This is a genomic window from Pseudomonas sp. AC229 (assembly GCF_979254655.1).
Map to the genome: position 1 here is coordinate 53,620 of NZ_CEEDHK010000012.1, position 112,579 is coordinate 166,198.

At 60.6% G+C, this 112,579-nt stretch carries 106 protein-coding genes and 2 tRNA genes (1 of these 108 cut by a window edge); 55 read left to right on the plus strand and 53 right to left on the minus strand.

All coding sequences use genetic code 11. The features are described from left to right. Window positions 1-146: 146 nt before the first annotated feature. The 4 genes from tcyN to AC0IW7_RS17210 all read right to left on the minus strand — a co-directional run bounded on the left by tcyN (window position 147) and on the right by AC0IW7_RS17210 (window position 3,550). Complete coding sequence (gene tcyN / locus AC0IW7_RS17195) at window positions 147-917, minus strand: L-cystine ABC transporter ATP-binding protein TcyN (protein ID WP_471819813.1); 771 nt, start codon at window positions 915-917, stop codon at window positions 147-149. A 7-nt stretch (window positions 918-924) separates the two neighbouring features. Further along, the gene (tcyL, locus tag AC0IW7_RS17200; protein ID WP_163016606.1) at window positions 925-1,590 is read right to left on the minus strand and encodes a cystine ABC transporter permease; all 666 of its coding nucleotides are present in this window, start codon (window positions 1,588-1,590) and stop codon (window positions 925-927) included. A 13-nt stretch (window positions 1,591-1,603) separates the two neighbouring features. Next, window positions 1,604-2,404, minus strand: coding sequence for a cystine ABC transporter substrate-binding protein (gene tcyJ, locus AC0IW7_RS17205; RefSeq protein ID WP_471819608.1), 801 nt, complete (start codon window positions 2,402-2,404; stop codon window positions 1,604-1,606). Window positions 2,405-2,542: 138 nt separating this feature from the next. Next, a complete protein-coding gene (locus AC0IW7_RS17210) occupies window positions 2,543-3,550 on the minus strand; it encodes a D-cysteine desulfhydrase (protein WP_471819609.1) in 1,008 nt (335 codons plus the stop codon). Between the two features lie 668 nt (window positions 3,551-4,218). Between AC0IW7_RS17210 and AC0IW7_RS17215 the strand changes: the two genes are divergently transcribed. Both AC0IW7_RS17215 and AC0IW7_RS17220 read left to right on the plus strand, forming a co-directional pair. Further along, complete coding sequence (locus AC0IW7_RS17215; protein WP_471819611.1) at window positions 4,219-4,626, plus strand: tetratricopeptide repeat protein; 408 nt, start codon at window positions 4,219-4,221, stop codon at window positions 4,624-4,626. A 201-nt stretch (window positions 4,627-4,827) separates the two neighbouring features. After that, on the plus strand, window positions 4,828-6,228 hold the full coding sequence (locus AC0IW7_RS17220) for a DNA recombination protein RmuC (RefSeq protein WP_471819815.1): 1,401 nt from the start codon (window positions 4,828-4,830) through the stop codon (window positions 6,226-6,228). Between the two features lie 50 nt (window positions 6,229-6,278). Here the strand turns inward: AC0IW7_RS17220 and AC0IW7_RS17225 are convergent, their stop codons facing one another. Together AC0IW7_RS17225 and AC0IW7_RS17230 are read right to left on the minus strand one after the other, a co-directional pair. Then, window positions 6,279-7,190, minus strand: a complete 912-nt coding sequence (locus AC0IW7_RS17225) for an alpha/beta fold hydrolase (protein WP_471819612.1) — start codon at window positions 7,188-7,190, stop codon at window positions 6,279-6,281. 272 nt (window positions 7,191-7,462) lie between these two features. Continuing rightward, window positions 7,463-10,948, minus strand: a complete 3,486-nt coding sequence (locus AC0IW7_RS17230) for a hybrid sensor histidine kinase/response regulator (RefSeq protein WP_471819614.1) — start codon at window positions 10,946-10,948, stop codon at window positions 7,463-7,465. A gap of 167 nt (window positions 10,949-11,115) precedes the next feature. Here AC0IW7_RS17230 and AC0IW7_RS17235 point away from each other — a divergent pair, with 167 nt between their 5' ends. The 4 genes from AC0IW7_RS17235 (at window position 11,116) to AC0IW7_RS17250 (ending at window position 14,842) form a co-directional block, all read left to right on the plus strand. Beyond that, window positions 11,116-11,685: a GNAT family N-acetyltransferase gene (locus AC0IW7_RS17235; protein ID WP_471819615.1), complete on the plus strand. Its 570-nt coding sequence runs from the start codon at window positions 11,116-11,118 to the stop codon at window positions 11,683-11,685. A 121-nt stretch (window positions 11,686-11,806) separates the two neighbouring features. Beyond that, window positions 11,807-12,520 carry an AzlC family ABC transporter permease gene (locus AC0IW7_RS17240; protein ID WP_471819616.1) on the plus strand — a complete coding sequence of 238 codons (714 nt, stop codon included), beginning with the start codon at window positions 11,807-11,809 and terminating at the stop codon, window positions 12,518-12,520. Then, on the plus strand, window positions 12,520-12,849 hold the full coding sequence (locus AC0IW7_RS17245; RefSeq protein WP_471819618.1) for an AzlD domain-containing protein: 330 nt from the start codon (window positions 12,520-12,522) through the stop codon (window positions 12,847-12,849). The genes AC0IW7_RS17240 and AC0IW7_RS17245 overlap by 1 nt, the downstream gene beginning before the upstream one ends. A 118-nt stretch (window positions 12,850-12,967) precedes the next feature. Then, window positions 12,968-14,842, plus strand: coding sequence for an MFS transporter (locus AC0IW7_RS17250; protein ID WP_471819620.1), 1,875 nt, complete (start codon window positions 12,968-12,970; stop codon window positions 14,840-14,842). 102 nt (window positions 14,843-14,944) lie between these two features. On the opposite strand, the gene sugE is transcribed toward AC0IW7_RS17250, so the two are convergent. From sugE to rdgC, 3 genes are all read right to left on the minus strand, one after another. Further along, window positions 14,945-15,259 carry a quaternary ammonium compound efflux SMR transporter SugE gene (gene sugE, locus AC0IW7_RS17255; protein WP_471819621.1) on the minus strand — a complete coding sequence of 105 codons (315 nt, stop codon included), beginning with the start codon at window positions 15,257-15,259 and terminating at the stop codon, window positions 14,945-14,947. A 116-nt stretch (window positions 15,260-15,375) separates the two neighbouring features. Beyond that, window positions 15,376-16,350 carry a bile acid:sodium symporter family protein gene (locus AC0IW7_RS17260; protein WP_471819623.1) on the minus strand — a complete coding sequence of 325 codons (975 nt, stop codon included), beginning with the start codon at window positions 16,348-16,350 and terminating at the stop codon, window positions 15,376-15,378. 21 nt (window positions 16,351-16,371) lie between these two features. Next, complete coding sequence (gene rdgC, locus AC0IW7_RS17265; protein WP_463550270.1) at window positions 16,372-17,292, minus strand: recombination-associated protein RdgC; 921 nt, start codon at window positions 17,290-17,292, stop codon at window positions 16,372-16,374. Window positions 17,293-17,452: 160 nt separating this feature from the next. Between rdgC and AC0IW7_RS17270 the strand changes: the two genes are divergently transcribed. From AC0IW7_RS17270 to AC0IW7_RS17300, 7 genes are all read left to right on the plus strand, one after another. Further along, a tRNA-Val gene (locus AC0IW7_RS17270) sits at window positions 17,453-17,528 on the plus strand. 13 nt (window positions 17,529-17,541) lie between these two features. Beyond that, window positions 17,542-17,618 (plus strand) — tRNA-Asp (locus AC0IW7_RS17275). Window positions 17,619-17,931: 313 nt separating this feature from the next. Then, the gene (locus AC0IW7_RS17280; RefSeq protein ID WP_471819625.1) at window positions 17,932-18,654 is read left to right on the plus strand and encodes an FKBP-type peptidyl-prolyl cis-trans isomerase; all 723 of its coding nucleotides are present in this window, start codon (window positions 17,932-17,934) and stop codon (window positions 18,652-18,654) included. A 356-nt stretch (window positions 18,655-19,010) separates the two neighbouring features. After that, entirely contained in the window at window positions 19,011-19,460 is a 450-nt protein-coding gene (locus AC0IW7_RS17285) for a YkvA family protein (protein WP_122493880.1), read from the plus strand. 118 nt (window positions 19,461-19,578) lie between these two features. Further along, window positions 19,579-19,905, plus strand: coding sequence for a helix-turn-helix domain-containing protein (locus AC0IW7_RS17290; RefSeq protein WP_471819627.1), 327 nt, complete (start codon window positions 19,579-19,581; stop codon window positions 19,903-19,905). After that, entirely contained in the window at window positions 19,902-20,267 is a 366-nt protein-coding gene (locus AC0IW7_RS17295; protein WP_122493879.1) for a hypothetical protein, read from the plus strand. Before AC0IW7_RS17290 ends, AC0IW7_RS17295 begins: the two co-directional genes overlap by 4 nt. Beyond that, window positions 20,268-20,738: an SEL1-like repeat protein gene (locus AC0IW7_RS17300; RefSeq protein WP_122493878.1), complete on the plus strand. Its 471-nt coding sequence runs from the start codon at window positions 20,268-20,270 to the stop codon at window positions 20,736-20,738. It begins immediately after the preceding gene. On the opposite strand, the gene AC0IW7_RS17305 is transcribed toward AC0IW7_RS17300, so the two are convergent. After that, entirely contained in the window at window positions 20,739-22,499 is a 1,761-nt protein-coding gene (locus AC0IW7_RS17305) for an EAL domain-containing protein (protein ID WP_471819629.1), read from the minus strand. Between the two features lie 94 nt (window positions 22,500-22,593). Further along, window positions 22,594-24,681 carry a carboxy terminal-processing peptidase gene (locus AC0IW7_RS17310; protein WP_163016620.1) on the minus strand — a complete coding sequence of 696 codons (2,088 nt, stop codon included), beginning with the start codon at window positions 24,679-24,681 and terminating at the stop codon, window positions 22,594-22,596. 135 nt (window positions 24,682-24,816) lie between these two features. Here AC0IW7_RS17310 and AC0IW7_RS17315 point away from each other — a divergent pair, with 135 nt between their 5' ends. The 3 genes from AC0IW7_RS17315 (at window position 24,817) to ahpF (ending at window position 28,242) form a co-directional block, all read left to right on the plus strand. Then, window positions 24,817-25,779, plus strand: a complete 963-nt coding sequence (locus tag AC0IW7_RS17315) for an NAD(P)H-quinone oxidoreductase (protein ID WP_471819631.1) — start codon at window positions 24,817-24,819, stop codon at window positions 25,777-25,779. 148 nt (window positions 25,780-25,927) lie between these two features. After that, window positions 25,928-26,491, plus strand: a complete 564-nt coding sequence (gene ahpC / locus AC0IW7_RS17320) for an alkyl hydroperoxide reductase subunit C (protein WP_122452823.1) — start codon at window positions 25,928-25,930, stop codon at window positions 26,489-26,491. A gap of 194 nt (window positions 26,492-26,685) precedes the next feature. Then, entirely contained in the window at window positions 26,686-28,242 is a 1,557-nt protein-coding gene (ahpF, locus tag AC0IW7_RS17325) for an alkyl hydroperoxide reductase subunit F (protein WP_471819633.1), read from the plus strand. A 160-nt stretch (window positions 28,243-28,402) separates the two neighbouring features. Here the strand turns inward: ahpF and AC0IW7_RS17330 are convergent, their stop codons facing one another. The 7 genes from AC0IW7_RS17330 to AC0IW7_RS17360 all read right to left on the minus strand — a co-directional run bounded on the left by AC0IW7_RS17330 (window position 28,403) and on the right by AC0IW7_RS17360 (window position 34,708). Beyond that, entirely contained in the window at window positions 28,403-29,263 is an 861-nt protein-coding gene (locus AC0IW7_RS17330) for a lipopolysaccharide kinase InaA family protein (protein WP_471819635.1), read from the minus strand. A gap of 153 nt (window positions 29,264-29,416) precedes the next feature. Next, the gene (locus tag AC0IW7_RS17335; protein ID WP_471819637.1) at window positions 29,417-30,070 is read right to left on the minus strand and encodes an HAD family hydrolase; all 654 of its coding nucleotides are present in this window, start codon (window positions 30,068-30,070) and stop codon (window positions 29,417-29,419) included. Continuing rightward, window positions 30,070-31,056 carry an ABC transporter ATP-binding protein gene (locus tag AC0IW7_RS17340; RefSeq protein WP_471819639.1) on the minus strand — a complete coding sequence of 329 codons (987 nt, stop codon included), beginning with the start codon at window positions 31,054-31,056 and terminating at the stop codon, window positions 30,070-30,072. Before AC0IW7_RS17340 ends, AC0IW7_RS17335 begins: the two co-directional genes overlap by 1 nt. Next, window positions 31,053-31,850, minus strand: a complete 798-nt coding sequence (locus tag AC0IW7_RS17345; RefSeq protein ID WP_471819641.1) for an ABC transporter permease — start codon at window positions 31,848-31,850, stop codon at window positions 31,053-31,055. Before AC0IW7_RS17345 ends, AC0IW7_RS17340 begins: the two co-directional genes overlap by 4 nt. Beyond that, window positions 31,837-32,679 (minus strand): ABC transporter permease, encoded by an 843-nt coding sequence (locus AC0IW7_RS17350; protein WP_471819643.1) that lies wholly within the window; start codon window positions 32,677-32,679, stop codon window positions 31,837-31,839. The genes AC0IW7_RS17345 and AC0IW7_RS17350 overlap by 14 nt, the downstream gene beginning before the upstream one ends. Further along, on the minus strand, window positions 32,676-33,482 hold the full coding sequence (locus AC0IW7_RS17355) for an alkaline phosphatase family protein (protein WP_471819645.1): 807 nt from the start codon (window positions 33,480-33,482) through the stop codon (window positions 32,676-32,678). The genes AC0IW7_RS17350 and AC0IW7_RS17355 overlap by 4 nt, the downstream gene beginning before the upstream one ends. Before the next feature lie 167 nt (window positions 33,483-33,649). Then, window positions 33,650-34,708 (minus strand): ABC transporter substrate-binding protein, encoded by a 1,059-nt coding sequence (locus AC0IW7_RS17360; RefSeq protein ID WP_471819646.1) that lies wholly within the window; start codon window positions 34,706-34,708, stop codon window positions 33,650-33,652. Between the two features lie 330 nt (window positions 34,709-35,038). Here AC0IW7_RS17360 and AC0IW7_RS17365 point away from each other — a divergent pair, with 330 nt between their 5' ends. After that, window positions 35,039-35,755 (plus strand): UTRA domain-containing protein, encoded by a 717-nt coding sequence (locus AC0IW7_RS17365; RefSeq protein WP_471819647.1) that lies wholly within the window; start codon window positions 35,039-35,041, stop codon window positions 35,753-35,755. Window positions 35,756-35,840: 85 nt separating this feature from the next. On the opposite strand, the gene AC0IW7_RS17370 is transcribed toward AC0IW7_RS17365, so the two are convergent. The 6 genes from AC0IW7_RS17370 to minC form a co-directional block, all read right to left on the minus strand. After that, the gene (locus AC0IW7_RS17370; RefSeq protein ID WP_471819649.1) at window positions 35,841-37,127 is read right to left on the minus strand and encodes a M18 family aminopeptidase; all 1,287 of its coding nucleotides are present in this window, start codon (window positions 37,125-37,127) and stop codon (window positions 35,841-35,843) included. A gap of 51 nt (window positions 37,128-37,178) precedes the next feature. Then, complete coding sequence (locus AC0IW7_RS17375; protein WP_471819650.1) at window positions 37,179-38,015, minus strand: hypothetical protein; 837 nt, start codon at window positions 38,013-38,015, stop codon at window positions 37,179-37,181. Window positions 38,016-38,159: 144 nt separating this feature from the next. Then, complete coding sequence (locus AC0IW7_RS17380) at window positions 38,160-38,795, minus strand: RluA family pseudouridine synthase (RefSeq protein ID WP_122452833.1); 636 nt, start codon at window positions 38,793-38,795, stop codon at window positions 38,160-38,162. A 73-nt stretch (window positions 38,796-38,868) separates the two neighbouring features. Next, the gene (minE, locus tag AC0IW7_RS17385; RefSeq protein ID WP_108095523.1) at window positions 38,869-39,123 is read right to left on the minus strand and encodes a cell division topological specificity factor MinE; all 255 of its coding nucleotides are present in this window, start codon (window positions 39,121-39,123) and stop codon (window positions 38,869-38,871) included. Further along, window positions 39,120-39,935 carry a septum site-determining protein MinD gene (gene minD / locus AC0IW7_RS17390; RefSeq protein ID WP_122452834.1) on the minus strand — a complete coding sequence of 272 codons (816 nt, stop codon included), beginning with the start codon at window positions 39,933-39,935 and terminating at the stop codon, window positions 39,120-39,122. Before minD ends, minE begins: the two co-directional genes overlap by 4 nt. 102 nt (window positions 39,936-40,037) lie before the next feature. After that, entirely contained in the window at window positions 40,038-40,775 is a 738-nt protein-coding gene (minC, locus tag AC0IW7_RS17395; protein WP_463383471.1) for a septum site-determining protein MinC, read from the minus strand. Between the two features lie 169 nt (window positions 40,776-40,944). On the opposite strand from minC, the gene AC0IW7_RS17400 reads away from it, so the two are divergent. Both AC0IW7_RS17400 and AC0IW7_RS17405 read left to right on the plus strand, forming a co-directional pair. Next, window positions 40,945-41,874, plus strand: a complete 930-nt coding sequence (locus tag AC0IW7_RS17400; RefSeq protein WP_471819653.1) for a lipid A biosynthesis lauroyl acyltransferase — start codon at window positions 40,945-40,947, stop codon at window positions 41,872-41,874. A gap of 69 nt (window positions 41,875-41,943) precedes the next feature. After that, window positions 41,944-43,140 carry a patatin-like phospholipase family protein gene (locus AC0IW7_RS17405; protein ID WP_471819655.1) on the plus strand — a complete coding sequence of 399 codons (1,197 nt, stop codon included), beginning with the start codon at window positions 41,944-41,946 and terminating at the stop codon, window positions 43,138-43,140. A gap of 45 nt (window positions 43,141-43,185) precedes the next feature. On the opposite strand, the gene AC0IW7_RS17410 is transcribed toward AC0IW7_RS17405, so the two are convergent. The 3 genes from AC0IW7_RS17410 to AC0IW7_RS17420 all read right to left on the minus strand — a co-directional run bounded on the left by AC0IW7_RS17410 (window position 43,186) and on the right by AC0IW7_RS17420 (window position 45,837). Next, window positions 43,186-43,977 (minus strand): MlaA family lipoprotein, encoded by a 792-nt coding sequence (locus AC0IW7_RS17410; RefSeq protein ID WP_471819656.1) that lies wholly within the window; start codon window positions 43,975-43,977, stop codon window positions 43,186-43,188. Then, the gene (locus tag AC0IW7_RS17415; RefSeq protein ID WP_471819658.1) at window positions 43,974-45,269 is read right to left on the minus strand and encodes an alpha/beta fold hydrolase family protein; all 1,296 of its coding nucleotides are present in this window, start codon (window positions 45,267-45,269) and stop codon (window positions 43,974-43,976) included. Before AC0IW7_RS17415 ends, AC0IW7_RS17410 begins: the two co-directional genes overlap by 4 nt. 79 nt (window positions 45,270-45,348) lie before the next feature. Then, the gene (locus AC0IW7_RS17420) at window positions 45,349-45,837 is read right to left on the minus strand and encodes an N-acetyltransferase family protein (RefSeq protein WP_463383466.1); all 489 of its coding nucleotides are present in this window, start codon (window positions 45,835-45,837) and stop codon (window positions 45,349-45,351) included. A gap of 166 nt (window positions 45,838-46,003) precedes the next feature. Here AC0IW7_RS17420 and AC0IW7_RS17425 point away from each other — a divergent pair, with 166 nt between their 5' ends. Then, window positions 46,004-46,372 (plus strand): hypothetical protein, encoded by a 369-nt coding sequence (locus AC0IW7_RS17425; RefSeq protein ID WP_122452841.1) that lies wholly within the window; start codon window positions 46,004-46,006, stop codon window positions 46,370-46,372. A gap of 127 nt (window positions 46,373-46,499) precedes the next feature. On the opposite strand, the gene AC0IW7_RS17430 is transcribed toward AC0IW7_RS17425, so the two are convergent. Beyond that, a complete protein-coding gene (locus AC0IW7_RS17430) occupies window positions 46,500-48,053 on the minus strand; it encodes a glycoside hydrolase family 17 protein (RefSeq protein WP_471819660.1) in 1,554 nt (517 codons plus the stop codon). Window positions 48,054-48,455: 402 nt separating this feature from the next. Here AC0IW7_RS17430 and AC0IW7_RS17435 point away from each other — a divergent pair, with 402 nt between their 5' ends. From AC0IW7_RS17435 to AC0IW7_RS17445, 3 genes are all read left to right on the plus strand, one after another. Then, complete coding sequence (locus AC0IW7_RS17435) at window positions 48,456-49,310, plus strand: glycine betaine ABC transporter substrate-binding protein (RefSeq protein ID WP_471819662.1); 855 nt, start codon at window positions 48,456-48,458, stop codon at window positions 49,308-49,310. Between the two features lie 258 nt (window positions 49,311-49,568). After that, window positions 49,569-49,889: a DUF485 domain-containing protein gene (locus AC0IW7_RS17440; protein ID WP_463539687.1), complete on the plus strand. Its 321-nt coding sequence runs from the start codon at window positions 49,569-49,571 to the stop codon at window positions 49,887-49,889. Then, window positions 49,876-51,534: a cation acetate symporter gene (locus tag AC0IW7_RS17445; protein ID WP_471819664.1), complete on the plus strand. Its 1,659-nt coding sequence runs from the start codon at window positions 49,876-49,878 to the stop codon at window positions 51,532-51,534. Before AC0IW7_RS17440 ends, AC0IW7_RS17445 begins: the two co-directional genes overlap by 14 nt. A 264-nt stretch (window positions 51,535-51,798) precedes the next feature. On the opposite strand, the gene AC0IW7_RS17450 is transcribed toward AC0IW7_RS17445, so the two are convergent. Beyond that, on the minus strand, window positions 51,799-51,957 hold the full coding sequence (locus AC0IW7_RS17450; protein ID WP_108095509.1) for a DUF3309 family protein: 159 nt from the start codon (window positions 51,955-51,957) through the stop codon (window positions 51,799-51,801). Between the two features lie 142 nt (window positions 51,958-52,099). Here AC0IW7_RS17450 and AC0IW7_RS17455 point away from each other — a divergent pair, with 142 nt between their 5' ends. From AC0IW7_RS17455 to AC0IW7_RS17470, 4 genes are all read left to right on the plus strand, one after another. Continuing rightward, window positions 52,100-52,480, plus strand: coding sequence for a DUF2784 domain-containing protein (locus AC0IW7_RS17455; protein WP_471819666.1), 381 nt, complete (start codon window positions 52,100-52,102; stop codon window positions 52,478-52,480). A 114-nt stretch (window positions 52,481-52,594) separates the two neighbouring features. Then, window positions 52,595-53,398: an SDR family oxidoreductase gene (locus AC0IW7_RS17460; RefSeq protein WP_471819667.1), complete on the plus strand. Its 804-nt coding sequence runs from the start codon at window positions 52,595-52,597 to the stop codon at window positions 53,396-53,398. A gap of 123 nt (window positions 53,399-53,521) precedes the next feature. Next, on the plus strand, window positions 53,522-54,694 hold the full coding sequence (locus tag AC0IW7_RS17465; protein WP_471819669.1) for an MFS transporter: 1,173 nt from the start codon (window positions 53,522-53,524) through the stop codon (window positions 54,692-54,694). Window positions 54,695-54,854: 160 nt separating this feature from the next. Then, window positions 54,855-56,327: an inorganic phosphate transporter gene (locus AC0IW7_RS17470; protein ID WP_463383462.1), complete on the plus strand. Its 1,473-nt coding sequence runs from the start codon at window positions 54,855-54,857 to the stop codon at window positions 56,325-56,327. Window positions 56,328-56,527: 200 nt separating this feature from the next. On the opposite strand, the gene AC0IW7_RS17475 is transcribed toward AC0IW7_RS17470, so the two are convergent. Next, window positions 56,528-57,616, minus strand: coding sequence for a DUF2855 family protein (locus AC0IW7_RS17475; protein ID WP_471819671.1), 1,089 nt, complete (start codon window positions 57,614-57,616; stop codon window positions 56,528-56,530). Window positions 57,617-57,672: 56 nt separating this feature from the next. Between AC0IW7_RS17475 and AC0IW7_RS17480 the strand changes: the two genes are divergently transcribed. Then, window positions 57,673-58,344 (plus strand): TetR/AcrR family transcriptional regulator, encoded by a 672-nt coding sequence (locus AC0IW7_RS17480; protein WP_471819673.1) that lies wholly within the window; start codon window positions 57,673-57,675, stop codon window positions 58,342-58,344. Window positions 58,345-58,366: 22 nt separating this feature from the next. Here AC0IW7_RS17480 and AC0IW7_RS17485 read toward each other — a convergent pair whose 3' ends face one another. The 7 genes from AC0IW7_RS17485 to AC0IW7_RS17515 all read right to left on the minus strand — a co-directional run bounded on the left by AC0IW7_RS17485 (window position 58,367) and on the right by AC0IW7_RS17515 (window position 64,591). After that, window positions 58,367-58,735, minus strand: a complete 369-nt coding sequence (locus AC0IW7_RS17485) for a PH domain-containing protein (RefSeq protein WP_463383460.1) — start codon at window positions 58,733-58,735, stop codon at window positions 58,367-58,369. Between the two features lie 64 nt (window positions 58,736-58,799). After that, a complete protein-coding gene (locus AC0IW7_RS17490; protein ID WP_471819674.1) occupies window positions 58,800-59,279 on the minus strand; it encodes a hypothetical protein in 480 nt (159 codons plus the stop codon). Window positions 59,280-59,368: 89 nt separating this feature from the next. Then, complete coding sequence (locus tag AC0IW7_RS17495) at window positions 59,369-60,724, minus strand: MATE family efflux transporter (protein ID WP_471819676.1); 1,356 nt, start codon at window positions 60,722-60,724, stop codon at window positions 59,369-59,371. A 335-nt stretch (window positions 60,725-61,059) separates the two neighbouring features. Then, window positions 61,060-62,163 carry an enoyl-CoA hydratase/isomerase family protein gene (locus tag AC0IW7_RS17500; RefSeq protein WP_122493843.1) on the minus strand — a complete coding sequence of 368 codons (1,104 nt, stop codon included), beginning with the start codon at window positions 62,161-62,163 and terminating at the stop codon, window positions 61,060-61,062. 83 nt (window positions 62,164-62,246) lie between these two features. Continuing rightward, window positions 62,247-63,065, minus strand: a complete 819-nt coding sequence (locus tag AC0IW7_RS17505; RefSeq protein WP_471819678.1) for an enoyl-CoA hydratase — start codon at window positions 63,063-63,065, stop codon at window positions 62,247-62,249. A 166-nt stretch (window positions 63,066-63,231) separates the two neighbouring features. Continuing rightward, window positions 63,232-64,080: an HDOD domain-containing protein gene (locus tag AC0IW7_RS17510; RefSeq protein ID WP_471819680.1), complete on the minus strand. Its 849-nt coding sequence runs from the start codon at window positions 64,078-64,080 to the stop codon at window positions 63,232-63,234. A 97-nt stretch (window positions 64,081-64,177) separates the two neighbouring features. After that, on the minus strand, window positions 64,178-64,591 hold the full coding sequence (locus AC0IW7_RS17515; protein WP_122493840.1) for a PaaI family thioesterase: 414 nt from the start codon (window positions 64,589-64,591) through the stop codon (window positions 64,178-64,180). A 153-nt stretch (window positions 64,592-64,744) separates the two neighbouring features. Between AC0IW7_RS17515 and ung the strand changes: the two genes are divergently transcribed. Beyond that, window positions 64,745-65,437 (plus strand): uracil-DNA glycosylase, encoded by a 693-nt coding sequence (gene ung / locus AC0IW7_RS17520; protein WP_471819682.1) that lies wholly within the window; start codon window positions 64,745-64,747, stop codon window positions 65,435-65,437. Window positions 65,438-65,549: 112 nt separating this feature from the next. Here the strand turns inward: ung and AC0IW7_RS17525 are convergent, their stop codons facing one another. From AC0IW7_RS17525 to AC0IW7_RS17550, 6 genes are all read right to left on the minus strand, one after another. Continuing rightward, window positions 65,550-66,407, minus strand: coding sequence for a DUF6279 family lipoprotein (locus AC0IW7_RS17525; protein ID WP_471819684.1), 858 nt, complete (start codon window positions 66,405-66,407; stop codon window positions 65,550-65,552). A 55-nt stretch (window positions 66,408-66,462) separates the two neighbouring features. Further along, a complete protein-coding gene (locus tag AC0IW7_RS17530) occupies window positions 66,463-67,503 on the minus strand; it encodes an AbrB family transcriptional regulator (protein WP_471819686.1) in 1,041 nt (346 codons plus the stop codon). Next, window positions 67,496-69,010 carry a tripartite tricarboxylate transporter permease gene (locus AC0IW7_RS17535; RefSeq protein WP_122493836.1) on the minus strand — a complete coding sequence of 505 codons (1,515 nt, stop codon included), beginning with the start codon at window positions 69,008-69,010 and terminating at the stop codon, window positions 67,496-67,498. Before AC0IW7_RS17535 ends, AC0IW7_RS17530 begins: the two co-directional genes overlap by 8 nt. 1 nt (window position 69,011) lies before the next feature. Next, window positions 69,012-69,470 carry a tripartite tricarboxylate transporter TctB family protein gene (locus tag AC0IW7_RS17540; RefSeq protein WP_471819688.1) on the minus strand — a complete coding sequence of 153 codons (459 nt, stop codon included), beginning with the start codon at window positions 69,468-69,470 and terminating at the stop codon, window positions 69,012-69,014. A 63-nt stretch (window positions 69,471-69,533) separates the two neighbouring features. After that, a complete protein-coding gene (locus tag AC0IW7_RS17545; protein ID WP_471819689.1) occupies window positions 69,534-70,514 on the minus strand; it encodes a Bug family tripartite tricarboxylate transporter substrate binding protein in 981 nt (326 codons plus the stop codon). A 59-nt stretch (window positions 70,515-70,573) separates the two neighbouring features. Further along, window positions 70,574-71,851: an OprD family porin gene (locus AC0IW7_RS17550; RefSeq protein ID WP_471819690.1), complete on the minus strand. Its 1,278-nt coding sequence runs from the start codon at window positions 71,849-71,851 to the stop codon at window positions 70,574-70,576. Window positions 71,852-72,026: 175 nt separating this feature from the next. On the opposite strand from AC0IW7_RS17550, the gene AC0IW7_RS17555 reads away from it, so the two are divergent. Further along, window positions 72,027-72,698: a response regulator gene (locus tag AC0IW7_RS17555; RefSeq protein WP_471819692.1), complete on the plus strand. Its 672-nt coding sequence runs from the start codon at window positions 72,027-72,029 to the stop codon at window positions 72,696-72,698. Further along, the gene (locus AC0IW7_RS17560) at window positions 72,691-74,079 is read left to right on the plus strand and encodes a sensor histidine kinase (RefSeq protein WP_471819694.1); all 1,389 of its coding nucleotides are present in this window, start codon (window positions 72,691-72,693) and stop codon (window positions 74,077-74,079) included. Before AC0IW7_RS17555 ends, AC0IW7_RS17560 begins: the two co-directional genes overlap by 8 nt. A gap of 50 nt (window positions 74,080-74,129) precedes the next feature. On the opposite strand, the gene AC0IW7_RS17565 is transcribed toward AC0IW7_RS17560, so the two are convergent. Both AC0IW7_RS17565 and ygfZ read right to left on the minus strand, forming a co-directional pair. Then, window positions 74,130-74,966 (minus strand): HDOD domain-containing protein, encoded by an 837-nt coding sequence (locus tag AC0IW7_RS17565; protein WP_122493830.1) that lies wholly within the window; start codon window positions 74,964-74,966, stop codon window positions 74,130-74,132. Window positions 74,967-75,023: 57 nt separating this feature from the next. Beyond that, on the minus strand, window positions 75,024-75,965 hold the full coding sequence (gene ygfZ, locus AC0IW7_RS17570; RefSeq protein ID WP_471819696.1) for a CAF17-like 4Fe-4S cluster assembly/insertion protein YgfZ: 942 nt from the start codon (window positions 75,963-75,965) through the stop codon (window positions 75,024-75,026). A 121-nt stretch (window positions 75,966-76,086) separates the two neighbouring features. Between ygfZ and AC0IW7_RS17575 the strand changes: the two genes are divergently transcribed. Beyond that, window positions 76,087-76,341: an FAD assembly factor SdhE gene (locus tag AC0IW7_RS17575; protein WP_122452870.1), complete on the plus strand. Its 255-nt coding sequence runs from the start codon at window positions 76,087-76,089 to the stop codon at window positions 76,339-76,341. Beyond that, window positions 76,325-76,762, plus strand: coding sequence for a protein YgfX (locus AC0IW7_RS17580; RefSeq protein WP_471819698.1), 438 nt, complete (start codon window positions 76,325-76,327; stop codon window positions 76,760-76,762). The genes AC0IW7_RS17575 and AC0IW7_RS17580 overlap by 17 nt, the downstream gene beginning before the upstream one ends. On the opposite strand, the gene nadB is transcribed toward AC0IW7_RS17580, so the two are convergent. Next, window positions 76,731-78,347 carry an L-aspartate oxidase gene (nadB, locus tag AC0IW7_RS17585; RefSeq protein ID WP_463383450.1) on the minus strand — a complete coding sequence of 539 codons (1,617 nt, stop codon included), beginning with the start codon at window positions 78,345-78,347 and terminating at the stop codon, window positions 76,731-76,733. The genes AC0IW7_RS17580 and nadB overlap by 32 nt on opposite strands. Before the next feature lie 375 nt (window positions 78,348-78,722). Between nadB and rpoE the strand changes: the two genes are divergently transcribed. The 11 genes from rpoE (at window position 78,723) to pdxJ (ending at window position 88,784) form a co-directional block, all read left to right on the plus strand. After that, entirely contained in the window at window positions 78,723-79,304 is a 582-nt protein-coding gene (rpoE, locus tag AC0IW7_RS17590; protein ID WP_108095477.1) for an RNA polymerase sigma factor RpoE/AlgU, read from the plus strand. Between the two features lie 31 nt (window positions 79,305-79,335). Next, window positions 79,336-79,938 carry a sigma-E factor negative regulatory protein gene (locus AC0IW7_RS17595; RefSeq protein ID WP_471819700.1) on the plus strand — a complete coding sequence of 201 codons (603 nt, stop codon included), beginning with the start codon at window positions 79,336-79,338 and terminating at the stop codon, window positions 79,936-79,938. Between the two features lie 8 nt (window positions 79,939-79,946). After that, the gene (locus AC0IW7_RS17600; RefSeq protein WP_471819701.1) at window positions 79,947-80,894 is read left to right on the plus strand and encodes a MucB/RseB C-terminal domain-containing protein; all 948 of its coding nucleotides are present in this window, start codon (window positions 79,947-79,949) and stop codon (window positions 80,892-80,894) included. 126 nt (window positions 80,895-81,020) lie between these two features. Beyond that, entirely contained in the window at window positions 81,021-82,457 is a 1,437-nt protein-coding gene (locus tag AC0IW7_RS17605) for a DegQ family serine endoprotease (RefSeq protein ID WP_471819703.1), read from the plus strand. Between the two features lie 154 nt (window positions 82,458-82,611). Beyond that, a complete protein-coding gene (gene lepA, locus AC0IW7_RS17610) occupies window positions 82,612-84,411 on the plus strand; it encodes a translation elongation factor 4 (protein WP_122452876.1) in 1,800 nt (599 codons plus the stop codon). A gap of 5 nt (window positions 84,412-84,416) precedes the next feature. After that, window positions 84,417-85,271, plus strand: a complete 855-nt coding sequence (gene lepB, locus AC0IW7_RS17615) for a signal peptidase I (protein ID WP_122493823.1) — start codon at window positions 84,417-84,419, stop codon at window positions 85,269-85,271. A gap of 96 nt (window positions 85,272-85,367) precedes the next feature. Next, complete coding sequence (locus AC0IW7_RS17620) at window positions 85,368-85,745, plus strand: DUF4845 domain-containing protein (protein ID WP_471819704.1); 378 nt, start codon at window positions 85,368-85,370, stop codon at window positions 85,743-85,745. Continuing rightward, window positions 85,742-86,431 (plus strand): ribonuclease III, encoded by a 690-nt coding sequence (gene rnc, locus AC0IW7_RS17625; protein WP_471819705.1) that lies wholly within the window; start codon window positions 85,742-85,744, stop codon window positions 86,429-86,431. The genes AC0IW7_RS17620 and rnc overlap by 4 nt, the downstream gene beginning before the upstream one ends. After that, on the plus strand, window positions 86,424-87,326 hold the full coding sequence (era, locus tag AC0IW7_RS17630) for a GTPase Era (RefSeq protein WP_471819706.1): 903 nt from the start codon (window positions 86,424-86,426) through the stop codon (window positions 87,324-87,326). Before rnc ends, era begins: the two co-directional genes overlap by 8 nt. 23 nt (window positions 87,327-87,349) lie before the next feature. After that, the gene (recO, locus tag AC0IW7_RS17635) at window positions 87,350-88,048 is read left to right on the plus strand and encodes a DNA repair protein RecO (protein WP_471819707.1); all 699 of its coding nucleotides are present in this window, start codon (window positions 87,350-87,352) and stop codon (window positions 88,046-88,048) included. Then, window positions 88,041-88,784, plus strand: coding sequence for a pyridoxine 5'-phosphate synthase (pdxJ, locus tag AC0IW7_RS17640; RefSeq protein ID WP_471819708.1), 744 nt, complete (start codon window positions 88,041-88,043; stop codon window positions 88,782-88,784). Before recO ends, pdxJ begins: the two co-directional genes overlap by 8 nt. A 9-nt stretch (window positions 88,785-88,793) precedes the next feature. Here the strand turns inward: pdxJ and cmoB are convergent, their stop codons facing one another. From cmoB to lon, 4 genes are all read right to left on the minus strand, one after another. Then, window positions 88,794-89,750, minus strand: a complete 957-nt coding sequence (gene cmoB, locus AC0IW7_RS17645) for a tRNA 5-methoxyuridine(34)/uridine 5-oxyacetic acid(34) synthase CmoB (protein ID WP_471819709.1) — start codon at window positions 89,748-89,750, stop codon at window positions 88,794-88,796. After that, a complete protein-coding gene (gene cmoA, locus AC0IW7_RS17650) occupies window positions 89,747-90,490 on the minus strand; it encodes a carboxy-S-adenosyl-L-methionine synthase CmoA (protein ID WP_471819711.1) in 744 nt (247 codons plus the stop codon). The genes cmoB and cmoA overlap by 4 nt, the downstream gene beginning before the upstream one ends. Before the next feature lie 107 nt (window positions 90,491-90,597). Then, on the minus strand, window positions 90,598-90,996 hold the full coding sequence (locus AC0IW7_RS17655; RefSeq protein WP_122493816.1) for a protease inhibitor I42 family protein: 399 nt from the start codon (window positions 90,994-90,996) through the stop codon (window positions 90,598-90,600). A 167-nt stretch (window positions 90,997-91,163) separates the two neighbouring features. Continuing rightward, window positions 91,164-93,527, minus strand: a complete 2,364-nt coding sequence (lon, locus tag AC0IW7_RS17660) for an endopeptidase La (RefSeq protein ID WP_122494726.1) — start codon at window positions 93,525-93,527, stop codon at window positions 91,164-91,166. Window positions 93,528-93,803: 276 nt separating this feature from the next. On the opposite strand from lon, the gene AC0IW7_RS17665 reads away from it, so the two are divergent. From AC0IW7_RS17665 to AC0IW7_RS17715, 11 genes are all read left to right on the plus strand, one after another. Further along, window positions 93,804-94,556 (plus strand): helix-turn-helix domain-containing protein, encoded by a 753-nt coding sequence (locus tag AC0IW7_RS17665; protein WP_471819712.1) that lies wholly within the window; start codon window positions 93,804-93,806, stop codon window positions 94,554-94,556. A 228-nt stretch (window positions 94,557-94,784) separates the two neighbouring features. Beyond that, window positions 94,785-95,504 (plus strand): methylamine utilization protein, encoded by a 720-nt coding sequence (locus AC0IW7_RS17670; RefSeq protein ID WP_471819714.1) that lies wholly within the window; start codon window positions 94,785-94,787, stop codon window positions 95,502-95,504. After that, entirely contained in the window at window positions 95,488-97,857 is a 2,370-nt protein-coding gene (locus tag AC0IW7_RS17675) for a putative bifunctional diguanylate cyclase/phosphodiesterase (protein WP_471819716.1), read from the plus strand. Before AC0IW7_RS17670 ends, AC0IW7_RS17675 begins: the two co-directional genes overlap by 17 nt. Window positions 97,858-97,877: 20 nt before the next feature. Continuing rightward, window positions 97,878-98,744, plus strand: coding sequence for a DUF3034 family protein (locus AC0IW7_RS17680; RefSeq protein ID WP_471819718.1), 867 nt, complete (start codon window positions 97,878-97,880; stop codon window positions 98,742-98,744). 2 nt (window positions 98,745-98,746) lie between these two features. Further along, window positions 98,747-99,166, plus strand: a complete 420-nt coding sequence (locus AC0IW7_RS17685; protein WP_471819720.1) for a group I truncated hemoglobin — start codon at window positions 98,747-98,749, stop codon at window positions 99,164-99,166. Between the two features lie 583 nt (window positions 99,167-99,749). Further along, window positions 99,750-101,237, plus strand: coding sequence for a sodium/proline symporter PutP (putP, locus tag AC0IW7_RS17690; protein ID WP_471819722.1), 1,488 nt, complete (start codon window positions 99,750-99,752; stop codon window positions 101,235-101,237). A 278-nt stretch (window positions 101,238-101,515) separates the two neighbouring features. Beyond that, entirely contained in the window at window positions 101,516-103,285 is a 1,770-nt protein-coding gene (locus AC0IW7_RS17695) for an N-acetylglutaminylglutamine amidotransferase (RefSeq protein WP_471819724.1), read from the plus strand. A 57-nt stretch (window positions 103,286-103,342) separates the two neighbouring features. Beyond that, complete coding sequence (ngg, locus tag AC0IW7_RS17700) at window positions 103,343-105,082, plus strand: N-acetylglutaminylglutamine synthetase (RefSeq protein ID WP_471819726.1); 1,740 nt, start codon at window positions 103,343-103,345, stop codon at window positions 105,080-105,082. Between the two features lie 123 nt (window positions 105,083-105,205). Then, window positions 105,206-106,396, plus strand: coding sequence for an osmoprotectant NAGGN system M42 family peptidase (locus AC0IW7_RS17705; RefSeq protein WP_463550223.1), 1,191 nt, complete (start codon window positions 105,206-105,208; stop codon window positions 106,394-106,396). An 87-nt stretch (window positions 106,397-106,483) separates the two neighbouring features. Next, on the plus strand, window positions 106,484-109,255 hold the full coding sequence (locus tag AC0IW7_RS17710; protein WP_471819728.1) for a 7TM diverse intracellular signaling domain-containing protein: 2,772 nt from the start codon (window positions 106,484-106,486) through the stop codon (window positions 109,253-109,255). Window positions 109,256-109,305: 50 nt separating this feature from the next. After that, on the plus strand, window positions 109,306-109,536 hold the full coding sequence (locus AC0IW7_RS17715) for a YheU family protein (RefSeq protein WP_471819730.1): 231 nt from the start codon (window positions 109,306-109,308) through the stop codon (window positions 109,534-109,536). 97 nt (window positions 109,537-109,633) lie between these two features. Here AC0IW7_RS17715 and AC0IW7_RS17720 read toward each other — a convergent pair whose 3' ends face one another. The 3 genes from AC0IW7_RS17720 to AC0IW7_RS17730 all read right to left on the minus strand — a co-directional run. Next, window positions 109,634-109,966, minus strand: a complete 333-nt coding sequence (locus AC0IW7_RS17720; RefSeq protein ID WP_122493805.1) for a YnfA family protein — start codon at window positions 109,964-109,966, stop codon at window positions 109,634-109,636. Between the two features lie 21 nt (window positions 109,967-109,987). Further along, window positions 109,988-110,419, minus strand: coding sequence for a hypothetical protein (locus AC0IW7_RS17725; RefSeq protein WP_122493804.1), 432 nt, complete (start codon window positions 110,417-110,419; stop codon window positions 109,988-109,990). Between the two features lie 188 nt (window positions 110,420-110,607). Continuing rightward, window positions 110,608-112,579, minus strand: partial view of a transglycosylase domain-containing protein gene (locus AC0IW7_RS17730; protein WP_471819732.1) — the 3' portion only. It continues 1,139 nt past the right edge of the window; only the last 1,972 of its 3,111 coding nucleotides appear in the window; its start codon lies off the right edge, out of view; the stop codon is at window positions 110,608-110,610.

Consider the following 112,579-nt stretch of genomic DNA (forward strand, 5'->3'; position numbering starts at 1 on the left):
TGCAAAGAGTAAAAGGAGTCGTGGAGCAAGAGCTAGCTTCCATTGCGATTCACGGTGACACAAGCAGCACAGTGGCGACACCATACAAGGTTTATTCGTCGAGTGCGAGCCCTTCGCATCGCCGAAAATCACCCTGTATTTACTGGCTAAATGACGTAGTCGGCGACGCCGTTGCTTTCAGAAAATTTGCTTAAAAATTGCTGCGTCCGCGCCTCACGCGGGTTGGCAAATAACGCCTTGGCTTCGCCCTGTTCGACGATCACGCCCTGGTCGATAAACACCACGCGATTGGCTACGTCGCGAGCGAAACTCATCTCGTGGGTGACGATGATCATCGTGCGATTTTCTTGGGCCAAACCGCGAATAGTTGCCAGCACCTCGCCGACCAATTCCGGGTCGAGCGCTGAGGTCGGCTCGTCGAACAGAATCACGTCGGGCTGCATGGCCAGGGCTCTGGCGATGGCCACGCGTTGCTGCTGGCCGCCTGACAAGCGCCGTGGATACGCATCCTCTTTGCCCGCCAGACCGACCTTCGCCAACAGCGCGCGGGCCCGTTCAACTGCGGTGGCGCGCGCTTCTTTTTTCACCACCAGTGGCCCTTCAATGATGTTTTCCAGCGCCGTGCGATGGGGGAACAAATTGAAGTTCTGAAATACAAAACCGACGCGCTGACGCAGGCTGCGAATCAGCTCTTTTTGTTTGGCCAACGGCTTGCTCGCATCGATCAACATATCGCCGACGCGAATGCTGCCGCTGTCCGGTTCTTCGAGCAGATTGAGGCAGCGCAGCAACGTGGTTTTACCTGAGCCGCTGGGGCCGATAATGGCCACCACTTCGCCCGTCGCCACATCCAGGTCGATGCCTTTGAGGACCGTCTGGCCGTTGAACACTTTTGTCAGTGCGCGCACTTCAATCATCGGTCTGTCATGGCTCATGGTTGTGGCGGTTGACCCGCGCTTCCAGATGGTTTTGCAGCGTCGCCAGGGCGGTGGCCAGCAGCCAATAAATCAACGCGGCGGCCAAGTACATCGTGAAGATTTCGAAGGTTCGCGCGGTAATCAATTGCGCCTGACGGAACAGCTCCGGCACTTGGATGGTTGCGGCCAGCGCTGTGTCTTTCACCAGCGAAATGAAACTGTTGCCCAACGGCGGGAGAGCTGTACGCGCGGCCTGAGGAAGGATGGCGCGACGCAAGGTTTGTGCGCGCGTCATGCCGATACTCGCGGCAGCTTCCCATTGGCCTTTGTCGATAGAGCTGATGGCCGCACGCAAAATTTCGCACACGTACGCGGCCATATTCAGCGAGAAACCCACGAGCGCTGCCGGCAGTGGATCCAATTGGATACCCAACTGCGGCAGGCCGTAATAGATCATAAACAGCTGCACCAGCAGCGGCGTGCCGCGGAAGAACGACACGTAGATGCGCGACGTCCAGCTCAGCAGCCGCAATGCCGACAAGCGCATCAGGGCCAGGCCAAAGCCCAGCAACAGGCCGAAAAACATGCCGCCCAGGCTCAGCACGATGGTGTACATCGCGCCCTTGAGCAGAAAGGGCGCCGAGTTCAGCGCCAGTTGTAGGCTTTGTTCCATTATTGGGCTTCGATCATTGGGTTACGTCGGCCTTGAACCATTTCACTGAAAGCTTCTGCAAGGTGCCGTCGGCACGCAGTTTGGCGATGGCTTTGTCGATGGCGGCGAGCAGTTGCGGGTTGCCTTTACGCAGGGCGATGCCGGCTTCCTGCGGGGCGAACGGCTTGCCGGCGACGGCCAGGGTGTCACCGGTTTTTTCGATCAGCTCAAACGCGGCCAGGCGGTCGCCGAGAATCGCGTCCAAACGGCCCACGCGCACGTCTTGGTTACGGCTGGCATCGTCGTCATAGGTGCGGATGTCAGCTTGCGGCACGTTCTCTTTCAGCCATTGCTCGTAGTTGGTGCCCAGCACCACGCCGACTTTTTTGCCGTTCAGATCGGTCGGCTTGGAGAAGTTGCCTTCCTGACCTTTGCGCGTCAGCACCTGAATGCCGGAGACGGTGTACGGGCTGGAAAAGTCGTACTTCTTCTTGCGCTCTTCCGAGATGGTCACCTGGTTGACCACGATGTCCAGACGCTTGGATTCGAGCGCCGCGAGAATGCCGTCCCACTTGGTGGGCTGGAACTCGGCTTTCACGCCCAGCTCCTTGGCCACTGCTTCGGCAAATTCCACTTCAAAGCCGGTCAGCTTGCCGCTCTCGTCCTGAAAGTTGAACGGCGGGTAGGTGCCTTCCAAACCAATCTGAATGGTGCCTTTTTTCTGAATGGTTTGAAGCAGGTCGTCGGCAGCTTGGCTGGTGCCGATAAAGCTAGCGCCGAGCATCAAGCTCAAGCCGCCGAAAATGAAGGTGCGGCGCAATGCGGAAATGGTCATAGCAGAGTCCCTGTTACCGGTGAGTGGCGTGAAGTGGGGATAACTATAGAGCGAAAAATACTATGCAATTAAATAATAAAAAAGTAGATATGCCGCACTTTGGAGAATAAGCGAGGCGGCCCTGATTTTCGGTTGTGCTTAGCCGTGTGTTGCTCCGGCAGGCTGATACGCGAACAGCGCGGGTGCGCCGCCCGTGTGCAGAAACAATAGAGGGGCGTCACCGTCAAAACGTTGCGTGGAAATGCCATCCAGCAGACCGGCAAACGCCTTGCCGGTGTAAACCGGGTCGAGCAACACGCCTTCCTGACTGGCTAGCAGCTTGATCGCGCCCAGCGTACCGGCATTAGCTTCGCCGTAGCGGGGCCCGAAATACTCATCCCACAGGTTTACTTTGAACGCCGCCGGCACACTCATGCCGAGCAACTCGGCAGTGCGTTCGGCCAGGCTTTGCACCTTGGGAAATTGCGTGGCAACGGAGCGCGACACCGTTACGCCAATTACTGGCAGCGTGGGCAAACGCTCCGCCAGCGCCAGCGCCAAGCCGCTGTGGGTGCCGGCGCTGCCGGAGGCCAGGACCACGGCAGCGAAGGTGATGCCGCTGGCCTCTATCTGGTCGGCCAATTCCAATCCGGCGCGTACGTAGCCCAAGGCACCCAGCGCATTGGAGCCGCCGATGGGCACCACATAAGGCCGCTTGCCCTGTTGGCGCAGGCGTTCAGCGCTCTGCTGAAGTAGCTCGTCAGCGTTGTCGAGTGAGGCCACCGGCTCGATGTGTGCGCCGAACAAATCCAGCAGCAGGCGATTGCCGTTGTTCAGGTAATTAGCGTCTGAAGTGCCGATCGGATTTTCCAGCAGCGCCACGCACCCCAGTCCCAGCCGCGCGGCGACGGCGGCCGTCTGGCGAACGTGATTGGATTGAATCGCCCCGGCCGTTACCAGCGTATCGGCGCCCTTGTGCAAAGCATCGGCCAGCAAGTATTCGAGCTTGCGCACTTTATTGCCGCCCAGGGCGAACTGCGTGGTGTCGTCGCGCTTGAAATACACCTCGCGACCCAACGTGGCCGAAAGGCGCGGCAGGTGTTCAAGCGGGGTAGGGGCGGTGAACAGCGGTAGGCGGGCAACGGCTTCGAGGCGGTGGCTAATCATGGTGTCCGGTCAGCAATCGGGAGCGGGAAGCAGAGGACTATAGGCAGCGATCCGATCAGCCACAACCCGGATTCTCGTCGTCGTCATAGTGGCCTTTTGTGCCGTGCGCACAGCTTTAGCGCAGCCTTTGTCTGGCGCAATGCCACCTTGAAAACCGGTTTGCTGGCGTTGCCGTGGAAGCGGCTAGCAAATTTTCGTGATGCCTGTATGTCAGCCCTTTCGCTGACGACCAAGCGCGGGCGCAGTAGTTCCGTGGGTTCCAGCGAATGCTGTAGGAAAACCACCTGGCGTTTTAGCTATTTTTGGCACTTCGGCGCCCTGAAAAAGGGCGCCAAGCAAGCGAGCGTCAAAACTTGTGCACAATTGCGAAGCGGCACTTTCCAGGACGCGGAAAATCCTATAAGGGCGTTCAAGTTTTTTCCTGTGCCCATTAAGTCAATGAAAAATATAGGTTTTTTCAGTTGGTGAAAAAATCATCAATTCGACTTCGAGCCCCGCATCATCGGCCTTGGCGAGGCTTGCTCCCAAGTTACCCACTGACTTATCCACAGGTTCTGTGGATTGTCCCAAGCGCTTGCTCTAGATCGCGGGTGCCAGTTTTTTGCAAGACTTTACTGACATAAAAATCGGAGTAGAGTGGCCGCCCTCTGTCGCCATTGCCCACTCTTATGCCGCGCAATTCCGCTTCTGCCGTTCCTCAGACCGCACCGCGTTTTCCGCTGCGAGTCGCTTTATGGCTATTGGACAGCCCTCGCTTTGGTCGCCGCGTCAGCACGAAACAGTTCGCCGGCCGCCTGCTCAAACAGCCGGCTCGCCAGGGCGTAGTGGTTGCGCAAACCCGGTTGGGTGAGTTGCTGTGCCGCGATTGCGGCAATGCCCGCGACCGCCGCATTGGCTTTGAGCTGTTGCGCCAAGCCGGGCGCGCCCATGACCCGCGCGCTCAGCTGGAGCTGGGCCGCTTGTATAGCCTGCCGCGTCATTTCGATTTGGCCGAAGCCCGGCACTGGTTGGAAATGGCCGCTGCGCAAGGCTGCGAGGAAGCGGTCAAGCGTTTGCAGGCCCTGCCGAGCGCTTAATAAAGCGCGTCGCCTCTTGCTCGCGCGCCCTGATCCGCCGTCTGGAACCCTGGTTATACTGCCCGCCATTCTCGCGCGGAGCCTTTCATGCCTATCGATGTGCCCACTCTGTTTATTGGTTTGGCCGCCGCCGCCGTGCCGTTGCTGGCGCTGCTCTGGCAACAGCAGCGGCGCCTGGTGCAAGCGCAGTCGCAACTGGCGCTGCTGGACGAGCGTTTGAGCACGGCGCAACTGGCCCAGGATGGTTTGGCCGCGCAGTTGGATGGCTACCGCAACGACATCGCCGACCTCATCGAAACCAAAGCCGAGCAGCAGGCCGAGCTGGCAGCACTGCGCCGCGAAACCGATCTGCTGCAAAGTGAACGCAGCCGTGCCCGTGAAGCGGCGCAAGAGTGGCGAAGCGAGCGCGAACTCAAGGAGGCGGAGCTGCGTCAGCTGTCGGCCGAGCGCGCCAGCCTCAGCGCCGAACTTCGCGAGCAACACGACAGCCATCAACAACGACTTAGCGACCTGCAAGGTTCGCGCGATGAGTTGCGCGCGCAATTCGCCGAGCTGGCCGGAAAGATTTTCGACGAGCGCGAGCAACGCTTCGCCGAAACCAGCCAACAACGCCTTGGCCAGTTACTCGACCCACTGAAAGAACGCATCCAGTCGTTCGAAAAGCGTGTGGAAGAAAGCTACCAGCAAGAAGCCCGCGAGCGTTTTTCCCTGAGCAAGGAGTTGGAGCGCTTACAGCTGCTGAACCAGCGGCTGGGCGATGAAGCCACCAACCTGACACGTGCGCTGCAAGGGCAGAAAACCCAGGGCAACTGGGGCGAGCTGGTGCTGGAACGGGTGCTGGAACATGCCGGCCTGGAGAAGGGCCGCGAGTACCAGACCCAGGTCAGCCTCAAGGGGCAAGACGGTGCGCGCTTCCAGCCCGATGTGCTGATTCAGTTGCCAGGCGAGCGGCAAGTGGTGGTGGATGCCAAGGTCAGCCTGACCGCGTACCAACACTATGTGGTGGCTGAAAACGACGCGGCACGTCAGCACGCTCTGAAGCAGCATGTGGTGTCGCTGCGCAGTCATTTGAAAGGCTTGTCGTTGAAGGATTATCAGCGTCTGGAAGGGCTGCACAGTCTGGATTTCGTGCTGCTTTTCGTACCGATTGAAGCCGCTTTCGCCGCCGCTTTGCAGGCCGATCCGGGGCTGTTTCAGGAAGCGTTCGAGCAGAACATCGTCATCGTCAGCCCCACGACATTGCTGGCGACGTTGCGGGTAATCGACAGCCTCTGGCGCCAAGAACGGCAAAGCCAGAACGCGCGCGAAATTGCTGAGCGTGCCGGCGCGCTGTACGACAAGTTCGTGGCCTTTATCGTGGATCTGGATGAAGTGGGCAGCCGCTTGAGCCAGCTCGATAAAGCCTACGCTGCCGCGCGCAACAAGCTCGCCGATGGGCGCGGCAATATCATCAGTCGGGTGGAAAACCTCAAATTGCTGGGCGCGCGCGCGAGCAAAAGTTTGCCCACTGATTTGCTCGAACGTGCCGCTGGGTTGCCCCAGTTCGACGACCCGGACGAACCCGCCGACGTCTCCAACTCCGCCGAAGCCCCCAACCCGTAGGAGCCAGCTTGCTGGCGAAGCGTTCCTAGGTTTCGCCAGCAAGCTGGCTCTTACGCGTGCTGCGCGACAAATTCTCGAATCCAGCCCGCCAACTGAGTGGGCTCGGCGAGCAGTTGCCAATGCCCGGCCGCCACTTCCCGACGCAGCAGATTCGGCGCCCAGTGCTGCAAGTTATCGAACAGGTGCGGTCGCACAAACCGGTCGCGAGTGAGCACCACCACCTGCACAGGCACCTGAGTAAACCGTTGGCGCGGCGTAAACAAACTGCGGATGAAATTCGCCCGGTACAGCTTCACGCCGTATTGGCCGTCTTCGCGCTGGGTCGGGTTAATGCGCACCGGGCGGATGCCTTCCATGTTGCGCAAAAAGCGCGGCCATAGCGTCGCCATGCCGTGACGCCAGGCCAGTTCGGGCAGCCAGGGAATATGGAAAAAACCGATGTACCACGAGCTGAGCAGCTGGCTCAGCATCTGCTTCAGCCCGCTCAGGCTGCGCGCCTTGCCGCGCTGGCCCATCCAATAGCCGATGTGGTCCAGGCATGGACCGGAAATGCTGGTGTAAGAGGCAATCCGGCGCTGAAGACGCGGTTCGGTCACGCCTTCCCAGCTTTGAATCGAGCCCCAGTCGTGGGCGACCAGATGCACCGGTTTATCGGGACTGTGGGCCAGAATCACGGCCTCTATGTCATCGGCCAAAAGTGGCAAACGGTAGTCGCGACGGTGCCGGGGTTTATCCGATGCGCCGGCGCCACGCACGTCATAGGCGATGAGGTTGAAGTCTGCTGCCAATTGGTTAATCAGCGGCAGCCAGATGTCGTGGTTATCGGGGTAGCCGTGTACTAACAGCAGCTTCGGCCCGCTCGGGTTGCCCCAGCGGTAAGTAGCCAGGCGCACGCCGCCGCTGTTGACCATCACCTGATCGGTTACGGCGGCGGGGCTGGCGATGTGAACGGCAACAGTCATGGCAACACTCCAATCCGGGCAGGGCGTCAGTATTGAAGGGCGAGGGCGGGGGTGACCAGAGGGCGCAGTTCCATGCTTAGGGTGCGCGCAGGCGCTTATCGGACTGACAGGCGCCGGGCTAGAGCGCTGGCCCGTATAAATAAGACAGACCGGAGAAAACCAGTTCCAACCCAAGGTTGGGGCGGGAGATGAGAGTTGGATGCCTGACCGCGAAGCCTGGATTCCCGCTTTCGCGGGGACGACGGTTATTCGGGCGGTTCAGGTTCCCCCACTCACCGCAACGGTAAATGCCGACTCAACAGTGCCCGCAAGGCCGCCGGCTTCACCGGTTTAGGCAGAAATTCCAAACCCGCCGCATGAACCTGAGCAATCAGCTCGGGGCGCCCATCAGCGCTGATCACCACCCCTGGCACCGGCTCGCCCAAGCGGGTGCGCAGCCAGGCCATGAGCTCGGTGCCGGTTTCGCCTTCGTCCAGGTGGTAGTCAACCAGTGCCAGTTGCGGGCGCACGTCTTCGGCCAGCAAATGCTCACACTCCAGGCGATTGCGCGCGGTCCACACCTGGCAACCCCAGCGCGACAACAGGCTGTGCATGCCGACCAGAATGCTGTCTTCGTTGTCCACGCATAACACGTGGGCGCCGCTCAGGTGATGGCCGTTGGCGTCGGCGCCGTTGCCAATCGTGGGGGCGGGTGCAGGTGTGCGGGCCAGCGGTACGGTCACGCTGAATACGCTGCCCTTGCCTGGCCAGGAGCGCACTTCAAGCTTGTGGCCCAGCACGCGGCACAAGCCATCGGCGATGGCCAGGCCCAGCCCCAGGCCTTTTTCGGCGCGGGTCTGGTGGCTGTCCAGGCGCTTGAATTCTTCGAAAATCACCGCGCGTTTGTCGTCTGGAATGCCCGGTCCGCGGTCCCACACTTCCAGGCGCAACCCTTCGCTGCACCGGCGCACGCCTAGCAATACGTGGCCGCTGGCGTAGCGGAAGGCGTTGGTGAGGAAGTTTTGCAGCACCCGGCGCAGCAGCTTGATGTCGCTGTCGATGCGCAATTGGCTGCCGCGCAAATGGAACGCTACGCCCTGTTCCTGGGCTTGTGCTTTGAACTCGGCGCCCAGGGCATCGAACAAGGTGTTCAATTCGAAGGCGTGGCGCTCGGGGGTGATGCGGCCATTTTCCAGGCGGGAAATATCCAGCAAGTCGCTGATCAGGTCTTCGGCCGAGCGCAGCGAACTGTCGAGGTGGCGGATCAATTGCTGGGCCTCGCCCGGCAGCGCTTCAGCCTGGTGGGCGAGCGCTGCGGAGAACAGCCGCGCCGCGTTCAAAGGCTGCATCAGGTCGTGGCTGACGGCGGCGAGAAATCGGGTTTTCGATTGGTTGGCGTGTTCCGCTACGCCTTTGGCTTCGCTCAGCGCCAAATTGAGCTGCGACAGTTCGTGTGTTCGTGCGGCAACCCGTTGTTCCAGCCCTTCGTTGGCCTCTTTCAGCCCTTGCTCGGCATCGCGGAACGCGGTGATGTCGGTGAAGCTCATGACGAAGCCGCCGCCCGGCATCGGGTTGCCGATCAGCTCAATCACACGGCCATTGGGGAACAGTCGTTCAGAGGTGTGCGCACGGCCTTGGCGCATCCAGTACAAGCGGCGCTCGACATGCGCATCCGCTTCGCCCGGCCCGCACAAACCGCGCTCGGCGTTGTGGCGAATGATGTCGGCAATCGGCCGGCCGACGCTGATCAAACCATCCGGGTAGTCGAACAATTCCAGGTAGCGATGGTTCCATGCCACCAGCCGCAGCGCGGGGTCGACCACGCTGATGCCTTGGGTGATATTTTCGATCGCGCCTTGCAACAGGGTGCGGTTGAACTGCAGCACCTCCGAGGCTTCGTCGACGATGCGCACGACGTCCTCGACCTGCATGTCGCGGCCTTCAATGGCAGCCTTTACCACCGCGCGGGTCGACGAGGCGCCGAGTACGCCTGCCAGCAAGCGTTCGGTGTGGGCAATCCAGTCGCCATTGGCCGGCTGGTCGGGGTTGAAGGTTTTGCCTTGGCGGTAGGCGAAGCGAATAAAGCTTTGTTGCGCGCGCTCTTCGCCGACGAAACGGCTGGCGAGGTTAAGCAAGTCGTCCACCTGCACCGCAAGTTGGTTGCGGCTGCTGGGCTTGTTGCCGAATTCCTGGCTGATAAACCGCCCGGCTTGCCAGTGCTCGGCCACGCGGGTGCGGGAAAAGTACGACACCCACACGAACAGCGTGCAGTTGCTCGCCAGCGACAGCACGACGCCACGGGTGAGCGGGTCGACCTGCATGCCAATGGACTGATACAGCAGAAACTCCAGCCCCGGAAATTTCGCCAACGACCAGCCCAGGCTGTGCGCCACCACCGGCAATACCAGCGTGTAGAACCACACCAAGCAGCCGGCCGTGAGCCCGGCAAACACGCCACGGCGGTTGGCCTGTTTCCACAGCAGGGCGCCGAACATCGCCGGCGCCAATTGCGTGATGGCGGCGAAGGAAATCTGGCCGATGGTTGCCAGGCTGGCGTTCGAGCCGAGCAGGCGATAGCAGACGTAGGCCAGCAGCAGAATCACCACAATGCTGACGCGGCGAACCGAGAGCATCCAATGGCGGAATACCTCGAAGGGCCGCTCGGCGTTTTGCCGGCGCAGCAGCCAGGGCAACAGCATGTCGTTGGAGACCATGGTCGACAGCGCCACCGCTTCAACAATCACCATGCCGGTGGCCGCCGACGCACCGCCGATAAACGCCAGCATCGCCAGGGCCGGATGGGCGTGGGCCAACGGCAGGCTGATCACGAACGAGTCGGGAATTACCCCGGCCGGCAACAGCATTTTCCCCGCCAGGGCGATGGGGATGACAAACAGCGCGGCCAGCGCCAAATAGGCCGGAAACACCCAGCGGGCCAGGCGCGTATTTTTCGGCTCGATGTTTTCCACCACCGTGACGTGGAACTGCCGTGGCAGGCAGACGATGGCCATCATCGCCACGCCGGTTTGCACGATCAGCGACGGCCAGTTGATGGTTTCGGCCCAGAACGATTCGAGCTGCGGCGCGGCGGCGGCTTGGTCGAGCAGGTCGCCGAAGCCGTTGAACACGCCCCACGTCACGTAAGCGCCCACCGCCAGGAAGGCGAGCAATTTCACCAGCGACTCGAAGGCAATCGCCAGCACCATGCCTCGGTGGTGCTCCGTGGCGTCGAGGTTGCGGGTGCCGAACAAAATCGAGAACAAGGCCAGCACCAGTGACACCACCAAGGCGGTGTCTTGCGAGCGGGTGCCCGTGGTGTCTTGCACGTGGCCGGTGCCAATCAGCATGTTGACGCCGAGCACGATGCCTTTGAGTTGCAGGGCGATATACGGCAGCACGCCCACCAGGCAGATCAGCGCGACCACCACCGCCAGCAGCTGCGATTTACCGTAGCGCGCGGCGATGAAGTCGGCGATGGAGGTGATGTTTTCCTGCTTGCTGATCATCACCATTTTCTGCAGCACCCAGGGTGCGAACAGCATCAGCAGAATGGGCCCGAGGTAGATCGGCAGGAACGACCACAGCTGCCCGGCCGCCTGGCCGACGCCGCCGAAGAATGTCCAGCTGGTGCAATACACCGCCAGCGACAGGCTATACACCCATGCTTGTACATTGGCCGGCATAGGCGTGCGGCGGCGGTCGCCGTAAAAGGCGATGGCGAACATAATGGCCATGTAGCACAGGGCGACCGTGGCGATCAGCCCGCTGGACAGCGACATGCGTACTCCGAAAACAGCTGGTTTATTTGGCGCGTTGAGGTGGCGAGGTGGAACGCCAGGACGCTGCTGAGTGTCGCATCAAAGTGTCATCCAGTCAGGCGCGACTAAGGTCGCACGCAGCGTTTCGCCGCACCCAAGCGCCGGCAGTCGTCCATAGGAATTCAGTCATGTTCAAACCCCAACTCATCACCCTGCAACGTGGCGCGTTGCGCCTGGAGCCGTTGCTCGAGGCGGATATTCCAGCGCTGGTCACGCTCGCCGATGCCAACCGCGCGCAACTTGTTTATATGAGCGGCCCGTTGCGCCTGGATTGGTACCGCAGCGCGCTTGCCCAGCAGCGCGACGAGCAGGCGTTGCCGCTGGTGGTGCGCTTGGGTGATCGGCTGGTCGGCACTACGCGGTTTTTCGACTTTCACCCGGAACTGCCGTCATGCGAAATCGGTGGTACGTGGCTGGATGCCAGCCAGCACGGCACAGGGCTGAACCGCATGATTAAGTACCTGATGCTACGTCACGCCTTTGAAAGCTGGGACATGGTGCGCGTGCAGCTGCGAACTGCCGCTAGCAACGCGCGCTCGCAATCGGCGATCGAAGCGCTGGGCGCGGTGCGTGAAGGGGTGCTGCGCAACCATCGGCGTTTAGCCGATGGGCGCCTGGACGACAGCGTGCTATATAGCCTGACCGACCGCGAGTGGCCGGCAATCAAGCAGCAGTTGGAGGCGCGTTTCAGCGGGTAGCGATGGCAGCGGGTAGTTCAGCAGGGCGTTTGCAGGCGCAGCATTTAAACGGCGTCGAGCGGCTTGAGGCGCAGCGCATCAACGTGGGCGCGAGCACCTCGCCGGTTCGGCAGGCGACTCGATGACCCGCTCGCAGTTATTCGCTTATGGGTTGCGCGACAGCGTGCCGATGATTGTCGGCATCGCGCCCTTCGGCATCATCTACGGCACGTTGGCGAGCGTCGCCGGGCTCAGTCTGTGGCAGGCGTTGGGCATGTCGTTGCTGGTGTATGCCGGCTCGGCGCAATTTATCGCCATCAGCCTGCTCACCGCCGGCACGGGCGCGGCGGTCATTCTGTTCACCACCTTGATCGTCAACTTGCGCCATGTGCTTTACAGCGCTTCGTTGCAGCCTTACATCGCCCATCTACCGCAAGCGTGGCGCGTGCCCCTGGCCTTTGGCCTGACCGACGAAACCTTTGCCGTGGTGCAGCGCCGCTACCTGGCGCACGGCGCCGGTGGCCATGGCCATTGGTACCACGCCGGCGTGGCGCTGGCCTTGTACCTGTGTTGGATCACTTCGTCATTGCTCGGCGTGTTGTTTGGCCAAGCGATGCCGAGCCTGGCTGGCTGGGGGTTGGATTTCGCTATGTTGGCCACCTTTATTGGCATCGTCGTGCCGCTGCTGCGCAACACGCCGCAGGTCGCCGCTGCCGTAGTCGCGGGCGCCGTGGCGGTGGCGTGTCACGCCCTGCCTTACAAACTCGGGTTGCTGGCGGCGGCCATGGCCGGGATTGTCGTGGGTGTATTGCTGGAGCGTCGCGTCAGCAGACCCGTGGTCGGGGAGGGCGCGTAGTGCAAACGTGGTGGCTGATTCTCGGCATGGCGCTGATCACCTTTGCCGTGCGCTACAGCTTGTTCGCCTGGCCGAACCTGCGCTTCCCGCCGCTGGTGCTGCAGGGCTTGCATTACGTGCCGACTGCGGTGCTTACGGCGATTGTCGTGCCCGGCATGTTGATGCCCGATGGCGAGCACCTGGCGCTTCGTCTGGACAACGCTTACTTGCTCGCCGGTATTGGCGCAATTGTGATCGCTGCCGTTACCCGGCACTTGCTCGCTACCATTGGCGGTGGGTTTGTCCTGTTCTTCCTGCTGCGCTGGGCGTTCGGCCAGTTGCCACTGTAACGGCGATTTTTTTCGCACTTTCCAGCACAAAATCCGTTTCGTCCTGTGGCTTTGTGCCACGCATTTGCAGTCCAATGCTGGACGGCCGGCGTGGCCTCACCACAGGTACACAGGGATCATGACCACACACTCGCAGTTCGCTTTGTTGGGTAAAAAACGCTTTCTGCCTTTCTTCGTGACGCAATTGCTCGGCGCCTTCAACGACAACATTTTCAAGCAGTCGCTGATTCTGGCCATCCTGTTCAAACTCAGTGTTTCTGGCGACCGCACCGTGTTGGTGAACCTGTGCGCGCTGCTGTTTATCCTGCCGTTTTTCCTGTTCTCGGCGCTGGGCGGCCAGTTCGGCGAGAAGTTCGACAAGCACCGGCTGATCCGCGCCATCAAGCTCGCGGAAATTCTGATCATGTCGGTGGGCGCAGCGGGCTTTCTGCTCAATAACCTGACGCTGATGTTTGTCGCACTGTTCGGCATGGGCACGCATTCCGCGCTGTTCGGGCCGGTGAAGTACTCGATTTTGCCGGCAGCGCTACGTGAAGACGAACTTGTGGGCGGCAACGCCTTGGTCGAGATGGGCACGTTTCTGGCCATTCTGGCGGGCACCATCGGCGCCGGTGTGATGATGTCCGAGCAAACGTATGCGCCGCTGGTGGCCACCGCCATCGTTGCCATCGCCGTTGCCGGTTATGTGGCCAGCCGAGGCATTCCGCCCGCCTCGGCGGCACTGCCGAGCCTGGTGCTGGACTGGAATATCTTTCGCCAGTCGTGGGCCATTTTGCGCATGGGCCTGGGCCAGCGTCCGGCGGTATCGCGCTCGATTGTCGGCAACTCGTGGTTCTGGTTTCTCGGCGCAATTTATCTGACGCAAATTCCTGCGTACGCCAAAGAGTGGCTGTTTGGTGACGAGACCGTGGTGACCCTGATTCTCACCGTGTTCTCGGTGGGCATTGCCCTGGGCTCGATGCTGTGTGAGCGCTTGTCGGGGCGCAAAGTGGAGATCGGTCTGGTGCCGTTTGGCTCGATCGGTCTGACCGTGTTCGGCATTTTGCTGTGGTGGCATTCCGGCAACTTCCCACAAACCGCCGAGCCGCACAGTTGGCTGCAAGTGTTGAGCTACGGCCAGGCGTGGTGGGTGTTGGGCGACATTCTTGGCATCGGTATTTTTGGTGGTTTTTACATCGTGCCGCTGTACGCGCTGATTCAGTCGCGCACTGCTGAGAACGAGCGCGCGCGAGTGATCGCCGCCAACAACATCCTCAACGCGCTGTTTATGGTGGTTTCGGCCATCGCCTCGATTCTGTTCCTGGCCGTCGCCAAGCTGTCCATCCCGCAGCTGTTCCTGGTGGTGTCGCTGATGAACATCGCGGTGAACAGCTACATCTTCAAAATCGTCCCTGAATTCACCATGCGCTTCATGATCTGGCTGCTCAGCCATTCCATGTACCGCGTCGAGCACCGCGAGCTGGATCGAATTCCAGACGAGGGCGCCGCTGTGTTGGTGTGCAACCACGTTTCGTTTGTGGATGCGCTGCTGATTGGCGGCGCGGTGCGCCGGCCGATTCGCTTCGTCATGTACTACAAGATCTACAACTTGCCGGTGCTCAACTTTATCTTCCGCACCGCCGGCGCCGTGCCGATTGCCGGGCGCAGCGAGGACCTGCTGATCTACGACCAGGCATTCAAAAGAATTGGCGACTACCTGAAGAGCGGCGAGTTGGTGCTGATTTTCCCGGAGGGCAAGCTGACCACTGATGGCGAGATCAACGAGTTCAAGGCCGGCGTGACACGCATTCTGGAAGAGAACCCGGTGCCGGTGATTCCGCTGGCGCTGCAAGGCTTGTGGGGTAGCTTCTTCAGCAGAGACCCGAACAAGGGCTTGTTCCGTCGCCTATGGTCGCGCATCACCTTGGTGGCGGGCACGCCGCTGGCACCAGAAATGGCCACGCCGGCCGTGTTGCAAGCGCAGGTGGCAGAGTTGCGCGGCAGCGTCAGGTAAGCCTTTTGTAGGAGCCAGCTTGCTGGCGAATCCCGCAAACGATGATCGCGAATGTCGTTTGCAGGGTTCGCTAGCAAGCTAGCTCCTACAGGGGGGCGGCTGCTAATGGCTGAGCTTGAGGCCGACCAAGCCGCAAATGATCAATGCCACGCTACCCAAACGAATCAGGGTCACGGCTTCGCCAAACAGGATGATGCCGGCGATCACCGTGCCTACAGCGCCCACCCCCGTCCAGATCGCATAGGCCGTGCCCAGCGGCAGCTCTTTCATGGCCAGGCCAAGCAGGCCCAGGCTGACCAGCATGGCGCCAACGGTGAGTGCGGTGGGAAGAGGGCGGCTGAAGCCGTCGGTGAATTTCAGGCCGATGGCCCACGCCACTTCGAACAAGCCGGCGATGATCAGAATGATCCAGGACATGAGACTAGCTCCACAGAGTGTGGGGTCGTCCCCGAGTGAAAGGCAGGCCCAAGGTCGTCCTCAGGCTGTGCAGTATTTTGCACATAGCTTGTCAGATGGCAAGCCTGGCAGGCGTTTCAGGATATGGATCGGCCAGGCTCTTCCGCGCCCTTAGGTGCCGGTTGGTCATCTTGCATACGACGAAACCACGTTGCGAGCAGCGCCCCGGAAATGTTGTGCCATACGCTGAACAGGGCGCTAGGTACGGCGGCTAGCGGGGAGAAGTGCGCGCTGGCAAGCGCGGCGCCGAGTCCGGAGTTTTGCATTCCCACCTCCAGCGCCAGCGATTTACGTTGCGCCAGCGGCAGCTTGAATACTTTGCCGGTGAAGTAGCCCAGCAAAAAGCCAAAGCTATTGTGCAGAATTACTACCGCCATGATCAGCAAGCCGGACTCGGCGATTTTCGCCTGGCTGGCTGCCACCACGGCGCTGACGATCAACACGATGCTGACCACCGACACCAGCGGCAGCACATCCACCGCCAACCGCGTGCGTTCGCCGAGCAGCCGTTGCGCGACGACGCCCAGCACGATCGGCAACAGCACCACTTGCAGGATCGACCAGAACAGCTCGGCAAACGACACCGGCAACCAGGCCGATGCCAGCAGCCAGATCAAGGCAGGCGTTAACAACGGGGCGAGCAGGGTGGTGACGGCGGCAATGGCCACCGATAACGCCAAGTCCCCTTTAGCCAGCCAGGTCATCACGTTTGAGGCGGTGCCGCTTGGGCAACAGCCGACCAGAATCACACCCACTGCAATCTCTGGCGGCAGGTGAAATAGCTGGCACAACAGCCACGCCACGCCCGGCATGATCACAAAATGCGCAACCACGCCCAATGCCACGCGCCACGGATGGCGGGCGACTTCGGCGAAATCGTCGAGCTTGAGTGTCAGGCCCATGCCGAACATCACGACGCCCAGCAACGGCACGATGGCAACCTTTAAGCCAATAAATAAAGTGGGGACGAAGAACGCCACCACGGCGAACAGCAGCACCCAATACGCGAACGTATTGCCAACGAAACGACTGAGAGCTGCGAGTGCGCGCATGGTGAGTTCCTGAACCGGGGGTTAAACGCCTTGCGGAATTTCTTCGCCGCCCAGTGCTTCGAACAGCTGCGGCAGGAATTCGTTAAAGGTCAGCATCATCAGGGTGAAGCTGGCGTCCAACTGACCCAGGGCTTCGTCGCCGCCGTCCTGTTCGGCTTGGTCGGTGAGCAAATCTTCAAAGCGCAGGCGCTTGATGATCAGTTTGTCGTCGAGCACGAACGACAGCTTGTCTTCCCAGGCCAGGGACAGCTGAGTGACGAATTTGCCAGACGACAGGTGCAGCTGAATTTCTTCGCTGGTCAGGTCCTGACGCTTGCAACGAACAATGCCGCCGTCTTCCTGAGTGTCGCGCAGCTCGCATTCGTCGAGCACATGGAAGCCCGGCGTAGCCGTTTGGGTTTTGACCCACTCGGTCATGGTGGCGGTCGGTGCAACCTTCACCGAAAGTGGACGCACCGGCAGCGAGCCAATGGCTTCACGCAGGGTGGACAGCAGGTCTTCGGCGCGTTTCGGGCTGGAGGCATTCACCAGGATCAGGCCTTGTTTCGGCGCGATGGCGGCAAACGTGGAGGAGCGGCGAATAAAGGCACGGGGCAGGAAGGCCTGGATGATTTCATCCTTGATCTGGTCGCGCTCCTTTTTATAAACCTTGCGCATCTGCTCGGCTTCGATCTCATCGACCTTCTCTTTAACCGCATCGCGCACGACGCTGCCAGGAAGAATGCGGTCTTCTTTACGCGCGGCGATCAGCATGAAGTCCTGGCTGACATGAACCAGGGGGGCGTCTTCACCTTTGCCGAACGGGGCGATAAAACCGTAGGTGGTCAGTTCCTGGCTGGCGCAGGGGCGAGCGGGTTTGGCGGCCAGTGCGGTTTCCAGTGCTTGCGCATCGAAGGGCAGATCTTGGGTGAGGCGATAGACGAGCAGGTTGCGGAACCACATGAGGGAAGAACTCCATTTTTCGCAAAGCGCGCATTATTCCCCCCTGAACGCCATTGGCCAACCCTGCGCTAAGCCTTTGGAACGTCAGTAAAAATTATTTTAAAAAGGGCTTGCCAGGGTGAGGATCGCTCCGTAGAATGCGCCCCACTTCGAGAGTGAAGGGTGATTAGCTCAGCTGGGAGAGCATCTGCCTTACAAGCAGAGGGTCGGCGGTTCGATCCCGTCATCACCCACCAATCGAGGTTACGCGCAGCGGTAGTTCAGTCGGTTAGAATACCGGCCTGTCACGCCGGGGGTCGCGGGTTCGAGTCCCGTCCGCTGCGCCATATTATGAGGCTCTATAGACTGAAGTAGAGACTCAACGAGAAAGCGGCCTTTGGCCGCTTTTTTCGTTTCTGCCCTCCGCGTTTTACTCCCTTCTTTTTATTGCCCGGCGCTGCTCAATTGAGTCGCCTGCGCGCATTATTTTTTTCAAAAAATCCGCCGGATTTTTCCTCGCCCTATCCCGGATAAATTCCGTTTGGATGCCTGAACTTATGGCACTTTTCCCGTTCGTATCCCCGTAGCCAGTGATCCCGGCGGCCTGCTAAGCTCCCCGCTTCACTCGATTGCCCTCTTTTGCACTAACAAGGAATGAGTATGAGACAACATCGTTTAGCGGCGGCGGTGGCCTTGGTTGGCCTGGTGCTCGCGGGCTGCGATTCGCAGACCAGCGTTGAGCTGAAAACCCCCGCGCAAAAAGCGTCCTACGGTATCGGCTTGAACATGGGCAAAAGCCTGGCTCAAGAAGGTATGGACGATCTCGATTCCAAGGCAGTTGCTCAAGGCATCGAAGACGCTATCGGCAAGAAAGAGCAGAAGCTCAAAGATGAAGAGTTGATGGAAGCCTTCGCTTCGCTGCAGAAGCGTGCTGAAGAGCGCAGCGCCAAGCTCGCCGAAGAGTCGGCTGCAGCCGGCAAGAAATTCCTCGAAGAAAACAAGAAGCGTGACGGTGTGACTACCACGGCTTCGGGTCTGCAATACGAAATCGTCAAGAAGGCCGATGGCCCTCAACCTAAAGCTTCCGACGTGGTGACTGTTCACTACGAAGGCAAGCTGACCGATGGCAAAGTGTTCGACAGCTCTGTTGAGCGCGGCAGTCCGATTGATCTGCCAGTTAGCGGCGTGATCCCGGGTTGGGTTGAAGCCCTCCAGCTGATGCACGTTGGCGAGAAGATCAAGCTCTACATCCCGAGCGAACTCGCTTACGGCGCGCAGAGCCCCAGTCCGGCAATTCCTGCCAACTCGGTACTGGTTTTCGATCTGGAACTGCTGGGCATTAAAGACCCGTCCGCAGCGTCGGCTCCAGAACCCGCTCAGTAATACCTTTGTGTCATCCCAGCGCCCCGTCTTGACGGGGCGTTGTTGTTTCTACGGGTTTAAAATCCGAACCACGGGTTGACTGGCGGGTCTTAAATGAGCATGGGTGTTACGGTTATGCACATTTCGCGAACAACTCCCATTGCCGCCAAGTGACACTTTCGTACCAGATTTATATATTCAGTAACTCGCTGATTTAGTTGGTTTTTTTGCGCTGATTAAAAAATGCCCGATCTGAAGCAAAGCCCCGTGCCATGGGCTTTGGCTCGCGCCCTTAGCCGCTTGTTCACAAGGTTATCCACAGCTTCGGTGGATAACCCAGCCAGCCCAGCGCGCACGCGGGCTGAGGAGAAATGCCGATGAAAACGCCATGGAATTTCGCCCGTTACCTGCCGCTGGCGCAACGATTTATCGCCCGCGGTCGATTGCCCGCTTTGCTGCTGGCGGTCACGCGCAAAAGCGCATCCCAGGGCGGTCGGCTCGGCGCGTTAAAAGCAGAGTTACGGGTGTTACTGGCGTTATGCATGGCGTGGTGGCGCGGTGAGTATCGCGGCATCAGCTCCCAGGCGCTTCTCTCGGTAGTGGCCGCGTTGCTGTATTTCCTCTCGCCGATAGACGCGATACCCGATGTCTTGCTTGGCGTTGGCTTCATTGACGACATCGCCGTGCTCGGTTGGCTGCTGCGCACCTGGAGCGGCGAGCTGGATGAATTCCGTGCCTGGCTCGCCGCGCGAACTCCGGCGCAGCAGGAAGAATTGCTGAGGTTGCCATCACCAGTGCCATCATCCGAAAGCAATTCCGCGCCTTAACCACGGGGAAAACTTGCCCCGCGCATCACGCCCCGCTGGCGATTTGGGCTGTTAAGATGCCTGCTTACAAGGAAAGTGCTGAGCCAGTCGGCACTGCTTTTCCATGGGGTGGGCGGTGATGGATGTTCAGGTAATCATGCGTGATGGCGAGGCCGAATATGCGGTGCTGCCATGGGCGGAGTATCAAGCGTTATTGCAAGCGGCAGGCCGTGCTCCGGCCGCAGCGGTAGCGGTCAGCGAGCCGATTGCGTCGGCGTCCAGTCTCAGTGAAATAACCGCGCTTCGTGAGGCCAAGGGTCTGAGCCTCGAGGCGTTAGCGCGTACGGTGGGCATCAGCCCGCACTACCTCGAGATGATCGAAAGCGGCGAGCGTCAGCCGGATTCGGCGATTCGCCGCGCGCTGGCCTGGAACCTTGGTGTGAGCAGCTGGGAGGCGGATACATGAGCGTCAGTATCAGTCGCCAACATTGGCAAGCCCTGCTGGGCGAGCTCGCTGAAGCTCGCCGGCAACGGCATCTACTCACGTATCGCGCCCTGATCGAACGGTTGGAATTGCCAACCCCGGCGATGCAAACCCTCACTGCAGCATTGGAGCACTTGGCGGCGCTGGACGCCCGTGCGGAAAACCCGCTGCGCAGCGCCTTGGTTATTAGCCAAGGTGCCAGCCGTTTACCGCGTACGGGTTTTTTCGAATGCGCCGTTCGCTTGGGGCGCTTCAGTGGTCCGAGCGACGGCATCGCGGCGGCCTCCTGGCATGCGGCCGAAGTGGTGCGTGTGTTCGAGTACGACTACCCGGAAGAGGTCTGAGTGGTTTATTGGCGAGTTAAAGCGCGCCTGGGCTATTTCGTTGCCCGGCGCTTGTTGCGCTGGCCTGCGTTGGTGAAGCAGCCGCGAGTGTGGGCATGGATGGAAGGCCAGTTCGCCCGGATGGCGGCATTGGACGACGTGCCCGCGCAAAGTTTCTACGGTCATTTACTGGTGTTTCGCGGCCGCGGTTTCGGCGCCCGGGAAGAAGGTATTCGCCTGCTGGGCAAAGCTGCGACGGGTGGCGATGCCAAGGCGGCGTATCAGCTTGGCGTGCTCAGTCTGGCGGGCGACACGCGCAACGCTCCGGATGGCATCGAGGCTGCGCGCTGGTGGACGCTGGCGGCTGATGCGGGTCATCCGCTAGCGGCTCGGCGTTTAGCGCAATTGTATGCCCAGGGCGAGCACGGTCTGGTTGCAGACCCCGTACTCGCAAAGCGTTACGCGCTGCGAGCCAGTGAGCTGGGTATTTAATTACGCCGACAGCTTTTGCGTATCGATAATGTGCAAGCTGTAGCCGGGCACATTTTTCGCCTGGCGTTTCGCTTCCGAGGCCAAGCCGGCCAGTTGCGCTGCGTCCAGATTGGCGCAACTGGACGGATGCAAATGCACCACGCCAAGCGACAGCGATAGCAACGGAAACTCTTCGCGATGGCCTTTGCGGTTGTGGGCGATAAAACAACCAGCTTCCAGATGTTCCGCGCTGTAAAAACGTCGGCACTGACCTTGGAAATCTTCCAGTAAACGGTTAAGGCGCGCGCGCCAATCTTCCGACCCCAACACCAGCAGGAAATCGTCGCCGCCGATATGGCCGACGAAGTCTCGCGTCGGGTCCACCCGTTCATTCAGACACTGCGCCAGGCACAGCAGAATTTCGTCGCCTTTCGCGTAGCCGTACAGGTCGTTGAACGGCTTGAAGCTGTCGATATCCACATAGCAAATCACCGCCTCGCGGCTCTGCTGCAGTAGGCGCGTCAAGCATTGCTGAATCGGTACGTTGCCAGGCAGAAGGGTAAGCGGATTGGCATGACGCGCCTGTTGAATTTTCAGTTCGGTGATCAGCTTGAGCACGTCGATCACGCGCCCGAGCCCCAGGTAGCGGCCGTTTAGCGTGATGATGAAATCTTCTTCCATGCGTTGCCGTGCGCGGCTGGTGAGCAGGCGGCTGACCTTTTGCAGACTTTGGCCAATGTCGACGGCCAGAAAATCGCTGCTCATCAGGCGGCTGATCGGCTTGCGCGCGAACAGGTCGGTAGCGAAGGGTTTGAGCAGGGCATCGGACAGCGAGTGACGATGAACAATGCCCACCGGCTGCTGTTCTTCGTTCAGCACCGCCAGCGAGTTGAGGTTAGCTTGAGCGCGAAACGCTTCCAGCACCGCAGCGATCGGCAGGCTCTCTTTCACAGCGGGCTGTTCGTTTAGCAGGGCGCTGAGGTCGCTGCCTTCGTCGTTCAGTGCCGGCGCGCTGGCATCAAGTTTGGGCAACAAACTACGTGCATCACGAGGCGGTACTTCCTGAGGTCGGCTGAGTAAGTAACCTTGCAGCAGGTCGACGCCCATTTCGGCCAACACTGTCAGCTCTTCAGCCAGCTCGATGCCTTCGGCAATGACTTGCGCGCGCGAGGCTTTGGCCATTTGCAAAATGGAGCCGACGAACTCGCGCTTCACGGCGTCCTGGTGGATGCCATCGATAAAGTGCCGGTCAATCTTGACGTAATCAGGGCGCAGTTCGGACCACAAACGCAGACTCGAATAGCCCGCGCCGAGGTCGTCTAAGGCAATCGAAAAGCCCATGGCACGGTAGTGGTGGAGGGCGGTGTACAGGAGGGAGAAGTCTTCGGTCGGCGATTGCTCGGTTAGTTCGATCACCACCTGGCTCGGCGGAATGCCGTAATTCTGCAGCAGTTGCAGGGTGCGCCCGGGCTGGTGCGTCGGCTCCAGCAATGAATCTGGCGAGACGTTGAGAAACAGCTTTCCCTCGAGCCGGTGCTCGCTGAACGCACGGCACGCGCTCTTGCGGCAGGCCAGTTCCAGCTCGCTAAGGCGGCCGGCGTGGCGGGCTACGCCAAATAAATTGACGGGGGAGTGCAGCGGGCTGTTTGACGGGCCGCGTGTGAGGGCTTCGTAGCCAAGAATGCGTCGTTCGGACAGCGACACGATGGGCTGAAACAGGCTATGCAGGTCGCCGTGAGCAAGAATGTGGTCCAGCGCGCTCAACTGCTCGGTGACGGTCATGGGTCGCTCTCGATGTCCTGAAAAAACAAAGGGGCTGATATCGCTATCAGCCCCTTATTTCACGACAGTTTGATGACTGCTTGATGACGCTCCGTCAGTGCTTGGCCATTGCCGAGTTCAAGCCCAGGTAGTCGAGCAGAATCTGGCCGGTTTCGGACAGATAGGCATCGTCTTCGGGTTTCACTTTGTCGTCTTCGGTCGGCAGCGCGTCTTCATCTTCTTTCTTCAGTTCCTTCAACGGCTCCTGGCCCTTGGCGGCACGGCGGGTGTTCTCCATGGCCAACTGCTGGGTTTCGATGTCGGTGTGCTGCGCGCGGCGTTTAACCTCGTTGAGGCTCACGGTGGTTTCGTGGCTCAGCTTTTGCGCCAATTCCAGACGTTCGCGGGTGAACACGAAGTCGGCGTCTTTGGCGACGCGTGCATCGTGACGGGCTTTGAGCTCAACCAGGAACGGTTTGAACGGATCGCTTTCCGGCTTGATGGCCGGGCGGATGCTGTCCCATGGCATGGCTTCTGGCAGCGCGCTTTCGCCAATTTCCTTGGTGTCGACCACGGCAGGGTAGGCGATGTCCGGCAGTACGCCCTGGTGTTGGGTGCTCTGGCCGGAAACGCGATAGAACTTCGCCAAGGTCAGCTTCAATTCGCCATGATTAAGCGGCTGAATGGTTTGCACGGTGCCTTTGCCGAAGGTCTGGCCGCCGAGGATCAAGGCGCGGTGATAGTCCTGCATGGCACCGGCGAAAATCTCCGAAGCCGACGCCGAGAGACGGTTCACCAACAACGCCATCGGGCCGCTGTAATAGGTGCCTGGGTTTTCATCGGCCAGCACGTCAACGCGACCATCGCTGTTGCGCACCAGAACGGTCGGGCCCTGGTTGATAAACAGACCAGTCAGCTCGGTGGCTTCCTGAAGCGAGCCGCCGCCGTTGTTACGCAAGTCGATAACCACGCCGTCGACTTTCTCTTTCTGCAATTCGGCCAGCAATTTCTTCACGTCACGCGTGGTGCTTTTGTAGTCTGGATCGCCAGCACGGAACGCTTTGAAGTCGAGGTAGAACGCCGGAATTTCAATCACGCCAAGCTTGTAGTCGCGCCCATCGTGCTTGAGTTTGAGCACCGATTTTTTCGCCGCTTGCTCTTCGAGCTTCACGGCTTCGCGGGTGATCGAAACGACTTTGCTGGTCTGGTCATTCGGGCCGTTAGTGGCGGGTACCACTTCCAGGCGAACCACTGAACCTTTCGGGCCACGGATGAGTTTGACCACTTCATCGAGACGCCACCCGATGACGTCGACCATCTCGCCGTTGCCTTGGGCAACGCCAACGATCTTGTCAGCCGGGGCGACCTGTTTGCTCTTGTCGGCAGGACCTGCCGGCACCAGACGCACCACTTTCACGGTGTCGTTATCGCTTTGCAGCACGGCACCGATGCCTTCGAGCGACAGGCTCATGTTGATGTCGAAGTTTTCCGCGCTGTCGGGAGACAGGTAGTTGGTGTGCGGATCGTATGACTGGGCGAAGGTATTAATGTAGGCCTGGAAGATGTCTTCGCTACGGGTTTGCTCCAGACGCGACAGTTGATTCTTGTAGCGCTTGGTCAGCAATTCCTGGATCGCCGCCGGTTCTTTGCCGGCAATTTTCAAGCGCAGCACTTCGTCTTTTACGCGCTTGCGCCACAGCTCATCGAGCTCGGCGGTGTCTTTGGCCCATGGGGCTTTTTCGCGGTCGACCATCAGGCTTTCATCAACGCCAAAGTCGATTTTGTCGATGCCCTTATTAAGCAGGCCCAAGGCGAAATCGAGACGCTGTTTCAGGCGGTCGAGGTGACGCTTGTAAATGATGAACCCAGGGTCGAGATCGCCACTCTTAAGAAAATCGTCGAACTGTGTGCGCCACTTATCAAACTCGGCAATGTCGCCGGCCGTGAAGTAGCTGCGCGACGGGTCGAGTAGCTTCAGGTAGCTCTCATAGATGATCACCGAGCGATCATCGTTGAGCGGCGGTTTGCTGTAGTGATGACGCTTGAGCAGCTCCACTACATTGAGACTGGCGATTACCTGCTCGCGGTCTGGTTGCAACGCGTCCCAACTGTTTTTCGCGGTCGCAGTGGCGCACGCCGTGAGAGGGAGGGCGCTGAAACCGATCAAAAGGGCTAAGGCGGAACTGGGTAAAAAGCGCTGCATGCTGAGTCGACGCGAGGGTAGTTGATAACGCATATTAGGCCGTCTTTGAGAGCGCCGGTTCCGTTGCCCGGCTGCATAATGCAAATAGCTCGATGGTTCGCACCGGGCTCAGTCCGAACTCACTATGGAGGCACCGTGAAGGCATTGCAAGGCGTTGAAGGACGCGCTGAATGGGCAGATCGACCAAGTCTCACCTGCGACGTCGGACAGATCCGAATTCGCGTTGCGGCGGCCGGTCTCAATCGTGCTGACCTGCTCCAGCGAGCCGGCCATTATCCGCCGCCTCCGGGCGCCAGCGACACGCTCGGTCTGGAATGCTCCGGGGTCATTACCGAAGTTGGCGCGGGCAGTTCCTGGCAAGTTGGCGACCGCGTTTGCGCGCTGTTGGCAGGCGGTGCGATGGCCGAGGAAGTGGTGGTCGATGGCCGTCATGCGTTGCCGGTTCCGCAAGGTCTGAGTTTGGTTGAAGCCGCTGTGATTCCTGAGGTGTACGCCACTGCCTGGCTGAACATTTTTCAGCTGGCGCAGTTGAAACCCGGCGAGAAAGTGTTGCTGCACGCCGGCGCCAGTGGCGTCGGTTCGGCAGCCATTCAGCTGTGCAAAGCGTTCGGTAACCCGTGCTGGGTGACTGTCGGTTCGGCAGAGCGCCTGGCCTATTGCGAAAGCCTCGGCGCGCAAGGCGGTGTGCTGCGAGACAAAGACCTCGAAAGCCTGCGCGATTTCGCACCGTTCGATGTGATCCTTGATCCCGTAGGCGCGAACTACGCCGCGCTCAACCAGCAGGTCATTGCGCTGGATGGTCGTTGGATTTCAATCGGCGTAATGGGCGGGCGCGAAGCCACCTTCGACCTGGGCCTGATGTTGGCCAAACGGGTGCAGTTCTGCGGCTCCACGCTGCGCAGCCGAAGCGATCAATTCAAGGCTGATCTGCTGGGCGATTTGAATCAGCACGTCTGGCCGCTGTTCACCGAGGGTCGACTAAAACCGCAATTGGAGCGTACCTTTGCCAGCAAGGATGTGGAGGCCGCTTTTGCTGCACTTGCCAGCAATACTGTGTCCGGAAAGGTTGCGTTGCTGTTGGATGAATCTCTAAGTTAATCAGCAGTTTCCATTGCGCTTTTATATTGCTGTTCCGTGGCATCGATTGGGTAAATCAATCGTTGCCATGGTTTCAATCAATATGCTCTTTCAGGCAGATCGGCCTACTATCCTTCCTGTAAATTTTCCAACCAGAAGGATTTAGCGAATGTCTCTGATCAATACCGAAGTCAAACCGTTCACCGCCAATGCTTTCCACAACGGTAAATTCATCGAAGTGACCGAGCAGTCCCTGAAGGGCAAGTGGTCGGTCCTGATCTTCATGCCGGCAGCGTTCACCTTTAACTGCCCGACCGAAATTGAAGACGCCGCTAACAACTACGCCGAGTTCCAAAAAGCCGGCGCTGAAGTGTACATCGTCACCACCGACACCCACTTCTCCCACAAGGTTTGGCACGAAACCTCGCCCGCTGTTGGCAAGGCTCAATTCCCGCTGATCGGCGACCCGACTCACCAGCTGACCAACGCTTTCGGCGTGCACATTGCTGAAGAAGGTCTGGCACTGCGCGGCACTTTCGTGATCAACCCAGAAGGCCTGATCAAGACCGTAGAAATCCACTCCAACGAGATCGCTCGTGACGTGTCGGAAACCCTGCGTAAGTTGAAAGCTGCTCAGTACACCGCTGCTCACCCAGGTGAAGTGTGCCCAGCCAAGTGGAAAGAAGGCGAAGCCACTCTGGCTCCTTCGCTCGACCTGGTCGGCAAAATCTAAAAACGACTCCAAGCCCGCTGCGTAGTCACGCGGCGGCGCTGAAAACAGATCCGCCATTGCGTAGTTAGCTGGGTTTGCAATTCGTTTAAGCAAGCAGCGCTGCGGGGCTTCATCGGCTCCGCACGCCCAATGCCTGGGCGCGATCCGCTCGGGCATTTTTTTCCCTGAATTTTGTAAACGGAAGGTACCGCATCATGTTGGACGCCACTCTGAAGACCCAGTTGAAGGCTTACCTCGAGAAGGTTACTCAGCCATTCGAGATCGTCGCGTCCCTCGATGACAGCGACAAATCCCCTGAACTCAGCGGCCTGCTGAACGATATCGTCAGCCTGACCGACAAAATTACCCTGCGTGAAGACGGCAACGATGCCCGTAAGCCGTCTTTCGCCCTGAATCGTCCCGGCGCCAATATCAGCCTGCGTTTTGCTGGTATTCCCATGGGCCACGAATTCACCTCGTTGGTGCTGGCCCTGCTGCAAGTGGGCGGCCACCCTTCGAAAGTCGCTGCGGAAGTGATCGAGCAGATCAAGAACATCCCGGGCGAATTCAACTTTGAAACCTACTTCTCGCTGTCGTGCCAGAACTGCCCGGACGTGGTCCAGGCGCTGAACCTGATGGCCGTGCTCAACCCCAACATCCGCCACGTGGCCATCGACGGCGCGCTCTTCCAAGAAGAAGTTGAGCAGCGTCAGATCATGTCGGTGCCGAGCATCTACCTGAACGGCGAACTGTTCGGCCAAGGCCGCATGGACGTTGAACAAGTACTGGCGAAGATCGACACCGGCGCCTCCGCCCGTGATGCCGAGAAGCTCAATAGCAAAGAAGCCTTCGACGTATTGGTGGTTGGCGGTGGCCCAGCCGGTGCCGCAGCCGCTATTTACGCCGCTCGTAAAGGCATCCGCACCGGTGTGGCGGCGGAGCGTTTCGGCGGTCAGGTGCTCGACACCATGGCCATCGAGAACTTCATTTCCGTGCAGGAAACCGAAGGCCCGAAGCTGGCCCGTGCCCTTGAAGAGCACGTGAAGCAGTACGAAGTCGACATCATGAACCTGCAACGTGCCAGCGCTTTGGTGCCGGCGAAAAACGCGGGCGAGCTGCACGAGATCAAGTTCGAAAGCGGCGCGTCGCTGAAGGCCAAAACCGTGATTCTGGCCACCGGTGCCCGCTGGCGCGAAATGAACGTGCCGGGTGAGCAGGAATACCGCAACCGTGGCGTGGCCTACTGCCCGCACTGCGACGGCCCGCTGTTCAAAGGCAAGCGCGTGGCGGTGATCGGCGGCGGTAACTCGGGCGTGGAAGCGGCCATTGACCTGGCCGGTATCGTCAGCCACGTGACCCTGATCGAGTTCGACAGCAAGCTGCGCGCCGACGCTGTACTGCAACGCAAACTGCACAGCCTGCCGAACGTCAACGTGATCACCAGCGCGCTGACCAGCGAAGTCAAAGGCGACGGCCAGAAAGTGACCGGCCTGGTCTACAAAGACCGTAACTCCGATGAGTTCATCAACATCGAGCTGGAAGGCATCTTTGTGCAGATCGGTCTGCTGCCTAACAGTGAATGGCTCAAAGGCACCATCGAGCTGTCGAACCGTGGCGAGATTATTGTCGATGCTCGTGGTGAGACCTCGCTGCCCGGCATCTTCGCTGCCGGCGACGTGACCACCGTGCCGTACAAGCAGATCGTTATCGCAGTAGGCGAGGGTGCCAAAGCGTCGTTGAGCGCGTTTGACCACCTGATCCGTACCACCTGATCGCTTCGGCGATAAACAGAAAAGGCAGCCTTCGGGCTGCCTTTTTTTGTCGCGCATTTGCGCTCAACCTGCGCTTACCCTTGTAGGAGCGAGCTTGCTCGCGAAGCGTTTTGTGTCGTGACGAAAAGCTTCGCGAGCAAGCTCGCTCCTACGATGACGCTCAGCGCTTGGCGCGAATAAATTCGGCCTGGGCGTTAGCCGAGGTCAGGATTGAATACCGGGTGGAGCGCGACACACGCCCGGTCAGAAAACGCTCGAATACCGGATCGAACATCTGCCGATCCAGCCCAGGCTGTTCTGCCTGAAGATAACCCTCGCAACAGGCGCGGTAGGCGTCGAGTTCGACAAAGCGTATGAGCCAGTAGGTGAACACGTAGCCCATCAGAAAACCCAGGCTGGCATCGCGGTTGATAACGGTATGGGCGCAGCATTCGAAGTCGATCAGTTTCAGTTGGCCATCCGGCGCAATCAGGATGTTTTTCGGATGGGGATCCATGTGCACGAAACCGTCGTCGAGCATTCTTGCGAACAGGCGAAACACCTCTGGAAGCAGCGTTGGCGCTTGCTCGGGCGCCTCAGTCAAACGCGCGTCAACACTCTGGTGATCGGGCAAAAAACCGATCAGCAAATACTCCTCGCGCAGAAACGGAAAGCGGGCCTTGTAGCCGTAGGCGGCAATACGCGGCACGTAATCCGCTTTGGCGCTGATGGCCGACAGGTTGACGAATTCGTTGGTCAGGTCGTGCAAGCCGACCGCTTTGCGGATGCCCAGGTAGTTCTGCAGTTGCTTCTTCCAATGCTGCAGCCGGTTGTATTTCAGCACCCATTGTTGCTCGCCGTTTAATAGGCAAACCAGGCGCGTGTCTTCCGGCGGGTCGAGAGTGATGCGTTGTTCGGGGTTGGCGAAGAACTGCTCGATGGCGGCGGCGATGGCTACCCGCTGAGTCGGCTCGAGGTGAAACGTGATGCCCCGAATGGTTTGCTCGGTGTAATGGCGGGTAAGCGGTTTGAGGTGACGCATGCAGCCGGTCCTTGTGCCTAGGCGGAAAAAGCGCGCCATGGTAAGCCAAGGAGGCCAGTTTGCAGAGCGGGGGAACTGCCCAACTATCGGAAGAAGGAGTGTCAGGCCTCTCCCGCAGCAACAAAGCGCTAGCGGGAGAGGGCGTGGCAACCGTTAACGCCAGCTAAGAATCGGCCAGCCCGCCTTCTCCGCGTGTTCGCGCAACACGGGGTCTGGATTCACCACATGGGGATGGCTGACCTGCGACAACAGCGGTAAATCGTTGCGCGAGTCGGAGTAGAAGTAGGCGCCTTCCAGACTCTCGTTCTGTTCAGCCAGCCAAGCGTGCAGGCGCGTCACTTTGCCTTCGCGGTAAGTCAGCACGCCCCGCGTGTTGCCGCTGTAATGGCCGTGCAGTTCTTCAAGATCAATCGCCAGCACTTCATCAATTTTCAGCCGCGCCGCAATGGCGCTGACCAAAAAATGCGCTGAAGCGGAGATCACCAGAATCCGGTCGCCGGCCGTGCGGTGCGTGGCCAGGCAACGGGTGGCGTCGCTGAAGAAGATCGGCTCGATGACATCTTCCACAAACGGCTCGACCACAAACGCCACTTCCTCGGCGGTGCGCCCCACCAGCGGCGACAGGCTGAAGGTCATGTAGTCTTCCATCGCCAGTTTGCCCTCGGCATACAACGCCATCAGCTCGTGGTCTTTTTTCACAAACGACTCGCCGTCCACCCAGCCGATGTCGGCCATGTGTTCGCTCCACAAGCTGGCGCAGTCGCCGTCAATCAGGGTGTCGTCGAGGTCGAAAATCGCCAGGGCCATCACGCCACCTCCCGGATCGCGTTGCTGTCGATGCTCAGGGTCAGCTGCGTACCGTTGTCATGCACGTCATCGGCGCTGCGGTTCAGCACGTCCACCAGCAGTTCGACGCCACGGGCTTCCACCCGATAACGGATCACGTTGCCGAGCAGGCTGTGGCTGCGCACCTGAGCGTCGATATCACCGTTGCCCAAGGAAATCGCTTCCGGGCGAATCGCCACGCGGCTGTTCACCGGGCGCAGCAACAGGCGGCTGGCAGCATCGGCGTCGAGCAGGTTGTAGTTGCCAATAAAACCGGCGGCAAAGGCATCGACCGGCGCCGTGTAGAGGGTTTCGGCGTCGCCGCTTTGCACGATTTTGCCGGCGTTCATCAGGAAGATACGGTCCGACATGGTCAGCGCTTCTTCCTGGTCATGGGTCACGAAAATCGTGGTCAGCCCCAGCTCTTGCTGAATGCTGCGAATCTGCTCGCGCAGGTGCTTGCGGATGCGTGCATCAAGGGCCGAAAGCGGCTCATCGAGCAGCAGTAAACGCGGGCGGGTCACCAGCGAGCGCGCCAGGGCCACGCGTTGACATTGGCCGCCGGAAAGCTGATGGGGATAACGGTCGGCGAAGGTGCCGAGTTCCACCATGTCCAGCGCTTCTTTCACGCGCTTGGCGCTGTCGTCTTTGCTGACCTTTTGCATGCGCAGGCCGAAGGCGACGTTCTGTTGCACGCTCATGTTGGGGAACAGGGCGTAGCTCTGGAACACCATGCCGATGTCGCGTTTCTGCGGCGACAGCGGCACCAGGTCGTTGCCTTCGAGCAGAATTTTGCCGCCGTTCACTTCCGTCAAGCCGGCGATGCAGCGCAGCAGGGTGGACTTGCCGCAGCCGGACGGGCCGAGCAGTGTCACGAATTCGCCTTTGCCGATTTCGCAGTTGATATCGCTGAAAATCGAGGTGGCGGCGTAGCTTTTGTGCAGCCCCTGAATGCTCAGAAAACTCATGCTTTGTCCTTGTTCAAACGATTGGCCGCCCAGGTAAACAGCAGCACAAAAAAGAAGTAGGAAATCACCAGGGCGCTGTTGAAGTGGCCGCTGCTGTTTTTCATGTTGTTCAAGTACACCTGCAAGGTTTCGTAGCGCGTACCGACCAGCAGGTTGGCGAATACGAATTCACCGAACAGGAAAGAAAACGACAGAAACAGCGACACCATCAGGCCCTTGCGCAGGTTGGGCAGCACCACCAGAAAGGCCGCTTTCCAGGTGCTGGCGCCGAGCAGGTGAGCGGCGTCCATCAGGTCGGTGAGGTTGATCGCTTGCAGGTTATTGGTGATCGCCCGGTACATAAACGGCAGCGCCACGGTGAAGTAACAGCCAATCAAAATCCACGGCGTGCCCACCATGGCCAGCGGGCCGGAACCATAAATTTGCAGCAGGCCCACCGACGACACCACGGGCGGCACGGCGAAGGGCAGCAAGATCAGAATGTTCATCAGGCCGTCGAGCTTGGGGAAGTGGAAATGCACCACGAACAGCAGCGGCAGAATCAGCACCACCGACAGCAGCAGCGCGCCAAAACACACCAGCAGCGATTGCCCGAATGCGGTGAGAAAACGCGGATCGGTCCACAGCTGCGCATACCATTTTAGCGTCAGGCCGTCGGGCAGGATGGTCGCCGACCAGCTCGTGGACACGGAGTAGAGCAGGGTGCCGGCCAGCGGCAGCAACAGAATGAGGAACAGCAAGGTGACCACCGTGCGGTGATACAGCCCGGCCGCCCGGGTTTCAACGCGCGACATGGTAGCTCCTCTTCAACAGCCATTGATGCACCACGGTAATCACCGCCATCAGCCCCACCAGCACCATCGCCAGCGCGCTGGCCAGGTTTGGATTGAGGGAAATATCACCGGCCACCATGGCTGCGATGCGAATCGGCAGTACGTTGAAATTGCCGGTGGTGAGTGCGTACACCGTGGCGTAAGCGCCCAGGGCGTTGGCCAGCAAAATGATGAACGTGCCCAGCAGCGCTGGCGTCAGCACGGGCAAGCCGATGTGCCGCCAAAAGTCCCAGGTACTTGCGCCCAGCAGCTCGGCCGACTCGCGCCAGTCTTCGCGCAGCGCGTCGAAGGCGGGGTACAGCAGCAACACGCCGAGGGGAATCTGGAAGTAGGTGTAGAGCACGATCAAGCCGGTCTTCGAATACAGGTTGAAGTCGTCGATGACGCCGGCTTGCTTAAGGATGATGGTCAGCGCGCCGTTAAAGCCGAGCAGAATCACAAAGGCAAACGCCAGCGGCACGCCAGCGAAGTTGCTGGTCATGTTGGAAAACGCCATGACGAAATCGCGCAGTTTGCTGTCGACCTTGCGCAGCGAATACGCGCCGAGAATGGCGATCACGATGCCGATCACGCTCGACCAGAACGAAATTTCCAGGCTGTGCTGAATGGCCTGCAAATAGAACTTCGAGCTGAACACTTTCGCGTAGTTGCTCAAGCCCCAGCCGGCGGCGCTGTTCAGGCTGTTAATCGCCACCCACAGCAACGGCGCGATCTGAAAGGCAATAAAGAAAACGGCAAAGGGCAGCAGGCACAGCAGGCCGAGCCATTTACCACGGGTGACTGAACTCACTTCAACAGCTCCCGGCAGACAGGTTTGTCGTGGGGCACACCCAGCAGTTCGCAGATGGTGCCGCACAGGTCGGTTTGTTTCGGTTGGGCAAAATTGTCCAGGCTGAAGGCATCGCCGAGCACAAACAGCGGCACTTCGCGCTCTTCAGTAAGCAGGCCGTTGTGCGAGCGGTCGTTGTTCATGCCGTGGTCAGCGGTCACCAGCACTTGATAGCCGGCGTCGAGCCAGCGTTGCAGGTATTCGGCGAGCAACAGGTCCGCGCTGCGGGCGCTGTTGCGGTATTGCGGACTGTCGAGGCCGTGCTTGTGGCCGGCGTCGTCGATATTCATAGGATGCGCCAGCAGGAAATTGGGCGCATGACGCATGCGCAGGCTTTCGGCATCGGCAAACAGATGAGAGTCGGGGTAGTGGTCGGCGTAATAGAAATGCCCATGCTGAATGGGCAATTCCGGCGCCTCGGTATGACGGTCGCGTGCGGCGTGAAATGGGCTTCGGTTATACAGCTCACTGACCCAATGATAGGCCGCCGCTGCCGTGCTCAAACCTGCCGCGCTGGCGTAGTGGAAGATGCTTTTTTGAGTGGAAAGACGCGACACATCGTTGTGCACGATGCCGCTTTCAATCGGCGGTACGCCGCTCAGAATGCATTCATACAGCGGCCGCGAAAGTGACGGCAGTTCGCATTCGAGCTTGTACAAAGCCGCGCGCCCCGCGCCGCAATACGCCTGAAGGTGACCCATGGCATGCTCGGCTACACCGTAGTTGAGGCCGTCGAGCACCACGAGTATGACGTTGTGTTTCATGTGCTATTCCACCGTTGCAAGGCGTTCCTCAGTCCTTGTAGGAGCGGCTTTAGCCGCGATGCTGTTGCGCTTGAAAGCATCGCGGCTAAAGCCGCTCCTACAGTGACCGTACGGGCTGAAAAAGAAGAAAGCGGTCGCGCCGCTTTCTTCTATCGCCGCCTGACGCTTTATTCCATGTTGATGATCACGTTTTCCTGCCACAGGCTCGGCAGGGCCTTGGAGGTTTCTTCCCAGGCTTTGGCATCTTTGATCGGTTGTACTTTGGCGTATTGCTCGTTCGGCAGCAGCTTGGCCTGCACCTCAGCCGGCAGTTTCAGGTGCTCGGCGCGGATCGGACGGGCGTTACCTTTGGCCAGGTTGATCTGACCGGCGTCGCTCAGAATGTACTCACGCGCCAGCTTGGCTGCGTTCGGATTCTTGGCGTATTTGTTGATGATGGTGGTGTAGCCGGAAATCACCGAACCGTCGGACGGAATCAGCACTTCAAAGCGGCTTGGGTCGATCTGGTCGCGGTAGCTCAGACCGTTGAAGTCCCAGACCACGCCCACTTCCACTTCGCCTTTTTCCAGGGTCTGAATGGTGGGGTTGGACAGCGACAAGCGACCTTGCTTGGCGATTTCAGCGAACAGGTCGAGGCCCGGCTGAATGTTCTTCTCGTCACCGCCTTTGGCAATGGCGGCAGCCAGTACGCCGTTTACCGCTTGAGCGGCAGCGCTGACGTCACCGATGGCGACTTTGTACTTACCTTTTTCCAGGTCGGCCCAGGACTTCGGTACGTCTTTCACCAGCTTCTTATTGACGATGAAGGCGATGGAGCCGGTGTAGGCGAGCATCCAGTGGCCGTCTTTGTCTTTGGCCCACTCAGGAATCTGTGCCCAGGTGCTGGGTTTGTAGGGTTGGGTTACACCCTGCTGCGCCGCGATGGGGCCAAAGGCCGCACCGACGTCACCGATATCGGCGGTGGCGTTGTCTTTTTCCGCTGCGAATTTGGCGATTTCCTGCGCCGAACTCATGTCGGTGTCCAGGTGCTTGAGGCCGTAGAGCTTGCCCAGATCGGCCCAAGTATCTTTCCAGTTGGCCCAGCTGTCTGGCATGCCCACGCTGTTTACCGCGCCCTCGGACTTGGCGGCGGCTTCCAGGCTTTTCAGGTCGGTATCGGCGGCCATGGCAAGGTTAGCCAGAGCAATGGTCGATCCCAGGATTGAAGCTAGCAACAGGCGTTTCATTCGACGCTCCTTCGTGTTGAGGGTGTTGGTCTAGATCAGCAATAGCCAAGCCAAGTTAGCGGTAATGGATGACAATTTTGTGTCGGACCGCTCTGGCACGCCGCCCGGCAAAGGTCCGCCGGGCGAGCGTCCAGCAAGCGTAGACCATGGATAAGTGCTTGATTTAAAAAATATAGGTGGCCTGTTGCGGTTGGCATGAGGCGTGCAAAAGCACAGCCGTGTCATCCAATAGTCATCTAGGCTGGCTAGGGTTATTTGCAGGTTTCGGGCAGTTCCGGCGCTCGGGTCGGCTCCGAAATGGAGCTGGACTAGTCCAGATGAGGGCATTTAATGCGAGATGAGGCGCCCCGTGCCGTGACAGCGATCTGTCGCGCACTGGAAGAACAGATAGAGCATGGCCTGCTGCCCTCGGGCAGCAAGTTGCCGGCCGAGCGCAAATTGAGCGAGGTGTTCGACACCACGCGCATTACCTTGCGCGAAGCTTTGGGCCAGTTGGAAGCTCAAGGCCTTATTTACCGGGAAGAGCGCCGTGGCTGGTTTGTGTCGCTGCCACGGCTTGCCTACAACCCGCTGGTGCGTAGCCACTTCGACGCCATGGTCGGCGAGCAGGGCCGCACGCCTTCCACGGAAGTTATTGCCGCGCGCCTGCTGCCGGCGCCTGCGGCAATTTGCGATTTGCTTGAACTGCCGGCGCTGTCCAGCGTGATTCAGATTCGCCGGGCACGCCGCGTCGATGGCCGGCTGGTGCTGTACGTCGAGCACTACCTGAACCCGGCGTACTTCCCCAGCATTCTCGATTTTGACCTGACCTTGTCGCTGACTGAGCTATACGCCCGCGAGTACGGCATTCATTACGGCCGCGTGCGCTTTGACATGGTGCCCACGGCGTTGCATCTGGAAGCGGCGGCGGCCTTGAAAGTGTCGGTGGGCAGCCCGGCGCTGCGCATCACCCGTGTGAACCGCGACCAGCACGGCCGCTTGATTGACTGCGACATCGAATGCTGGCGGCACGATGCGATTCACGTGAGCGTGGAAGTGCCGGAGTAGGGAGAGGCTTTAGCCGCGATGTTTTAACAGCATCGTGGCTAATCGGGATGCCGCCCAGCCGCTTCTACAGGATTTAGGCTCGGATTTAGAACAACTCGGTCGCGTAAAACGCGGTGAGCACTTTCACCAGATGCTCAAGGTCATGACTGCCCGCTAGTTCGCGAATGGAGTGCATGGCGAAGGTCGGCAGGCCGATGTCGACGGTGCGCACGCCCAGGTTGCTGGCGATGATCGGGCCGATGGTTGAGCCGCAGCCCATGTCGCTACGCACCACGAAGCTCTGCACCGGCACTTCTTCAGCCAGGCACAAATGGCGGAAGAAGCCGGCGGTTTCGCTGCTGGTTGCGTAGCGCTGGTTGCTGTTGACCTTGATCACCGGGCCGGCGTTGAGCTTCGGGCCGTGGTTGCCGTCGTGTTTGTCGGCGTAGTTGGGGTGCACGCCGTGGGCGTTGTCGGCCGACACCAGCAGCGATTTCTGGATCACTCGCACAAAGTCTTCGTCTTGCGGCAGCACGCGGCGCAGCACTTGCTCAAGCATCGGGCCGTCGGCGCCGCAGCAGGAACTGGAGCCGACTTCTTCGTGGTCGGTGCAGATGAGGAAGCAGCTTTCATCGTCGGCGCTATGCAGCAGCGCTTGCAGGCCGGCGAAGCACGACAGCAGATTGTCCAGGCGTGCGCCGGCGATGAAGTCGGCGTTCAGGCCGATAACGGCGGCGTCTTGGGTGTCGTAGAAACTCAGCTCGTAATCGAGCACCGCGTCGGCGTTCAGGCCGTGTTCGCGGCCGAGCTGGTCGGCGAGCAGGGCGCGGAAGTCGTAGCGCTCGTCGCCGGCTACTTGCGCCAGAATCGGCGGCAATTCGTTCTGCGGGTTGATCGCCCAGCCCTGGTTGGCTTCACGGTTCAGGTGAATGGCCAGGTTGGGAATGGTGGCGATGGGCACCAGAAAATCGATGAGCTGGCTTTCAACCTTGCCGTCGCGGCGGAAGGTGACGCGCCCGGCCAACGACAGGTCGCGGTCGAACCACGGCGCGAACAGGGCGCCGCCATACACTTCCACGCCTAACTGCAAGAAGCCTTGGCGCTGCAATTCCGGCTGCGGTTTTACCCGCAGGCACGGGCTATCGGTGTGGGCGCCGACCATGCGCAAACCGCCTTCAAGTGGCGGGCGCTTGCCGAGCTTGAACGCGATAATGGAGGAGTCGTTACGGGTGACGTAGTAGCGGCCACCGGGCTCGGTGTGCCAGGTTTCCCGCTCATTGAGGTGCACATAACCGGCCGTTTCCAGGCGCATGGCCAGGCTGGCGGTGGCATGAAACGGCGTCGGCGAGGCCTTGAGAAAGTCGATCAGGCCCTGATTCAATTCTTCGCGCATAAGGCACTCCAGGCGGCAATGCGCGGAGTTTACCGTATACCGCCGCAGGCTTCAGCCGATCACCAGCTTGCCGCTGAGAAACACGTCACGTCGCTCCTTGCGGCCGACTTTCTCGTGCTTGGCAAGCTGGTACACCGCGTCGAAGCGGGCGCGGTCCAGCGGCCCTTGCGTGGCAATGAACGCCTCCACCAGCGCGTCGTAGTGCCGTTCGATGATGAACTTGTGGATCTCACGGTAATAGAAGAAGCCCATCTGGAAACCGAGGGTTTCGCTGAAGTATTCCGAACGGTGGGAGAAACCGTTTTCCAGGTCGATGGCGTGCGCCGTGGCGCCGTCCGGGCTGATCATCACGTTGCCTACCCAAAAATCCATATGGGTAATGTTTTTCTCGATCAGGCTGCCGAGCAGTGCAAAGGCGGTGACGATGAACTGATTCACCGCTTCCGGGTTTTGCTTGAGCCACAGGTGGCCGTCGACCAGATCGTTCAGCAGCCCGGTGAGCAGGAACAGTTCACGGGTAATGCCGAGCCCGGACTTGGTATGACCGAAGCCCACCAGCGGCGGCACCTGCGCGCCACGGCGATTGGCTTCGGCGGTGTTGATCAGCTCTTCGATGGCCCAGTCATAGCGCCCATCGCGATGGGTTTTGCGCCAGGTAACACGCAGCTTGGACTTGATGTCAGTGAGCGGCTGAATCTTGGCGAACAACGCTTTACCGCCAGCGCAAAACGGGCGGCTGTAGCGTTTGTGGTTGGCATTTTTGCGGCCTTGCACTAACTGCTGCAAAGCTTGCAGCGCAGAGGCGTCTGGCGCTTCGCGCAAGAACAAGGTGGTGTTCTGAAATTGCACGGGGAAGGGGTAGTCGCGATGCAGTTGGTGAATAAACATTGCGCCAGCCTCCGTGCTGGTAACCAGTGAAAGGGCGCCAGTATGAGGCCATCACTGTAAGTTTCTGCAATGTTTTGTAACAGCGCTGACACGTTACTGTGATATCGCACGCCGGCGCGGTATTCAGCGCCACCTCTTCATCAGTTAGAAGGGCGCGGGGCATTCAAAGCGCAAACGCTCGCCGGTTTTCGGATGCGTGAAGGCCAACATGGCGGCGTGAAGGCACAGGCGCGGGTAGGCGGCAAGCGCCTGCTCGTGGGCATACAAGCCGTCGCCCAACAGCGGGTGGCCGATGGACAACATGTGCACGCGCAGTTGGTGCGAGCGGCCGGTGATGGGCGTTAGCTCAACCCGTGCCCAGTCACCGCAGCGCTCCAGCACGCGCCAGAAGGTTAAGGCGTTGCGGCCATGTTCGTGGTCGACCACGTGGCGAGGTTTGGTCGGTGGGTCGTAGCGCAGGGGCAAATCGATACTGCCACTGTCGAGTTCCGGCTGGCCCCAGCACAAGGCGATATAGGCTTTTTCGGTTTCGCGGTCGTGGAACTGGCGCGACAGTTCGCGGTGGGTGTCGGCGTCGCGTGCCAGCAAAATCAGCCCCGAGGTTTCCCAGTCCAGGCGGTGCACGATGCGCGCTTCTGGATAACCATTTTCCTGCAGGCGGGTGATCAGGCAGTCCTTGTTGTCGTCGGCGCGCCCAGGCACTGACAGCAGCAGGGTGGGCTTGTTGACCAGCAAGATCTGTTCGTCCTGGTAGACGATTTCAACATTCGACAACGGCATGCGGTGGCCCTACAAATCACATTCGCAAAAACGACAACGGCGGCCGAAGCCGCCGTTATCTGAACCCTTCGGATCAACGATCCGGCAGGGTAATGTTGAGCTCGAGAATCGAGCAGCTGCCTTGGTTTTCCAGGGCAACCTGCACTTGATCCGAGTCGATATTCACGTACTTGCGGATCACTTCCACCAGCTCTTGCTGCAAGGCCGGCAGGTAATCCGGTTTGCTGCGTTGGCCGCGCTCGTGGGCGACGATGATCTGCAGACGCTCTTTCGCAATCGACGCGGTGGTCTCTTTTTTACGCTCGCGAAAGAAGTCGAAAATGTTCATTCGCGACCTCCGAACAGGCGTTGCATGAAGCCCTGCTTTTTAACGTCGAGGAAACGGTGCGCGACTTCTTTTCCCAGCAGGCGGTCGACGGCATCGCTGTAAGCTTGGCCGGCGTCGCTCTGGTCGTCGAGAATCACCGGTACGCCCTGGTTGGACGCCTTGAGTACCGCTTGCGATTCGGGAATAACACCGAGCAGGCGAATGGCGAGGATTTCTTCAACGTCTTCGACGCCGAGCATTTCGCCTTTCTGTACGCGCTCGGGGTTGTAGCGAGTCAGCAACAGGTGTTCTTTGATCGGGTCTTCGCCCAGTTCGGCGCGGCGCGACTTGCTGGCCAGCAGGCCGAGCATGCGGTCGGAGTCACGTACCGAGGACACTTCCGGGTTGGTTACCACGATGGCTTCATCGGCAAAGTACATCGCCAGGTGAGCGCCTTTCTCGATGCCGGCTGGCGAATCGCAGACCACGTATTCGAAGGTCTGGCGCAGCTCATTGATGATTTTTTCCACGCCTTCTTTGGTCAGCGCGTCTTTGTCGCGGGTTTGGCTGGCGGCCAAAACGTAGAGGTTTTCCAGGCGTTTGTCTTTGATCAGCGCTTGGGTGAGGGTGGCTTCGCCGTTGACGACGTTAACGAAGTCGTACACAACGCGGCGTTCACAGCCCATGATCAGATCGAGGTTACGCAGACCCACGTCGAAGTCGACGATGACAGTCTTGTGCCCACGCAGGGCGAGGCCGGTACCGATGGCGGCGCTGGTGGTGGTTTTACCGACGCCACCTTTGCCGGAAGTGACTACGAGGATCTTGGCCAAGGTGATTCACCCCAAATATGAAGAAATGCGGGAATCTGGCGCCAACGAAAAGGTGGCTTCCAGATGCCCGTTTTGTGTCCTGAAAAGTGGCCGCAGTATCCGTTAAAGCCGGGTGATGTTCAACACGTCACCGGTCAGGCTGACCTGAACTGCATCGCCCCAGAGCGGGTCGCGGCGCAGGTCTTCAGCGACCTTGTATTGCCCTGCAATCGAGAGCATTTCGGCGCCCAGTTGCTGGCAGAAAATCCGCGCTTTGGTGTCGCCTTTTACGCCGGCCAGAGCACGGCCGCGCATGGGCGCGTAAACATGGATGTTGCCGTCAGCGAGAAGTTCCGCACCGGCACTGACGGGTGCCAGCACGATCAAATCGCCACCCTGGGCATACACCTGCATGCCGCCGCGCACGGGTGAATTGATAACTTTGGTCGGTTTAACCACAGGCTCTGGCGGTTTTTCCGCCTTCTTTTTCGCCGTGATCTCCACCGGTTCTACGAGCTTTTCCCTTGCGCCGGAAGGCGGCAGTACAGGAATGTCGAGGGCCAGGGCGGCGGCGATGTCTTCTTCGCGATTGGCGCGAATGGCCAGGGTGCGCAAACCATGACGACGGCACAGCGCCATCAACTCGCCAAGGTCGAGAATGCCTTCGGCGGCGGGCAGCTTGTCCAGCGCGAGCACGAGCGGAATGTTGCTGAAGAAGTTCGGCGCCTGGGCAACCTTTTCGGCCAGTTGCTGTTCCAGGCGCTCAAGATCATTGTGCGCAAGCTCGAGCACGGTGATGGCGAGCATGCTGCCTTTGAGCTGGAATACGGGGTCTTGATTGAGCAGATCGGCTTGGCTCATGGGATGCCTGATGGCCTTAATAATGTACTGATGTCGGAAATGCCTAGCGGGTCGCCGTGCTGGTGGGCGGCCGCGAATAAGACCGGACTTATAGCGAGAACGCGGTTAGGCCGCAAGCCGCGTGCAGTCCTGTAGAATGCGCGCCTTTGTTTGATTTTCGGAAAGCTCGATGGATCGTCCGCAGTTTCGTCGTCAATTTCTTCATCCACGTTACTGGCTGCTTTGGCTCGGCCTCGGTTTGCTGTGGCTGTTGGTGCAGTTGCCGTATCCGCTGCTGCTGGGGCTGGGCCGGGGGCTTGGTTGGGTTATGTATGTGGGCGCTCGCTCTCGTCGCGAGATCGCCGCGCGCAACCTTGAGCTGTGCTTCGCGCAGATGTCGGCCAGCGAACGCAAAAAACTGCTGAAAGAAAACTTCGCCTCCACCGGTATCGCCTTTTTTGAAATGGCCATGAGTTGGTGGTGGCCGACCAAACGCCTGGCGCGCCTGGCCCACATTGAAGGGCTGGAGTATTTGCAGGAAGCGCAGCTGCAAGGGCAGGGCGTGATTCTGATGGCGGTGCACTTCACCACGTTGGAAATTGGTGCCGCCTTGTTGGGCCAGCGCCACACCATCGACGGCATGTACCGCGAACATAAAAACGCGGTGTTCGATTTTGTTCAGCGCCGTGGCCGCGAGCGCCATAACCAGGATGCCCAGGCCATTGAGCGCGAAGACGTGCGCGCCATGCTCAAAGTGCTGCGCGCCGGCCGCGCCATCTGGTACGCGCCGGATCAGGATTACGGCCTCAAGCAAAGCGTGTTCGTGCCGCTGTTTGGCATCACCGCCGCCACCGTTACGGCCACCAGCAAGTTCGCCCGCCTGGGCCGCGCGCAGGTGATGCCGTTTACGCAGAAGCGCCTGCCCAATGGCGGCGGCTATAAATTGGTGATTCACCCGCCGCTGCGCAATTTCCCCGGTGAGTCCGAGGAAGAAGACTGCCTGCGCGTGAATCAGTGGGTGGAGCGCGCCATTCTCAGTTGCCCCGAACAATACTTGTGGGCGCACCGTCGTTTTAAAACGCGGCCACCGGGGCAGGCGAAGCTTTACGGCAAACGCTGAATCGCACGAGCTGCTCACACAATCGCGACGCACTTCTATACTCGCGAAAACCCCCGCAGAGAGGCTTCGATGAATCTGGCGCACGATCCAAGCAAACCGGTGACTGGCCTGATTCTCTCGGGCGGCGGGGCACGGGCGGCGTATCAGGTGGGGGTGCTCGCGGCGATTGCCGACTTACTGCCCGACACCACGCAAAACCCCTTTCCCGTCATCGTTGGCACGTCGGCCGGCGCCATTAACGCCGTGGGCCTGGCGTGCGGTGCGTTGCAGTTCAATGAAGCGATTAAACGCCTGACCCATGTGTGGCAAAACTTCCATACCCATCAGGTGTACCGCAGTGATTTTTCCGGTGTCGTGCGTCAAGCCAGCCGCTTCTTTGGCCATAGCTTGCTGGGCTTGGGGAAACGGGCGCCGGTGGCGTTGCTCGACAGCTCTCCATTGGGCGGACTGCTGGCTGAAAACCTCGACTTCACCGGAATCGCCGCCGCCGTGCGTATGCGCAAACTGCGCGCCGTGGCAGTGACTGCCTTTGGCTACGACTCTGGCCAGGCGGTGACCTTCTACCAAGGCCGCGCCGCCATCGACCCTTGGTTTCGTCATCGCCGCGTGGGTGTGCCGACGCGGTTGCAGCTTGAACATCTATTGGCCAGCGCGGCGATTCCGCTGATATTCCCGCCGGTGAAAATCAACCGGGAGTATTTCGGCGACGGTGCCATGCGCTCATCCGCCCCCATCAGCCCGGCGCTGCACCTGGGCGCCAACCGCGTGCTGGTGGTCGGTGTGAGTGGCAACGCCAATCCGCACAATGTGCCGGTGCGCAGCAAAGTGGCGGGGCCGCCGAGCCTGGCCCAAGTCAGCGGCCATTTGCTTAACAGCACCTTTATCGACAGCCTGGAAAGCGACATCGAGCTGCTCGAACGCATGAACCAGATGTGCCGCTTGCTGCCCGCCGACCTGCCGGCGAAAAGTTCGGCAATCAAGCCGGTAGACGTATTGGTGATTTCCCCCAGTCAGCCGCTGGACCACATCGCCGCCCGCCATTGGCACGAGCTGCCGCGCACCCTGCGCATGTTTTTGCGCGGGCCGGGAGCCAAGAAAGCGGGCGGGGCGGGGGTGCTGAGTTACTTGCTGTTCGAGTCGGGTTATTGCAATGAGCTGATCGAACTGGGGTATCAGGACGCCATGGCCAAGAAGGCCGAGTTGGTGCGTTTTCTGGGGTTGGAACCGCAGGTAGCGCAGTCGTTGGCGCCGGAGCTGAGCCGTTAGCGAGCGGCCCGTTGGGCTTCGCCGAAGCGAAGCCCAACACAACCTTTACTCGGCAACCTGCAATTTGCGTGCTTCGGTGTACACGTAACGCACTTTCTCGTACTCGAACGGCGAGTTGGTCTGGCCGTAGCGGAAGGTGGTCACGTAGCGGCGGTCGATGGAGCGCAGCAGGAACAATTCCGGGTGGTCCTGACTGATTTCAGCCACGTTGAGGAAGTTGATCTGGTTTTCCAGCGTGAAGTCGGCCAGCAACCCGCCGGTATCGCGCAGGTTCGAAGGGCCGAGAATCGGCAACATCACGTACGGGCCCGCAGGCACGCCATAGAAGCCCAGCGTCTGGCCGAAGTCTTCCGACTGTTTAGGCAAACCCATCATGGTCGCCGGGTCCCACAGGCCGACCACGCCAATGGTGGTGTTCAGCAACAGGCGGCCGGTGGTTTCCAGCGAACGCTGACCTTTGAACTGCAGCAGGCTGTTCACCAGGTTGGGGATGTCGCCAATGTTGCTGAAGAAGTTGCTCACGCCACTGCGCACGAACTGCGGGGTCACGTAGCGATAGCCTTCCACAACTGGCAGGAACACCCACTCATCGAAGCGGTAGTTGAAGTGGTAAATGCGCCGGTTCACCGATTCCAGCGGGTCGTACACGTTCAAGGCGTCGAGGGTCGAGCGTTCGAATTCGTGCTGGTCCAGGCCGGGGTTGAATTTCAGCGCTTTGAGCGGCTCGGTGAAGCCATCCGCGTCGGCAACCGGCGCCGTCGCAGGCGTTTGCGGATCGGCGGCCTGCGCGGCGCCAGTGGCCAGCAACAGAGCCAGCAGCAAGGAAGTCTTGGTCATTTCAGCAGCTCCAGCATGGCGGCGGTATTTACGCGGTAGTTGAGGTTGCCGCAGTGCCCGCCGTGCGGGTAAACGGTCAAACGGTCGCCCATCGTTCTGCGTAAAAAGCCCAGGTCGCCGGGGCCGAGAATCACGTCATCCTTGTTGTGCATCACCAGCACCTTGTTACTGGTTTTCAGGTAATCCTCCAGCGCATACAAACTCACCTGATCGATCAACTGCAGCAAGCTGCCGCCGTCGGTGCGCGCGCGCCACATGGGAATCAACTGCTCGCGGATGTAGCAATCGAAGTCGCACTGCAAGGCTTTGCGGAAATACGGAGTCAGGCTGGTGCCTTCGCTGATCGGGGTTTCCGGCGGTGTGATGAGGCCGCGGCGGTTGATTAGGTCAGACGTAAAGGCGATGTCGGCCGAGGAGAAGCGGAACGAAGTGCCGATCAGCATCGCCAGCTGCTCGTCAGACAGGTGCTCTTTGGACTGTTGCAGGTCGTAGAGCATCGCATCGTTGATGTCGATGTAACCCTTCTGCTGGAAGTAGCGGGTCAGCTTGCTCAGCACCGTGTCATAAAAGGTGCTGCTGTTGGACACGCCTTTCACTTCGGTTTGCACCAGGCGATCGAGGTTGGTGATCGAGGTGTAGAGGTTGACCGGCGGGTTGAGCATCAACACTTTCTTGAAGTTGAAGCTGCGCCGGGTTTCATCCAGTTTGCTGACAAATGCCGCGTTCAAGGCGCCCAGGCTGTAGCCGGTGAGGTAGAAGTCGGTCACTTCCACTTCCGGGTGCTGGGCACGCACCGCTTGCATCACGTTGTACAAGTCTTCAGCGTCTTCGGTGCTCACGCCGGGCGTGGCGTGGCGCGAAGCGGCGGTCATGAAGTCGTAGCTGGTGGGCGAGGAGAGTTGCACGACGTGGTAGCCCGCGCCGTAGAACACCTTCTTCAGGCCTTCGGCCAGCGAGCTGGAATAATGCCCGCCGGTGCCGGCAATGATGAAAATCAGGGGCGCCGGGCCCTTCTGTTTGGCCATGCGGTAGCGCAGGGTTTTCACCGGCCAGAAGTTATCTGGCACTTCCAGTTCACGCTCGGGGCGCAGTTTGAGGTTGTAATCGGCCTGGTCGATGTCCAGGTCATCCGGCACTTGCGCGCGCAATTCCGGAGGCGTCGTGGCGATGGTCGCCTCGAACGGGTTGGTCAGTGGAAACCCATAGCTGGCCTCGTCGATGTCGGCAGCCGACAACAACGGACTGAGGCATAAACCTGCCATAAGCGCAGCAAAACGTGAGAGGCGCGGCATCGCAAATCCCTTTAGAAGATAAAGTGCGGAGTGAATCTGGCGATATGACAGCAGACACGCTGGTATAGCACAGACATATTTACTCGGCTTGTTTTGCCAGCTCAGCCAGTGCTGCGCCGCTGAGTCGGTAGGTGGTCCAGTCGTCCTGCGGGCGGGCGCCGAGGCGGCGATAAAAGCCCAGCGCCGGCTCGTTCCAATCCAGCACCGCCCACTCCAAGCGACCACAACCGCGCTCTACGGCCAACTGCGCCAAACGTGCCAACAAGGCCTTGCCCAGCCCGGAACTGCGTGCCGCTTCGCGAACGTACAGGTCTTCCAGATAAATGCCGGGCTTGCCCAGGAAGGTCGAGAAGCTGGAGAAGAACAGGGCAAACCCCTGCGGCTCGCCATCCAGCTCGCCGATCAGCACTTCGGCGTATGGGCGCGGGCCGAACAGGTTGGCCGTGAGGTCTTCGGGGGTGGCGACGGCTTGGTCGCTGAGTTTTTCATACACCGCCAACTCGTGAATCAGGCTGAGGATCAGGCCGACGTCATCAGGCGTGGCGGTGCGTAATTGAATACGGGACATACAGGCTCCTGAAATGGCGAACTGAGCGGAGCTTGCCGGCTCCCTGCGCGCGCGGCAACAGGATGATATGAAAACCGTGGCCAAGGCTTGATCTTTGGTGCTCTGGCGCTTGCATACGGCGTTCGGGCGTTTATCCTGAGCGCCGATTTATTTACCGGAGAAACCCATGTCCCGTCGTTTGCCCCTGATCGCCTTGCTGATCGTTCTGGCCCTGTGGCTGGCCGCCGCCTACGGACTGCGTTTCGCCCTGATGGAAGACAGCCAGTGGGTCGGCATTTGCGTTGACCAGGCGCAGCGCTGGGAATGCCAAGTGCGTGACGGCCTGGGCCTGTTGATTCATTTCCGCGTTATCGCCTGGGCCGGCTTGGGCGGCGCCTTGCTGGCATTCGTGGTGCCGGGCCGCGCCGGCTGGTGGTTGGCGGTTGCCGCGCTGGTGTTCGCCCTGCCGGCGCTGGTGCTGTATAGCGCCAGCCTGGCGGTGTTTGCCGTGGTGATCGCGGCATTGCGCTTGGTTCGGGCGCCGCGTCTGGCTTGAAAAAACATCGCGGCTAAAGCCGCTCCTACAGGGGGTGTGATTCTGTAGGAGCGGCTTTAGCCGCGATGCTGTTGACCAAAAAAACGGGGCTCATCGTGAGCCCCGTTTTTTATTGCCTGCGTTTGGCCTAGCTGGCCCGAACCCGCAAGCTGCGCCACAGCGCGGCGACCATCAGCACACTCACCGCCGCCCAACCCAGCGCCTGCCAGTTGTCCAGGGTTTCCTGGTACAGCTGCGGCAGGATGCCGGCGCCGACGATCAGCGTCAGCAGGGCAATTTCACGGCGTGGCCCGGCCACGGGGCGGCATACGTACACCAGCGCCGGCAGCAGCAACACCATGCTTGGGAAGCAGCGGTAGCGCGGGTCGAATACCAAACCGAGCATCAGTACCGCCGCCGCGAAGCCGCTCGCGGCCAACCACCAGCCACCGCGTGCTTCCAGCCATTGATAAGCACCGGCACGCCAGCCGGCTTTGCTCGACAACGCCAAGGCGCCGTGGGCCAGCACGATCAGGTTCAGCCCCACCAGAAATGCCGCCCACGCCCATTCGCCGATGTAGCGGCTGTTAACCCGCGCCATCTCGCCCCACAGCGCAATGCTGCAGGCGCCTACAGCGGCGAGCAGCGGCAGCAGCAAGGCCGAACGGGTGGAGTTGGGGCGCCCGGCCAGCAGCAGGGTGGCGAAGAAAATCACACCGCTGACGCTCAGCCACAATGTCCAGTTGGCAAAGTTCGAGACCGGGCCGGCCAGCACGTTTTTGTCTTGGCGGTCGGCGTCGTACAGGCCCCAGTAGCCGCCCATGGCGCCTTCGCTAACGCGTTTCCACGGTTGGTCGAAGGCTTCGATCAGGTTGTAGTTCCAGCCGTTCTTTTCGGCCATGGCCACGAAGCCACGGATGAACTTGGCTTCGTTGACGCGGCTCGGCACAGCGGTTTCGCGCTGACGGCCTTCGCTCGGCCAGCCGGTTTCGCCGATGAAAATATCTTTGGGCGCAAATTTGCTGCCGAACACCTGACGAATTTCGGCCACGTGAGCCAAGGCTTCGTCGATGCCGGTGGGGTCATCTTCCCAGTACGGCAGCAAGTGAATGGTCAGGAAATCGACCGCTGGCGCCACTTCCGGGTGCTTGAGCCAGAACTCCCACACGTCCGCGTAGGTGACGGGCTGCTTGATTTGCGCCTTTACGTCGCCGATCAGCTTGGCCAGTTGCGCGCCGGTGACTTCTTTGCGCAGCAAGGTTTCGTTGCCGACGATCACCGACTCCACCACATCCGGGTTCTCGTTGGCCGACTTGATCAGCGCATCGACTTCCTTCTTGGTGTCCACCGGATTGCCGTTCACCCAGGCGCCCAGCATCAGCTTCAGGCCGTGCTTGCGAGCGAGGTCGGGAATGGCTTCAAGGCCCGTCATGGAGTAGGTGCGAATGCAGTGGAAGCGCGTGGCCAGCAATGCCAGGTCGGCATCCATGCGCTCCGGACGCAGGGCGAAAGGCTGGTCGAAGGGCGACTGATCCTTGTCGAACGGCGTGTACGAGGCGCACTGCAATTTGTGCGTCGGCGTCGCTGCGTCGGGCAGTACCAACGGTTGACCCAGGCCAAACCACAGGCCGCCAATGGCGAACAGGGCAAGCAGGCAGGCGAACACATAGGGCAGGGCGGGGAAGCGAGAGGATGCGGGCATAGTTAGGCGCGTCTGGGGGCAAAGCCGCGCAGTTTACCTGCATTCGTTCTGTTTAGCGTAGAGCCGCCAGTGCCGTGTGTGAGTGCATATTAATGGGCCTGGCGCAGCGGTACTTGAATGCGCGTTCAATCATAAATTTCAAGGGCTTGGAGCAGGCGTTGACGGTGCTGGATATCAACCTTGTCGTTCCTGAGTCAACGATGTCGTTTCTTCGCGGTGTTGATGTCGTTCTTGGAGCAGGTGAGCGCTGCGGTTGGGTCGATTATCAGGGCGTCGGCACACGACTGACTCAGGGCGTGGGCCAGCAGAATTTGCTAGAGGCCCATCCACAAGAACAACCACACAGACACAACCACCTGCCACTCGGCAGCCGCCGAGCCACACTTTTCGGGGAACAGACTTATGAGCAAAATGCGTCGGTTATTGGGTTTGGGTGCCGGTTTGGCACTGGCACTGAGCACCGGTTTGGCAGGTGCCGCCGATAAACCCACATTGAAAATCGGCTACGTCGATGGCTGGTCCGACAGCGTCGCCACCACCCACGTGGCGGCGGAAATCATCAAACAGAAACTCGGCTATGACGTGCAACTGATGCCCGTCGCCACCGGCATCATGTGGCAGGGCGTGGCCAAAGGTCAGCTCGACGCCATGCTCTCGGCCTGGCTGCCGGTCACCCACGGCGCTTACTACGAAAAACTCAAAGACCAAGTGGTCGACCTCGGCCCGAACTTCAACGACGCGAAAATCGGTTTGATCGTGCCGGAGTACGTCACCGCAAAAACCGTAGGCGATCTGCAAGCGCAAAAAGACGCCTTTGGCGGGCGCATCGTCGGCATCGACGCCGGTTCAGGCGTGATGCTCAAAACCGATCAGGCCATCAAAGACTACGGCCTGGACTACAAACTGCTCGCCAGCTCCGGCAGCGCCATGACCGCCGAACTGGCCCGCGCCATTCGCTCGGAAAAACCGATTGCGGTCACCGGCTGGATTCCGCACTGGATGTTCGCCAAGTGGAAACTGCGTTTCCTCGAAGACCCGAAAAACGTTTACGGCGCAGCTGAACACGTCGACAGCGTGGCCAACCCTGGCCTGGAAGCCAAGGCACCGACTGTGGTGGCCTTCCTGAAGAAATTCAACTGGACCCCCGACGAAATCGGCAGCGTGATGCTGGCCGTCGAAGAGGGCGCCAAGCCGGCTGAAGCCGCGAAAAAATGGGTAGCGGAAAACCCGGCTCGCGTGGATGGCTGGCTGAAATAAGCGTTATTGCGTTTGGCACGAAGCCGCTCTTTTGAGCGGCTTTGTTGTTTTTCGGATCCCATCAAGAGCATCGCGGCTAAATCGCGGCTAAAGCGGAATGCCGCCCAGCCGCTCCCACAGGCACGTGGAATCTGCGGGAGCGGCTTCAGCCGCGATGCTTTTAAATGTTTCGAATAAGACTAAGGTCGTCTGTCTTCCGGCCCTGAGCGAACTATTGTTAGCTCACCAGCAACCCGTGCTGCGGAGGATAAAAATAAAATGAACGACAGCATCTACGAGCGGATTGAGCAAAGTCCGCGCTTCAGAGAATTGGTAGCCAAGCGCGAGCGATTCGCCTGGATACTTTCCGCCATCATGCTTGGCCTGTACGTGGCCTTCATTCTGATCATTGCCTTTGACCCCAGCCTGTTCGGCACGCCGATCAGCGAAGGGTCGCCCACCACCTGGGGCATTCCAGCCGGTATCGGTTTGATTCTCTCGGCCTTTGTGCTGACCGGTATCTATGTGTACCGCGCCAACGGCGAGTTCGATGACATGAACCAGGCCATTCTGGACGAGGTGAAAAATGATCGCGCGTAACCTTGCGGCGTGCGCCTTGCTCGCCTTCGCTCCCGCCCTCTGGGCTGCCGATGCCATCAGCGGCGCGGTGCAGCGGCAACCGATCAACGTGGCGGCCATCGTCATGTTCGTGGCGTTTGTCGGTGCCACCTTGTTCATCACCTACTGGGCGTCCAAACGCAATAACTCCACTGCCGACCATTACGCGGCGGGGGGGAAAATCACGGGCTTCCAGAACGGTTTGGCGATTGCCGGCGACTACATGTCGGCGGCCTCGTTCCTGGGTATTTCCGCGCTGGTATACACCTCCGGCTATGACGGCCTGATCTACTCCATCGGTTTCCTGGTGGGCTGGCCGATCATTCTGTTCCTGATCGCCGAGCGGCTGCGCAACTTGGGCAAATACACCTTTGCCGACGTGGCGTCTTACCGCCTCAAGCAGAAAGAAATTCGCACGCTGTCGGCCAGCGGTTCGCTGGTGGTGGTGGCGTTCTACCTGATCGCGCAGATGGTTGGCGCCGGCAAGCTGATTCAGCTGCTGTTCGGGTTGGATTACCACGTGGCGGTGATTCTGGTCGGCATTCTGATGGTGCTGTACGTGCTGTTCGGCGGCATGTTGGCCACCACTTGGGTGCAAATCATCAAAGCCGTGCTGCTGCTCTCGGGCGCTTCGTTCATGGCACTGATGGTGATGAAAACCGTCAACTTCGACTTCGGCACGCTGTTCTCCGAAGCCGTGAAAGTACACGCCAAAGGCCAGGCAATCATGAGCCCGGGCGCGCTGGTCAGTGACCCGATTTCGGCGATCTCCCTCGGCTTGGCGCTGATGTTCGGTACCGCCGGTTTGCCGCACATTCTCATGCGCTTCTTCACCGTGAGCGACGCCAAGGAAGCCCGCAAAAGCGTGTTCTACGCCACCGGCTTCATCGGCTACTTCTACATCCTGACCTTCATCATCGGCTTTGGCGCGATCTTGCTGGTGAGCACCAATCCGGCGTTCAAAGATGCAGCCGGCGCGTTGCTGGGCGGTAACAACATGGCGGCGGTGCACCTGGCCAACGCTGTGGGCGGCAGTCTGTTCCTGGGCTTCATCTCGGCCGTAGCGTTCGCCACCATTCTGGCGGTGGTCGCGGGCTTGACCCTGGCCGGCGCCTCGGCGGTATCGCATGACATTTATGCCAGCGTGATCAAAGGCGGCAAAGCCAACGAGAAAGATGAACTGCGCGTCTCGAAGATCACCACCATCGCCCTCGGCGTTCTCGCCATCGGCCTGGGCATTCTCTTCGAGAAACAGAACATCGCCTTTATGGTGGGCCTGGCGTTCTCCATTGCCGCGAGCTGCAACTTCCCCGTGCTGTTCCTTTCCATGTACTGGAAAAACCTGACTACCCGCGGCGCGATGGTGGGTGGCTGGTTGGGGCTGCTGACGGCCGTGGGCCTGATGATTCTTGGCCCAACCATCTGGGTTCAGGTGCTGGGCAACGCCAAGGCCATTTTCCCCTACGAATACCCGGCGTTGTTCTCGATGATCGTGGCGTTCGTGGGCATCTGGTTCTTCTCGATCACCGATAAATCCACTTCGGCCAGCGAAGAGCGTGCACGCTTCCTGCCGCAATTCGTTCGCTCGCAAACCGGCCTGGGCGCCAGTGGTGCAGCGGCGCATTGATCGATCTAGCTTCTGAGTGATTTTCGGCAGCCTTCGGGCTGCCTTTTTTTATTCAGACTGTTCCTTGATGCGGCCTGTAGGAGCGACCTTGGTCGCGAACCCTGGAAACGACAATTCCGGATTGAGGTTTGCAGGGTTCGCCAGCAAGCTGGCTCCTACGGATCAATGACGCGCCGCAAATCGAGACCGAGCGAGCCGACGCGCAGCCGATCGCCAGACGAAAAAAAGCCCCGCACTAGGCGGGGCTTTTTTGCCGGCGAGGAACTAGATCCTGCCAAGCAGCGCCAAAATGATCACGATGATCAAAATGGTGCCCAGAATGCCCGACGGGCCATAGCCCCAGCTTCTGGAGTGCGGGTACAGCGGCAGGCCGCCGACGAGGAGAAGAATAAGTACCACGATCAAAATTGTGCTGAGGCCCATGGGTGTATTCCTTGTTCTAGACCGTTGAATGCAACTTCCTTCGGAGGCCGTGCAACCGTTGCGCTTGCCTCGTCTACTTAGTACGACTAAGCGAGCTTTCTAATAATTCAGGTTATTTCTGCGCGATGCAGGAGGAGGGAAGATGGCGTTTCGCCTGGCCGCTGATGCCGTGGTGCTGGTGCACCTGTTGTTCATCCTGTTTGTACTGTTCGGCGGGCTGCTGGTGTTGCGCTGGCGCTGGGTCATGGCGCTGCACCTGCCTGCGGTGGCGTGGGGCGCCGCCGTCGAGTTTCTGCACCTGTATTGCCCGCTTACGCCCTTGGAAAACCAGCTGCGTCAGGCCGCCGGCCAGCAGGGTTACGACGGCGGTTTCATTGAGCATTACCTCATTCCCCTGATTTACCCGCGCGGCCTCACTGCCGAGATGCAGCTGGGATTCGGCGCTGTGGTGCTGGTGCTGAATATCACCGTGTACGCCTATGTGATTCGCGGCGCCGTGCAGGCAAAAAAGGCCCAGGCATGAGCACGGTTTGCTTCGCTCATTCAGCAGCCTAATGGTGCGTGGGCCGGGGGATTGCGTTCGCTACACTGGCATCACTCCTCACCCATGACACCTATAAGAAAAGGCAGCCTTACTATGCAAAATCGCATGATGATCACCGGCGCGGGTTCTGGCTTGGGCCGCGAAATCGCGTTGCGTTGGGCGCGCGAAGGCTGGCAATTGGCGCTGTCCGATGTCAGCGAGCCGGGCCTGGCAGAAACCCTGAAGCTGGTGCGCGAAGCCGGCGGCGATGGCTTTATCCTGCGTTGCGACGTGCGCGATTACAGTCAGCTCACCGCCTTGGCGCAGGCATGCGAAACCAAGTTTGGTGGCGTCGATATCATCGTCAACAACGCCGGCGTCGCCTCGGGCGGCTTCTTCAGCGACCTGTCGCTGGAAGATTGGGACTGGCAGATTTCCATCAACCTGATGGGCGTGGTCAAAGGCTGCAAAGCCTTCCTGCCGCTGTTGGAACGCAGCAAGGGCCGCATCATCAACATCGCCTCTATGGCCGCGTTGATGCAAGGCCCGGCGATGAGCAACTACAACGTGGCCAAGGCCGGCGTGGTGGCGTTGTCGGAAAGCTTGCTGGCGGAACTCAAGCAGCAGGAAATCGGTGTGCACGTGGTGTGCCCATCGTTCTTCCAGACCAACCTGATGGATTCGTTCCGCGGCCCGACGCCGACCATGAAAGCCCAGGTCGGCAAGTTGCTGGAAAGCAGCCCCATCAGCGCGGCCGACATTGCCGACTACATCTTCAGCTCGGTGGCCAACAACGAGTTCATGATTCTGCCGCACGAGCAAGGCCGCATGGCCTGGGCCGTTAAGCAGAAGAACCCGGAGCTGCTGTACAACGAAATGGCCGTGATGGCCGAGAAGATGCGCGCCAAAGGCAAATAACACGCCTGGCTGTAACTTGTCTGGTCGGTCAAATTTTTTGCCGGCCAGGCTTGTTCGTCACCGTCCTTGAATAGTAGGGTTGCTGGCCCGGCCTGCCTGGTCGTCGCCACGTTGACTATTCCTGTGAAACCCATCTCTCGGGGCCTGCTCTTTGTCGCCCTGGTGCTGGCCGCGATCAATTTGCGCCCTGGCATCACCTCCCTCGCTCCGCTCATCGAACAGATCGCCAATGAACTGTCGTTGAGTCGCGGCCTTATCGCCTTGACCACCGCCTTGCCCGTGTTGTGCATGGGTTTGCTCGCGCCTTTTGCGCCGCGCCTCGCCGTGCGTTTCGGTCTAGAGCGCACCATTACCGGCTGCATGGCATTGATTGGCGGCGCCTTGCTGCTGCGTCTGGCCAGCCATAACAGCGTGGTGTTGATCGGCAGTGCGGTGTTTGTCGGTGCCGGCATTGCCGTGGCGGGGCCGCTGCTTTCCGGTTTTATCAAGCGCCACTTTGTCGGCAAGGTCGGCCGCGTGGTGGCCTGGTATTCCTTGAGCATGACCATCGGCGGTGCCGGCGGCGCGGTGTTGACCGGGCCGATGACCGGCCTGCTCGACGAACGCTGGCATTGGGGATTGGCGATCTGGGCGGTGCCGGCGCTGGTTGCCGTGCCGCTCTGGCTGTGGGTGCCAAACAAACAGGAAGACCCGGCCGAGGTTGGCAGCGGCGGTGGCTTGCCGTGGCGCGAACCGCGGGCCTGGGTAATTACCGGATTTTTCGCCATTCAGGCCGGGCTGTTCTACACGCTGACCACCTGGCTGACGGCGCGTTATCACGAGGTCGGCTTTAACGCTTCGCAAAGCAACACCTTGTTCAGCTCGTTCATGATGATCGGCCTGCCCAGCGCGTTCGTGCTGCCATGGCTGGCCCAGCGCTACGACAATCGTGCGCAGCTGCTGCTGGTGTGCGCCATCACCTCAAGCCTGTGCCTGGGCATGATTTCCTTTATGCCGCAGTTGCTGCCGCAGGTTGTTGCGCTGCTGTTGGGCTTTGCCTTGAGCGGCTCGTTTGCGTTGTCGCTGGTGCTGCCGATGTATGAGGTGAACACGCCACTGGCGGTGAGCCGCTGGACCGCCATGATGCTGTGCGCCGGTTACAGCATCAGCAGTTTCACGCCAATTTTGACTGGCCTGGTGCGCGATTTGACCGGCAGTTATCAGGTTCCGTTTATCGTCCTCACCGGGCTGGCCGCCAGCATGATCGTTCTGGCTGTGCTGCTTCGTCCGCGTGCTGCAGCGCTCGCCGCCCAGTAACAATTTGCCGCACCGGCCCGCACCCCGCGCGGGCTGTGGGGTTTATGACCGTGGCGTGACGGTTTTTCTCTGCTAGCGTTACCAGCCAGCAGTTTGAGGATTTTCACACTGCGGTTATCTGGCATAATCGCGCCCCCTTTCGACCTGAACAGAAAACCACATGTTCGATCTTTTCAGCGGGCTGGAACCCTGGGTACTCATCAGCCTGATCCTGGCCCTGGCATTCGTCCTGTTCTTCGAGTTCATCAACGGCTTCCATGACACCGCCAACGCGGTGGCAACCGTTATCTACACCAAAGCCATGCCGCCCCATCTGGCGGTGATGCTCTCCGGTGTTTTCAACTTCCTCGGTGTATTGCTCGGCGGCGTCGGCGTGGCGTATGCCATCGTTCACCTGCTGCCGGTCGAACTGCTGATCAACGTAAATACCGGCCACGGTCTGGCCATGGTGTTTTCGTTGCTGGCAGCGGCCATCACCTGGAACCTCGGCACCTGGTACTTCGGTATTCCAGCGTCCAGTTCGCACACCCTGATCGGTTCGATCCTCGGTGTCGGCCTGGCCAATGCGCTGATCAGCGATATCCCGCTGGCAGACGGCGTGAACTGGCAGAAAGCGATTGATATCGGCATGTCGCTGATCGCCTCGCCCATTGCTGGTTTCGCGGTAGCAGCGCTTGTACTGCTGGGCCTGAAAGCCTGGCGCCCGCTGTCGAAGATGCACAAAACCCCCGAGCAGCGCCGCAAGATCGACGACAAGAAACACCCGCCATTCTGGAATCGCCTGGTGCTGGTGTTGTCGGCCATGGGTGTCAGCTTTGTGCACGGCTCCAACGATGGGCAGAAAGGCATCGGCCTGATCATGCTGGTGCTCATCGGCATTGTTCCGGCGCAGTTCGTGCTCGACCTGAACAGCACCACCTACCAGATCGAACGCACCCGCGATGCGACGGTTCACCTGAGCCAGTTCTACGACCGCAATCGTGAAAGCCTCGGTGAATTCCTGGCGCTGGGCAAAGGCGACACCGCCGAGATGCCGGAACTGTTCCGCTGCAACCCGCAGCAGACAGAAGCCACCATTGCCGGTCTGTTGAAAGACCTCAAAGGCGCGACCGACTATCACAGCCTGGCACCGGACACGCGCATTCAAGTGCGCCGCTACCTGCTGTGCCTGGACGACACGGCGAAGAAAGTCGGCAAGCTCGACGCCCTGGACTCCCGTGAGAAATCGGACCTCGACAAGCTGCGTAAAGACCTCACCGCCACCACCGAATACTCGCCGTTCTGGGTCATTCTGGCCGTGGCCCTGGCGCTGGGTATTGGCACCATGGTCGGTTGGAAACGCGTGGTGCTGACCATCGGCGAGAAGATTGGCAAGCAAGGCATGACCTACGCCCAGGGCATGTCGGCGCAGATTACCGCCGCGTGCGCCATCGGCCTGGCCAACGTGTTCAGCCTGCCGGTGTCGACCACTCACGTATTGTCGTCCGGTGTTGCCGGCACCATGGTCGCGAACAAGAGCGGTCTGCAGGGCGGCACGGTGCGCAATATCCTGCTGGCGTGGTTGTTGACCTTGCCCATTTCGATGGGGTTGGCAGCCAGCTTGTTCTGGATAGCCACTCGATTCGTCGATTAGTAAAAAGCCCCGCAGATGCGGGGCTTTTTACTAATCGACATCCGGCTTCCGGGCCGTCGGCCATGCTGCGTTGAAAGCCAACTTTAAATGCTCACGTACTTGAGTACGCTGCGCTTTAAAGCCGGCTTTCGCCTTGCCTGGCCTTAGTCCCGAAACCCTCGATCCAGCGAACGCTGAAACATCGCGGCTAATCGCAAGCTTTAAAGCTCAACCACATGCCCTTCCTTCGGCGACACCTTGCCGTGATACAGCTTGGCGATCAGCCCTTGCGCAGCCGGGAAGCCCTGGCTGACCACCACGTCCAGCAGCGGCGTGACCTGATCGTAAAAACGCACCAGCCCTTCACCGATATGCTCCGAGACCTTTTCCGGTCCCCAGTCGGCATTGCGTTTGCGTAGCTGAATCGGCGCAAAGAACAGTTGCGGCTGCGGCCCGGTAATGGCGGTGAGTTGAGCCGGGTCGGTGTTCTGCGCTGAGCCGGCGCAGCAGCTGTAAACCAATTGCTCGCCGAAGTGTTGGTGCACGCGGTCACGCAGGGCCAGGTCGCTGGAGAAGTCGACGTACAGCGTCGGTTGGTCGTTGGCCAATTGCTCCAGGTCTTCATACGCCACGCTCTGCTCGTAGCAGCCGAGGCCGGCGACGAACTCGGTGTTGCTGCCGGAAGTGAGTGCCACGCGCTGTACCCCGGCGTGGTCGAGGCACACGGCGGTAGCAAAGGCGGTCTTGCTGGAGGCGCTGGAGAACACCAGGCGGGTGGCGCCGAAGAAGCCGTTGTCCTCGAGGAAGTCGGCCAGCATGGAGGACGTTAGAAACAGCGGCTTGAGCAGAATTTGCAGGTTTTCGGTGCGTGGGTTGTAAAACTTGTCCCAGCTGCAGCGGCTGTATTGGTTGTACGCCGAGGTCAGCACGCGACGATGGTCGGCGCCGTCGTAAAAACCACGGTCCGTTACGCGTTCGGGCTTCATCCGTAAATGACTGGCAATGGGGAAGTAGCCATAGAAACGCTCGCCAACCGCCACGCCTTCAACCGTCGACGACACCACGTCGGCAAAGCCCCACACCGGCACATGACCCAACGCCGCGTCACCGGTGGGGAAGAAGTCCCAATAATTCATCGACTCGCCGAACGCGGCGTAGGTGATGTTGTTGGTGGTCAGCGACAGCCGATCGAGCTTGACCACCACCTCGCCAGGCCCGGCGCTGAGGTCTTCTTCGTGGCTGCGGATGTGGCTCTGGTCCAGTGCGTTTTTTTCGGTAAGAAGGCGTGTTACGTTGCGGCGATCTGACATGACGGCTCCTGTTTTTTGTGGGGTCAAAGCGTGTCTCCACAGAGTACGAGCTAACCATGAAACGCGGGTTCGGAAACGCCAGCACACCGCCAGCCAGCCCGGTAAAGCCGCGCAGCAAGCCGCTTAAACGGCCGAGCCAGGCCCGTGCCATTTTCACCGTTGAAGCCATCTTCGAGGCCTTTGTTCGGATTTGGCTGCGCGATGGCTGGAGCACATTGACCACCCGCGCCGTGGCCCTGGAAGCGGGCGTCGCCATCGGCACCCTGTACGACTATTTCCCCAGCAAGGAAGCGCTGCTGTCGGGCTATGTGCGCTACGGCATCGAATGCATGCTGCAACGCGTGGACGCCGAAGTGGTGCAACCCATCGCACTCACCTGGCAACAGCGCATCGAGCAATTGCTGGAGGTGTGCTGCAACCCACCGGAACCCGAGCGCTCGATGTTCGGCTATGAGCTGATCGCATTGGAATACAAGATCGCCGAGCGCAAACACCAGCAGCGCGCCTATGAAGAGCTGGCCGGTAAATGGCGTGAAGTGTTTGCCGCCTGCCACGACCTGCCTCGCCAGCCAGCCGGCGAAACCGTTGATGCGTGGCTGACGGGCGTGTGGGGCGGGCGTCGTTACTGCCTGACTGCGCAGCTCAGTGCGGCGCAGCAACAGGCGTGGCTGGCGGAGATGAAAAGCATGCTGGTGCAGCGGGTGGCCGCGTTAGTGGCAGGGGAATAGCGCTCGCGCTGTTGGCGAACCCTTACAGCACGTGTTTGGAAATCAGCTTGGAGATTTCTACCATCGAGGTGCGCCCCGTGAACTCGAACTTCACCCGGCCAACCGAGGAGAAATAAATCTCCAGCTCCGAGTCCAGATCGAACGTGCCGGAGGTTTCCACCGAGTAGGCCACGATGTTTTTGTAAGGCAGAGAGGTGAAATCTTTTTTGCTGCCGGTTAGGCCTTGGACGTTCACCGCGATGATGCGCTTATTGGTAAACACCACGCCGTCGCGCATGGATTTGTAGGCGTCGATCACCTGTTCACCGTCGACCAGCAGCGCGGTCACGCGCTCGGCGTATTCGTCGTTCTGTTTGAGCTTGAAGAAACCCTTGTTGTTGAAGTCGATCATGCTGCGCTCCTGACAAAGCGAATGACGGGTTTAAGGCGCCCGATAGCGTGGCCGATGCGCAGGGCTATCGGTTGCGATTGCTCAACTGCATTTCTCGCTTGCAGTCGCGGTATCTGATGCTGCCTTGCGGGTAGTCCCCGCAGGCGTCGGCGGTGTCGGTTTTGTCCGGTACGCCGGTTACCACGCTGTCTTCTGCGTCGTCGCGGCGATACGAGTCGGTGGATGTCTGCTCGACAGCCGCCGGAGCCGGTTTGCCTTTCACGCCAAAGGCGTGGAAGTTCGTCTGGTTCGGCGTTCTGACCACAGGGTCCGGCAGCTGGTACGCGTCTTTAGGCGCTTCCTTTTCAGCGTCTTCCGGCTGATAGCGAAGGTACGGAACGTCGGCCGGCGGGGCGTCATAGCGCGGATGCTTGGATTGCCCGGTCACGAGCAGCGCAAACAAGGCGAAGGTGGAGCAGAAGGCGATCGCCATGCCCCAGCGTAGGGTCACGGAGGCGCGGTGCTGATTGCGGTAGTGCGAGGAGTTTCTGTAGTGGTTGCTCATTCCCTGAACCTTATGGTGAGGCGCTTACCTGCGCGTGATGGAGCGAATGATGCCGGGGAAATTCGCGCCTGGCTAGCTCAATGCCAGCATCACACCAAGCGTCTGATCTGCCGATGCCGCCATACCAGTCGGTAGTACAAAACCTGCAACGCCAGCATCGTCAGGTAGGCCAGGGGAAAGGCCATCCACACGCCTTCCAAGCCAAAGTGGGCGTCGAGCAGATAGGCACCGGGTGTTTGCACGCCGAGGATGCAGAAGATCGAGATGGCCACCGGCACCAACACCACGCCGCTGGCGCGCATGATGCCGCCCACGGCGGCTTGGTAACCGAAAATCAGCATGCTCCAGAGCATGATATGCAGCAGGTGTTCGGCTTCGGCGCGGGTGTCGGGGTCTGTGATAAACAGCCCCAGCAACCAGTGCGACAGGCCGTAGCCCAGCAGCACCAGGGCGCCGGTCAGGTAGGTGTTGATCAGCAGCCCGGTGCGCAAGATGGCGCCGATGCGGTCGGCCTGGCCGGCGCCGATGGCTTGGGCGCCGAGTATGGAGGCGGTGATGGCAATCGACAGCGCGGGGAATTGCACGTAATTGACGATCTGCGTGACCGCGCCATAGGCCGCAGTGGCTTGCGAGCCGTGGCCGTTGACCAACGCCAGAATCACCAGCTCCGAGAGAGAAATCACCACCATCTGCAACCCCGTCGGCAGGCCGATGCGCATCACCAGACCGATAATCTCGCGGTTTACCCGCAGCGCCCGAAACAGCTCGCGGTCGGGGGCGAGCACGTGGCGTTTATGGCGCAGGCGCACGGTGAGCAGCACCATCGCCAGCAGGTTGCTGAACAGGCCGGCATACGCCGCGCTCTGAATGCCCAGGGGCGGCAAGCCCAGCCAGCCTTTGATCAGCGCGGGCGTTAGCAGCAGGCCGGCGACGGTCGAGAGAAGCAGCGCCAGCAGCGGCGAAACGGTATCGCTGACGCCGCGCAACAGTTGAGTGAAAAGCACGAACACCAGCAGCAGCGGCATGATCAGCATCATCACCTGCATGTAGGCGGTGGCGTCGTCCAGCACATCGGCCGGTGTGCCCAGCGCCACCATGGCCTGACGGGCGAACACCGTGCCGAGCACGGCGGCCAGCACGCCAATCAGCGCCCCGAGCGTCAGCGTGGTGCCGGCGATGGCTTTGACCCGCTGCGGTTCATTCGCGCCCCACGCCTGGCCGATCAATACCGAGGCACCGGCGCCCAGGCCGATGACCAAGGCGATAAAGAAAAACACGATGGGAAACATGCCCGACACCGCCGCGAGCGCCTGGGTGCCAAGCATCTGGCCGATGTAAATGCTATTGAGCGTGCCCGACAGCCCTTGCAGGAAGTTGGACAGCACCATGGGAACCAGGAAGAGGGCGTAGACCTGCCACAGCGGGCGTTGAGCGGGGACGTGCATTGGAAAGGCTCAGGGTGCGTGGGCGACCATCTGAGCATGAAAGCGGGGTGGCTTGCATCTGACGTGGCGCCTTGAATGGCATTTCGTCTGGGTGGCAGCTGTACGCGGGTTGACCGACCGGCCCCATACACACCGGTACACTTCGCAGTGTCCCGCGCACAGCCACCATGACGCGGGGTCTGGCGGTTGTTGCAACAGCGGCGGCGACTATAGGGAGCACACGGTGCGGCGGTCTGGCGGCTGCGGATGGCGGTTGCGTAGGTGAGATAGCCATCGGCCGGGAGAAACGCGCCCGCTGCCGGCACGTCTTTCGCCCGGCAGCGGTGTGCCGGCGGCTACAAGTCGTGCAGCGGGTGTTCGCCTTCCCAGGTCGGCACAAAGTGCGCGTCGATCACCGAGCGGGGAATGGTCGCTACATCGGGCCAGTGCCAGTGCGGGGCGTTGTCTTTGTCGATCAGGCGCGCGCGCACCCCTTCAGCAAATTCAGGATGACGGCAGCTGTTCAAGCTCATGGCGTATTCCATACGGAACACCTCGGCCAACGACAGATGCTTGCTGCGCTCAATCTGTTCCCACACCAAATGCGCGGTCAGCGGACAGCCGCCGGCCAGTGTCTTGGCGCCGCGGGCGAGCAAACCGTCGCTGCTGCCTTCCATGGCCACCAGCACTTTCCAGGCGCTGGGCAAGTCGGCGACGTCGAGCAGGTTGTCGATGTGGTTGCGCCTGGGCATCAGTTGAGCGTCGGGCAATTGCTGGTTGGCTTCGTGCTCCAACGCCTTGAGCAAACTGTTGAGCTGGCGCGCCGGCTGCTCGCTCCAGTTCAGTTGCAGCAGGCCGTCGATCAGGGTGTCTTGCTGGTCGTCAGCGAGAAAGCGATCGGCCCAGCCCAGCAGCAGGGCGTCATGGGCATTGACTTGCGTGGCGGTCAGGCCAAGGAACAGCCCGAGCTTGCCCGGCAACCGGCTGAGGAACCAGCTGCCGCCCACGTCGGGGTAAAGGCCGATATTGATTTCCGGCATGGCCAGGCGGCTGCTCGGCGTGACGATGCGGATGCTCGCGCCTTGCAGCAGGCCCATGCCGCCGCCCAGCACGTAACCGTGGCCCCAGCAAATAAAGGGTTTCGGGTAGGTGTGAATGCGGTAGTCGAGGCGGTATTCGTCGCTAAAGAAACGTCCGGCCAGCGGCGGAATTTCGCCGGGATGTTCGCGGCACGCCTCTACCAACTTGCGCACGTCGCCGCCGGCGCAGAAGGCTTTCTCGCCGTTGGCCCGCAGCAATACGCAGGCGATGCTGGGGTCTTGCGCCCAGGCCGCGAGCTTGGCGTCCAGCGCCTCGATCATCGGCAACGACAACGCGTTCAGGCTGCTGGCGGCGTCCAGTGTGGCGACACCAATACGCGCGCCATGCTGGCCTGCCAGTTCTTCAAAAATCACATTCATAGAAAGCGGTTCCTAAACTCTGCCGTGCTCGGCATATGGCGGGCGGGCGAGCGCAATTGCCGCCGCTCGCCCCGGCGAAAGGCTTATTTGTTGCGCCACTGCGGGTCGCGTTTTTCCAAGAACGCGTTGACGCCCTCGCGGGTGTCGTCGGCATCGAACAAGTCAACGAAGCGCTCGCGCTCCTCAGACAGCCAACTGTTAGGGCCGCGTTCGCGGGCGCCTTGAATCAGCGGTTTGATGGTGCGCACCGCCACCGGACTTTGTCGCGCCACTTTGGCCGCCAGTAACAGCGCATGGCCACGGGCTTCGCCGCTGTCGACCACTTGCTCGACCAGGCCGATGCGCAGCGCCGTGTCGGCATCGACCCGGTCGCCGCACAAAATCATGCGCTTGGCCCAGCCTTCGCCCACCAACCAGGCCAGGGCCTGAGTGCCGCCCGCGCAAGGCAGCAAGCCCACCGTGGCTTCGGGCAGCGCCAGTTGCGCCTGGCGTTCGGCGATGCGGATGTCACACGCCAGCGCGCATTCCAGCCCGCCGCCCATGGCATAGCCATTGATGGCAGCGATGGACACACCGCGAAAATCACGCAGCGCTTCGAATGCTTCGCCGAAGCGCCGCGCCATTTCCCGTGCGCGGCTTTTGTCGCCGTCGGCAAACAGGTTGAGGTCGGCGCCGGCACTGAAAAATTTGCTGCCCTGGCCGGTAATCACCAGCGCGTAAATGTCGTCGTCGTGGTTGAGGTGCTCGATCAGTTGTTTCAGACCGATCAACGATTCCCGGTCCCAGGTGTTGGCGGGCGGATGGTTGATGGTCAGCAGGGCGGTGTGGCCATGTTTTTCGACCGTCAGCTTGTGGGTGAGGTCGGCCAGGCCTGGGTGATAGGTTTCGATGGCAGTGCTCATTAACTCGTGTCCCTGTCGTTGGTGGCGGCGCCCCATGGGTAATGGCCGGCGCCTTCAGCAGATGGCACGGCTGAGTATGCAAAAAGTGAGTGGCTTGCGCACCCCGCCGTTTTGCCTGAGCGACAGGTTTTTTCAAGCGCAGATTTCGGCAACCGCTGGGTGCCGCTCACGCATTCGGTTTGCCGCCGAGCAGCTTGAACCAGAACGCCACCTCGCCGCCCAACTCGTCGCGCAGCATGTGCGGCGCCAGGTCGTCGGCACGGTCCGCGAGTAAGCGGCGCCAGGCCGGCAGTTGCACCAAGTGTTCGTCGTCGCAGTCGCTGCTCAGTTGCCGCGCCACTTGCACCACGTCCACCAGATCAGCGTTGCCCTCATGCTGACGCTGCCAGCCGCTGCGATAACGGGCGCAGTCGATGAGCACCGAGGGCAAGCGCCAGGCGGTCAGCACAATCACGCCGACGTCGGCGGACAGTTGATCGCACAAACTTTGCAATTCCTGCGGCTCGCGCGTGACTTCCGGCCAGCGTTCCAGCTCGTCGAGCAACGGCAGGCTGCCGATGTCTTGCAACAAGCCGCCGAGCATGGCGTCTTCCATGGGCAGACGAGTGAGTTGTTGGGCGAGGCAGGCGCAATACGCGCCGCACATCAGCGAAGCGTTCCAGCGCGCGCGAAACACTTTCTGCAACACCGGGTCCTGGCTGGTGAACAGGTGCTCCACGGCAAATGTCAGCACCAGGTTGTTGACCCGCTGCATGCCGATGCGCGACACCACTTCCTGCAAATTCACGCCCTGGCGCACGTTGCGCAGCATGGGGCTTGAGGCGAACTGCAATAAATACGCAGCCAGCGGCGGATTGCTGTGCAGCAGGCGCGTGACTTGCTCCAGCGAGGCGTGGGGCGAATCCAATAACTTGCGCAGGCGCAACGAGGTTTCCGGCATCTGCGGAACCTTGGCGTTGCCCTTGAGGAAGCTCGAGTACAGCGAAAACTTCAGACCTTCGTGGCCGGTCTCCATTTATGCAATCTCCTGGTCTGCTTACCCTTTCAAGCGTAGTAAGCATTTCGCCAGGCGCAGGACCATTGGGCGGCCGTGGTGCTTCGGTCGGTCGTTTCTACACCCGTGCGATGGTCGCCAAGCCGGTCGCCACCAGCTTCTCCACGCCATCTTTCACGGCGAACACATCGGCACGGCACACGGCTTGGCGCTGCCCGGCTTTGAGCACTTCGCTGCGGCAGATGAGCTTTTCGCCGAGCGCCGGCGCCAGCAGGTTCAGTTTGTATTCGCTGGTAACCACATCGCCCACCATTGAGGCCGCCGCCCAGGCGCAACCGCTGTCGACCATAAAGCCGACCACTGCGCCGTGAATGTAGCCGTGGTGTTGGCACAGGTCGGGCCGCGCGTGCACCTGCAGGCTGACTTTGCCCGGGGCAAAATCCAGCAGCTCGGCACCGAGCATATTGGCGAACGTCGAGTGGGCGATGGCCTGTTCCAGGCGTTCGCGGGTAATGCCGGCAGCTGCGTTCATGGCGGTGACTCCGTGGGGTTCGGCTGGAGTCTTGACCCGCCAATGCCTGCCGACAATGTGCATCCAGCGCCGTGATGCACACGCATCACCTCGGGTTGACTTGGCACGCCGTGTTCCTTAGCGTGCGCAGCAGTTTTTCTCAGGGGTAGGCGCATGACCGCAGATGATCGAATCAAGCTCGAAGCAGGCTGGAAAGAGGCATTGCGCGAAGAGTTCGACAAGCCCTACATGCAAACCCTGAGCGAATTTCTGCGCACCGAGAAAGCCGGCGGCAAAGTGATTTTTCCGCCGGGCCCGATGATCTTCAACGCACTGAACTCCACGCCGCTGGATCAGGTGAAAGTCGTGATCATCGGCCAGGACCCTTACCACGGCCCGGGGCAAGCCCATGGCCTGTGCTTCTCCGTGCAGCCGGGCGTACCGACCCCGCCGTCGCTGCAAAATATCTACAAAGAACTCAAGCGCGACCTGAACATCGACATCGCCCCCCACGGGTATTTGCAAAGCTGGGCCGAGCAAGGCGTGCTGCTGCTCAACACGTCGCTGACGGTGGAGCAGGCCAACGCCGGTTCGCACGCCAAGAAAGGCTGGCAGCCGTTCACCGACAAAGTGATCGAAGTGGTGAATGCGCGGCCTGGGCATCTGGTGTTCTTGCTCTGGGGCGCTCACGCGCAGAGCAAGCAACCTTTGATCGATACCACTCGGCATCTGGTACTGAAATCCGTGCACCCGTCGCCGCTGTCAGCGCACCGCGGCTTTATCGGCAATGGGCATTTCAGCCGGGCGAATCAGTATTTGAAAGACCGAGGGCTGGCGCCGATCAACTGGCAGTTGCCGCCGTTGTAAGGCGGTACTCGATCAAAAACTCGAGGCTAAAGCCTCTCCCACAGAGATCAGCTGCGGGCATCAATTCCTGTAGGAGAGGCTTTAGCCTCGATTCCTGCAAACGCCGATTTAACTAAAGCGCCGCCGGGCAAGTCATTTCCGTCACTTGCTTGCGCGCGCCCTGCAGCCGCTCCACCAGGCGCTCGCGCTGCTGCTGGCTGGCGCTGGCGAGCAGGTCGCTGAACAAATCTGCCAAGGCGTTCTGGGCGCCAACGAAGCGTTCGCGGTACGCCGGGGTCGCAACGCTCATGCGGTCTTGCAGCAGGCCTTTCAGCTGATCTGGAAACTCTGAACCGCGCCGCTCCCGCACGGCCGCCAGAAACGCCTGTTGCCAGGCACGATTGTTATCCAGCCATGCCTCGTTGTAGTCGCCAAGCTGCTCGGCCCACACCTTCACCCGCGCTTTCTGTTCCGGCTGCAAGCGGCCAAACCACGGTTTGAGCCGTTCTTCCATGCGCTCGCGACGTTCGTCGATCTGCTCCGCGAGCGGAACGCCGAGGTATTCGTCGCGCTGTTCCTCGTTCTGCTTGGCCATGTTTTCACCCAGCGCCGTGACCTGTTGATCGCTCAAGCCTTGCAGCAATTGAGTGGCGTCGGGTGTGAGGCGCACGGCCACAGCGTCGACGGCATGGCGAAACGCGCTGAATTGCGCGTCGAACTCGGCGGGGGCGGGATCGGGTTCGGTGGCCAGCTCGGCACTGCGTTGTAGCCAGTCGGCATACAGCGGCAACTGCGTGGTGCAGTGCCAGTTCAGGTGCGTGACCAGGCGCGGTTTGAGCCAGGCTTTCTGCTCGGGTGTGAGGGGAATGTAGTTGTCCAGCGACCAGGGAATCAGCCAGTCGAGGTTGCGGTAGCCCAGGTCCAGGCGGCTGCACGAGGTGAGCAGCGCCAGGCTGATGACCAGCAACACAATGCGCAATCGCGTGGCCATGGGCGGCTCCTCTGCAGATGTACGCAAGCATAGACCCGGCACAGGTGCAGAAGTGCTAGGTGTCGCGTTGGCCCGCATGAGACTGCCAACGCCGGAACAGCGGCTCGGCCAGGAACAACACCAGCAGCAAGCGCATCACCTGCATGGCTGTCACCAGCGGCACCGACAGTTGCAGGGTTTCGGCGGTCAGGCTCATTTCGGCGATGCCGCCGGGCATCATGCCCAGGGTCAGCGAACGGATATCCAGGTGCGTGAGCCAGCCCAGGCCCAGGGCGCACACGGCGGCAAAACCAATCATCAGCGCGGTGCCCAGTAAGGTGCGGGCGAGAAAGGAGGGCGCGCGGCGGAAGAATGCGCGGTCGAAATGGCAGCCTAGACCACTGCCGATAAGCAACTGCCCAACCTGACTGGCACCGGGCGGCAAACCGAGGTTCAAGTCGAACAGCATGCTGGCGCCGGCGCTGATAAGCAGCGGGCCGAACAGCCAGGGATTCGGTTGTTTCAAGCGTTGCCACAGCAGCGCCACTGCGCCACCGAGTGGAACCAGTGCAGCCAGCCACAGCCAGTCAACCTGCCCGCTATGGCTGAGCGCCGGGCCATCGCCCATGAAAAACTTGAAGGTGGCCGGCACACACAGCACCACCGCGACCACGCGCAGGCTTTGGCCGGCGGCCACGCGGCTGCTGACCGCGCCGTTGCGCAGGCCGAGGTTGACCATTTCACCGGAACCGCCCGGCATGCTGGAGAAGAACGCGGTGGCGCGGTCCTCGCCGGTGCGGCGCAATAGCCACACGGCGATGCCGCTGGAGAGGGTGGTGATCAGCGCGCCGAACAGAATCAGCCAGAAGTGCGCGGCGACCTGTTCGACCACCGCGCTGGAGAAGTGCAAACCGATGCCAATGCCGATAATCCATTGTCCGGTTTTGCGTCCGCCCGGCAGGTCACGGATCAGCCAGGGCGTGCTGCAACGAAACAGGATGACCGCCACCAAGGCGCCGATCATCCAGGGCAGCGGCCAGTGCGCCAGGCTGGCCAGGGCGCCACCCACGGCGCCCACCAGCGGCGTCGGCCACCAGGGCCGCCCGTTCTCAGGCATTGGCCACCTCGCGGCGTTGTTTTGCACGGCGGCGCCAGATGCGCACGATCGGCAGCGCCAACATCACCACCACCAGCACCCACACGCCCATGGTGATCGGGCTGCCCCACAAAATGCCCAGTTCACCGTTGGAGATCGACAGCGCACGGCGCAGGTTCTGCTCCATCAGCCCGCCGAGAATAAAGCCCAGCAGCAGCGGCGACAGCGGGAAATCGAGCTTGCGCAAGATGTAGCCGAAGATGCCGATGATCACCATCAGGAACAAATCGAAGGTGGTGGCATGCACGGCGTACACGCCGATGGAGGTGATGATGGCGATCACCGGCACCAACACCCAGTTCGGCACGTTAAGGATGCGGGTGAACAGACGGATCATCGGGATGTTGAGGATCACCAGCATGAAGTTGGCGATAAACAGCGAGGCGATCAGGCCCCAGACGATGTCCGGTTGTTCTTGGAACAGCATCGGGCCGGGGGTGATGTTGTACAGCGTCAGCGCGCCGATCATCACCGCCGTGGTGCCCGAGCCTGGAACGCCGAGGGTCAGCATCGGCACCATGGCGCCGCACGCCGCCGCGCCAATCGCCGTTTCCGGTGCGGCCAGGCCGCGCATGTCGCCTTTGCCGAAATTGCCTTTCTCGCCGGCTATTTTCTTCTCGGTCATATAGGCCACGGCGCTGGCCAGCGTCGCGCCGGCGCCCGGCAGTACGCCGAGCACAAACCCCATGAGGCCGCAGCGCAGGTTGACGACAAATACCGACGCCGCTTCTTTCACGTTGAACAACATGCGCCCGGTGGCTTTCACCGCAACGTGACCGTGGTGGGTTTTTTCCAGCAGCAGCAACATCTCGCTGACTGAGAACAGCCCGAGCACCAACACCACGAACTGAATGCCGTCGGCCACATGAATGCTGTCGAAGGTGAAGCGGTACACGCCGCTGTTGGCGTCGATGCCAATAGTCGACAGGAACAGGCCGAGCAGGGCCGCGATAAAGGTTTTCATCGGCCGGTCGCCGGCCATGCCGCCCAAGGCGACGATGGCAAACACCATCAGCACGAAATACTCCGCCGGGCCGAAGGCAATCGCCCATTTCGCCAGCAACGGCGCAAACAGCACCATGCCGCAAATGGCGATAAACGCGCCGATGAACGAACTCCAGGCCGACAGCGACAAGGCCACGCCGGCCATGCCCTGACGGGCCATGGGGTAACCGTCGAGGGTGGTCATTACGGTGGAGGCTTCGCCCGGAATGTTCAGCAGAATCGAGCTGATGCGTCCGCCGTATTCGCAGCCTAGGTACACGGCGGCGAGCAGAATCAGCGCCGACTCAGGCGGCAGGCCGAGGGCGAACGCCACGGGAATGAGCAGCGCCACGCCATTGATAGGCCCCAGGCCCGGCAGTAAGCCGACGACGGTGCCGATCAGCGTGCCGATCAGCGCGGTAATCAGGTTGTAAGGAGTGAGGGCAACGCCGAAGCCTTGGCCCAGATAGCCGAGTGTGTCCATGTCAAAGCTCCAGGAAGTCGAGCACGCCGAGCGGCAGGGGAACGTCGAGGGTGCGGTCGAACAGCACGTACAAACCGATGCTGATCAGCACGGCGGCGATGGCGCTGGGTTTCCAGCGGCCGCCATACAGACGGCCCATCAGCATGCCGACCACGGTGCTGGAAACGACAAAGCCCAGCGGCTCGAACAGCCCGGCGTACACCAGCATCAGGACCACGCAGGCCATTACCTTGCGCAGCGAATCGCGGTCCAGCACCGGCTCGCCTTCTTTGTGTTCGATGTGCGTGGGGCGCAGGGTCAGCCACAGCAAGGCGGCGGCCATCAGCCCGAGCATTAGCAGCGGAAAAGCACGCGGGCCGACCGGCTCGTAAGAGAACGCGGCCTGGTAGCTCCAGGCCAGGTAGGCAAAAACCAGGCATGCGACTAGCCAGCCCGCACTGAAGAGGCGTTGAAAAAGCATGGTGATCTCCTGGCCTGGAGGCGCCGCGATTCGGGCGCCCCGGCTACAGAACGGTGAGAGGAATTACTGGGTCAGGCCGAACTCTTGGGCCATCTGCTTGTAATCGGCGACGCGTTTTTTCACGTAGCTGTCCAGCTCTTCACCCGTCATTGCGAAGGGATAAAGCTCGCGTTGGTCGCGCAGCTTGGCGAAGTCTTCCGAGGCCAGCAGTTGATCGAAGCTGGCTTTCCACCAGGCGTAGTCCTCATCGCTGACCTTTGGCCCGAGGTAGAAGCCGCGCACCACCGGCCAGCTGATGTCGTAGCCCTGTTCCTTGGCGGTCGGAATGTCGGCCTTGTCGGCACCCGGCAGGCGCTCGTCCGAGAGCACCGCAAGGATGCGCATGTTGCCGGCCTTGATGTGCGGCATGGAGTCGGAAATGTCGGTGCTGCCGACCTGGATATGCCCGCCCAGCAGGGCCGTGGCAATTTCGCCGCCGCCTTCGAGCGCCACATAACGCAGGTCGCGCGGGTTGATGCCGGCCGCCTTGGCGAGCATGGCGGTTTGCATCCAGTCCTGGCTGCCGACGGTGCCGGACGAACCGATCACCACTTTGCCGGGGTCGGCCTTGAGCGCTTTTACCAGGTCGTCGAGGTTTTTGTACGGCGAGTCGTTGCGCACGGCGATGGCGCCGTAGCTGGTGCCGATGCCGGCGAGCCAGCGCACCGCATTTTCATCGAAACGACCGAACTTGCCTTGCGCCAGGTTGAGCAGCGAACCGCTGGACCAGGCCGTAATCGTGCCGGCATCGCCAGGCCGCTGCGCGACCACGGCGTTATAGGCCACGGCACCCACGCCGCCGGGCATGTAGGTGACGCGCATGGGTTTGGTCAGCAGCTTGGAATTCATCAGCGCGCTTTGCGCCAGCTTGCACGTCAGGTCGAAACCGCCGCCGGGTGCGGCCGGAGCGATGCATTCAGGACGTTTGGGCTCGGCCATCAAGTGGCTGCTGAGCATCAGGCAGCCAGCGGCCAAGGCGAGGCGGCGGTGCAGGGGCTTGATCATGTGAAGTCTCCCGTGGAGTTTTTATTTTGGGTCAGGAAATCAGGTGATGGCTTCGGGATTTAGTACAAGGCGAGCGTATAGCCGACCATGATCCGAATCTCGTCGGCGTCGCGAGCGAAGTTCGAGCGAAAGGTGGCGTTGCGCACGCGCAGCGATACGTCCTTCAGCGCGCCGCTCTGCACCACGTATTTGAACTCGGTGTTGCGTTCCCACTCTTTGCCGGTTTCGTTGCTGCCGGTGACTTCGGCGTTGTCGCCGCTGACGTAGCGGGTCATAAAGGTCAGGCCGGGCACGCCGAGCTTGGCGAAGTCATAGTCGTAGCGCGCCTGCCAGGAGCGTTCTTCGGCGTTGGCGAAGTCGTTGATCTGCACGAAGTTGATCAGGTACGGGTCGGTGCCGTCGACATAGGCAAAACCGGTGTCGCCGCTCATGTGCTGGTAGCCGAGGCCGAGTTTGTGACCGTTGAGGCCGTAGCTGAGCATGCCGTTGAGGGCGCGGTTGTCGACCTTGCCGCCTTCGGCTTTGCCTTGGTCGTCGCTGAACGAGGCGCGCAGGTCGGCCGAAACGGTGCCGGGGCCCAGGGGCTGCGCGGCCACCAGGCCGAGGTAATGCTGGCGGTACACGTCGTCGAGTTGGGCGAAGTGGTAGCTGCCGGTGATTTTGTCGGTGAGCTTGTAGTCGAGGCCGGCGAAGTCGAAGTTGTCGGCGCTGGCGGCACTGGAAAAGCGGCTGTTCTTGTTGTTCAGCGCCAGGTCTTCGTAGTTGGTGTCGTTGCGGTCTTTGGCTTTTTCCAGGCGGCCACCGGTGAAGGTCAGGCCTTTGATTTCCTCGGAGGTCAGCAGACCGCCTTCAAAGGTTTGCGGCAGGATGCGGCCGTCGTTGGGGTTCAGCGTAGGCAGTTCGGGAATCAGGCTGCCGACTTTCAACACGCTGTTGGACACCTTGACCTTGGCCGTCACGCCCAACTTGGAGTATTCGTCGGCCGCTTTGCCGTCATCGTGGGTGGGCAACAGGCCTGTGCCGGTGCGGTCGGGGCTGGAGTCGAGCTTGAGACCGAGCATGCCGAGTGCATCAACGCCGAAACCGACGGTGCCTTCGGTGAAGCCCGACTGCATATCAAGCATAAAACCCTGCGCCCATTCATCGCGCTTGGACTGGCCGGTGCCGTCACGGAAGTCGCGGTTGAAGTACATGTTGCGGGTTTCGAAATTGACGCTGCTGTCTTTGATGAATTCGGCGTGGGCCGTGACGGGCGTCAGGGAAGCGAGGGTGGCGCCTGCGAGCACGAGGGACAGTGGACGCACAGGTGGCAATGCCTGCCGGGTAGCAGTGGGCATGAGGTGTCTCCAGTTTTTGTTTTTGTTTTTGATAGGTGGTTCGAGCCACCTTGGCCGGATGCTAAGGCGCGAAACTTTCGCCAAGCTTTCACGCTGAAAGAAAACGGCGCGGCCCTTCACACGCGCGAGCGGCCCGTTACACTCCACGGCACACGCCGTCTTGCGGAGAATCCCGGTGCGCATTTTGTTGGTCGAAGACCACCCCCAACTGGCCGATAGCATTGCCCAGGCTTTCAAGGCCGCCGGCTGGACAGTAGACGTGCTGCACGACGGCGTGGCGGGTGACCTGGCCTTGAGCAGCGAAGACTACGCACTGGCGGTGCTCGATGTCGGGCTACCGCGTATGGAGGGGTTTGAAGTGCTCGCGCGCCTGCGGGCACGGGGCAAAACCCTGCCGGTGCTGATGCTCACCGCACGCGGTGAAGTGAAAGACCGCGTGCACGGCCTTAACCTCGGCGCCGACGATTACCTGGCCAAGCCCTTCGAGCTGACCGAGCTGGAGGCGCGCGTGAAAGCATTGCTGCGCCGCAGCGTGCTCGGCGGCGAGCAGCAGCAGCGTTGCGGCCCGTTGTTGTATGACTTGGGCACGCGGCGCTTCAGCCTCAATGATGAAGTGCTGACGCTGACCTCCCGCGAGCAAGCCGTGCTCGAGGTGCTGATCGCCAGGCCGGGGCGGGTGATGAGCAAGGAGCAGCTTGCCTCGCAGGTGTTCGGCCTGGATCAGGACGCCAGCCCCGACGCCATTGAAATTTATGTGCACCGTTTGCGCAAAAAGCTGGAAGGCAGCTCGGTGCGCATCGTGACCTTTCGCGGCTTGGGCTACTTGCTGGAAAGCCAGGATGCGTGAGATCGGCAGCCTCCGTGGGCGCCTGCTGCGCCGGTTGGCCGCCCTGTTTGCCGCGCTGTTACTAATTGGCAGCCTGAGCGCCTACTGGAACGCGCGCCAGGCGGCCGACACCGCATACGACCGCACGCTGTTGGCGTCGGCGCGGGCAATTTCGGCAGGGCTGTACGAGGATGACGGCAGCCTGCGCGCCGACGTGCCGTATGTGGCGCTGGATACCTTCGCCTACGACAGCGCCGGGCGAATTTTCTATCAAGTCACCGACGTGCAAGGAAAGCTGATTTCCGGCTACGAAAGCCTGCCCGACCCGCCACGCAACACGCCGCGCACCGACGACTATCCGGCGCTGGCGCGTTTTTACGACGCCAATTACCAGGGCGTGGACGTGCGCGTGGTGAGCTTGTTGCGCCCGGTCAGCGAGCCGACCATCAGCGGCACCGCCGAGATTCGCGTGGCGGAAACCGAAGAGGCGCGCGAACGCCTCGCGCGCGGGCTGCTGGTGGATTCGTTGTGGCGGCTGGCGCTGCTGTCGCTGACGGCGCTGGTGCTGGTGTGGTTCACGATCAGCGCCGCGCTGCGCCCGCTTAACCAGCTGCGCAACGCCGTGGCCGAGCGGCAACTGGACGATTTGCGGCCGTTGCCGGTGGTCGCCACTGCGCGGGAATTGATGCCGCTGGTGGAGGCGCTGAACCAATTCACCGAGCGCTTACGCGGACTGTTTCAGCGCCAGGCCGACTTTATTGCCGAAGCGTCCCACGAACTGCGTACGCCGTTGGCGGCGTTGAAAGCGCGGGTTGAGCTGGGGCTGCGCGAGCAGGAGCCGCAGCGTTGGCAGCAGACACTGCGCGAAACCGCGCAAAACACCGACAGCCTCACGCATCTGGCCAATCAGTTGCTGTCGTTGGCGCGCATTGAAAGTGGCGCGCGAGCAATCGCCGAGGGTGGCGCCGAGCAAATCGACCTGAGTCAGCTGTGCCGCGAGCTGGGCATGGCGCTGGCACCGCTGGCGCATTCCAAAGGCATTGCGTTAGCGCTGGAGGCCGAGCAGCCGGTATGGCTGACCGGCGAGCCGACGTTGCTCAATGAGCTACTGAGCAACCTGGTCGACAACGCCCTGGCCCATACGCCGGCCGGCGGCAATGTGATTCTGCGCGTGCTGGCGCCGAGCATTCTGGAAGTGGAAGACGACGGGCCAGGTATTCCGGCGGACCAGCGCGATAAGGTGTTCCAACGTTTCTACCGGCGCAATCCGCAGAAAATTGGCGGGGCAGGGCTGGGATTGGCGATTGTTGGCGAGATTTGCCGTGCGCATCAGGCGACCATCACGTTGCATGACGGGCCGAATGGCGGGCTGTTGGTGCGGGTGGCGTTTTTGCCGGTCTAGCGTGTTGGGCTTCGCTGGCGCTCAGCCCAACCTACGGTGATGGGGCGCTGTTATTGCAGCATGCCCATGGCCGCTTCCATGGCGGCGGAGAGGTCTTCGTCGGCGTTCAGATCGGCGCTTGGGTCGAGGCCAAGCTTGGCGAAGGCCGGAATCTGCGACCAGTCGAGCTGGGTGTAAGGGTGTTCGCTGCCCAGGTAGCTCTGCAGGGTGGCGACCTGAACGATGTCGACGTAATCCGCTTTTGGCGAGTTGCGGGTGAAGTCCAGGTATTGGCTCGGGAGGATGGCGATGTTCTCGGGGAAATCCCACGCTCTGAGAATTTTGTCGCCAATGATCGGGTGAATTTTCTCGATCACGTGGTTGAGGCTGATGGAGTCGGACAGCAGCTCATCGTGCTCCTCGGCGTAGGTCAGAATCGGCAGCACGCCGATCTGGTGGATCAGGCCAGCGAGGGTGGCTTGGTCGGGCATCAGGCGGGTGTAGTGACGGCACAGCACGTGGCTGATGCCGGCAATTTCGGTGCTCTTGTTCCACACTTCGCGCATTTTGCGGTCGACCACGTCGGAGGTGGCCTGGAACATCTGTTCCATGGCCAGGCCGGTCGCCAGGTTGCAGGTGTAGTTGATGCCGAGGCGGCTTACGGCCATTTGCAGATCGGTGATTTCTTTATTGGTGCGCAGCAACGGGCTGTTCACCACTTTGATGATGCGCGCGGTGAGGGCGGCGTCGTTGCCGATCACTTTGCTGAGCTGAGGGATGCTGATGTCCGGGTCTTCCGCCGCTTCGCGAACTTTCAGCGCCACTTCAGGAAGGGTCGGCAGCACCAGCTCATCGTTTTCGATGGCCTGGATCAGTTCGTGTTGGACTTTATCAGCGAGTTTGCTCATGGACGTTTCTCTGGAGACTAGGGCGCTTGGCGGGCAGGCGGCCGGAAAATAATTAGGTTAACGCTGAATCTCGCGATCCGAGTTCAAGGTGTAAGGCAGGTCCAAGAGCTGCAAAGCCGGGCCGGTTTCGCTGCCGAGATGAATCCGTCCATCAGTGACGGCATCTTCCTGCAATACCGCCAACAGTTCCACGCCCGTTTCGCTTTGCGCGGCTAGCACCACTTCGCCAACGCTGGAGCGGTGCACGGGGGAGAACAGTTCGCTGGCCACGGCCGGTAATTCGGCGCCTTCCAGGCTCAAGCGCTGCAAGCGGCGTTTGAGTTTGCCCAGGTACTGCATGCGCGCGACGATTTCCTGGCCGGTGTAGCAACCTTTCTTGAAGCTGACGCCGCCCACGGCCTGCAAATTGATCATTTGCGGAATAAACAGCTCGCGCGTCGCGCCGAATACCTGGCCAATGCCGGCGCGAACCTGGGCGAGCAGCCAGCTATTGAGCGGACGCTCCGGGAGTTTGGCCTGGATTTGTTGCATGACGTCGGCGCTGATGGCGCTGCGAATCCACAGCTCGACGCGGCCGTCGCTCAGGCGAATGGCGAACAAATTGTCTGTACGGGCAACGCCATCGGCTTCGGTCGGCAGCAGCAGGCCAAGCTCGCTGAGCACCTCGTCGGCGTTGTAAAGGCCCACGCGCAGCCAGTTGGCGCTCTCGTCACTGAGGGTGGACTTGGAAAACACGGCGTATTTTTTCAGGTCGCTGAGCTGCGGTTCCATCAGTTCGCTGGCCATCGCCAGCACATAGCCGTCGCCTTCGCTGACAATGCGAAAGCTCGACACCATGCGGCCTTTGGGGGTGCAGCGGGCGCCAAGGCTGGCGTTGCTATCGCTCAGGTAGTTGAGATTGCAGGTGACCTGGCCTTGGAGGAATTTGCTGGCGTCGGGGCCGCGAACGGCAAGAACGCCTTCGTGGGACAGCGTGCAGAAAAAAGCTGAATCGGCCATGAGAAATCGCTGATTGAAAGTCTGGGGGCTAATCATAGGGCCCTGCCTTGAGCTTGTCAGCGGGTGCCGGTATCGGCGTGGCGCCGCTATACTGCCGGCCTATTTTGCAGGAGCCGCTTTGATGGTCGACGATATTGAACTGAACCGCCTGTTTTGGCACAGCCGCCGCGGCATGCTGGAACTCGACGTGCTGCTGGTGCCCTTCGTTCGCGAAGTCTACCCGAGCCTGGATGACGCAGACCGCGAGCGCTATCGCAAACTGCTGGAGTGCGAAGATCAGGACATGTTTGGCTGGTTCATGCAGCGCGGCGAGCCGGAAGACGCCGACCTGCGCCGCATGGTTCGCATGATTCTGGATCGTGTCCAACCCAAGTAAAGCTTTCGAATGCCGCTGGCAGCCCTCCCGGCGTCTGCTGGCGGTGTACTTCGGCGCCCAGCTCGGCGCCTGGCTCGCCTTGCTGGTGGCGGCCTTTCCTTTATGGATGACGCTTCTGGGCGGTGCGCTGTGTAGCGCTCATGCCGTCTGGACTTGGCGCTTCGCCACTTCTCACTTTTCTGGCATTCGCCATGACGCGGACGGGTGGCACTTGTGGCAGATCGGCCATGGATGGCAGTCGGTTCAGCTGTTCCCCGACAGCGTGGCGTTGCCGCAGGTGGTTGTGCTGCGGTTTCGTCTGCCGGGGCAGTGGTGGGTTCGGGGGCTTTGTGTGGCGAGCGACGCATTGCCGGCGGATGTCCACCGGCGCCTGCGGGTACGGCTGAAATTCACTCGCCGTAGATGGGCGGCACCAGAATAGTGTCGCGGGCTTCGGGCAATTGGTCCGGGTAGTCCAAGGTGTAATGCAGGCCGCGTGATTCCTTGCGCTGCATGGCCGAGCGAATGATCAGTTCGGCCACCTGAGCCAGGTTGCGCAGCTCGATCAGGTCGCGGCTGACTTTGTAGTTGCTATAGAACTCATCAATTTCGTCTAGCAACAACCGCACCCGGTGCTGAGCGCGCTGCAGGCGTTTGTTGGTGCGCACGATGCCGACGTAGTCCCACATAAAGCGCCGCAACTCATCCCAGTTGTGGGCAATGATCACGTCTTCGTCCGAATCGGTCACCTGACTGGCGTCCCAGCTCGGCAGGCGCTGCGGTGTGGGTTTGCTCACCAATTGTTGAAGGATGTCCGCCGCTGCCGAGCGGGCATACACGAAGCATTCGAGCAACGAGTTGCTGGCCATGCGGTTGGCGCCGTGCAGGCCGGTAAAGGTCGTTTCGCCAATGGCATACAGGCCCGGCACGTCGGTGTGGCCATGTTGGTCGACCACCACGCCGCCGCAGGTGTAGTGGGCGGCGGGCACGACGGGGATCGCTTCCTTGGTGATGTCGATGCCAAAGCCCAGGCAGCGCTCATAAACAGTGGGGAAGTGGCTTTTGATGAATTCGGCGGGTTTGTGGCTGATGTCCAGATACAAACAGTCGACACCCAGGCGCTTCATTTCGTGGTCGATGGCGCGAGCGACAATATCGCGCGGGGCCAGCTCGGCGCGTGGGTCGAAACGCTGCATAAAGCGCTCGCCGTTGGGCAGCTTGAGCAAGCCGCCTTCGCCTCGGATGGCTTCGGTAATCAGAAAGCTTTTGGCCTTGGGGTGGTACAGGCAGGTCGGGTGGAATTGGTTGAATTCCAGGTTGCCGACCCGGCAGCCAGCGCGCCAAGCCATGGCAATGCCGTCGCCGCAGGCGCCGTCAGGGTTACTGGTGTACAGATAAACCTTGGCGGCGCCGCCGCTGGCGAGCACGGTGAAGCGCGCTCCGTAAGTGTCCACTTCGCCGCTGTTTCTATTCAGCACGTAGGCGCCCAGGCAGTTGTGGCCGGGCAGGCCCAGCTTGCGCTCGGTGATGAGGTCGACGGCAACGCGCTGTTCCAGCAGCTCGATATTCGGACGCTGCCGGGCTTGGGCGAGGAGGGTGTTGAAGATGGCTGCGCCAGTGGCGTCGGCGGCATGGATAATTCTGCGGTGGCTGTGGCCGCCTTCTCGCGTGAGGTGGAATTCGAACCCACCATCTTCCCGCGCGGTTTCATCGTCACGGGTAAAGGGTACGCCTTGTTCGATCAACCACTCGATGGCCTCGCGGCTGTGCTCAACGGTGAAGCGCACGGCGTCTTCACGGCAAAGGCCGGCGCCTGCGTCGAGGGTGTCGGCAACGTGGGATTCGACGGTGTCAGTGGTGTCGAGCACAGCTGCAACGCCGCCCTGTGCCCAATAAGTTGAACCATTTGTGAGGTCACCCTTACTAAGCACGGCTATGCGCAAATGGCTTGGCAGGGTCAGCGCCAGAGTGAGGCCGGCAGCGCCGCTGCCGATGACCAGAACGTCGTGCTGAAAATGTTGGCTCATGTTCGAATTCCACGAGAAGCGGCCACTAGTATATAGGCGGGGCGGGCTGCACAATAGCGGGCTTATGACGGCCGCTGGGCCCTGGGAACTTTCTTAGACTTCCAGGTTCCATAGGCAGTCACCCAGACGGGGACAATGCCGTTTGCGTTGTATCGAGAGCGGCTGTTGCCGCGGCCTCATTACAATTAAACCGGTGACAAGATTATCCGCGCAGCCGGCGTGCTAGCCGTGCTGCGCGATTCCGTGCAAGACAAAAGAATATGTGTGCGGAACGTGTTTGGAGGGGAGAACTTTTGCGCAAGACCCGAGTCTATCTTGGCGAGTTGATTCACTTGCTGGAACAGCATTCTCTCCGAACTCAATTGAGGAGTGTTCATGCTTACCCAGGAAGATGATCAGCAGTTGGTCGAGCGGGTGCAGCGTGGCGACAAACGAGCTTTTGATCTGTTGGTGCTGAAGTATCAGCACAAGATTCTCGGGTTGATAGTGCGTTTTGTGCACGATCCTCATGAAGCTCAGGATGTTGCCCAGGAAGCGTTTATCAAAGCTTTCCGTGCACTGGCTAATTTTCGCGGCGACAGCGCCTTTTATACATGGCTGTACCGCATCGCCATCAACACGGCGAAGAATCATCTGGTGTCGCGCGGTCGTCGCCCACCAGAAAGTGATGTAAGCGCTGAAGACGCAGAGTTCTACGAGGGCGATCACGCACTCAAGGACATCGAATCTCCAGAGCGGTTGATGCTACGGGACGAGATTGAAAACGCCGTGCATCGAACCATTGAACAATTGCCAGAAGATTTGCGCACCGCGCTAACTTTGCGAGAGTTTGATGGTCTTAGTTACGAGGACATTGCGAGTGTCATGCAATGTCCAGTAGGTACCGTACGGTCGCGGATTTTCCGAGCCCGTGAGGCCATTGATAAAGTCCTGCAACCTTTGTTGCAGGGAGCCTGAGACAGCGGCGCTAGCCAAGAGAGGAATCGCCATGAGTCGTGAAGCCCTGCAAGAATCGTTATCCGCCCTTATGGATAACGAGGCAGATGAGTTGGAGCTGCGCCGTGTGCTCAGCGCCAGCGAAGACGCCCAATTGCGCTCGACTTGGGCGCGCTATCAAGTAGCTCGTGCAGTTATGCACAAAGATCTGCTGGTACCGAACCTCGATATCGCTTCGGCGGTGTCCAAGGCGCTCGCCGATGAGGCTGCTCCGGTCGTTGCTCCTGTAGCAGCGGTTGCGGGTCGCTGGCGTGGTCTGGGTCGCTTGGCAGTTGCTGCATCGGTGACTCTGGCTGTTTTGGCTGGCGTTCGTCTCTATAACCAGGACGAAGTGATGGGTACGCAACTGGCCCAGAACAATGTGCAGCCGACGCTGCCGATGCCGCAAGTGCAGGGCGCTGCTCTGCTGGCAGGTTATACCGAGAGCTCCGAGCCGGTTTCCGCTCAGCAATCCAAAGCTTCCACCCCGAGCCAATTGAACTGGCACGAGCAGCGCTTGCCGGGCTATCTGCGTCAACACGCGCAGCAAGCCGCGATGAGCACTTCTGACGGTGTGTTGCCCTACGCGCGTGCTGCAAGTCTGGAAAACCGCTGAGGAGGATCATGCGCGGACTTTCCTACCTGCTTTTGTTAGGTGGTGTGCTGGCCCAGCCAGTTAACGCCACCGACGCGCAAGATTGGCTGGGCCGCCTCGCCGAGGCGCAACAGCAGCAAAGTTTCCACGGAACGTTTGTCTACGAACGTAACGGCAGTTTTTCCACTCATACAATCTGGCATCAGGCCTCTGGTGGCGCAGAAGTGCGCGAGCGACTTTTGCAGCTCGACGGGCCAGTGCAAGAAGTGGTTAAGGTCGGGCGTCGTACCGAATGCGTGAGCGGTGGTTTGGCTGATCAGGTCGCCGAAGGTCAGAGTTGGCCCGCACGAGCGTTGGATACCAAACAACTGTCAGCCTGGTACGACTTGCGCATTATTGGCGAGTCGCGTGTCGCTGGGCGCGACGCGGTCGTGCTGGCGGTACTGCCGCGCGATCAGCACCGTTATGGCTTCGAGCTTCATCTGGATCGTGAAACGGGCTTGCCGCTGAAGTCGTTGCTGCTGAATGAAAAAGGCCAACTGCTTGAGCGTTTCCAGTTTTCCACTATCGAAATGACCCCTCCTTCAGAAGCTGACCTGAAACCAGGTTCGAGCTGCCAGCCCGTTCGCTTTGTCGAAAGTAAGGCCGTGGATCCGAAGGCGTGGCACTCCGAGTGGATGCCTCCAGGTTTTAATCTGAACAGCGCGGTCGAGCGCCACAGCGCGTTATCTTCCCAGCCCGTTGCATGCCTGATGTACGGCGACGGATTGGCGCGTTTTTCGGTTTTCCTTGAGCCGCTGAATGGTGCCACGGTTGAAGATGCTCGCACGCAGTTGGGTCCCACTGTTGCGGTTTCCAAACGCATCTCTACCACCTCGGGCGACGTGATGGTCACGGTTATTGGCGAAATCCCGTTAGGAACGGCCGAGCGTGTCGCGCTATCGATTCGCGCCGGGGACATGCAGGCGGTGCAATAACGCTGTCGAGATTTTCACGCGAGCGCTCAGTTACGGTTCGCGTGTTCACCATAGAGTCGTATGTCGCGTTCTTTCGGCGCGACAATTCATGTGGTACTTGCTTTTCCTTTATGGGAGCCGAAGTCAATGCTTAGCCTTAAATCTGGCTTATCTGCCTTTCTGACATTGTTTTTACTGGGGCAGACGTTAACTGCCCACGCTGAACTTCCTGATTTCACTACCCTGGTCGAGGCTGCCGCGCCGGCCGTCGTCAACATCAGTACGACGCAGAAGGTTCCGGATCGTGTCGCAGGCGCTTCCGGCCAGGACATTCCCGATCTGGAAGGTCTGCCGCCGATGTTTCGCGAATTCTTCGAACGCAACATGCCCCCGCAGCAACGCTCGCCACAAGGCCGCCAGCAACAGCGTGGCGCGCAGTCGCTGGGCTCCGGCTTCATCATTTCTCCCGATGGCTATGTGCTGACCAATAACCACGTCGTGACCGGCGCTGACGAAATTATCGTGCGCCTGTCTGACCGCAGCGAATTGAAAGCCAAGCTGATCGGCGCTGATCCTCGCACCGACGTGGCATTGCTAAAGGTTGAAGGCAAAAATCTTCCGGTCGTGAAAATCGGCAAATCCGAAGAGCTCAAAGTCGGCGCATGGGTGCTCGCCATTGGCTCGCCATTTGGCTTTGACCACTCCGCTACGGCCGGCATCGTCAGCGCGAAGGGGCGCAGCCTGCCGAATGAGAGCTACGTGCCGTTCATCCAAACTGACGTGGCGATCAACCCCGGCAATTCGGGCGGCCCGCTGTTTAACCTGAATGGCGAAGTAATCGGTATCAACTCCCAAATTTTCACCCGTTCGGGTGGCTTTATGGGCCTGTCGTTCGCCATTCCTATGGACGTGGCGATGGACGTGGCCAATCAGCTGCGAACCGAAGGCAAAGTCAGCCGCGGCTGGCTGGGCGTAGTGATCCAAGAGGTCAATAAAGACCTGGCAGAGTCGTTTGGCCTGGACAAACCAGCCGGCGCATTGGTCGCTCAAGTGATGGAAGACGGCCCCGCAGCCAAAGGTGGCTTGCAGGTCGGCGACGTCATTTTGAGCCTCAACGGTCAACCCATCGTCATGTCGGCGGACTTGCCTCACTTGGTCGGCCGTATGAAAGCGGGCAGCAAAGCCGAGCTTGAAGTGATTCGTGAAGGCTCGCGCAAGACCGTGGAATTGACCATCGGCAACCTGCCTGCAGACGACGATCAGGTCGCTGCCAACGGTGGCGGTGAGTCGGCCGTCGAGCGCAACAGCAATCGCATGGGCGTCAAGGTGGCCGAGCTCACTGCTGATGAGCGCAAAGCGCTTGATCTCAAAGGCGGCGTAGTCATCAAGGAAGTACAGGACGGTCCTGCCGCTCTTATTGGTCTGCGTCCGGGTGATGTCATCACTCACCTGAATAACCAGGCCATTGATTCGGCGAAGACCTTTACCCAGGTCGCGCAGGCCCTGCCGAAGAACCGCTCGGTGTCGATGCGCGTGCTCCGTGAAGGCCGTGCAAGCTTCATTACCTTCAAGTTGTCTGAGTGACGCTTAGTCGGTAATGCAAAAAAGGGCGGTCGTTACCGCCCTTTTTCGTGGGCGTCTGTCGGCGGCACGGGTGACGCCCCCGCCGCCGATCAGGTACACTTCCCGGCTATTTTTCGGCGGGCAATCTGCCTGCGGCCTTTTTGAGTGTTGATCCGTGAGTGACCTGAGTCATATCCGTAATTTCTCCATCATCGCCCACATCGACCACGGCAAATCGACCCTGGCCGACCGATTCATTCAGATGTGCGGCGGTTTGTCCGAACGCGAAATGGAAGCCCAGGTTCTCGATTCCATGGACCTCGAGCGCGAGCGCGGCATCACCATCAAGGCCCACAGCGTCACCCTCCATTACAAGGCGCGTGACGGCAAAACCTACCAGCTGAACTTCATTGATACCCCCGGCCACGTTGACTTCACTTACGAAGTCAGCCGGTCGCTGGCTGCCTGCGAGGGCGCATTGCTGGTAGTCGACGCCGGTCAAGGCGTTGAGGCGCAATCGGTCGCGAACTGCTACACCGCAATCGAGCAAGGCCTGGAAGTGATGCCCGTATTGAACAAAATGGACCTGCCGCAGGCCGATCCAGACCGCGTCAAAGAAGAAATCGAGAAAATCATCGGCATTGATGCCACCGACGCCGTCGCGTGCAGCGCCAAGAGCGGCATGGGTGTTGATGAAGTGCTCGAGCGTCTGGTGCAAACCATTCCGGCGCCCACCGGCAATATTGAGGATCCGCTGCAAGCGTTGATCATCGACTCCTGGTTCGACAATTACCTGGGCGTCGTCTCGCTGGTGCGCGTGCGCCACGGCTGCGTGAAGAAGGGCGACAAGATTCTTGTCAAGTCCACTGGCAAGATTCACCTGGTGGACAGCGTGGGTGTGTTCACGCCCAAGCACACCGCCACGGTGGACCTGAAAGCCGGCGAAGTAGGCTTTATCATCGCGGGCATCAAAGACATTCACGGCGCACCCGTTGGCGATACGCTGACCCTCAGCTCGACGCCTGACGTCGATGTGCTGCCAGGCTTCAAGCGAATTCAGCCGCAGGTTTACGCGGGTCTATTCCCGGTGAGCTCGGACGACTTCGAAGACTTCCGTGAAGCCCTGCAAAAGCTGACGCTCAACGACTCGTCGCTGCAATACTTGCCCGAAAGTTCCGATGCGCTGGGTTTCGGTTTCCGTTGCGGCTTCCTCGGCATGCTGCACATGGAGATTATTCAGGAGCGACTCGAACGCGAGTACGACCTGGACCTGATCACCACAGCGCCGACGGTAATCTTCGAATTGCTGTTGAAAAATGGCGAAACCATCTACGTCGATAACCCCTCGAAATTGCCAGATTTGTCGGCAATTGAAGACATGCGCGAGCCGATCGTGCGGGCCAATATCCTGGTTCCCCAGGAGCATTTGGGCAACGTCATCACCTTGTGTATCGAGAAGCGTGGCGTTCAGCGCGACATGCTGTTCCTGGGTACTCAGGTTCAGGTCAGCTACGACCTGCCGATGAACGAAGTGGTGTTGGACTTCTTCGACCGTCTGAAGTCCACCAGCCGCGGTTATGCCTCGTTGGATTACCATTTCGACCGTTATCAGTCGGCCAATCTGGTGAAGCTTGATGTGCTGATCAACGGCGACAAGGTAGACGCCCTGGCGCTGATCGTGCACCGCGACAACGCGCACTACAAAGGTCGCGCGCTGACTGAAAAGATGAAAGAACTGATTCCGCGGCAGATGTTCGATGTGGCCATTCAGGCTGCCATCGGCGGACAGATTGTGGCTCGCACCACCGTCAAGGCGCTGCGCAAGAACGTATTGGCTAAGTGCTACGGCGGTGACGTCAGCCGTAAGCGCAAACTGCTTGAAAAGCAGAAAGCCGGTAAAAAACGGATGAAGCAGGTCGGCAACGTGGAAATTCCACAAGAAGCCTTCCTCGCAGTGCTCAGGTTGGATGGTTAATACCTATGTCGTTCAATTTTCCGCTGTTGTTGGTAATCGCTGTCGCTGTCTGCGGTGTGCTCGCTCTGTTCGACCTGGTGCTGTTGGCGCCTCGTCGCAATGCAGCGGTCGCCGCCTACCAAGGGCAGGTGGCCGAGCCCGATCAAGCCGTGCTTGATCAGCTCAATCGCGAGCCTTTGCTGGTGGAATATGGCAAATCGTTCTTTCCGGTTTTGGCGATCGTGCTGGTGCTTCGCTCGTTCCTGGTTGAACCGTTCCAGATTCCGTCTGGCTCGATGAAGCCAACGCTGGAAGTCGGCGATTTCATTCTGGTGAACAAATTCGCCTACGGCATTCGCTTACCGGTGCTTGATACCAAGGTCATCGAAGTGGGCGACCCGCAGCGCGGCGATGTCATGGTGTTTCGCTATCCTAGCGAGCCGACCATCAACTACATCAAACGGGTAGTGGGTTTGCCGGGCGACAAGGTGCGCTACACCGCCGATAAACAGCTGTTCGTAAACGGCGAGTCAGTGGCTAAAAAGCTGCTCGGCGAAGAGCCCGGTTCCCTTGGCAGCGCCACGCTGTATCAGGAAAAACTGGGCGAAGTGGAGCACTTGATCCGCATCGAAATGAACCGCTACCGCGCCGATCCGGGCAACGAGTGGACCGTGCCTGCCGGTCATTACTTCATGATGGGCGACAACCGCGATAACTCGAACGACAGCCGTTATTGGAACGATCCGAAAATTCCGAAAGAATTGCTCGGCATGGTTCCAGACAAGAACATCGTCGGCAAAGCCTTCGCCGTCTGGTTGAGCTGGGCCGACCCGAAATTGCGCAACGTGCCGACTCTGTCACGCGTAGGCCTGATTCACTGATCTGTCGGCGCTGCGAAAACCAGCGCCGCACGCTATATATAGTCAGGCCCGCAGAGGCTGTGGACTTTTAAAAAAATACTGACACTGAGGTCAAACATGGCGCTTGCGCGTTCGCAGAAGGGTATGTCGTTGTTGGGGTGGATGTGCACCTTGGCTTTTTTGGCGTTCGTCGCCACCGCCGTCTTCAAGATGGTTCCTCATTACATGGACAACGCCGCCCTTTCTAAAACAATCACCTCGATTGAAACCGACAAGGCCGCCGACATTCGCACCGTTCCCGAGGTGTATGGCTACGTCGAGAAAGCGATGCAGCTCAACTCCATCAATAATCTGGATCCTAAAGAAGCGATGGACGTGAAGCTGGAGAACGGTGAATTCCTTATCCATCTCAAGTACGAACGTCGCGAGGCGCTGATCAGTAACCTCGATCTCGTCGCTCGTTTCGACAAAGAATTCCGCGTGCGTATGCCGTGAGTGCTGCTCTGAGTCGTTTAGAGCGTCAGCTCGGTTATACCTTCAAAGACCAGGATCTGATGATCCTGGCCCTCACTCACCGCAGCTTTGCCGGGCGCAATAACGAGCGTCTGGAGTTCCTCGGTGATGCCATCCTCAACTTTGTTGCCGGCGAGGCCCTGTTCGAGCGCTTTCCTCAGGCGCGCGAAGGCCAGTTGTCGCGTTTGCGCGCACGCTTGGTAAAAGGCGAAACCCTGGCCGTTCTGGCCCGCGGTTTCGATTTGGGTGAATACCTGCGCCTTGGCTCCGGTGAGTTGAAGAGCGGTGGTTTTCGCCGTGAGTCGATTCTGGCGGATGCGCTGGAAGCTCTGATCGGCGCCATTTATTTGGACGCTGGCATGGAAGCGGCGCGCGAGCGCGTGTTGGCGTGGCTAAGCTCAGAGCTCGACGGTCTGACACTGGTCGACACCAACAAAGACCCGAAAACCCGCCTGCAGGAATTCCTGCAATCGCGTGGCTGCGATCTGCCGCGCTACGAGGTGGTGGATATCCAGGGCGACCCGCACTGCCGGACTTTTGTAGTCGAGTGCCAGATCACCTTATTGAATGACAAAACCATCGGGCAAGGCGCCAGCCGCCGTATTGCCGAACAAGTAGCCGCAGCGGCCGCTTTGATTGCCCTTGGTGTGGAGAATGGCCATGACTGATTCAACCGCAACACGCTGTGGCTATGTCGCCATCGTCGGCCGGCCCAACGTAGGCAAGTCGACGCTGCTCAACCACATTCTTGGCCAGAAACTGGCGATCACCTCGCGCAAGCCGCAAACCACTCGCCACAACATGCTCGGTATCAAAACGGAAGGGGCCGTGCAGGCCATCTACGTCGACACACCCGGCATGCACAAGAACGGTGAGAAAGCGCTGAACCGCTACATGAACAAAACCGCATCGGCGGCGTTGAAAGACGTCGACGTGGTGATCTTCGTGGTCGAGCGCACCCGCTGGACCGACGAAGACCAAATGGTTCTGGAGCGCGTGCAGTACGTAGAAGGTCCGGTGATTCTGGCGATCAACAAAACTGACCGCATTGAAGATAAATCCGAGCTGATGCCGCATCTGGAATGGCTACAAGGCCAGCTGCCGAACGCGCAGATTGTGCCGATTTCCGCGCAGCACGGGCATAACCTCGACGCGTTGGAAGGCCTGATCGAGAAATACCTGCCGGAAAACGAGCACTTTTTCCCCGAAGACCAGATCACCGACCGCAGCAGCCGCTTTCTCGCCGCTGAGCTGGTGCGCGAAAAAATCATGCGTCAGCTGGGCGCCGAGCTGCCGTACCAGATCACCGTCGAAATTGAAGAATTCAAGCAGCAGGGCAAGACCTTGCACATCCACGCCTTGATTCTGGTGGAGCGTGACGGCCAGAAGAAAATCATCATCGGCGACAAAGGCGAACGCATTAAACGCATCGGCATGGATGCGCGCAAAGACATGGAAGTGCTGTTCGACTCCAAAGTCATGCTCAACCTTTGGGTGAAGGTGAAAGGCGGCTGGTCCGACGATGAACGCGCCCTGCGTTCGCTGGGTTACGCCGACCTTTAAGCCCCGTCGCTGCGAGGCTTCTCATGTTCAACAGCGCGCAACCGGCGTTCATTCTGCACAGCCGGGCCTACCGCGAAAGCAGCGCGCTGGTTGATTTCCTCACGCCACAAGGTCGGCTGCGCGCCGTGCTTCGTGGTGCGCGGGGCAAAGCGGGCACGCTTGCTCGGCCGTTTGTGCCGGTGGAAGTAGAGTTTCGCGGGCGTGGCGAATTGAAAAACGTCGGCCGCCTCGAAGCGGCGGGTATTCCCCGCTGGCTGCATGGCGAGGCGCTGTTCAGCGGTTTGTACCTGAACGAGTTGATCCTGCGCCTGCTGCCCGCTGAAGATCCCCATCCCGTTCTGTTTGAGCATTACGCTGCAACGCTCGAAGCCTTGGCCGCCGGCCGCGCGCTTGAGCCGTTGCTGCGCGCGTTCGAATGGCGCCTGCTCGATGAGCTGGGGTATGGTTTTGCCCTTGGCGAAGACCTGAACGGCCAGCCGGTCGTAGCCGATCAGCTTTATCGCCTGCTGCCGGACGCCGGTCTGGAACCGGTTCAGCTGTTTCAACCGGGGCTGTTCCAAGGCGCTGAATTGCTTGCGATGGCCGAGGCTGACTGGACGGCCCCGGGCGCGCTGGCCGCCGCCAAACGCTTGATGCGCCAAGCCCTGGCACCCCATTTAGGTGGCCGACCGCTGGTCAGCCGCGAATTGTTCATGACGTTGAAGGAGCCACCCCGTGACTGACGCCAACCGCATTCTGTTGGGCGTGAACATTGACCACGTTGCCACCCTGCGCCAGGCCCGCGGCACCCGCTACCCGGACCCGGTAAAAGCCGCGCTCGACGCCGAAGAAGCCGGTGCCGATGGCATCACTGTGCACCTGCGTGAAGACCGTCGGCACATTCAGGAGCGCGACGTGCTGCTGCTCAAGGACGTGCTGCAAACGCGCATGAATTTCGAAATGGGCGTGACTGAAGAGATGCTCAGCTTTGCCGAGCGCATTCGCCCGGCGCATATCTGCCTGGTACCGGAAACGCGCCAGGAGCTGACCACCGAAGGCGGCCTCGACGTCGCTGGCCAGGAAGCGCGAATCAAGGCAGCGGTCGAGCGCCTGGCGCGGCTGGGGTGTGAGGTGTCGCTGTTTATCGACGCCGACGAGCGCCAGATTGAAGCCTCGCGACGCATCGGCGCGCCGGCCATCGAGCTGCACACCGGCCGCTACGCCGACGCCCACACGCTAAGCGAAACCGCCGATGAACTGAAACGAATTGCCGACGGCGTCGCTTTCGGCCTGGCCCAAGGGCTGATCGTCAACGCCGGCCATGGTTTGCACTACCACAACGTGGAAGCGGTGGCGGCGATCAAGGGTGTTAACGAGCTGAACATCGGCCACGCGCTGGTGGCGCATGCGCTGTTTGTGGGATTCAAAACGGCGGTGGCAGAGATGAAGCAATTGATCGTGGCGGCAGCCAATCGCTGAGTCGGGTGGTTATTTGCGCGCCGTAATCACGGCGCGCATCGGCGCTGGCAGGCCTTCCACGGTTTTGCTGTGGTCGCTGGGATCAAGGAAGTGACTCAGCGACTGATAGCGCATCCATTCTGTGCTGCGCTGTTCCTCGACGCTGGTCACGCTGACGTCCACGCACTTCACGTCGCTTAAGCCGGCACGGCGCAGCCACAGTTCCAAGGCCGGTACAGAGGGCAAAAACCACACGTTGCGCATCTGCGCGTAACGGTCTTCGGGCACCAACACTTGGTTGACGTCGCCCTCGATCACCAACGTTTCCAGCACCAACTCGCCACCTTTAACCAGGCAGTCTTTTAGCGCCAGCAAATGCTCGATGGGTGAGCGACGGTGGTAGAACACGCCCATGGAAAACACCGTGTCGAAGCCTTCCAACCCTGCGGGCAAGTCTTCCAGGGCGAACGGCAGATGCCAGGCGCGGCGGTCCGGCAGGTAGCGTTGTACGGCCTGGAATTGGCAGAAGAACAGCCAGTTGGGGTCGATGCCGATCACGCTGTCGGCACCGGCACCGAGCATTCGCCATTGGTAATAGCCGTTGCCGCAGCCCACATCGAGCACGCGCTTGCCGCGTAAATCCAAATGCGGCGACACCCGCGACCATTTCCAATCCGAGCGCCATTCGGTGTCGACGTGCACGCCGAACAAGTCGAACGGGCCCTTGCGCCACGGCGACAAGCCCATCAGTGCCTGCCGCATCTGCGCGCGCGTCGCTTCGTCGCAGTCGCAATCCAGGCGCAGGCCGCTTTCCAGATCAATCTGTGTGGGATGCAAAGCGGGAAGGGCGTCCAGCGCGCCTTGCCAGCGTTCCAGGTCGCCGTGACCTTTTTCCATTTTGCTGTCGAGTTGCGCTTGCAAGCCATTGGCCCAGGTAGCCAACGGTGTGCCCGCCAAGTGGCGGACCAAAGGGGATAAATCAATCATGGCAAGGCAATCAACGAAGCGAAGTTCAGGCACTGAAACCACGGCACCACTTTGCTGAACCCTGCGGCCAGCAGGCGCTCGCGGTGTTGCTCAAGGCTGTCGGGTTTCATCACGTTTTCAATGGCGTTGCGCTTCTGGGCAATTTCCAACTCGCTGTAGCCGTTGGCGCGCTTGAAGGCAACATGCAGCTCGGTCAGCAGATCGTGTTCCTGTTCATCATCGAAGCGCAGTTTCTCCGACAAAATCAGCGCACCGCCCGGCAGCAACGCCTGGCGGATCTGAGTCAGCAACTGCAAGCGTTGCTCGGGCTGGATGAATTGCAGGGTGAAATTCAGCGCCACCAGTGAGGTGGGTTGCAGTTGCAGGCCAAGAATATCGGCCTCGACCACCTCGACCGGCAGCAACTCCTGAAACATCGAGTCCTGGGCATGCAGGTACTCGGCGCAGCGCTCGACCATGGCGCTGGAGTTATCCACCGCAATCACCCGGCAATCGCCGCAGGTCACATGGCGGCGCAAGGCTTGGGTGACCGCGCCCAGCGACGAGCCCAGGTCGTAGAGCACGCTGTGCGGCTGAGCGAACTGGGCCGCCAGCACGCCGATGTTCTCGACGATGGTCGGGTAGCCCGGCACCGAGCGTTTAATCATGTCCGGGAACACGCGCGCCACGGCTTCATTGAAGGTGAAGTCCGGCACGGAAGGCAGCGGCACAGCAAAGAGACGGTCGGATTCCTGGCTCACGATGGTTACGCTTGGCTCAAAAGGGCGCCATTTTAACCAGCTGCACGAGCGCCGCCAGCCCCTTTGGTGGCAAACGGGCTCAGCGGCAATGCGGTGGCGGAATCGGGTTACTTAACGGTGATGGGGCAGTCGAACAGCTCGGCCGGCGCGACTTCTGGTTCCCATGGACGGTGATAGGCCATCAGCAACTCGCCGGTGCCTGCCGAGGTGGCCTGAAAACGCCAGGTCGACACGCCCGCGCTGCCGACGATGCCGGCGTCTTCCGGGTTGCTGTAAACCTCTGGGCCAAGGCTGCGCAGCACGTTGGCGGCGGCATCTTTGGTTTGCCAGCGAAAGCCGGTGGTGGGGTTGCTGCTCAGGGTCACGATCAATTGCTGGCCGGGACGCAAGGTCGCCGGGCAGTCGCTCGACTTATCCACCTGGACGGCAACATTTTTGCCAGGTTGTTGGGCGCAGGCAGCGAGCAGAGCGATGCCGATCGGGAGAAGCAGGCGTGCAGCGGTCATGAATTGATCCTGTCCAAGGGGCGATGAGTGGCGGCAAGCATAGCGCCAAATTATGGCGCTGCGATCCGCTCTTTGTAGGAGCTAGCTTGCTAGCGAACCGTGGAAACGCCGTTCGCCGCGGTTTCCTGGGTTCGCTAGCAAGCTAGCTCCTACAGGTGAGGTGTTGGTTAAAACAACACCTTCGCCACATCGGTAAAGCGCTTGGCGAAGTGCACGGTGATGCCTTCCTTTAAATACTCAGGCAATTCGGTGAAATCGCCCCGGTTGGCTTCCGGAAGAATCAGCTCGTAGATTTTCTGGCGCCGCGCGGCGATCACTTTTTCGCGTACGCCGCCGATGGGCAGTACATGGCCGGTCAGGGTCAGCTCGCCGGTCATGGCCACGCCTTTTTTCGGCGCCTGGTTGCGCGCGAGCGAGAGCAGGGCGCTGGCCATGGTCACGCCGGCGCTGGGGCCGTCTTTTGGCGTGGCGCCTTCCGGCACGTGCAGGTGAACGAAGGCTTGGTCGAAGAAGGTTGGGTCGCCACGAAATTCCTTCAGGTGCGAACTGACGTAGCTGTACGCAATCTCGGCCGACTCTTTCATCACTTCGCCCAGTTGGCCGGTCAGCTTGAAGCCGCGGTTGAGCGTGTGAATGCGCGTCGCTTCAATCGGCAGGGTGGCGCCGCCCATGCTGGTCCAGGCCAGGCCGGTAATAACGCCAACGCCCGCCAACAGTTGCTCGCGGCGAAACAACGGCATCCCCAAGTAGCCTTCCAAATCTTTCGGGCCGATTTTCAGCTTGCTGTCCGGGTCGCCGAGCAGTTTCACCACGGCCTTGCGCACCACTTTGCCCAGCTGTTTTTCCAGCTGCCGAACCCCGGCCTCGCGGGCATAGCCTTCAATCACGGCCTTGAGCGCGTTGTCGCTGATGCTCAGGCGGTGTTTCGGTACGCCTGCCTTTTCCAATTGCTTGGGCCACAAGTGGCGTTTGGCGATGGCAAATTTTTCTTCGGCGATATAGCCGGCCAGGCGAATGACTTCCATGCGGTCGAGCAACGGGCCGGGGATGGAATCCAAGGTGTTGGCGGTGCACACGAACAGCACCTTGGACAGGTCCAGGCGCAGGTCCAGGTAATGGTCGAGGAATTCGGCGTTCTGCTCCGGGTCCAGGGTTTCCAGCAGCGCCGAGGCCGGGTCGCCTTGGTGGCTGGCGCCGAGCTTGTCGATTTCGTCGAGCATGATCACCGGGTTCATCACTTCGACGTCTTTCAACGCCTGCACCAATTTGCCGGGCAGGGCGCCGATGTAGGTGCGGCGATGGCCTTTGATTTCTGCTTCGTCGCGCATGCCGCCGACGCTGAAACGGTAGAACGGACGCCCCAGGGTTTCGGCGATGGATTTGCCGATACTGGTTTTGCCCACGCCCGGCGGCCCGACGAGCAAGACGATGGAGCCGGAAATCTCGCCCTTGAACGCACCGACGGCGAGGAACTCGAGAATCCGCTCTTTGATGTCATCCAGCCCGGAGTGCTGGGCGTCGAGCACCTGCTTGGCGTGTTGCAGGTCGAGCTTGTCCTTGCCGTGTACGCCCCACGGAATGTTGGTCGCCCAGTCGAGGTAATTGCGCGTCACCGCATATTCCGGAGAGCCGGTTTCCAGAATCGACAGTTTGTTCAGCTCTTCCTCGATGCGCTTTTTCGCCTGCTCCGGCAGGGTTTTGCCTTCCAGGCGCTGCTCGAATTGTTCCAGGTCGGCGCTGCGGTCGTCTTTGGTCAGCCCCAGCTCCTGCTGAATCAGCTTGAGCTGCTCCTTGAGGAAGAACTCGCGCTGATGCTCGCCGATGGTGCGGTTCACCTCGGCCGACAGTTCGCTTTGCAGGCGCGCCACTTCCACTTCCTTGCGCAGCATGGGCAGCACTTTTTCCATGCGCTCCAGCACGGGCACGGTGTCGAGCACATCTTGCAGCTCTTTAGGCGTGGCGGTGGTAAGCGCGGCGGCAAAGTCGGTGAGCGGCGAAGGCTGGTTAGGGCTGAAGCGGTTCAGGTAGTTCTTCAACTCTTCGCTGTACAGCGGGTTGAGCGGCAGCAATTCCTTGATCGCGTTGATCAGCGCCATGCCGTAGGCCTTGACCTCATCGCGGCGGTCATCGGCACTTGGCGGGTATTCCACTTCCGCCAAGTAGGGCGGGCGGTGCCGTTTCAGCCAGCCGCGAATCTTCACCCGTTGCATGCCTTGGGCGACGAATTGCAGCTTGCCGTCGACGCGGCTGGCCTGGTGAATTTTCACCAGCGTGCCGTGCTCGGGGAGGCTGTCGGTATTGAAATGGCGCGGGTCGGTCACCGGTTCGTCGACGTAGAACAGCGCCAGGCTGTGGTGGTCGGTTTTGCCGACCAGCTCCAGGGTTTCGGTCCAGTGTTCTTCGTTGACGATCACCGGCAACACTTGGGCCGGGAAGAACGGGCGGTTATGAATAGGAATAACGTACAGCCGTTCAGGCGGGCGCACGTTGGGCAACGCCAGGGCGTGGGGAAGGTGCAGGCCCTCGGGCATTTGCGTTTCGTCGTCGTCGATATCAGTAACGTGGTCGTTCATGCGGCACCTGTGATCACTACATGACTAGGTAGATGGGTCGGACGGGTAACTAATTCAATGGCGCGCGTTCATTGACAAGCGAAGCGGCTCGATTTTGCGCCTGGGCAGCGCACCCATAAGTTGCTGCAGGCCCCGGGAAAAGCCAGCTTGCGTGGCATTCACCCGTCGGTTGCGGCTGGGAAAAAATGGCCCGTTCACGTACCATGCGCACCTCATTTCGACCCGCCTTGCGCCATGCTTGAAGCTCGCCTGCTCCGTCTCGACGACCAAACCCATGAACACGCTCACGACCACCATCAACTGGTGTTGTCGCTGGCTGGCCGTGCGGAATTCGAGGTGAACGGTCGTGGCGGTGAGGTGTGCCGCATGCGCGCCTGCCTGGTGCCAGGCGATGCCGAGCATCAGTTCGCCGGCGTCGGCGACAACCGCATGTTGATCATCGATCTGGATGAGCAGGATAGTTCTGCCGACGATCTTGACCTGCTTGCCCGCCTGTTCGACATGCCGCGCTACCCCGCGCTGGATGCAGACTTCCAGAACCTGCTCAGCTACGCCGGCGCCGAGCTGGCGCGCTATGGCAGCGACACCCAGTTGGCGCGCTCCCTCAGCGGCGTGCTGCTGCGTGCCTTGCATGTGCGGCTGTTTGGCGAGCGCAACGAGCGTGCGTCAGGCCCGCTGAACGTCGAGCGGCTCGACGCCTATATCGACCAACACCTGGCCAGGCGCATCAGCGTGGCGGAACTGGCCCACGTCGCGTGCTTGAGCCCCAGCCATTTCCATGCCCAATTCAAAGACAGCCTCGGCCTTACGCCGCACCAGTACCTGTTGAAAATTCGCCTGGATCGCGCCTCGCGTTTGCTGCGTGAAAGCAACCTGCCGCTGATTCGCATCGCCGAAGAGTGCGGTTTCTCCAGCCAGAGCGCGCTCACCACCGCCATGCGCCGCTATCTGGGCCTGACGCCGAAGCGTCTGCGCGGCGAGCCATAGCGCTGATTGCCAGCAATCCTGGGCCTCGCCCATTTCCCGTCTATATTTCCTACATGCGGCCGCCGGCTGGCGCTTTTCCGTGGTGGTGGCACATTGCCGCTTTTTGCAGGTGAAGTTCGCGTGTAACTCCGTTAGGCTGCTGGTCAGCGCGTTGATGGTGACGGGGTAAAGCGCTCTAAATCGCCGTTTCGCCTCACACTTCAAGGCCACACACTCAAGGTAGTAGCTATGCCCGAATCGCGTCGCTTGGCCCAGGTTGTTCGCAGGTGTTCGTCATGGCTGTCGCTGGCCGCAGTGTGTGTAGTGTTCACCAGTTGCTCGGTCGGAGCGGCGCCGTTTCAAGCCAGCCTTGTGGATGGGCAAGGCAAACCGCTCGAAGGCGCAGTGATCACGCTGCAAGGTCCTACCGATGCGGCATTGCCGGCCCAAACGGGGATCATGGACCAAGTGCAGAAACAGTTCGCGCCATCTGTGCTAGCGGTCCACACCAGCACCAAAGTCACCTTTCCCAACAGCGACAATATTCGCCACCACGTCTATTCCTTCTCGCCGGCCAAGCGTTTTGAGCTGCGCCTGTACGAGGGCACGCCGTCCGAGCCGATCACCTTCGACAAACCGGGCGTGGTGGTGCTGGGCTGCAATATTCACGACTGGATGGTCGGCTACATCTATGTCACCGATGACCCCTGGTTTGCCGCCAGCGACGCCAGCGGCAAGGTGCGCCTCGACCTGCCGGCCGGCCATTACAACGTCACGCTCTGGCATCCGAAAGCGCCCGATCTGTTACCGCAGAAGGGGGCTGAACTGACCCTCGGCGACGCCGGCAGCACTCAGCAATACGCAATAAACGTCGGCGTGGCGGCGGATACTTCGGTGGCCGCGCCAGCACCCAAGCCGTCGGCATTTGGCAACGCATTCAAGAAGGCCGCGAGTGAAACTCAGCAATAGCTTCCAATCGCGCATTGCCGGTGTCCTGATCCTGCTGTTGTTGGTGGTGATCGGCACGCTGTACTTCGCCGTAAAAGTGGCCACCGCCGAGGCGGTTAAAAAACAGGCCGGGGAACAGCTTGAGGTTGGCGTGCGCGTGTTCGAGCGCTTGATGGACATGCGCAGCCGGCAAATTCGCGACGCAGTGCAGGTGCTGTCCTCCGACTTCGGCTTCAAAGACGCAGTGGCCAGCGGCGATAACGCCACCATTCGCTCCGTGCTGGCCAATCATGGTGGGCGCATCGATGCCACTGAAGTGCTGCTGCTCGGCCTCGACGGCACCATCACGGCCACCGCCAGCAAGCCTGGCAGCGCCGGCCCAGACCCGTTTCCCGAAGGCGCGCTGTTTCGCTACGCCACTGAACTGGCCGAGGCGCGGCGTAACGGGCAGTCGGCGCTTATCGTGTCGATCAACCACGAGCCCCATCTGTTAGTTGAAACCCAGATTCTGGCGCCCATTCCTATCGCCCGGGTGGTCATGGGGTTTCGCATGGACGAAGCGCTGGCGGCTGAGCTGCGGGCGCTGACCAACCTCGACGTGTCGTTCCTGGCCATCGAAGACGGCTCCCCGGGCCGCCTGATCAGCACACTGAGTGCGGCGCAGGAAAGCGAAATGATGTCCTCGAACCTGCAGCTGGAGCGCAGCACCACGCTGAAGGAGTTCGAGTTTTCTGGTCAGCGTTACCTGAACGAGCAACTGGTGCTGGCCACCGGCAGCCGCTACCAGGTGCAAGCGTTTTTGCACAGTTCGCTGGATCAGGCGCTGGTGGCGTTCAAGCCGCTGGATCAGCGTGTCCTGCTGATTGCCGTGTGTGCGCTTATTGCCTCGCTGGCCGGCGCCTTGTTATTGGCGCGCAGCATTTCACGTCCGGTTCGTGAGCTGGCGCGGGTGGCCGAGCGCGTGGGGCAGGGGGATTATCAGGGCACCCTGGATTTGCACCGCAGCGATGAGCTGGGTGTGCTGGCCAAAACCTTTCAGCAAATGCAGACCGACCTCGCCGAGCGCGAACGGCAACTGGCTTACAACGCCCTGCACGATGGGCTGACCGGCTTGCCCAATCGCACCCTGGCGATCGAGCGGCTTGGCAGTTCGATTACCGCCGAGCGCCCGGTGGCACTGCTCAATCTGGGCATCGGCAATATCCGTTCGGTCAACGAAACCTGCGGTGCCGGCGGCAGCGACCTCGCCTTGCAACAAGTCAGCCGCCGTCTGCAAGCGGTGCTGCGCCCGGGCGACAGCCTGGCGCGGCTATTAGCGGATGAGTTCCTGTTGATGGTCGATGGCAGCGACCGCGACAGCGCCGTGGCCACCGCCGACCAGTTGCAGCAGTTGCTGATCAAACCGTTGCGGGTCGGCAGCCATGACGTTGCCCTCGATTGCGCCATTGGCATCGCCGTTTACCCGGACGATGGCGCCACGCCCGACGAATTGCTGCGCCGCGCCAACCTCGCGATGCGCGACGCGGCCAGCGCGCCGGGCCGCTTGCAGCTGTATCAGCACGGGCGCGAAGACGACCACGAGCGCCAGATCAGCCTGATCCGCGACCTGCGCCGAGCGGCCGAAGCCGGCGAGCTGGTGCTGCATTACCAGCCCAAGCTCAACATCAAAGAGGGCCATGTGCGCCAAGCCGAAGCGCTGTTGCGTTGGCAGCATCCGCAATACGGCATGGTTTCGCCAGGCGAGTTCATTCCGCTGGCCGAGCGCACCGGCAGTATTCAGGGCCTCACCGCGTGGGTGATTGAAGACGTGCTGCGGCAACTGCGGGAGTGGAATCAGCGCGGGCTGCGGGTGTTGATGTCGTTAAACATTTCCGCTGAAGACCTGCACGACATCGGCCTGGCCACCCGCGTCAGCCGCTTGCTGGCGCATTACGCGGTACCGGCTGAGCAGCTGATATTCGAGATCACCGAAAGCGCCGTCATGGCCAACCCCGACATCGCCCTCAAGGTGCTGCATAGCCTGCGCGCCTGCGGCATCAGCTTGTCGGTGGACGATTTCGGCACTGGCTATTCCTCGCTTGCCCAGCTCAAGCGCATGCCCGTACAGGAATTGAAGATCGATCAGTCGTTTGTGCGCGAGCTGGACGATGCCAGCGAAGACTCGGTGATCGTTCGTTCCACCATCGAAATGAGCCACAGCCTGGGCCTGAAAGTGGTGGCCGAAGGCGTGGAATTCGAGCGCAGCCTGCGCCTGCTGCAAAAATGGAAGTGCGACACCGCCCAGGGCTACCTGATCAGCCGGCCGCTCACGGCCAGCGCGTTCGAGGCCTGGATTGCACAGCCGTTACACGCCAACCTGGCGATGGCGCATTAGATCTGCACAGGGACGACCCAATGATTAAAACCGTGAGCGCGCTGACCTTGGGGCTCAGCCTGACATTCGGCGCCAGTCAGGCGCTGGCCGACAACGGCCGCCTGCTCGCCACCGGCGGCGCCAGCAGCATCGACGGCGCGGCCGGCGGCGGCATTACGCCCTGGGCGGTGCTGGCCGGATATGGCGAGCAGGGCGAGTGGGGCGGCAATGCATTCGTCACCCGCGTGGAAACCGGCGACTACCGGCTCGATGTAGCGGGCGGGGCGGTGTCTTACGGCAACCGCATCGAACTCTCGTACGCCCGCCAACGCTTTGATCTGGGCACCCTGGCGCGTGATTTGAACCTGCCGGAAAACACCTTGAGCCAGGACATCTTCGGCCTCAAGGTTCGCCTGTTTGGCGACTTGATCTACGACGCGTTGCCGCAAGTGTCCCTGGGCATTGAGCACAAACGGCAAAAAGACTTTCTGATTCCCAGCCTGGTGGGCGCCAGCCGTGACGAAGACACCGAAGGCTATATCACCGCCAGTCGCCTGTTCCTTGGCGGCGCGTTTGGCTACAACCTGCTGCTCAACGGCGGCCTGCGCTACAGCCGGGCGAACGAATTGGGCGTGCTCGGTTTCGGCGGCGACCGACGCGACGAGCGCAGCGTGTTGAAAGAAGGCTCGGTGGCCGTGCTGTTCAACCCCCGTTGGGCGGTCGGGGTGGAATACCGCGAAAAGCCCGACAATCTGTCCTTCGCCGGTGAAAGCGATTGGGCAGACGTGTTTATTGGTTACTTCCCCAACAAGTACGTGTCGGTAGTGCTGGCCTACGCGCGCTTGGGCGAGATCGCCACGCTGGACAACCAGGACGGTGCGTATTTGTCCATCCAAGGGAGCTTCTGAACATGCGCCTGCTACTCAGCCTGATGCTGGTGCTGCTGGCCGCGTGCGCCCAACAGCCGCCCCGCGATGACAGCCTTTACCGGGAGCTGGGTGAGCGCGAAGGCATCACCCGTATCGTCGAAGGCATGTTGCTCAACATCGCCAAAGACCCGCGCATCGTCGAACACTTCGCCAACGTGGACATCGAGCGCCTGCGTGACAAGTTGGTCGAGCAATTCTGCGTACAAGCCGGCGGACCGTGCACTTACACCGGCGACACCATGGAAGAGAGCCACAAAGGCCAGAACCTGACCCGCAGCGACTTCAACGCCCTGGTGGAAAACCTGCAAGACGCCATGGCCACCGAGGGCGTGCCGCAGCGGGCGCAGAATCGGTTGCTGGCGCGGCTGGCCGTGATGCGCGGGCAGGTGATTGAGCGGTAGGGGCTGGGTAGGCGTTGAAAACCCTCTCCCCTAGCCCCTCTCCCCTGTCCGGGCGACCGCAGCGGGCAGAGGGAAATGGAGCGCGTCACGCTTGCGTCCTACGCCAATCTGCCCCCTCTGCCCGCCTGCGGGAGAGGGCTGGGGAGAGGGTTTTGTAGGAGCGACCTTGGTCGCGAACCCTGGAAACGCTGGTCGCCGAGGTTTGCAGGGTTCGCTAGCAAGCTAGCTCCTACGGGCCATCGCATCACCGTTGGCCGAAGTTCCCGCCCTCAGAGTTTTCAATAAAAACTCCAGAGTTTTTAATAAGAACCCCGTAGCACTCAGCCACTACATTCCGTGCTCCGCTTTTCCGAAGCCAACGTCTGAATATTCTCGGCGGCCATGGCTTTGCGCTAAACCTTTTGAAGCGTCGAGCGTTTCCTACGGACGGATGCCGTACTGGTTTTCATCGCCGGGCCTGGCCCGTGCGTTGTTTGCGATAGGCGCCATAAGCGTCGTCGGGTTGCACCGCAATTGAAAAAACCAACGCCAAAGGCGGGCTATCCCCAGCCTTTGCATAACAACAAATAAGAGAGACCTTCTTATGACTGCCAGCACTCCCATGCTGATCACCTTTGTGGTGTACATCGCCGCCATGGTCATGATCGGCCTGTTCGCCTACCTGCGTACCAAAAACCTCTCCGACTACATTCTCGGCGGCCGTAGCCTCGGCAGTTTCGTTACGGCGTTGTCTGCCGGTGCGTCCGACATGTCCGGCTGGCTGCTCATGGGCCTGCCAGGCGCGGTGTACATGTCCGGCCTGTCGGAAAGCTGGATCGCCATCGGCCTGATCATCGGCGCCTACCTGAACTGGCTGTTTGTCGCCGGTCGTCTGCGCGTGCAAACCGAACACAACGGCAATGCCCTGACCCTGCCGGACTACTTCACCAACCGCTTCGAGGACACCAGCAAGGTGCTGCGCATTTTCTCGGCGCTGGTCATTCTGCTGTTCTTCACCATCTATTGCGCTTCGGGCGTGGTAGCCGGTGCGCGGCTGTTTGAAAGCACGTTTGGCATGAGCTACGAAACGGCGCTGTGGGCCGGTGCTGTGGCGACCATTGCTTACACCTTCATTGGTGGTTTCCTGGCGGTGAGCTGGACGGACACCGTGCAGGCGTCGCTGATGATCTTCGCCCTGATCCTCACGCCCATTGTGGTCATGCTGGCCACCGGCGGCATCGACCCCACCTTCGCCGCCATCGAGCTGAAAGACTCCACCAGCTTCGACATGCTCAAAGGCGCGAGCTTTATCGGCGTCATCTCGCTGATGGGCTGGGGCCTGGGCTATTTCGGTCAGCCGCACATTCTGGCGCGCTTTATGGCCGCTGACTCGGTGAAGTCGATTGCCACGGCCCGTCGTATTTCCATGACCTGGATGGTGCTGTGCCTGGGTGGCGCGGTGGCCGTGGGCTTCTTCGGTATCGCTTACTTCTCGGCGCACCCGGAAGTCGCCGGCGCCGTGACCGAGAACCCGGAGCGCGTGTTTATCGAACTGGCAAAAATCCTCTTCAACCCGTGGGTGGCCGGTGTGCTGCTGTCGGCCATTCTGGCTGCGGTGATGAGCACTTTGAGCTGCCAGTTGCTGGTGTGCTCCAGCGCCCTGACCGAAGACTTCTACAAATCCTTCCTGCGTAAAAACGCCTCGCAAGTGGAGCTGGTCTGGGTCGGCCGCGCCATGGTGCTGCTGGTTGCCATCGTGGCCATCGCCATCGCGGCCAACCCGGAAAGCAAAGTATTGGGCCTGGTTTCCTACGCTTGGGCCGGCTTCGGCGCGGCGTTCGGGCCAGTGGTGCTGATTTCCCTGACCTGGAAAAACATGACCCGCAACGGCGCGCTCGCCGGCATGTTGGTCGGTGCGCTGACCGTGATCCTGTGGAAAAACTTCCTTAACGATCTGGGCCTGTACGAAATCATTCCGGGCTTTATCTTCGCCTCCATCGCCATTCTGGTGTTCAGCAAGATTGGCCAAGGCCCGACGCCGACCATGTTGGCGCGCTTTGAAAAGGCCGAGCAGGAATATCAGGACGCCTGATCACGTTTTTAGTGCTTTTTGCCGGCTCCTCGTGAGCCGGTTTTTTTTGCCCGCGTTTTACGTGGACGCCTCCGCGAGTCGAGGCGCTGACCGGTGTAGGAGAGGCTTTAGCCTCGATTCTTTCAGGCGGCGTCGAAGCCTGCCTGGAGCCCCGTCGCCCCAAGCCCATCAGCAACTTAGAACACATTTATCTAAAACTCTCAGCCCCTAAGCCGGTCTGCTTCAGTAGCGCAGTGAAAGCGCGCCCCTTCATCCCCAACGGAAACCCGGTAAGGACTATGTGCGGAATATCTGGAGAGTTACGTTTCAACAATCGCCCCGCCGACCTCGCAGCGGTCGAGCGCATTACCCATCACCTCGCCCCGCGAGGCCCCGATGCCCACGGCTTTCATAGCCAGGGTTCGATCGCGTTGGGCCACCGGCGGTTGAAAATCATGGACCTGGAGGAAGCCTCCGGTCAGCCGATGATCGACAGCCAACTGGGCCTGTCGATGGTCTTCAACGGTGCCATTTACAACTACCCGGAGCTGCGCGCCGAGCTGCAAGCGCTGGGCTATCAGTTTTTCTCCGACGGCGACACCGAGGTGTTGCTCAAGGGCTACCATGCGTGGGGCGCTGATCTGCTGCCCAAACTCAACGGCATGTTTGCCTTCGCCATTTGGGAGCGTGACAAGCGCGAGCTGTTCATCGCCCGCGACCGCCTGGGCATCAAGCCGCTGTACCTGTCGCACACGGCCGAGCGCCTGCGTTTTGCTTCCACCTTGCCGGCCTTGCTGCAAGGCGGCGATATCGACAAAACCCTCGACCCGGTTGCCCTCAACCATTACCTGAACTTCCACGCCGTGGTGCCGGCGCCGCGCACGCTGCTGGCCAACGTCAGCAAGCTGCCGCCGGCGACCTGGCTGCGTATCGATGCCAACGGTAAAACCACCCAGCAAACCTGGTGGACCCTGAATTACGGCGCCGCCGCCGATGAGCAAGGCTATGGCCTGACGGAATGGCGCGACCTGACCCTCGATAGCCTGCGCGAAGCCGTGGCCATTCGCCAACGTGCGGCCGTGGATGTGGGCGTGCTGCTTTCGGGTGGCGTCGATTCCAGCTTGCTGGTGGGCCTGTTGCGGGAAGTGGGCGTGGAAAACCTGTCGACGTTCTCGATTGGTTTTCAAGATGCCGGCGGCGAGCGTGGCGACGAATTTCAATATTCCGACCTGATCGCCCAGCACTACGGCACCCGCCATCACCAGCTGCGCATTGACGAGCGCGAGATTATCGAGCAACTGCCGGCCGCCTTTCGCGCCATGAGCGAGCCGATGGTCAGCCATGACTGCATCGCCTTCTATCTGCTGTCCCGCGAAGTGGCCAAGCACTGCAAGGTGGTGCAGAGCGGGCAGGGCGCCGATGAGCTGTTTGCCGGTTATCACTGGTATCCGCTGGTGGACGGCGCGGCCGACCCGTATGCCGCTTATCGCGCGGCCTTTCTCGACCGCACGTACGACGAATACCGCGACACCGTGCAACCCGCCTGGCTGACCGGCGACTGTGCCGGCGATTACGTGCGCGAGCATTTCCAGCGTCCCGGCGCTGAGGCTGCCGTGGACAAAGCGCTGCGTCTGGACAGCACGGTGATGCTGGTCGACGACCCGGTCAAACGCGTGGACAACATGACCATGGCCTGGGGTTTGGAGGCGCGTACGCCGTTTCTGGATTACCGCCTGGTCGAGCTTTCGGCGCGCATTCCGGGGCGCTTCAAGCTGCCCGATGGCGGCAAGCAAGTGCTCAAGGAAGCCGCTCGCCTGGTCATTCCATCGGCCGTCATTGACCGACCGAAAGGCTATTTCCCGGTGCCGGGCCTCAAGCATCTGGAAGGCAACACGCTCGGTTGGGTGCGCGACCTGCTGCTAGACCCCAGCCAGGATCGTGGCCTGTTCAACCCCACCATGCTGGATCAATTACTCACCGACCCTCAAGGCCAACTCACCCCGTTGCGCGGCTCCAAGCTGTGGCAGTTGGCGGCCTTGAACCTGTGGTTAAGCGAGCAGGGCCTGTAACGGGCCCGTGTTTTCGATGGTTTTCAGACGGTCTGTTTTGCAAGGGAATTTTTGTTGATGAAAGGCTATGCCTACAGCCAGCGCCTGTTGCGCGGCCAACCGCCGTCCTATGAGCGCTTGCAGGCGCGTTTTGCCGAAGATGGTGTCCAGAACCCCCATCCGCCGCAGGCGCTGCATTGCGGCTGGGGAAGGATTCTGATCGGGCACACCTACCCGACGCCTGAACTGCTGGCCAGCGATCTGCTGAACGAAAAACCCGGCGAACGTGACATCGCGTTGTACGTGTCGGCGCCGCATCAAGTGTTGGCGCAGGCGCCGCAGGGTTTGTTCCTTGACCCCTCGGACACCTTGCGGCTGTGGTTCACCGACTACCGCCAGGCGCGCCGTGGTTTTCGCGGCTTCAACGTGCGTCGCGCGCAGAGCGTGGAAGACTGGCAAGCGCTGAACAATCTGTATCAGGAGCGCGGCATGTTGCCGGTCGACCCGGAGCGCCTGACCCCGCGCGAAGAGGGCGGGCCGGAATACTGGCTGGCCGAAGACGCCGACAGCGGCATGATTATCGGCGGCATGATGGGCCTCAACCATCGCAAAGCCTTCAATGACCCGGACAACGGTTGCAGCCTGTGGTGCCTGGCCGTGTCGCCGCGCTGCACGCGACCGGGCGTGGGCGAAGTGCTGGTGCGGCACCTGATCGAGCACTTTATGAGCCGAGGCCTGAGTTACCTCGACTTGTCGGTGCTGCACGATAACCATCAAGCCAAGCGCTTGTACGCCAAGCTAGGTTTCCGCGACCTGGCCACGTTCACGCTCAAGCGCAAGAACGGCATCAACGAAACCCTGTTCCTCGGTCCCGGTCCTGAAGCGGAGCTAAACCCTTACGCCAAGATCATCGTCGACGAAGCCCGTCGTCGCGGCATCGAGGTGCAGGTGGATGACGCCGAGGCCGGCTTGTTCACCCTCAGCCAGGGCGGGCGGCGCATCCGCTGCCGCGAGTCGCTCAGCGACCTGACCAGCGCCGTGAGCATGACCCTGTGCCAAGACAAAGTGCTTACCCACCGCGCCTTGCGCCGCGTCGGCCTGAACCTGCCCGCCCAGCAATTGGCCGGTGAGTCTGAAGAGAACGCCGACTTTCTTGCCGAACATGGCCGCGTGGTGGTCAAGCCCGTGGATGGCGAGCAGGGCAAGGGTGTGGCCATCGACCTGCGCAGCGAGGAAGACGTTGAGGCCGCCATCAAGCGCGCCAAGGCCTTCGATAACCGCGTGCTGCTGGAAAGTTTTCACGAAGGCGCCGACCTGCGCATTCTGGTGATCGGCTTTGAAGTGGTAGCGGCCGCCATTCGCCGTCCGGCTGAAGTGATTGGTGACGGGCGCCACAGCATCGGCGCCTTGATCGAAGCACAAAGCCGCCGTCGGCAAGCCGCCACGGGCGGTGAAAGCCGTATTCCGCTGGATGAGGAAACCCACCGCACCCTGCGCGCCGCCGGTTTCGACTACGACAGCGTGTTGCCCGCCGGCCAACGGTTGGCGGTGCGGCGCACCGCTAATCTGCATACGGGCGGCACGCTGGAAGACGTGACCGAGATTCTTCATCCGGTGCTCGCCGATGCCGCCGTACGCGCGGCGCGGGCGCTGGACATTCCCGTGGTCGGCCTCGACCTGCTGGTGCCGGGTGCCGATCAGCCCGAGTACGTGTTTATCGAAGCCAACGAACGCGCCGGCCTTGCCAACCACCAACCGCAGCCGACGGCAGAACGGTTTATCGACCTGCTGTTTCCGCTTAGCCAGACCGCTGGCTGATCCTCCGTCGTCCCCGCGAACGCGGGGATTTAGCCTGTGGCGTGGCGCGGCTTTCGCGTCACACCCCGCCATTCTGGATTCCCGCCTGCGCGGGAATGACGTCATTCATAGAAGGAGACCTGAATGAAAAAAGTCCCCGAACCCGACCTCGATTACCTGCGCCGCGTGCTGCTGGAAATGCTCGCCATTCCCAGCCCCACCGGTTTCACCGACACCATCGTGCGTTATGTGGCCGAACGCCTGGAAGAACTCGGCATTCCGTTCGAGCTGACCCGTCGAGGCACCATTCGCGCCACCATCAAGGGCAAGCAGAACAGCCCCGACCGCGCGGTATCGACTCACCTGGACACCATCGGCGCCATTGTTCGGCAAGTGCAAGACAACGGTCGTCTGGGCCTGGCACCAGTGGGCTGCTGGTCGAGCCGGTTCGCCGAAGGCAGCCGCGTCAGCGTATTTACTGAAACCGGCGTGTTCCGTGGCAGCGTGCTGCCGCTGATGGCGTCGGGGCATGCGTTCAACACCGCCATCGACCAGATGCCGATCAGTTGGGACCACGTTGAACTGCGCCTGGATGCTTACAGCAGCACCCGCGCGGACTGCGAGTCGCTGGGCATTAATGTGGGTGACTTCGTGGCATTCGATCCGCTGCCGGAGTTCACCGAGAGCGGCCACATCAGCGCCCGCCATCTGGATGACAAAGCCGGCACCGCCGCCTTGCTCACCGCGCTTAAAGGGTTGGTCGAAAGCGGCATCGAGCCGGCCATAGACTGCCACCCGCTGTTCACCATCACCGAGGAAGTTGGCTCGGGGGCGGCCGGGGCGTTGCATTGGGATGTGAGCGAGTTCGTCGGCATCGACATCGCGCCGGTAGCGCCGGGGCAACAATCCAGCGAGCACACCGTCAGCGTGGCCATGCAGGATTCTGGTGGGCCGTACGACTATCACTTGTCGCGCCACCTGCTGCGCCTGGCGGAAAAAAACGAAGTGCCGGTGCGCCGCGACCTGTTTCGCTACTACCACAGCGATGCGCAATCGGCCGTTGCGGCGGGCCACGATACTCGCACGGCTCTGCTAGCCTTTGGCTGTGACGCCACCCACGGCTACGAACGCACTCATATCGACAGCCTGGCGGGCCTCAGCCGTTTGCTCAGCGCCTACATCTTGAGCCCGCCGGTATTTGCCAGCGATGCCAAGCCGGGCGGCCAGTCGCTGGAGAATTTCAGCCACCAGATCGAGCACGACGCGCAGATGGAAAGCGACACCCGGGTGCCAACGGTAGAGAGCGTGTTGAACTCGCGTGAAAACGACACTTGAAGGGCGGCCGGCATAGAGGCAAAGTGCCAGACAAACAAGAGTGGAGCGAACTGACAGCTCTGCCGGATATTTATCAGAGGTTTACGGATGCCTCGTGTTTGTTTGGTCTTGCTGCTGTGCCTGTTCGCTGGAAGCTCCTGGGCCAGCGTACGTACGCTTGCCCCGCTTAATCAGGACGACCTGCGCCTGTCGCTGGCGCCGTACATTGGCTATTTCGAAGACCCCAACGGCATTCTTAGCCTTGAGCAGGTCATGGCGCTGCCCGACGAGGAATTCGCCGGGGCGCGCAGCGACCACGTCAACCTGGGCAAGAATGGCTCGGTGTGGTGGTTCAAGGTTCGACTGCTGAACAGCCGCCCGCACGATCTGGCGGGCTACCTGGAAATCAACTACCCGCTGCTCGACCACATTCAGCTGTACCTGCAAACCCCCGACGGCAAGCTCGAAGTACAAGAAAGCGGCGACCGCTTTGCCTTTTCCCAGCGCCCGGTGCAGGTGCGCAACTTCTGGTTTCCCATGGCGCTGCCGCAAGGGCAGAGCACGCTGATTCTGCGCATCGAAAGCACCAGTACGTTGTTCGTACCGATGTTTTTCAGCACCTACAGCGCCAGCGCCGCCGCTCAGGAAAACCTCATGGGCGTGAACGGCGCCTTCTACGGCGTGCTGTTCGCGATGTTCTGCTACAACCTGTTCCTGTTCTTTTCCCTGCGCGAACGGGCGTACTTCTGGTACTTGGTTTACAACCTCAACATTGGCCTGTTCGCCGCCAGTTTCGACGGCATGTTGTTCAAGCTGATGCACAACCTGATCGAGCTGCAATCGGTGAGCATCTATGTGCTGATGTTCCTGCACAGCTTCAGCGCCACGCAGTTCAGCCGCCACTTCCTGCACACCGCGCAGTTCTCGCCCCGGCTGGACCGTGGCCTGCAATACCTGATGGCCTTGATTCTGTGTTGCATGGCCTCGGTGGCGGTGATTGGCCTGCAAGCCTGGAACATTCTCGCCAGCCTCACGGTGCTGTCGGTGTCGTTTATTTTGCTGGTCAGCGGCGTGTACATCTGGCGCCAGGGCCTGCGTTACGGCTCGTATTACATCCTGGCGTGGGGCATTTTGCTGACCTCGTTTATCGTTGCCACCAGCGGCTCGCTGGGCATCGAAATCTTCGGTATTTACGGCGGCACGATGGTCAAGGTCGGCGTTACCATCGAGTTGATCACGCTCTCCATCGGTCTGGCCGACCGCATCAACCTGCTCAAAGAAGAAGGCTTCCGCTCGCGCCAGGCGGCGGCCAAGTCGGAAATCGAAAACCAGGCCAAGAGCCGTTTCCTGGCCAAGATGAGCCATGAAATTCGCACGCCGCTCAACGGCGTTCTGGGCATGTTGCAACTGCTCAAGGGCACCTCGCTGGACCGCAGCCAGCGTTTTTATGTGGACACCATCGCCAGCTCCGGCAGCTCGCTGATGGCGGTGATCAACGACATCCTCGACTACGCCCGGATCGAGTCCGGCAAGCTGAGCCTGGAGAACATCGAGTTCGACCTCGAAGTGCTGATTTCGGACACCCTGACCCTGTTCACCGCCCAGGCGCTGGAGAAAAACCTGCGCCTATACGTGAGCCTGGAAACCGGCGTGCCGCAGCGCATCAAAGGCGACCCCACGCGGCTGAAACAGGTGTTGATGAACCTGCTGAGCAATGCCCTGAAATTCACCGCGCAAGGGCACGTGGCCGTCAGCGTGTGCCGGCGCAATAACAGCCTGGGCGATCCGCACCTGATCTTCGCCGTGAGCGACAGCGGCATAGGTATTTCCGGCGATGCACAAACGCAATTGTTCGAATCGTTCTCCCAAGGCGACTCCAGCACCACGCGCCGTTACGGCGGCAGCGGCCTGGGCCTGGCCATCAGCAAAGAGCTGGTGGAAATGATGGGCGGCACGATTGAAGTGCAAAGCACGCCGGGGCAGGGCACGCGGTTGGCGTTCGATATCGCCCTTCAGGAAGGTGAGCGCAGCGACGACCGACTGCGCCAACTGCTCAAAGGCAAAACCGCGCTGATTACTTCCCTGGACGGCCTCGGCCTCGACGCCCTGAGCCGCTTGCTGGAGCGCTGGGGCATGCGCACCGAACGCTGCCAGAACCCGGAAAAACTGCAGGCTTATCTCGACGACTTTGCCGTCACGCCCTTGCTCATTCTGATGGCGCCGTGGCCCGGCAGCGTTGTGCATTGGCTTGACGCCCTGCGCCCGCGCCTGGAAAAGGGCCAACGCATTCTGCTGCTGTGCCCGCCCGAACAATGCCAGCTGTTGCCGCCGAGCAAAGGCCTGCGCTTGCTCAACCTCGCCCAACCGTTGGCCATTACGCCGCTGCGCGAAGCGCTGCTGGAGTTCTACCAGGAACGGCGCAGCGAACATCGCCCGCCGCGTGACGAGCAAACGGGCAATAGCGCCTGCATTCTGGTGGTGGAAGACAACCCGGTGAACCAACTGGTGGTGCAGGGCTTGCTGAAAAAGCGCGGCTACGTCGTGCGCGTGGTCGCCAATGGGGTTGAAGCCGTCAAAGACTACAGCCGCGACCCCAGCGCCGTTGATTTGGTGTTGATGGACTGTGAAATGCCGGAAATGGACGGCTTCGAAGCCACGCAGCAAATCCGTCGGCTGGAGAAACAACAGCAGCTGCGCGCGGTGCCCATCGTGGCGCTCACCGCGCATATCCTCGACGAGCACCGCGAGCATGGCGCCCAGGTGGGCATGGACGATTTCTTGAGCAAACCGCTGGACTGCCAGGTGCTGTACGACACCCTGGATCGTTTTCTGGTAGCCCGAAAAGAAACCCCAGCCAGCGAAGAAATTTCGTCGTCTTAATGGGACGGCGTGGAGTGGGTTAACATCGCCGGGCTTTCTGGAGAAGTGCCATGTTGATCCCGCAAGAAATGCTCGAACCCGAAACCCTCACGCGCCTGATCGAAGACTTCGTCACCCGTGACGGCACGGACAATGGCGACGAAACTCCGCTCGATACCCGCGTCGCCCGTGTGCGACGCGCGCTGGATAAAGGCGAGGCGGTGATCGTTTTTGATGCCGAGAGCGAACAGTGCCAATTGGCAATGAAGCGCGACGTGCCGAAGCAATGGCTGGAAGAGTGAGCAGAACTACATTCAGCTTTTTGTAGGAGCCAGCTTGCTGGCGAAGCTTCGGAATTTTAAGCGCTTGGCCAGCAAGCTGGCTCCTACAGACGGTATTTCATGAGGGAATCGCGCGGGGCCCTAGCAAGATAATCAACGCGCCCACCACGCAAAACGCCGCGCCGATCCAATCGGTGCTCAGCGGCCGCGCCCGTTCCACCACGCCCAACCAGAACAACGACGCCACCACGTAGATGCCGCCATACGCGGCATAGGCGCGCCCGGCGTACGCCGCTTCCACGCGGGTGAGCAGCAACGCAAACAGCACCAGGCTGATAAGCCCCGGCGCAATCCACCAGGCACTTTTGCCCATGCGCAGCCACGACCAAAACGCGTAGCAGCCGGCAATTTCAAACAGCGCGGCGAGGAAGAACCACAGGTAATTGAGCATGCAAATGCGGCCTTGGCGAGGTTAGCTGTGCAACGCGCCTTCGCGTTCCCAGGCGCAGCGAACCAGTAGGCCGCCGCTGTCTTGCGGACTATGAAAACCCTGTTCCGATTCCCAGCGAAAGGTGTGGCTGCCGCTCAGCTCGGTTTCCAGGTGCACCACTGCGCTGCCCCAGTACAAGCGCTTGAGCAGCGCTTCGAACTGCTCGACCCACAAACTCCATTCGTATTCGATGGCCCGGTAGCTGGCGCCGAAATGGATGACTTGCGTCTGGTACAAGCCTTCGCCGAGCTGTGGGCAAAACGAAAACATGTCGCGCCCAATAAAAGGCCAGGCATCGCCGCTGGGCAGGGCTCGCAGTTCACGCCTGTTGATCGCACGACGCACACGCGCCTGCTCTGGATCTGTCGACGGCCAGTCGCGGATGCAGCCATAGACGATGGATTCAGACTCCAAGCGGGTACTCCAGACAGCAGGGAAATAGGGCGCCGCAGATATTACCAGCGGGTAGGTGTCAGGGGCAGCGGCAAATGCTTGGGGCTAGCGCCCAGCTCAGAGCCGCCCGTAGGAGCTAGCTTGCTAGCGAACCCTGCAAACGCACATTTCAGCATCATCGTTTGCAGGGTTCGCCACCAAGGTGGCTCCTACAAGGTGGTGGTCACCGGCTGTGGAATGGCCACACACTGCGTGCCCGCGCGCAAATACGGTTGCAGCGTCGGCGCCATGCCTTTGAGCACTTGCACCGGCAACGCCGAGGTAAAGCGGAAGCCTTCCGCCGCCCGCCCGGGCACGAAGGCGGTGAGGGTGCCGAAGTGGTTGTCGCCCAGGTAAAACACAAACGTGGCGGTGCGGTTCAGCGAGCGCGAACTGAGAATGCGCCCGCCCGCGCCGACGCTTTCGATGCGGTTGTCGCCCGTGCCGGTTTTGCCGCCCAGGGTCATGGCGCTGCCGTCGTCCAGGGTAAAGCTGCCGTTCAAGCGCCGTGCGGTGCCCTTGGCCACCACCTGCGCCAGGGCGCCGCGCAAGGCCGTCGCCACCTCGCTGGAGAGCACGCGCTTGCCTTGATCGGGGTTGGTACTTAGCTGCGTTTCGTAAGGCGTACCGGCGGCAAAGTGCAGCCCGTCGATGCGCACGGTGGGCTGGCGAATGCCGTCGTTGAGGATGATGCCCATCAGCTCCGCCAACGCCGCCGGGCGATCACCCGAGCTGCCGATGGCCGTGGCAAGCGAGGGCACCAAATGATCGAAGGGGTAACCCACGCGCTGCCAGCGCTGGTGGATGTCCAGAAACGCTTCAACCTCCAACATGATGCGAATGCGGCTGTCGCGCGCGCTTTTGTGCCGACTCTTGAACAGCCAGCCATACACTTCCTGGCGCTGGCTGTTACTGGCGGTCACCGCTTCGTTAAAGCTGGCCTGCGGGTGTTGCAGCAGGTAGCCGAGCAGCCACAATTCCAGCGGGTGCACGCGGGCGATATAGCCTTGGTCGGGCAGGCTGTAAGCGCCGGGGCCGTATTTTTCATACAACTCGTGGACGCGTACCGGCCCGACTTTTTCGGCCACCAGGTGCGCGTTGATAAACGTGCCAAAGGTGGCTTCGTCGACATCCGGCATCAGGTAACGGTGCACCGCCGCCAGGCGCGAAGCGGTGGGGTGCATGCCGTCGAGAAACGTGTCGAGCCGTTCAGTGGCGTTCTTGCCTTGGTACTTGCGCCAGAAACGCAGCAAAAACACCGTGCCTTCGTGGTCGGCAAAACGCTGCAGATAGTCCTTGCGCCGGGGGTCGTGATCATCTTTGAGCAATTGCGCGCTGCTGTTGCTGGCTTGGTAAGTGCTGTAGCGCACCACGTCGCGCATCAGGCGAATGAACGGCAGGTTGATCGACTCTTGCAGCGACTCGCGCATGGTCGGAATACGGCCGTTGTCTTCGCGGCGGAAGTTGTTGAAGTGGTGCAGGCCGCCGCCGGTGAAAAACCGTTCGCCGGGGTTTGCCGAATAACGCCGCTCCAGGGCGGCGTCGAGCATGGCGCTCAGGCTGGGATCGTTGCCGGCGGCCAGGTAATCGACGGCCCAGCGCGTGAGGTAATCCTGCTCCGGCACCTCGACCTTGCGCAGCTGCGCCGGGGTTTGGCCGACGAAGCGGCGGTGCAGTTCATCGATGATTTCCAAATAGGTGGTCAGTACCCGCAGCTTGGCCGTGGAGCCCAATTCCAGCTTGCTGCCCTCGTTAATATCGAACGGCTGGTCGGTGCTGTCGGTTTGCACCCGTACCCGTGAGCCGTCCGGCGTGCGCTCGAACAGGGTGAAGCTGTAGCGCACCGCTTGCGTGGTTTGCGCGGTCAGCAAGTGGTCGCCGAGCAGCCCAGCCTGGGCGGCGAAAGCGGGGTCGGCCAGGCGCTGCAAGTAATCGCTGGCGGCTTGCTGCAATTGGCCGTTGAGAGTGGTGGTGGCGGCGAGGTCGAGGCGGTCGAGGTCGTACAGCGGTTTATTCAGCAGGCTCGACAAGCGGCTGCGCGCCACGCTGATGCCTTTGTTGCTTTCCACCATTTGTACGCCGGGCTGGGCGCTGAGATCGCGCCAGGTGGCGGTGCTGGCCAAGGCGGCATCGCGCAGCGCC

Bases quoted from the DNA above. Each gene is read 5' to 3' on its own strand.
- AC0IW7_RS17655 (WP_122493816.1), bottom strand. From the start codon at position 90,996: ATGACCGCTGCACGCCTGCTTCTCCCGATCGGCATCGCTCTGCTCGCT.
- AC0IW7_RS17260 (WP_471819623.1), bottom strand. From the start codon at position 16,350: ATGCGCGCACTCGCAGCTCTCAGTCGTTTCGTTGGCAATACGTTCGCG.
- ung (WP_471819682.1), top strand. From the start codon at position 64,745: ATGACCGCAGATGATCGAATCAAGCTCGAAGCAGGCTGGAAAGAGGCA.
- AC0IW7_RS17685 (WP_471819720.1), top strand. From the start codon at position 98,747: ATGCGCCTGCTACTCAGCCTGATGCTGGTGCTGCTGGCCGCGTGCGCC.
- AC0IW7_RS17235 (WP_471819615.1), top strand. From the start codon at position 11,116: ATGTTCAAACCCCAACTCATCACCCTGCAACGTGGCGCGTTGCGCCTG.
- AC0IW7_RS17400 (WP_471819653.1), top strand. From the start codon at position 40,945: ATGGATCGTCCGCAGTTTCGTCGTCAATTTCTTCATCCACGTTACTGG.
- tcyN (WP_471819813.1), bottom strand. From the start codon at position 917: ATGATTGAAGTGCGCGCACTGACAAAAGTGTTCAACGGCCAGACGGTC.
- AC0IW7_RS17375 (WP_471819650.1), bottom strand. From the start codon at position 38,015: ATGTTTATTCACCAACTGCATCGCGACTACCCCTTCCCCGTGCAATTT.
- AC0IW7_RS17535 (WP_122493836.1), bottom strand. From the start codon at position 69,010: ATGGACACACTCGGCTATCTGGGCCAAGGCTTCGGCGTTGCCCTCACT.
- AC0IW7_RS17475 (WP_471819671.1), bottom strand. From the start codon at position 57,616: ATGTCAGATCGCCGCAACGTAACACGCCTTCTTACCGAAAAAAACGCA.
- AC0IW7_RS17405 (WP_471819655.1), top strand. From the start codon at position 41,944: ATGAATCTGGCGCACGATCCAAGCAAACCGGTGACTGGCCTGATTCTC.
- AC0IW7_RS17335 (WP_471819637.1), bottom strand. From the start codon at position 30,070: ATGGCCCTGGCGATTTTCGACCTCGACGACACCCTGATTGACGGCGAC.
- AC0IW7_RS17435 (WP_471819662.1), top strand. From the start codon at position 48,456: ATGAGCAAAATGCGTCGGTTATTGGGTTTGGGTGCCGGTTTGGCACTG.
- rdgC (WP_463550270.1), bottom strand. From the start codon at position 17,292: ATGTGGTTCCGCAACCTGCTCGTCTATCGCCTCACCCAAGATCTGCCC.
- AC0IW7_RS17530 (WP_471819686.1), bottom strand. From the start codon at position 67,503: ATGCCTGAGAACGGGCGGCCCTGGTGGCCGACGCCGCTGGTGGGCGCC.
- AC0IW7_RS17575 (WP_122452870.1), top strand. From the start codon at position 76,087: ATGGTCGACGATATTGAACTGAACCGCCTGTTTTGGCACAGCCGCCGC.
- AC0IW7_RS17695 (WP_471819724.1), top strand. From the start codon at position 101,516: ATGTGCGGAATATCTGGAGAGTTACGTTTCAACAATCGCCCCGCCGAC.
- putP (WP_471819722.1), top strand. From the start codon at position 99,750: ATGACTGCCAGCACTCCCATGCTGATCACCTTTGTGGTGTACATCGCC.
- AC0IW7_RS17380 (WP_122452833.1), bottom strand. From the start codon at position 38,795: ATGCCGTTGTCGAATGTTGAAATCGTCTACCAGGACGAACAGATCTTG.
- AC0IW7_RS17595 (WP_471819700.1), top strand. From the start codon at position 79,336: ATGAGTCGTGAAGCCCTGCAAGAATCGTTATCCGCCCTTATGGATAAC.
- AC0IW7_RS17480 (WP_471819673.1), top strand. From the start codon at position 57,673: ATGAAACGCGGGTTCGGAAACGCCAGCACACCGCCAGCCAGCCCGGTA.
- AC0IW7_RS17670 (WP_471819714.1), top strand. From the start codon at position 94,785: ATGCCCGAATCGCGTCGCTTGGCCCAGGTTGTTCGCAGGTGTTCGTCA.
- cmoB (WP_471819709.1), bottom strand. From the start codon at position 89,750: ATGATTGATTTATCCCCTTTGGTCCGCCACTTGGCGGGCACACCGTTG.
- AC0IW7_RS17540 (WP_471819688.1), bottom strand. From the start codon at position 69,470: ATGCTTTTTCAACGCCTCTTCAGTGCGGGCTGGCTAGTCGCATGCCTG.
- nadB (WP_463383450.1), bottom strand. From the start codon at position 78,347: ATGAGCCAACATTTTCAGCACGACGTTCTGGTCATCGGCAGCGGCGCT.
- AC0IW7_RS17370 (WP_471819649.1), bottom strand. From the start codon at position 37,127: ATGCGCGAAGAATTGAATCAGGGCCTGATCGACTTTCTCAAGGCCTCG.
- AC0IW7_RS17360 (WP_471819646.1), bottom strand. From the start codon at position 34,708: ATGAAACGCCTGTTGCTAGCTTCAATCCTGGGATCGACCATTGCTCTG.
- AC0IW7_RS17525 (WP_471819684.1), bottom strand. From the start codon at position 66,407: ATGGCCACGCGATTGCGCATTGTGTTGCTGGTCATCAGCCTGGCGCTG.
- AC0IW7_RS17500 (WP_122493843.1), bottom strand. From the start codon at position 62,163: ATGAATGTGATTTTTGAAGAACTGGCAGGCCAGCATGGCGCGCGTATT.
- AC0IW7_RS17705 (WP_463550223.1), top strand. From the start codon at position 105,206: ATGAAAAAAGTCCCCGAACCCGACCTCGATTACCTGCGCCGCGTGCTG.
- AC0IW7_RS17290 (WP_471819627.1), top strand. From the start codon at position 19,579: ATGGATGTTCAGGTAATCATGCGTGATGGCGAGGCCGAATATGCGGTG.
- AC0IW7_RS17565 (WP_122493830.1), bottom strand. From the start codon at position 74,966: ATGAGCAAACTCGCTGATAAAGTCCAACACGAACTGATCCAGGCCATC.
- AC0IW7_RS17225 (WP_471819612.1), bottom strand. From the start codon at position 7,190: ATGACTGTTGCCGTTCACATCGCCAGCCCCGCCGCCGTAACCGATCAG.
- ahpF (WP_471819633.1), top strand. From the start codon at position 26,686: ATGTTGGACGCCACTCTGAAGACCCAGTTGAAGGCTTACCTCGAGAAG.
- AC0IW7_RS17460 (WP_471819667.1), top strand. From the start codon at position 52,595: ATGCAAAATCGCATGATGATCACCGGCGCGGGTTCTGGCTTGGGCCGC.
- AC0IW7_RS17515 (WP_122493840.1), bottom strand. From the start codon at position 64,591: ATGAACGCAGCTGCCGGCATTACCCGCGAACGCCTGGAACAGGCCATC.
- AC0IW7_RS17340 (WP_471819639.1), bottom strand. From the start codon at position 31,056: ATGAGTTTTCTGAGCATTCAGGGGCTGCACAAAAGCTACGCCGCCACC.
- AC0IW7_RS17420 (WP_463383466.1), bottom strand. From the start codon at position 45,837: ATGTCCCGTATTCAATTACGCACCGCCACGCCTGATGACGTCGGCCTG.
- AC0IW7_RS17665 (WP_471819712.1), top strand. From the start codon at position 93,804: ATGCTTGAAGCTCGCCTGCTCCGTCTCGACGACCAAACCCATGAACAC.
- AC0IW7_RS17605 (WP_471819703.1), top strand. From the start codon at position 81,021: ATGCTTAGCCTTAAATCTGGCTTATCTGCCTTTCTGACATTGTTTTTA.
- AC0IW7_RS17295 (WP_122493879.1), top strand. From the start codon at position 19,902: ATGAGCGTCAGTATCAGTCGCCAACATTGGCAAGCCCTGCTGGGCGAG.
- AC0IW7_RS17450 (WP_108095509.1), bottom strand. From the start codon at position 51,957: ATGGGCCTCAGCACAATTTTGATCGTGGTACTTATTCTTCTCCTCGTC.
- AC0IW7_RS17440 (WP_463539687.1), top strand. From the start codon at position 49,569: ATGAACGACAGCATCTACGAGCGGATTGAGCAAAGTCCGCGCTTCAGA.
- tcyL (WP_163016606.1), bottom strand. From the start codon at position 1,590: ATGGAACAAAGCCTACAACTGGCGCTGAACTCGGCGCCCTTTCTGCTC.
- recO (WP_471819707.1), top strand. From the start codon at position 87,350: ATGTTCAACAGCGCGCAACCGGCGTTCATTCTGCACAGCCGGGCCTAC.
- tcyJ (WP_471819608.1), bottom strand. From the start codon at position 2,404: ATGACCATTTCCGCATTGCGCCGCACCTTCATTTTCGGCGGCTTGAGC.
- AC0IW7_RS17715 (WP_471819730.1), top strand. From the start codon at position 109,306: ATGTTGATCCCGCAAGAAATGCTCGAACCCGAAACCCTCACGCGCCTG.
- AC0IW7_RS17550 (WP_471819690.1), bottom strand. From the start codon at position 71,851: ATGCCCACTGCTACCCGGCAGGCATTGCCACCTGTGCGTCCACTGTCC.
- lepB (WP_122493823.1), top strand. From the start codon at position 84,417: ATGTCGTTCAATTTTCCGCTGTTGTTGGTAATCGCTGTCGCTGTCTGC.
- AC0IW7_RS17485 (WP_463383460.1), bottom strand. From the start codon at position 58,735: ATGATCGACTTCAACAACAAGGGTTTCTTCAAGCTCAAACAGAACGAC.
- AC0IW7_RS17240 (WP_471819616.1), top strand. From the start codon at position 11,807: ATGACCCGCTCGCAGTTATTCGCTTATGGGTTGCGCGACAGCGTGCCG.
- AC0IW7_RS17490 (WP_471819674.1), bottom strand. From the start codon at position 59,279: ATGAGCAACCACTACAGAAACTCCTCGCACTACCGCAATCAGCACCGC.
- era (WP_471819706.1), top strand. From the start codon at position 86,424: ATGACTGATTCAACCGCAACACGCTGTGGCTATGTCGCCATCGTCGGC.
- AC0IW7_RS17720 (WP_122493805.1), bottom strand. From the start codon at position 109,966: ATGCTCAATTACCTGTGGTTCTTCCTCGCCGCGCTGTTTGAAATTGCC.
- AC0IW7_RS17365 (WP_471819647.1), top strand. From the start codon at position 35,039: ATGCGAGATGAGGCGCCCCGTGCCGTGACAGCGATCTGTCGCGCACTG.
- minE (WP_108095523.1), bottom strand. From the start codon at position 39,123: ATGAACATTTTCGACTTCTTTCGCGAGCGTAAAAAAGAGACCACCGCG.
- AC0IW7_RS17210 (WP_471819609.1), bottom strand. From the start codon at position 3,550: ATGATTAGCCACCGCCTCGAAGCCGTTGCCCGCCTACCGCTGTTCACC.
- AC0IW7_RS17505 (WP_471819678.1), bottom strand. From the start codon at position 63,065: ATGAGCACTGCCATCGAAACCTATCACCCAGGCCTGGCCGACCTCACC.
- lon (WP_122494726.1), bottom strand. From the start codon at position 93,527: ATGCCCGAGGGCCTGCACCTTCCCCACGCCCTGGCGTTGCCCAACGTG.
- AC0IW7_RS17250 (WP_471819620.1), top strand. From the start codon at position 12,968: ATGACCACACACTCGCAGTTCGCTTTGTTGGGTAAAAAACGCTTTCTG.
- AC0IW7_RS17445 (WP_471819664.1), top strand. From the start codon at position 49,876: ATGATCGCGCGTAACCTTGCGGCGTGCGCCTTGCTCGCCTTCGCTCCC.
- AC0IW7_RS17430 (WP_471819660.1), bottom strand. From the start codon at position 48,053: ATGCCCGCATCCTCTCGCTTCCCCGCCCTGCCCTATGTGTTCGCCTGC.
- AC0IW7_RS17510 (WP_471819680.1), bottom strand. From the start codon at position 64,080: ATGGAGACCGGCCACGAAGGTCTGAAGTTTTCGCTGTACTCGAGCTTC.
- AC0IW7_RS17215 (WP_471819611.1), top strand. From the start codon at position 4,219: ATGCCGCGCAATTCCGCTTCTGCCGTTCCTCAGACCGCACCGCGTTTT.
- AC0IW7_RS17280 (WP_471819625.1), top strand. From the start codon at position 17,932: ATGAGACAACATCGTTTAGCGGCGGCGGTGGCCTTGGTTGGCCTGGTG.
- AC0IW7_RS17545 (WP_471819689.1), bottom strand. From the start codon at position 70,514: ATGATCAAGCCCCTGCACCGCCGCCTCGCCTTGGCCGCTGGCTGCCTG.
- AC0IW7_RS17620 (WP_471819704.1), top strand. From the start codon at position 85,368: ATGGCGCTTGCGCGTTCGCAGAAGGGTATGTCGTTGTTGGGGTGGATG.
- AC0IW7_RS17230 (WP_471819614.1), bottom strand. From the start codon at position 10,948: ATGTCGCTGTCCAGCGGGCTGATCGCCACGGTCGCCCTGTGCTACATG.
- AC0IW7_RS17495 (WP_471819676.1), bottom strand. From the start codon at position 60,724: ATGCACGTCCCCGCTCAACGCCCGCTGTGGCAGGTCTACGCCCTCTTC.
- AC0IW7_RS17425 (WP_122452841.1), top strand. From the start codon at position 46,004: ATGTCCCGTCGTTTGCCCCTGATCGCCTTGCTGATCGTTCTGGCCCTG.
- AC0IW7_RS17415 (WP_471819658.1), bottom strand. From the start codon at position 45,269: ATGCCGCGCCTCTCACGTTTTGCTGCGCTTATGGCAGGTTTATGCCTC.
- AC0IW7_RS17285 (WP_122493880.1), top strand. From the start codon at position 19,011: ATGAAAACGCCATGGAATTTCGCCCGTTACCTGCCGCTGGCGCAACGA.
- AC0IW7_RS17680 (WP_471819718.1), top strand. From the start codon at position 97,878: ATGATTAAAACCGTGAGCGCGCTGACCTTGGGGCTCAGCCTGACATTC.
- AC0IW7_RS17310 (WP_163016620.1), bottom strand. From the start codon at position 24,681: ATGCAGCGCTTTTTACCCAGTTCCGCCTTAGCCCTTTTGATCGGTTTC.
- sugE (WP_471819621.1), bottom strand. From the start codon at position 15,259: ATGTCCTGGATCATTCTGATCATCGCCGGCTTGTTCGAAGTGGCGTGG.
- minC (WP_463383471.1), bottom strand. From the start codon at position 40,775: ATGAGCCAAGCCGATCTGCTCAATCAAGACCCCGTATTCCAGCTCAAA.
- ygfZ (WP_471819696.1), bottom strand. From the start codon at position 75,965: ATGGCCGATTCAGCTTTTTTCTGCACGCTGTCCCACGAAGGCGTTCTT.
- AC0IW7_RS17560 (WP_471819694.1), top strand. From the start codon at position 72,691: ATGCGTGAGATCGGCAGCCTCCGTGGGCGCCTGCTGCGCCGGTTGGCC.
- AC0IW7_RS17355 (WP_471819645.1), bottom strand. From the start codon at position 33,482: ATGAAACACAACGTCATACTCGTGGTGCTCGACGGCCTCAACTACGGT.
- ngg (WP_471819726.1), top strand. From the start codon at position 103,343: ATGAAAGGCTATGCCTACAGCCAGCGCCTGTTGCGCGGCCAACCGCCG.
- AC0IW7_RS17470 (WP_463383462.1), top strand. From the start codon at position 54,855: ATGTTCGATCTTTTCAGCGGGCTGGAACCCTGGGTACTCATCAGCCTG.
- AC0IW7_RS17455 (WP_471819666.1), top strand. From the start codon at position 52,100: ATGGCGTTTCGCCTGGCCGCTGATGCCGTGGTGCTGGTGCACCTGTTG.
- AC0IW7_RS17600 (WP_471819701.1), top strand. From the start codon at position 79,947: ATGCGCGGACTTTCCTACCTGCTTTTGTTAGGTGGTGTGCTGGCCCAG.
- rpoE (WP_108095477.1), top strand. From the start codon at position 78,723: ATGCTTACCCAGGAAGATGATCAGCAGTTGGTCGAGCGGGTGCAGCGT.
- AC0IW7_RS17345 (WP_471819641.1), bottom strand. From the start codon at position 31,850: ATGTCGCGCGTTGAAACCCGGGCGGCCGGGCTGTATCACCGCACGGTG.
- AC0IW7_RS17330 (WP_471819635.1), bottom strand. From the start codon at position 29,263: ATGCGTCACCTCAAACCGCTTACCCGCCATTACACCGAGCAAACCATT.
- AC0IW7_RS17710 (WP_471819728.1), top strand. From the start codon at position 106,484: ATGCCTCGTGTTTGTTTGGTCTTGCTGCTGTGCCTGTTCGCTGGAAGC.
- AC0IW7_RS17305 (WP_471819629.1), bottom strand. From the start codon at position 22,499: ATGACCGTCACCGAGCAGTTGAGCGCGCTGGACCACATTCTTGCTCAC.
- AC0IW7_RS17410 (WP_471819656.1), bottom strand. From the start codon at position 43,977: ATGACCAAGACTTCCTTGCTGCTGGCTCTGTTGCTGGCCACTGGCGCC.
- ahpC (WP_122452823.1), top strand. From the start codon at position 25,928: ATGTCTCTGATCAATACCGAAGTCAAACCGTTCACCGCCAATGCTTTC.